The sequence below is a fragment of the Kordiimonas aestuarii genome (genome assembly GCF_025574465.1).
GTDB lineage: Bacteria > Pseudomonadota > Alphaproteobacteria > Sphingomonadales > Kordiimonadaceae > Kordiimonas > Kordiimonas aestuarii.
Window position 1 is genome coordinate 1 of sequence record NZ_JAOBPP010000017.1, and the last position, 115,343, is coordinate 115,343.

Sequence of the window (115,343 nt, forward strand, 5' to 3'; positions counted from 1 at the left end):
AAACTCATAAAAGGGATTCCCAAACAGGCGAAGATATGATTCAACGCTTCTCAAATCATTGAGGAGGTTTTGATGCGCCGCCGCCGGTATGAACTGACAGATTATGAATGGTCGATCATAGAGCCTTTGCTGCCGAACAAGCCGCGCGGGGTGCCTAGGGTGGATGACCGCCGGGTGATCAACGGCATCTTGTGGCGCTTTCGGGCGGGAACGCCGTGGGCAGACATTCCCGAAAGATATGGTCCCTACACCACCTGCTACAACCGGTTTGTCCGCTGGCGCAAGGCCGGGGTGTGGGACCGACTGTTCGAGGCGGTGAGCAAAGCCCATGACGGTGACATCATTATGATCGACAGCAGCTGTGTCCGTGTGCATCAACAAGGGGCCACGGCAAAAAGGGGGATCAGGACGATGGCTGCATGGGCCGTTCCCGGGGTGGACTGACCACCAAAATCCACGCCCTCGTCGATGCGGATGGTCTGCCGATCAGGCTTTCGCTGACTGCTGGACAGACCCACGACAGCAAACCGGCCCTTGATCTGATTGAGGACATCAAGGAGGAAGCGATCTTGCTCGCTGACAAAGCCTATGATACCGACGCGCTTCGTGCCTTCACCACAGCGCGCAGAGCTTGGGCCAATATTCCGCCAAAAGCCAACCGCAAGCAGTCCTTTACCTTCAGTAAATGGCTGTACCGACACCGTAATCTCGTCGAGCGTTTCTTCAATAAGCTCAAGCACTATCGGGGCATTGCAACGCGCTATGACAAAAACCCGGAGAATTTCCTCGCCGCTGTAAAACTGGCTTCAGTCTGTATCTGGTTGAAAAATTATGAGTCTACGACCTAGCCCAATTGATCTTTGAAGAAATCGCTGCTCAGACGCTCCCTGCTAATGAGAACTTGTGCCAGCTTGACCGCTTTTGTTCGCTGCTTCTGCACCTATCCTTTTTGAAGCAATCCTTTATACCGATTGCTGTACTATTGTTGCCCATTGTTATGTGCTGGCAGTTAGTTAAAAAAGCGCATAGTCCCTCAAAGGGAGGCGATAAGGAGCCTGTAGAAATGACGATTAGATCTACCAAAAAACCCACATCAAACATCCTTTAACGGCTCCCTCCTACCCCCGCAAGCTCTCCCACGGGCCTCTGATCGCCAGGGTGCGGCCGGGGTCTTTTTGTATGTTGGCGAACAGGGTTTTGCCGTCGGGCGAGAAGCAGGCACCGGCCCATTCGGAAATGTCGGTCGCGGCGATGTGGTATAGCTTGCCCTCGGGCGTCAGGCCGACAAGGCGCTGGCTGGTGAGGTCACAGTCTTCACAGATGATCAGGTCGCCCCATGGGCTGATGACGATATTGTCGGGCTTTTCAAGCGCACCGGGTGTGGTGGCTTCGAACACCAGCATCACCTGCCCGCCCGCGTCCGCGCTGTCACCGGGGATATATTTGAACACTTGGCCAATGCCTGCGGCCCCGCCCTGTGTGCAGGTGAAATAAAGGCCGTCTGGCGCTGTGACAATGCCCTCCCCGCGCACAAAAATAGCCGCGCCCTTGCTTTGGGCTTCACGGCGCAGGGTGTTGTCTTCGGGGTCTGGCTCGTCGATGGTGACCCATTCACACGCGTAAGGCTGGCCGGGCTGCATGGGTTCATCGGTGGTGTGCAGGCGGCCATCGGTGAATTTGAGCGCCTGCAGGGTGCCACCTTCGGCCAAGCGCCCGCCCACGCGCGGGATATAGCGGTAGAAACAGCCGTTCATGTCATCTTCGGTTTCATACACGGTGCCGTTGCCGTCAACCGCGATGGCTTCATGGTTGAAGCGGCCCATGGCCTTGATGGGTTCAATTTTTTTCAAGGGGTCCAGCGGGTTAACCTCAAAGGCGTAGCCGTGGCGCTTGCCCATTTCCCAGCCGCTGCCGCCCGCTTCCTCGCAGCTTACCCACGTGCCCCACGGCGTGATGCCACCCGCGCAGTTGCGGATAGTGCCCGTGAGGCTTAGGTGGTGTTTGATGACATTCAGCGCGTCATCCAGCCAGATGGTGGTGGTGCCGCCCGATGACGCCGGGTCATAGGCCATATCGGGCACCGGTGACGGCGGGTCCTTGGGGAAGAAAAGCGGCGTTTCATGGTTACGCACAAGGATGGTCTCCCCGTTCGGGCCTTTAAAGGCGCCCATGCCGTCATGATAGCCGGGCACCTCAAGGCCGTCTGACATCACCTCCCCCGCTTGTGAGATGATTTTATAGCTGAAGCCTTTGGGCAGGTCGCAAATACCGTTCGGGTCCGGCGTCAGGCCCGCCCCCAGGGTTTGCCGTGGCCCGCCACAGGCGCTGAGGCTCAGCAGTGTGGCAGCGAGGGTGCCGGGCATGGCCAGCGCACCAGTTGCCCCGGCCGCGCCTGCGACCGCGCCCAAAAACCCACGCCTGTTGAGTGTGTTTGTCATGTCTGTCCCCGCCTGTTTTTATTGGTTAAGGGGGCAGCATGCCCCGGTGGGCGTGCGGGCGTCAAGGTGGGCGTCAAAGTGGGGGTGAACGCAAATAAAAACCGGGCGCCAACGGTGAAGCCAGCGCCCGGTTTTAAAGCTGATTGATCACTTGAGGTCGAAACGGTCCGCGTTCATGACCTTCACCCATGCCTTCACAAAATCTGTGGTGAACTTTTCCGCACCGTCGTCTTGTGCGTAAAGCTCGGCAAAGGCGCGCAGAATGGCGTTTGAACCAATGACAAGGTCGATGCGCGTGGCTGTCCACTTCACAGCGCCTGTTGCGCGCTCCACCACGTCATAGAGATTTTCTCCCTTGGGTTTCCACGTGTAGGCCATGTCAGTCACGTTGACAAAAAAGTCGTTCGTCAGTGCGCCCTCGCGGTCTGTGAAAACACCGTGTTTGGTGCCGCCGTGGTTGGTGCCCATGGCCCGCATGCCCGCGATCAGCACGGTCATTTCATGCGCCGTGAGGCCCATCAGTTGCGTGCGGTCCAGCAGCAGTTCCTCCGGGCTGACGTTATAGTCTTCCTTCAGCCAGTTGCGGTAACCGTCGTGGATCGGCTCCAGCACATCGAAGGAGGCCGCGTCGGTCATCTCATCGGTGGCATCGCCCCGGCCCGGCGTGAACGGCACGCTCACATCGCGCCCGGCCGCCTTGGCCGCACGCTCAATACCCACGCTGCCGCCCAGTACGATGACATCAGCCACGCTGGCACCGGTTTCCGCCGCGATGGCCTCATAGACCTTCAGCGCCTTGGCCAGCCGTTCTGGCTCGTTGCCTGCCCAGTCCTTCTGCGGGGCAAGGCGGATGCGGGCGCCATTGGCGCCGCCGCGCATGTCTGAACCACGGTAGGTGCGGGCGCTGTCCCACGCGGTGCTCACAAGCTCGGCCACGCTCAGGTCGCTGGCGGCGATTTTGTCCTTCACCGCATCCACGTCATAACCGGTGGAGCCAGCGGGGATCGGGTCCTGCCAGATAAGGTCTTCCTGCGGTACGTCCGGCCCGACATAGCGCACACGTGGCCCCATATCGCGGTGTGTCAGCTTGAACCACGCGCGGGCGAATGTTTCGCGGAAATAATCCGGGTCGGCGCGGAACCGCTCCGATATCTTGCGGTAAGCCGGGTCTTTGATCATCGCCATGTCGGCGTCTGTCATGATCGGGTTATAGCGGATGGACGGGTCTTCGACATCAACCGGTTTATCTTCCTCGGCAATGTCCGCGGGTTCCCACTGCCATGCGCCAGCCGGGCTTTTTTTCAGCTCCCACTCGTGGCCGAACAGCATGTCGAAATAACCGCCGTCAAACTTGGTGGGGTGTGTTGTCCACGCGCCTTCAATGCCGCTGGTGACCGTGTTGCGCCCGATGCCGCGACCCTTTTTGTTGATCCAGCCAAGGCCCTGGTCTTCAAGCGGTGCGCCCTCCGGGTCTGGCCCAAGGTCGCCCGCGTCGCCGTTGCCGTGGCATTTACCCACGGTGTGACCACCGGCGGTGAGCGCCACGGTTTCCTCGTCATCCATCGCCATACGGGCGAAGGTTTCACGCACGTCATGGGCGGTGCGCAGTGGGTCCGGGTTGCCGCCCACGCCTTCGGGGTTCACATAGATAAGGCCCATCTGCACCGCAGCCAGCGGGTTTTCAAGGCTCGTGCGGTCGTCGCCGTCTTCGTCATAGCGCGTGGCGCCCAGCCATTCGTCTTCCGAGCCCCAGTAAGTGTCTGTCTCAGGGTGCCAGATATCCTCGCGGCCAAAGGCGAAGCCGTAAGTTTTAAGCCCCATGCTCTCATAAGCGATGGTACCCGCCAGCACGATAAGGTCGGCCCAGCTGATTTTGTTGCCGTATTTTTTCTTGATCGGCCACAACAGGCGGCGGGCCTTGTCGAGATTGACGTTATCGGGCCAGGAGCTGAGCGGCGCAAAGCGCTGGTTGCCGGTACCCGCGCCGCCGCGACCGTCCGCCATGCGGTAGGAGCCCGCCGCGTGCCACGACATGCGGATCATCAGGCCGCCATAATGGCCCCAGTCCGCCGGCCACCAGTCCTGACTGTCGGTCATCAGCGCGTGCAGGTCAGCCTTCAGGGCGGCGACATCAAGCTTCTTGAGTTCTTCACGGTAATTAAAATCTGCCGACATCGGGTTTGACTTGATGTCATGCTGGTGCAGGATGTCGAAATTAAGCGCATTCGGCCACCAGCTCATGTTTGATTTACCGCTCGACGTGTGGCCATCGTGCATAACCGGGCATTTGCCGCCGGTGGTTTTGATCTTCTCATCCATGTTGTGCTCCAATCTCATATGGGCAGAACTGTCAGGCGGGCATACCATGCCACCGCCCCGTTCTTTCATGAAACCAAGCTACTATAGCACAGACGCGGCGCTAAATTTGTTTATTGAATGACTTCAAACGAGGTGTTCGATCAGACATCAGCATAACGCGGCAATGTGGCGGCAGCGAGGGGCGCGGTGCGCTCAGTCGTGGAAGCGGGTGCAGACAGTGCTGCTGGACTGCAGCACGGACTGCTGGCGAAAGCGCGAGCGGTAGGCGCTGGCGATGGCCGTAAGCTTTTCTGCGGCCTGCGCGCGCTCGGGCGTGGGGCTCAATACCTCCAGCACCTTGCTGTATTCGCGCTCAGTCGTGCCGCCCTCGTCACCACGCCAGTGGCCGGTGCCGTCCAGCACGGTGAAACCATTCGGGAAGCGCGGGGTAATCTCAGCGGTGACAAAATCAGCCCAGTCGGCTTCCGTCACCGCGTCAGGCTCCGGCTGGCCACCAATGCTGCGGCCGAAATAGAGGCGGGATTCGGTGAAGCCCTCCTCCCCCGGCAGGCAGGACGGCGCGGCCATGCAGCCACTGAGCAGCAGCATAAGGGCTGCCGCGACCGTATGGTGGCGGCGCAGCATCAAGCCCTCAGGCTTTGCCATGGGCCACGGATGGCGATGGTGCGGCCGGGGTCCTTCTGGATATTGGCAAAAAGGGTGCGCCCGTCCGCCGAGAAACAGGCCCCCGCCCATTCGGAAATGGTGGTGCCCGCGATGTGGTAAAGCCGCCCGTCCGGCGTCAGGCCCACAAGGCGCTGGCTGTCCTGGTCGCAGTCTTCACATATAATCAGGTCGCCCCAGGGGCTCATGACTATATTGTCCGGCATTTCAAGCGCCCCGGCGACGGTGGCCTCGAACACCAGCATGACCTGCCCGCCCTCATCGGGTGTGGAACCGGGGATATATTTGAATATCTGGCCAAGGCTTTCGCGCCCGCCTGAGGTGCAGGAGAAATAGATGCCGTCGGGTGCTGTCACGATACCCTCCCCACGCACAAAAATCGCCGCGCCCTTGGTCTGCGCGTCCTCAGCCACAGTGTTCTCATCCGGGTCCGGCTCGTCGATGGTGACCCAGTCGCACGCGTAGGCGCGGCCGGGCTCCAGCGGTTCGTCGGTCGTGTGTTTGCGGCCATTGGTGAACGCAAGCGCCTGCAAGGTGCCGCCCTCCATCAGCCGCCCGCCGGTGCGCGGGATATAGCGGTAGAAACAGCCCTCTGTGTTGTCCTCGGTCTCATAGACCACACCGCTGCCGTCCACCGCGATGGCTTCATGGTTGAAGCGGCCCATGGCCTTGATCGGCTCAATGCGCATCAGCGGGTTCATCGGATCCACCTCAAAGGCGTAGCCGTGGCGTTTGCCCATTTCCCAGCCGTCATACCCCGCTTCCTCGCAGCTCACCCACGTGCCCCACGGCGTTATGCCGCCGGAGCAGTTGCGGATGGTGCCCGTCAGGCTGAGGTGATGTTTGAGCACATTGAGGTCGCCGTCGAGCCAGATGGTCGTGGTGCCGCCTGCGGACGCAGGGTCATAGGCCATATCCGGCACCGGTGACGGCGGGTCCTTGGGGAAAAAGAGCGGCATTTCATGGTTGCGCACCAGAATGGTCTCGCCATCCGGCCCCTCAAACGCGCCCATGCCGTCATGATACTCGGGCACCTCAAGGCCGTCTGACATGATTTCACCGGCCATGGAAATGACCTTGTAGGTGAAACCCTCGGGCAGGTCGACAATGCCATTGGGGTCAGGTTTCAGGCCCGGCCCAAGCTTCGGCTGCTCAGCACTGCCGCACGCCGACAGACTCAGAAGCGTGGCGCCCAAGGTGCCCGGCACCAGCATCGCCCCGCCCGTGCCCGCCACCGCAGCCAGAAACCCGCGCCTGTTGAGTGTATTCACCGTCATCCCCTCCCCCATACAAAAAGACCGGCATGGTGCCCCGGCATTCTCATCCGTCCAGGCGGCGGACCAAACGGACTAACCACCCGGCTTTCGATACACTGGAAATATGAACGAAGTCGCGGTAGTCGCAAACAAAACAACAACTAGGAATACAAGAAAGGACGGCCCACCCCCATCAACACAAGTTGCAAATAGATGCCAAACTAGGCCGCCAGCGATCATAAAGAGAGGCCCGTACAGGAAAAAGGAAGCTATAAACTCACTGAAACGCTTCAATTTCATACGTATCCAACCATCATAGACGTTCTTGCTACCAACAGGCAGATAAGGCGCGTATTTTTTTCGAAGCCAAATATACACCGCGTACACCACCAAACCCGACAACAGCAGCAGGTCCACCTTATCAAAGGTCACAAATACCCGGCAATCCGCCATACCCTGATAAATCCAATTCCCAAAACCGAGCTCAAGTCACAAATTCTAACAGCCCGATAAACATTAAAAGACCGGGGCAGATTGCCCCGGTCTTCTCATTCTCGTCAAGCGTGTAAGGGGGAAACCTACTCCGCCGCTTCAACTTCTTCGGCTGGCAGGTAGATGTCGGCGCCGCGTTTTTTGAATTCTTCGGACATCTGCTTCATGCCGGTCTCCGCCTCTTCCTTTTGGGCAGCGAAATCGCGTACTTCCTGGGTGATTTTCATCGAGCAGAACTTCGGACCGCACATGGAGCAGAAGTGCGCCACTTTGTGCGCTTCCTTGGGCAAGGTCTGGTCGTGATACTGCCTCGCGGTTTCGGGGTCGAGGCTCAGGTTGAACTGGTCTTCCCAGCGGAACTCAAACCGTGCGCGGCTTACCGCGTCATCCCTGAGCTGCGATGCCGGGTGGCCCTTGGCCAAATCTGCCGCGTGGGCGGCGAGTTTGTAGGTGATCACACCCACTTTCACGTCGTCCCTGTCCGGCAGGCCAAGGTGTTCCTTCGGCGTGACGTAACACAGCATCGCGGTGCCGTACCAGCCGATCTGTGCCGCGCCGATGGCGGACGTGATGTGGTCATAGCCTGGTGCGATATCGGTTGTGAGTGGCCCGAGGGTATAAAACGGCGCTTCATGGCAGTGCTTGAGTTGCTCTTCCATGTTTTCCTTGATCTTGTGCATGGCCACGTGGCCGGGGCCCTCAATCATCACCTGCACGTCGTGCTTCCATGCCATTTTGGTGAGCTCACCCAGCGTGCGCAGTTCGGCGAACTGAGCTTCGTCGTTGGCGTCCGCAATACTACCCGGACGCAGGCCATCGCCAAGGGAGAAGGCCACGTCATACTGCTTCATGATTTCGCAGATGTCTTCAAAGTGGGTGTAGAGGAAGCTTTCCTTATGGTGCGCGAGGCACCATTTCGCCATGATCGAACCACCGCGTGACACGATACCGGTCACACGCTTGGCGGTCAGGTGAATGAACGGCAGGCGCACACCGGCGTGAATGGTGAAATAGTCAACGCCCTGCTCACACTGCTCAATCAGCGTATCGCGGTAAATCTCCCACGTCAGGTCTTCGGCGACGCCGTCCACCTTCTCGAGCGCCTGATAGATCGGCACTGTGCCGATGGGCACCGGCGAGTTGCGCATGATCCATTCACGGGTGTTGTGGATGTTGCGGCCGGTCGAGAGGTCCATCACCGTATCCGCGCCCCAGCGTGTAGCCCATACCATTTTGTCCACCTCTTCCGCGATGGAAGAGCTGACAGCCGAGTTACCGATATTGGCGTTGATTTTAACGAGGAAATTGCGGCCGATGATCATCGGCTCGGTTTCCGGGTGGTTGATGTTGTTGGGGATAATGGCGCGGCCTGCGGCGATCTCGTCGCGCACAAATTCCGCCGTGATATAATCCGGTATATTGGCGCCCATCGGGTCACCGTCGCGCTTCAGCTTTTCCTTCATCACCTTGCGGCCAAGGTTTTCGCGCACCGCGACATATTCCATCTCAGGCGTGATCAGGCCTTTGCGGGCATAGTGCATCTGGCTGACGTTGGCACCTGCTTTTGCCCGCAAGGGGCGGTTGCGCACGGGGAATTCAGGCGCCAGATAGTCGCCTTCCACCTTACCGTTATCCTCAGGCTTGATCTCGCGGCCTTCGTATTCCTCCACGTCGCCGCGGCCTTCGATCCACGTCCGGCGCAGCGGCTTGAGGCCTTCGTAGATGTCGATCTCCGCCGTGGGGTCCGAGTATGGGCCGGATGTGTCATACACCCGCACCGGCACTTCGTTGGCGCTGGGGTGCAGGTGGATTTCGCGCATTGGCACGCGGATGGTGGGGTCCAGTTCCGACCGTACATAAATCTTTTTCGAACCCGGCAGTTCGCCGGTCGTGACATTAAAATTCTGGTTAGCTGTATCAGGCATATGATTGCTCCGTCCCTTGCGCTGGTGTTAGCCAGATCAGGTTCTAAGGGTCTCTGCGCCGGGCGCAGACTCTCAGCCGCACATGCTGAAATGCATATGGCAGGCTCCCCTCGGAACGCGGTTTATAGTGTGCCCTTATGTACGCGCACCACGCCGCCCCCGCAAGCGGTTTCGGGTAAAGTCAGCACGGCCAAGCGGTACACGCAGGGGCTATAGTTGCTTGATGAACTGATATTCCGTGGTGTTCGAGCTGTCGTGCAGGTCGCGGGTTTCCGGCTGTTTGACATAGCCTTCGCGCTCATAGAAGCGGTGCGCACGTGAAAAACGCGTGTCGGACCATAGCTCCATGGACTTTGCACCACGAGTGCGAGCGCGGTCCTCGGCGTATTGCAAAAGCTTGAGCCCCATGCCGCCACCACGCAGATCCGCGCTCAGATAGATGCGCTTGAGCTGAAAGCGCGAGCCTTCAAGCGGACAATAGGAAACACAGGCGAGCAATTTACCGCCCCCCTCGACCACAAAAGCCTCACCTTCCACGCTGGCCATATAGCTGGCATAGGCGCGCAGGTCGCTGTCGAGACCGTCAGGTTCAATATGAACACCGTCATATTCGGCGAAAATCCCACCAATGAGGGTGATAAGCCCCTCTGCGTCATCGTCCCGAACGGGCCTGAGCGTTGTGTCTGTCACCGGTATATGTCCCTTGCTTCACCAAGCTTCCCTCCAGATACATGAGTACCTGCCCATAGTAAACCGGTGATGGCGTCGCCATATGTATACAGCGGCAAGTTGATGCCGCCCTTCAGAAAGGACATATAATGTCCCAAGCTCCACACCCATCCACGACGACCATCGCTGATGCACCAACAACCGCAGAAGCCGAAACAATGGCAGAATACGGCATCGTGCATTCAACGGTAAATTACTACCAGCTTGGCGATTTTCGCTATACCTCGCTCAAGGACGCGGTTGCACAAGCCAAACGCACCAACTGATCCCGCCGCCAGAATTTAACCCGTAAAAACTCAGGCACCCGAACCTTGTGCCGCCCCCTGCGCCCGGGCTGTTCATCATGTCCGTTGGCGCAGGGGTTATTTGCGCGCGTCCTGCTATTGATCATAAATAAAAAATAATATTAATTTATTGCACAAAATAAATATTGCACTTTTATTTTAAAATTCTGGCAACTATTGAAATAATTATAAAAATAACCATATAAATAGACGAGATTATTACTTAATTTTTAAAGGACCGGAAAAATGACTTACAAAGACCTTTTCAAGAAAAAAACAGATGCCACACAGAAGCCTCCTGTTGTCAAAGCAGCCGTAGTCGACGCCAAAGCCAAAGAAGCACCGGCCAAAAGCACCACTGCCGCGCCCAAGTAAATCGCACTGCAAGTAAACCGCACTGGGAGGGAACTTTCCCTCCCGCTGCCGGTCTGGACAAAGAAAATGACGAGCCGCTCCATAGAACGCACAGTAACCTTCAAAAACGACTTCAAAGTGCGGGGGTATAAAAGACCCCTGCCCGCCGGTGTCTACCAAACAGAAACCGAGGAAGTCTTGCTGGAAGGTTCTATCACGCCAGCCTATCGGCGCTATCAAACCACGCTGCGCCTACAGCCTGAGCGTCCGGGCATTGAGGAATATCTGACCCTGAGCCCCGGCGAGTTTGACGCTGCAATCCTGCGGGATCACGCGCTGGCGAAGGCTGAAGAGGACAAAGCAACAGAAGCTCGCACGCTCCGCCTTGAGAGGGAAGCCCAAAAATCGGCCGACCTGCTCGCCGTTGAGAGTGGCGAAGAAGAAGGCATGCTATGGATGGCCGAAGAGCCAGACCGACCGCCGCCTTTCGGCTTCGAGGAATTTACCTCCAGCGGCTATAAAGACCCCGACTGACTATATTCGCCTGCGCGTATCTAATGCCCACCCGGCATGGAACCACAGGCCATTAAGGACAAAAAATGACCTTCCCTTCGCACCTGCGCAACGGTGTGATGGTCACGCTGACCATTCTTTTGTTGCTGCTCTACGCCAGCGCCGCCGCGGTAGCCGGCCCGCCGCCTGAAAATGGCCACACCGATGCATATGGCCGCGGCTGGAGCTGCAATGATGGGTTCCAGCGTTCGTCAGACGCATGTGTCGCCGTCATTACCCCCGTCAATGCCTACCTCACCGGCATGACATATGGACAAGGCTGGGCCTGCCGGCACGGCTACCTTGAAAATGGCAAGAATTGCGAGGCCATCAAACTGCCCGCAAATGCCTATATTTCCGAAAACAATTATGGCGCGGGCTGGAAGTGTGAGCGCGGTTATTCTTCCACCGGAGATATGTGCACACCGATCAACATTCCCGCCAATGGCTACCTGACAGACGCGAGCTACGGCGCGGAGTGGGCTTGCGAGCGCGGTTTTCGCGCCACCGACAATAGCTGTGAGGCCATACCGGTGCCCGCAAATGCCTATTTGTCACCCTCCACCTATGACCGGGGCTGGGAATGTGAACGCGGCTACCGCGCAGTACGCGACACCTGTGCCCTTATCAAGGTGCCAAAAGACGGTTATCTGACCGACCAAAGCTTTGGCACCGGCTGGAAGTGTAACCGGGGTTATCGCGCCACCGACACAGATTGCCTTGAGATCAAAATCCCGCGTCACTCCCATCTGGTTGACAATATTTACGACAAAGGCTGGGAATGCGACCGGGGATACATGGAAGCGGGCCAGACCTGTGTGACCGTCGAAATGCCGAAAAATGCCCACCTTGATTATCGTGGCAACGACTGGACATGCGAAAAACCCTACCGACGCCAACAGAACCAATGTGAGCTACCCGGATAAAATCGCCAGCACGGCAAAGGCAAGATGATGACACAGACCCGACAAAACAAGACCCTTGGGACCCCGGCACGCGTCACCCCCGAACGACAGCCAACCAACAAAAGGCCGGGCGCTGACAGTACACTGCGGCCGGGATGGGATGTTCCCAAATCGCGGGAATGCCTGATGTGTCATACGCCGTTCGACAGTGCATGGTCGGGCGAACGCCTGTGTAAGCCGTGTAAGCAGAAACAAACCTGGCGCAACGGCATGGCGGCAACCCCCAGCAGCTACCAGCAAGGCCGCGGCGGTGCAAAAGGCCGAAGCTGACCAGCGCCCAAAAACTTCCCATGATATAAAAAGGCCGCCGGGCATTTGCCCGGCGGCCTTTCCAATAATGTCCAGTGCCTTCGTGTGGCCCTGCCCCCGCGATTAACGGGAGTAGAATTCCACAACAAGGTTCGGTTCCATGATAACCGGGTACGGTACTTCGTCGAGCGACGGGATACGTACGTAGGTTGCTTTGAAACCGTCTACGGAAATGTATTCAGGCAGTTCACGCTCTGGGCTTTGGCCTGCTTCGATCACCATCGGTACTGCGCGGGATTTTTCGCGGACTTCCACGACATCACCAGCTTTCAGCAGACGGGATGGGATGTTACAGCGCTTGCCGTTCACGAGCACGTGGCCGTGGTTTACAAACTGACGCGCGGAAAACACGGTTGGTACGAACTTCGCACGGTATACAACCGCGTCAAGACGACACTCAAGAATACCGATCAGGTTTTCACCGGTATCGCCGCGGCGACGCACAGCTTCGTCATAATAGCGACGGAACTGTTTTTCGGTGATGTTGCCATAGTAACCCTTGAGCTTCTGTTTGGCACGAAGCTGGATACCGAAGTCAGACAGCTTGCTTTTGCGGCGCTGACCGTGTTGACCCGGACCGTATTCACGGTTGTTCACTGGGGACTTTGCACGGCCCCAGATGTTTTCGCCCATACGGCGGTCAATTTTATATTTCGCTTGGATACGCTTGGACATGCGAATCGCTCCTTTCAAATAAGCGCCACGGGCGGCGTGCTGTCCGAAAACAATGGCACTATGTTGCCCGTGCGGCCAAAGGTCACTATTGCCCCGGCCATTCATTAACGGGCGGGTGGTATAGCGATTGCGGGTACTTGTCAACTAAAATGCGCAGTTTCATGCGGCTTTTAGCGCCACGGCCTTTCAGGGAGCTTCGCCCTCGGCCTCTGTGGGTTCTGCTGGCGCTCTCGCCTTCAGCGCACGGAACCCGACACTGGCAAGTTCCACCACGCCGACGCAGATAAAATACAGCGCAAAGGTCGCGGCTTCCGAGAGGTTGAAATCCAGCCACCAATGAATGCCGGCTGCAATCAGAATACCGATAAGGCCCGGCAAGCCAAACTTCTTGATCATTCGTCATCCTCCCCCATAAACCAGCTTGAGAAGGCCACAAGCCCCGGCCCGATGCTTTCCAGCATCTCCGTGATCGCGACCTTGAGGCGGTCAACGTCCCAGCCGTTGTCCCATAGCTCGGGGGTTTGCACCACGTCCCGCTTCCACTTGGCCATCAGCGTCTCGATATTCTCGCGGCTATCAACACCGGAAAGGTCGAGGACAAGGGCAAGCGAACCGTCCTTGCCCCTTTCTTCCGCAGGGGTCCACGCCAGCAAAAACGGCCCGCGTCCATTAAGTGCCGGTTTGTCGGCGGAACGGCGTGCCGCCTCGATGGCGATGTCCGCGGTATCAAGGCCGTAACCTTCAACAGCGTCCGCACAGTCATCATCAGCCAACAGCTCACTGCGTTTTTTATTGTTGAGGTTCGCGGCGTGATACTCGTCTTCAAGCGGCCACAAGGTAACAAAACGCTTGCCGGGTTGCCCCGCCATATCACCCACTGATGAGAATGTCGTGACGTAAACCTCACAGATCATATGTAAGCGGGCACCTGCATCACCACCAACGGCGATCTGCGGCAAGGCAAGATAAGCCACACCGTCTACCGACAAGCTGGCAGCGGCGGCCGGCCCAATGAAGTTACGAACCGCATAATAGGGGATTGAGGGCGAGGACAGGTCTACGCTGGGCGGCGGCCCGGCTACAAGCACCTCTTCGGGCTCCGGCTCTCCTTCTATAGGAGGTGGCGGAGTTGGAGGAGGAGGTGGTGGTGGCGGTGCGTCAATCTCAGGTACGGAAGCTGGCCCCCGACCACCATTTTGGTCGGTTGCACAAGCGCACAGGCACAACACCAGTGCCGATATAAATATAATCTTCATGGTTCCCCCAGGCAGAGCCTCGCAGACAAACTCTGAACCCGGCACCATTATAACGCCTTTAGCTGCATTTTCGCAACCCAAGGAAAAACAGGCTCACCCACGCCCGCATTCAAGGTTTGCCGGCACCGCCACATCCATGAATTTTGGGGGTGGCATCTTGAGGTTACCCATCAGCTCCACGTAGGCCGCCTTGTCCGCCACCTGCAGGCGCGGGTTGTGGACGCGTTCCTCCGCGATCCGGCTTTCGTTCATGCCTTTATAGTCATGAGCCGGGTAGACAATGGTATCATCCGGCAGCGCAAGCAGCTTGCCAAACAGGCTGTCATACTGCGCCCCCGCGTCTCCGTTCTGGAAATCGGTGCGTCCCGACCCGCGGATCAGCAACGTGTCCCCCGTAAATACCAGGCGCTTGCCGTCCGCCTCCAGATAATAGCTGTAGCTGTCATCCGTGTGGCCCGGCGTGGCCAAGGCCTTCAGGTGACAGGAGCCAAAAGTAATAGCTTCCCCATCCGTCACAAAGCGTGACACGCACGCGGCCTTCGAGCCTTCACCATGGATTGTCACGGCACCCAGTTCATCCCTTAACGCGCCAAGCGCTGTCACATGGTCCGCGTGCACATGGGTATCAATGGCATACTTCAGCGTCAGGTCGTATTCGTCCATAAGGCGCTGGTACAGGCTCATCTGGTCCAGCACCGGGTCGATGATGACCGCCTCGCGGCTTTGTTCGTCAGCCAGCAGATAGGTGAAGGTCCAGCTGTCATGGTCAAAAAGCTGCCGGAAAAACATTGCCCTCTCCTTCCCTCATGCGTTGTTCCACGGCATGCGCGCCAGCAGCATGCCCATCGCACAAGTGTTGGTCATGCCCGCAAACGTCAGCCCCGCGCCCACAAACCCGGAGAGCAGGTAAAACGCCGGCGCGATAAACCAGCCCAGCAGCACACCAAGCACCACAAGCCCGCCCGCTGTAATGCGCACCTGGCGCTCAAGCGATATGACTGTGGCGGTGGTGTCATTGACCGCGACACCGCAGGCGACACAAGCATCGGTGCCACCCTCGACGACCACAATATCGCGTGTCGTGGTGGGCGCGAGCACCTCGGCCGCCTTTTGCGCCCGGCCACCAGCCTTGCAGAGCACATAGATCGGCTCATCATTGCCGCCAACACCCTGAAGTACCTCACCCGGCGCAAGGTCCTGCAGCGGATAGTGCTTCGCGCCCTGCACATGGCAGGCGGTGTATTCAGCGCCGGTGCGCACATCAATCACATGACGCGCGCCGTTCTTACCACGCAGCTCTTTGAATTCTGCTGCTGGAATTTTCTTGAGGTTGTTCATGACACCCACACTCCGTTCACGCGTATTTGCTGATGAGTTGCCCGAGATCGTCGAGGCTGCTTTCATCACCGGCTCTGATGTGCGCCTCCACCATGCACGCGAGCATGGTGTGCCCCGCCTTGTCGAGCGCCTTCCTTGCCGCGCTCATCTGCTGCGCCACCTTCTCGCAGTCCGGCGCGTCCGCGCCCATCATCTTCTGAATACCGCGAAGCTGTCCTTCGATACGCGCCAAGCGGTTGATCATCGCCGTTCTGTCTTTGTCACCGATCATGGGATCACCTTTTAAATACTATGCCCCCTATAGTATAATGACGAAGATAAAAATATCAAGGGGCAGCCCGTGCCACCCCTTGAAAACCACTCCCGCATAATGCAATCAGCCTTATCGCACCACGCTCTGCTTGTTTATGCAGCCCGTATCTTGACCAGGAAGTCGCTAATCCGCGTGCTCATGGCAGCGGATTGGTCCACAAGCTGGTTTGCGGACGACAACACTTGTGTCGCTGCCGCCCCGGTGGTCTGGGCCGCTTCGCTGACACCCTGAATGTTGTTGGTGACATCGTCAGTGCCGGCAGCGGTTTGCTGAACGGTGGTTGCGATCTCATTGGTCGCGGCGCCCTGTTCTTCCACAGCAGCCGCAATCATCGCCGAGATTTCGCTCATCGACGCAATGGTCTTGTTGATACCCAGAATAGAAGTAACCGCTTTTTCGGTTTCCGTCTGGATTTCAAGAACCTGCGCGCTGATTTCATCTGTAGCCTTGGCGGTTTGCTGCGCCAGCGCCTTGACCTCTGACGCCACAACAGCAAAGCCTTTGCCTGCGTCACCCGCCCGTGCCGCCTCAATGGTGGCATTGAGGGCTAACAGGTTGGTTTGCTCCGCAATCTCGTTGATGAGTTCAACAACAGCACCAATTTTCGACGCAGCCTCAGCAAGGCCCGTGATACCTTCATCAGCGCTTTGACCTTCCTGAACCGCGCTCTGCGCAAGCTGGGAACTCGAAGCCACCTGACGGCTGATCTCCTGAATGGAGGCTGAAAGCTCCTCCGCGCTGGTCGCAACAGCCTGCACATGCGCGCCAGTCTGCTGGGCGGCGGCCGCAACAACCGCCGACTGCGTTCCGGTTTCTTCCGCAGTCGATGACATGAGGCCTGCAGTTTCCCGAAGTTCGGACCCAGCGTTTTCGAGTACACTCAAAGTCTCGGATACCGAGGTATCAAAATCACGGATCAGGCCATCAACATAGGCTTGGCGCTTCCGCTCAGCCTCGACCTGAGCCGCTTTTTCCTGCTCATCCAGGATGCGTTGACGCTTTTCCTCTTCCTCACGTTCCTTTTCTTCGTGAACACGTACAAGTTCCTGCGCTTGCAGTTCCTTGTTTTCCACCAGTTTCATGCGGAAGACTTCCAGACCCGCAGCAACCTGGCCGATTTCGTCTTTGCGGCCCTGCCCTTCGATTTCGATGTCGAGATCATCTTCCGACAACGAGGAAACATTGCGGGTGATTGCCTGGATAGGCCCAGCGATACCGCGCCCGATAAACGTGGCAGCCACACTACCAAGAATTACCGCAACAATGGAGATAACCACAGTCAGGATCAAACCTAGCTGAAGCCGGTCGCTGATCTCGGGCCCGATGGTGTCCTGGTAGGCCTTTACCGACTGCTGCATCTGACTGATGGATTCGCTAATTTTGGGGCCAACGACATCCAACCCGTCGACCAAAAGCACGCGGCGCTGATCCAGCAGTCGCTTCATGTCGCTGGCTGCGCCTAGGTATTTTTTGGCATCTGCCGCAATTTTTGCCACTTTGGCTTTTGAACTATCTGGCTGTATTACCCGAGCTAACTGCGTCAAATGCGCTTCTGTTTCATCCTCCGCAGCAGCGAAAGCATCAAAATCTTGCTGGCTGGCTGTCACGAGCAGGCGGTTGGCGTAAAGCCGCATAGCAGCGAGGGAAACCAGCGCGTCATCAGCGGCGCGGCTGGCTTCAATAGCCTTCGCGGCGCGCGTCTCCTCCACCACTGACTTCAATTGGACAACGAGGAAAGGCCCGAGCACGTCGAGTTGAGATTTCGCAAGACTGTCAATTGCCCGCTGCGCCACGACGATTTTATCGAACGTCGCGATATATTCGTCCATCTCTGCGGCCATTTCGACCGATTCTGCGCGGATATCGCCAACACCAGCAGCGTTTTCATCATCGGTCAGGAGCGAAAGCAATTTGTCATTCAAACTCGCCATCTGCTCCGCCCTGTCTTTCACTTGGGAAATGGACGTTTCCGACGCGGAAATCACAAAGTCCTTCACCGCAACACGTGTTGCGAGGAGTGTTGCCTGCACATTGCCGATGATCACTGACTGCCGCGCTACACCGCGATAGGTGGAAAATCCACTTTCCCCGACAAACAACTGCGTACCAACAATGAGCAATACAAGGGTATAGAGACCAATGATGCTACCAAATGCCACCGCGATCTTGCGCGCGATGCTGAGATTACTGAATTTGTTCATGGATGTATTTGGCAGCTTCCGTTGCCTCGCACCGCTGCGAAACTGAACGTGCATCGCCCCTTCCTCAAGAGTACCCCCGGCGTTAAATCCCTCTATATGGACCAACTGGTTAAGGATGGATTAAAATGCAGCCGTTATCGGTACGATTTTCGGATGTCCGTTCGAGAAGCGGGAAAAGAGTGAGGCGAAAGTCAATCTGGTGAACGATGTATTCGGTATTTGAGTGCAATGCCACCAACAACCAGCCAGTAGACCACGAGCGCGCCAAGGTACCAGTAGCGATACGCATCGATAAAAAGAAAGAGAGCAAAAAATAGGCTGAGGTAGACCCCCGCATGAATGAGGAAGTCTACCGATATGCCTTTGGGATCAATATCCCGCACCCTACCCCCGGAAGCGGCGGATGAGGCTTGAGGTGTCGTTGCGCTTACCGCCCATTTTCTGCACGTCGCAGTAAAACTGGTCGACAAGCGCGGTGACGGGCAGCGAGACACCCATGCTGCTGGCCTCACTCAGCACGATACCGAGGTCCTTGCGCATCCAGTCGACCGCGAAGCCGAAGTCGAACTTGCCGTCGATCATGGTGGAGGCGCGGTTTTCCATCTGCCAGCTTTGCGCGGCCCCTTTGGAGATCACGTCCACAACCGCCTTGGCGTCCAGCCCGGCTTCCATGGCAAAATGCAAGGCTTCCGAAAGCCCCTGCACGACACCCGCAATACAGATCTGGTTGACCATTTTGGTCAGTTGACCCGCCCCTGCATCACCCAGCAACTTGACGGATTTGGCGAAGGCCTGCATCACTGGCTCCGCGCGCTCGAACGCGGCCTTGTCGCCACCGCACATCACGGTAAGCGCGCCGTTCACGGCACCCGCTTCACCACCCGAGACAGGGGCATCAATGAATGTCAGCCCGGCTTTCGTAGCCGCCACAGCCATTGTGCGCGCGCAGTCGGCGGACGCGGTGGTATGATCCACAAAAATCGCACCTTCTGTCATGGCGGCGAAGGCTCCGTCCGGGCCGACACATACCTGTGCCACGTCCTTGTCCGCACCAACACAGGCAAACACAATATCGGCGTCCGCTGCCGCGCCCGCAGGCGTGGGCGCGGTGAAAAGCTCACCTTCCGCGTCATCCGCATAAGTCTCGAGCCACTTTTCGGCCTTGTCAGCGGTGCGGTTATAGACCGTGACATTATGTCCCGCACGGGCAAGATGCCCTGCCATCGGAAAGCCCATAACCCCAAGGCCGATAAATGCTACATTCGCCATAATCGATTTCCTTCCTGCGCTGCTGCTCTTTTAACCAGACTTGACCGTCCAGTATGTAAGATGCTTGATACGGTTCGGCTAACTTCGTAAGCGCCAGATGGCGCCATGTCCAGTGGGCAGTTCAGGGGGAGACTAAAAAGCATGCGTGCACTGAAATTCTGGTCACTTGTTGTGGGTTCACTCATTATCCTTATCGGCCTGCTGGGCACGGCATGGCTTCGGAGCAGCCTGCCGCAAATGGACGGCATCCTTGAACTTGAAGGCCCTTCAGCCCCCATCACCATCGCCCGCCATGCCCACGGCATCCCCCATATTGGCGCCGCACAGGATAACGATCTTTATTTCGGCATGGGCTATGTGCACGCGCAGGACCGCCTGTGGCAGATGGAAATGAACCGCCGCATTGGCCATGGCCGGGTGGCCGAGGTGCTGGGCGAAGCGGGGCTTGGGTTTGACAGATATTTCCGCACGCTTGGCTTCACCGAAGCGGCGGAAAGCGCACTTGCTGGCCTGGATAGTGAAACCAGGGCATCGCTTGAGGCTTATGCCGCCGGTGTGAACGCCTATATTGACACCCACAAGGGCGCGTGGCCGCCTGAGTTTATCCTGACCGGGACAACACCGACGCACTGGTCACCGGTCGACACTCTGGTGTGGCAGAAGATGATGTGGCTGGATCTTTCGGGCAACATGCGGTCTGAGCTGGCGCGGGCACGCCTGCTGGCCAAACTCAGCCCCGCGCATGTGCACAGCATCTACCCAAGCTATCCCGGCGAAGTGGAAACACCCCTACCCGAACTAGGCGCGCTTTACGGCGAAACCGATATTGAAAGCGCCATCGCGCTGGTCGGCGAGGAAAAACCCGAAGGGTACGGCTCCAACAACTGGGTCGTGGACGGCAGCCATACCAAAAGCGGCAAACCGCTGCTTGCCAATGACCCGCACCTGGGGCTGACCACACCAAGCATCTGGTATCTGGTGCGGCTCAATAACACCACAACAGGTGAAAACCTTGTGGGCGTCAGCTTCCCCGGCACACCGTCGATCATCCTGGGCCGCAACGACAAGATCGCCTGGGGCTTCACCAACACCGCGCCCGATATTCAGGATTTGTATCTTGAGAAGGTTCTGAACGACGGTAAACAATATCTGACGCCGGACGGGCCTGCCGACTTTGTCATCCGCACAGAGGTCATCAAGGTGAAGGATGGCGAGGACGTCATGCTCGAAGTTAAGGAGACCCGGCATGGGCCGGTGGTTTCCAACGTGTTGGGTGACAACACAGATTTTGTACGCGACGGGTATGTGCTGGCGCTCCGCTGGACCGCACTGAATAGTGAGGATACCGCGCCCACGGGCCTCGCCAAACTGGGCAAGGCGCAGGATTTTGAAAGCTTCAAAGCGGCGGGCCAGCATTATTTTGGCCCGGAACAGAACATGATCTACGCCGACACCGAGGGTAATATCGGCTATTACGCCCCTGCCCTTGTGCCTGTGCGCAAACCGGAAAATGAGATTATGGGTCGCGTGCCATCGCCCGGCTGGCTCGCGAAATATGACTGGGACGGTTATGTGCCGTATGACGAACTGCCAACACGCTATAATCCCGAAAGCGGCGTTATCGCCACCGCCAATGAAAAGATCGTGGACGGCGACTACCCGCACTATATTACCCGAGACTGGGCCCTGCCCTACCGCGGCAACCGTATCCGGGCCGAGCTTGAGAGTGTCCCGCACCATGACCGCAGCACCTTCAAGGCGTTGCATCATGATGTCACCTCCGACATGGCCCGGGATATAATCACGGTGCTGAAGCCGCATCTCAAGGGCCTGAACCCGGCGGCAGACGCGATGCTGCGCTGGGATGGCACCATGGATGCCCGCCGCACCGAGCCGCTGATCTTTCATGAATTCATGCGCACCTATCAGCGCCTCATGATGGCCGATGAACTGGGTGATCTGGCGGATGACTTCAAAAGCATACGACCCCGCCTTGTTCGTGACAGCCTTTATTATGATCTGCCTGAAGCTGCCCGCCCTGACCTGACGGCGGATTATTACCATCTCTCCCCCATCCCCGAGGATGAGGCAGGCCTGTGGTGTGACGACGTGACAACAAACGGCAAGGAAACCTGTGGTGAACTGGTAAAAACCGCCTTCGATGAAACAATGAAGACGCTGGCGACGCGAAATACGGGTGACTGGGAGACATGGCAGTGGGGGCACGAACATACCCTGACACAAAGCCACAGGCCGATGAGCGAGGTCGCCCCACTGGCGCGGTTCTTCGAGATCAAGACCCCCATCGCGGGCAGCCGCAACACCATCAATGTGGCCGGTGTAAGCGAAAACCCAGGCAGCCTGAACGCTTCGACCTTCGGCCCAAGCTATCGTGGTATTTTTGATCTGTCGGACCTTGATGCGTCGCTCTATGTGCTGCCAACCGGCCAGTCAGGCAACCCGCTGTCCGACAAATACGATGACCTGTTCCCGCTGTGGCGCAGCGGGAATTATATCACCATCCCTGCAAACGCCCCGGTCACAAAAGGCGCCAGACACACGCTGGTTATTAACCCGGCTTCAACAGATTCACCTTAACATAAGGTTTTGAAGCGACTATTGTGACCCGCAGGTGAGCAGCATGGGAGATACAGGTGGCGAAAAAAGACGACAATGACGTCCGCCCCATCATCAAAAAGGTGAAAAAAGTTTCAGGCGGCGGCCATCATGGCGGCGCCTGGAAAGTGGCCTATGCCGACTTTACCACCGCGATGATGGCTTTCTTCATGTTGCTGTGGCTTTTGAATGTGGCCCCGCCCGAGACGCTCGCGGGACTTGCGGACTATTTTTCCCCAACGACTGCGGCTGTGTCCGGCCGTACGGGCGCTGATGCCGTAAACGCACCATCAAGCGATGCCATCGGTTCCAACCCGTCACCGATCGTCGCCATCAGCGTGCCTGGGCCGCCGCAAAGCGGTCCCCAGCAGGGTAACAAGACAGGCTCATCGGAAGACGGAGCATATGGTGACAAGCTAGCGGAGCGCATCAAAGCTCAGGAAGACGCCGCCTTTCAGGAATTGCAGGAGAAACTTCGGCTTGCAATCCAGCAGTCCCCTGAGCTGGCCAAGGTGTCAGACCAGTTGATCATGGAAGTGACCGAAGAAGGCATGAAAATCCAGCTGATCGACAAGGATCGGCGCGCCATGTTCAAATCCGGCACCGACGAGCTTTATGATTTTGCCAAAAAAATGCTTGAGGAGATCGGCAAGTCAATTCAGACCCTGCCTAACCGGGTAACCATCCTTGGTCACACTGATGGCAGCGTCTATTTTGGCCCGACAGGCGAAACCAACTGGGAATTAAGTTCAGGCCGTGCCAATGCCGCGCGTCGGGAACTCGACACTTCCGGCGTATCAACAGACCGCATTTCAGAAGTCATTGGCAAAGCAGGTACCGACCCCTTGTACCCCGACCAGCCTAACCGGACGGAAAACCGCCGCATCACTATTCTGGTGCTGCGGGAAGCCCCCGTCGTGCCACCAAACCTGACCAACGAAAACTAGGCGCAGCCATAGCCACCCCGGCTCAAAAATAAAATTGTCTTGTCCCGTCCCCGGCTGGGCTGTAACAATTTTGATGTAGTTGAATCACTGCACGGCGCAAAACATTGCGTGATTGTGGCTCATATCTCAGGCAAATGGATATCCCTCGTTTATGGATCTTGTTGAACCAACCCTTCAGATGTGGCTGACCTTTGCAATTGTCCTTGGGGCAATTGGTGCCTATGCCTACGATAAAATTCCCCTTGAGATATCCTCAATAGCAACAGTCGCCCTGCTGCTGTTCCTGTTCGAGATAGCCCCCCTTATCGGACCGGACGGTGAACGCATCGTCACGATGCGGGACCTGCTGCAGGGCTTTGCCGACCCGGCGCTGATTACCATTATGGCGCTCCTTGTGGTTGGGCAAGGCCTGGTGCAGACCGGGGCGCTCAATGGCCCCGCCCGCACACTGGTCAGGTGGGGCAAAAACTACCCCCGCCTAGTGATTTTCGCCTGCCTGGTGACGGTGATGGTCATCTCCGCGGTGCTGAACAACACGCCCGTTGTCGTTATCTTTATCCCCATCCTAGCGGCCCTGGCCGAAAGGCTTGGCAAGAAAGTAGCGATGGTGATGATGCCACTCAGCTTCGCGGCAATCCTTGGCGGCAACATGACCAAGATCGGCTCCAGCACCAACCTACTGGCGATTGGCGCCTATGAGCAGGTGGGCGGGCCACACATCGGCTTCTTCGATTTCACCGTACCCGGAGCGGTGCTGGCGCTTGTCGGCTTCGCCTATGTTGTGTTTGTGGCGCCAAAACTGCTGGTTGACCGGGAGGGTATCGCAAAGCGCCTTGCAGGTGGCGGCGGCAAACAGTTCCTGTTCCAGATGGAGCTGACACCAGACAATGGGCTGGTCGGCCAAAGCGCCGTCGCAGGCATGTTCCCCGGCCTCAAGGATGTGACTGTGCGCATGATTGAGCGCCGCCGCGAAAAACTGTTACCCCCTTATGACGATATTACCCTGCAGGTAGGCGATGTCGTCCTCGTGGCCGCGACCCGGTCTGTCATGACCGAATTGCTGAATGCGTCGCCCGACCTTGTCTCAAGCGCGGAAGGCGAGGACGTAGACGATAAGGCCGGCGAGCGCCGCGTCATCGCCGAAGCGGTGATCGCACCTGCCTCCCGCATGGATGGCCGCACACTTTCACAAACCGGCTTCCGGGCTGAAACCGGCGTATCCGTGCTCGGCGTTCAGCGCCGCAGCCGTATGATCCGTGCCGCCCTTTCCATGCTCCGCCTCGAAGCGGGTGACGTGTTGCTGGTGATGGGTAGCCGCTCCGCGGTTCTGGCCCTGCGTGACAACCGCGACGTTCTTTTGATGGAATCCTCAGCAAGCGACGTGCCGATGCAGGAATTTGCATGGCGTGCCCTCGCGATCTTTGCCGGTGTTGTCATAACCGCCGCCCTTGAGATCATGCCCATTGTTGTGGCGTCACTTATTGGTGCAACCTTGATGATGATCAGCCGTTGCCTCAATGTGCGGCAGGCGGGCCGGGCGATCGACCGTCGTGTATTCACCATTGTGGGTGCGGCTCTTGCGCTCGGCACCGCCATGCAGGCGACGGGCGGCGCAACCTGGCTGGCCCATGCGGTGATCGAAAGCCTGCGCGGTGCACCGGTATGGGTATTGCTGTCGGGATTCTTCCTTCTGATCGCTTTCCTGACAAACGTACTGTCAAATAACGCGACCGCTGTGCTGTTCACCCCCATTGCCGTCTCCATCGCTGCGGAGCTGGGGGTTGACCCCATGCCGTTCCTGCTGGCGGTGATTTTTGGTGCAAACTGCAGCTTCGCCACACCCATGAGCTATCAGACCAACTTGCTCGTCATGGCGCCCGGCCATTACAGGTTCGTGGACTTTATGCGCGTGGGGACCCCGCTGATATTTATTGTGTGGATGACTTTCACCTTGTTCGTTCCGTGGTATTATGGGCTCCTGTAAGAAAGGAGAGTAGCACCCATGACCGATCAGGGGCTTCAGTTTCCCAAGTTTTATGTCACGGCACCGTCGCCGTGCCCCTATCTTGACGGCAAGATTGAACGCAAGGTTTTCACCGAGCTTAAAGGCCCTGACGCGGGCGCCCTGAACGAGGCTCTCGGGCGTGTCGGCTTTCGGCGCAGCCAGTCCGTTGTTTACCGGCCGGCCTGCGAAGGCTGTTCGGAATGTGTATCGGTGCGTGTGAGGGTGAAGGATTTCCATCCCACCCGGTCACTAAGGCGTGTGGCCAAAGCCAATAAGGACCTGAAATCAGAGGTAAAACCACCCGTTGTCACCGACGAGCAATATGAACTTCTGAGCGCCTACCTGAGCACCCGCCACGCGGACGGTACCATGGCCGACATGAGCGCGGATGAGTTCCGCGATATGGTCGAAACCAGCCCTGTACCCACGGTGCTTGTCGAATATCGCCGCGCGATCGACGGCAAACTGATGGCCGCAGCGCTGACCGACGAACTGTCGGACGGACTTTCGATGATCTACAGCTTTTTTGATACGTCAGAAGCGACCCGCAGCATCGGCACCTACCTGATATTTGACCATATCGAACGGGCAAAACATGCGAATCAGCCTTATGTTTATTTGGGTTACTGGGTCAAAGGCAGCCCCAAAATGAGCTATAAGGGGCGCTTCAGACCACTGGAGAGGCTCGGACAAAACGGTTGGTTCGAAATTCAGGACGAAGTTGGCGCAAAATAACCGTCTTTGCTTGCCCCTTCGCCCCCGCACTCTATACTGTGCCCCGGCGATCGCACCGGTGCCATTTTCCGCATCTGGATAAGCAAGCTGTCGCCCAAAATTCGGTTAGGGGGAGTTCCACTTTGCGCAAAAAAGCCCAGCATCAGCAGCCTTCGAAAAACACGACCGCCAGTCTTAGCAGACGTAAATTGCTGGGCGGTGCAGCCCTTGTAGGTGGTGCGGCCCTGCTCTCCGGCTGCTCCGGCGCCAGCGAAGAGTGCGCTGGCGGCCCCGCGATTGTCAGCAAACAGCGGCAACTGAAGATGGTTACAAGCTGGCCAAAAAACTTCCCCGGTCTCGGCACCGGCGTGGAGCGGCTGGCAAAGCGCATTGAGGCGCTGTCGGACGGCTCCCTCAAGGTTAAGGTTTATGCTGCGGGAGAGCTTGTCGGCGCGTTGGGCGGCTTTGACGCCGTAAGCCAAGGCAAGGCCGACATGTATCATGCCGCCGAATATTACTGGCAAGGCAAGTCGCCGGCGTTCAATTTCTTCGCGGCAGTGCCCATGGGCATGACAGCGTCGGAAATGAACGCGTGGATACGCTTCGGCGGCGGGCAGGAACTGTGGGACGAACTTTCCGGGCGCTTCGGCATCAAACCTTTCCTTGCCGGCAACACAGGCGTTCAAATGGGCGGCTGGTTCAAGAGAGACATCAACAGCGTTGAAGATTTCCAGGGCCTGCGCATTCGCATGCCCGGCCTTGGTGGTGAGGTGATGAAACGCCTTGGCGCCACCCCGGTAACCAAGCAGGGCGGTGAAATTTTCCAAGCCCTGAGCCAAGGTAATATCGATGCCAGTGAATGGATCGGCCCATGGAACGACCTCGCCTTCGGCTTCCATACCATTGTAAAAAACTATTACTACCCCGGCATCCATGAACCCGGGGCCTCGCTTTCCATGGGGCTGAACAAAGACCTGTGGGACGACATGAGCCCGCGTGAACAGGCCATTATCAGCGCAGCCGCTGCGGCCGAAAATGACATTATGTTTGCCGAATTCAACGCCAATAACGCGCGCGCCTTGGATACATTGGTGAACGAACATGGCGTGAAACTGAAGAAATTCAGTGATGATATTCTCACCCAGCTCGGACTTCTTTCCGCCGACGTGCTGGCCGACGCCGCGAAGACAGACGACCTGACCAAGCGGGTATTCGACAGCTTTACCAAGGCCCGCCACGAAGGTATTCGCTGGGGTGCTATTTCCGAACAGGCCTTTGCCCACGCCCGTAGCCTGATCGACAGTTGAGCCATGATCCGTATCGTTACCGCGCTTGACGCTTTTTCTGAGAAGAGCGGCCACCTGCTCGCACTGCTGCCACTTATCCTTGTACTGGTACAGTTTGCTGTCGTGCTGATGGTCTATGTGTTCGCCTCCGGCAGTATCCAGCTTCAGGAAAGCCTTCAGTATATCAACGCGTTCATGTTCCTTGGTGGCGCGGGGTACACTGCTGTGCGCGGTGAGCATGTGCGGGTGGATATCTTTTATGCCAGGATGTCCGAACGCGGCAAAGCCGCGGTTAACTTCTTCGGCACCCTGTTTCTGCTGGTGCCGTTTCTCATTCTTTTCTGGATCTCCACCCTGCCTTATGTGACAGGAAGCTGGGCCATACTGGAGACCAGTACCGAGACAAGCGGCCTGCCTTATGTCTATATCCTGAAATCCACACTCCTGCTGTTCGCCTTCACTCTCAGCCTACATGCGCTGGCTGACCTGATGCGCCACGGCACCAAACTGGTTAAGGGTTAGCCCCATGGATATGTCGATTTTTCTGGTTGTCAGCATGTTTGCTGTGCTTGTGGGCTTCCTGCTGACCGGCTTCCCTGTTGCATTCACACTAGGCGGTACCGGGCTTTTGTTTGGCCTTATCGGCATGGCCACGGGCACACTGGACGCCACCTTCCTGGAGATCCTGCCCAACCGGCTGTTCGGCAATGTGGTCAGGAACGAACTTTTGTTCGCTATTCCTCTGTTTGTCACGATGGGCGTAATGCTGGAAAAATCGAACGTTGCGGAAGACTTACTGGAGAATATGGGCCGGCTCTTTGGCCGGATGCGCGGCGGGCTCGGTATTTCGGTCACCATTGTGGGGGCACTTCTGGCCGCCTCAACAGGAATTGTCGGCGCGACCGTGGTCACCATGGCGCTTTTGTCGCTGCCAACCATGCTCAGACGCGGATATGATCAATCCCTCGCCACTGGCTCCATCGCCGCAGCGGGTACCCTTGGCCAGATCATCCCGCCGTCCATTGTCCTGATCCTTTTGGCTGATGTCATCTCTTCAGCGTGGCAACAGGCCCAGCTTGATGCAGGTAATTTTTCACCGTCCCCGATGAGCGCGGGCGAGCTGTTCGCGGGTGCCCTGATCCCCGGGCTTATTCTTGTCGGCTTCTACATCTTCTATCAGGTGGTGGTTGCCCTCCTGCGGCCTAACTCAAGCCCGGCAATCCCGCAAACCGAGGGAGAGACGCTGGATGCCGCGTTTTATGGCCGTCTGTTGCTCGCACTTGCGCCGCCGATGATCCTGATTGTGGCTGTACTGGGCTCAATCTTGTCAGGTATCGCCACCCCAACCGAAGCGGCGTCTGTCGGGGCCATCGGCGCCATCCTTCTGGGTGCCGCGCGGCAGGACAATCGAACCCGCTGGATTGTCATGGTATCGCTTGCCGCCCTCCTCGCGCTCCTTACGCTGGCCGGCACCATGGACCTGCGCATGAGCCGAGCCGTGGTCCCGACGCCGGACCGTGTTGCCTTCTATCTCGCGATTGTGCTTACGACAGCCTTTGTGCTTGGCCTTGGCTGGTCGCTCTTTAAAATCCACCGTGCGGGAGTGCTGGGTGACGTAATGCGTTCAACCCTACGCATCTCGACAATGATTTACGCCATCCTCATTGGGGCAGCATTGTTTTCCCTCGTTTTCCGGGGTCTTGGTGGCGATGATGCCATTGAGAACCTGCTGCATGGCCTGCCCGGCGGTCAGTTCAGCGCCATCCTGCTTGTCATGGTGCTGATGTTCATCCTCGGCTTCTTTCTTGATTTTATCGAGATCACCTTTGTCGTCGTGCCCGTGGTTGCGCCCGCGCTTTTAGCCATGGACGGTACCTATGGCCCCATCTGGCTCGGTGTGCTGATTGCCATGAACCTGCAGACAAGTTTCCTGACACCACCTTTCGGCTTTGCACTTTTCTACCTGCGTGGCGTGGTGCCGGATAGTGTGCCGACAATCACCATATATCGCGGCGTGGTTCCCTTTGTTATCATCCAGTTGCTGGCGCTATTGCTGATTGCGTTTGAGCCTGGCCTCGTAACCTGGTTACCCGACCTGCTTTTCTAAGCCGTTTTATCTTCCTGTGCTCTCTGTGCCAGCACGGTGGCAATGGTCGTCATTAACGTCGTGCGGTCCACCGGCTTGCCAACCACGCCGTCCATCCCTGCTGCCAGATAACTTTGTTTGTCGTCTTCCATGGTGTTTGCTGTCAGCGCGATAATGGGGGTGGTCGCGCGTTCATCATCACGGGCGCGTATCTCCTTGGTGGCATCCACCCCGTCCATCACCGGCATGCGAATATCCATCAGCACCAAGTCAAATGCCTTGTGGTCAAGGATGTCGGTTGCTTCCCTGCCGTTGCTGACCACGGTCAGGTTCCAGTTATACCGGGCGAGGATCTTCTCGATCAGAATCTGGTTGATTGCATTGTCCTCAGCGATCAGCACATCCAGCAGACCGAGATCGGCGTCGCTGTCGTCCTCACGGGAAGTCTGCACATCGAGGGCTGGCGCATTCGGGACAGGTTCACGTAGCGGTACGGTCAGGTAAAAAGTGGCCCCTACCCCCGGGTTACCGCTCGCCCGCAAGGTACCGCCCATCATTTGGGCCAGTTCGCGTGAAATTGACAACCCAAGCCCTGTCCCGCCAACCTTTTTAGTCGCAGAACCATCAAGTTGCTCGAACCTGACAAAGATTTTTTCGCGCTCGCTATTGGGGAAGCCAGCTCCGGTATCCCGCACTTCCATCAAAAAATGCAGGCCGTCGTCATCACGCTCGAACGAGAGAAGGATATCAATCTGGCCCTTTTCCGTGAACTTTATAGCATTGCCGACGAGGTTGAAGAGTATCTGCCGGATCCGGCTGGCGTCACCTATAACGGCGCGTGGAGCGGCGCCGGTCAATGTAACGTTCAGGGTAAGTCCTTTGGCGTTTGTCGCCGGCCTTAGCGTTGCCGCAGCCTTCTCGATGAAATCAACCGGATCAAAGTCTGTTTCCCGCAGGCTCAACGTCCCCGCTTCCATCTTGGCAAGGTCAAGAATGTCGTCGATGATAGTTAGCAACGTATGGGCGCTGACGTTGGCAGTTTCCACCAGTTGCTGTTGTTCGCTCGAAAGGCCCGTGTCGCCAAGCAAATTGATCATGCCGATCACACCGGCAAGCGGCGTTCTCAGCTCGTGGCTGGTGTTGGCGAGGAAGGCATCCTTCGCACGGTTGGCGCGCCGCGCCGCTTCGCCTTCAACCAATGCCTGTTCAAGCTCTATCTGCTTGCTTTCAAGCGCTTCGTTTTTCTCGAGAATGGCTTTCTCGGCTCGCAGCAGGTCCGTCACATCGCGTGCGACACCGATAATGCCAGCAACCCTGCCGCCCACATCCGTAATCGTGGTGAGGCTGGCGTCAACCGTCATGGTCTCCCCTCGGACGTCGGTCATATCAAGGTAACCGCGCCATTCACCGGTATCACGAATACCGTTCAGAATGGACACCCGGTCCCAACGCCAGTTGCGTTCATTGGCCATCAGGTCGGCAATGCGGGTCCCAACAAGCTCTTCGCAGGGCCTGCCAAACAGGTGTGCTGCTCCGTCGTTACATTCAATCAGGCGCCCTGCGACATCAGAGACAACAACTGCCTCCCGTACGCGCTTCAGGATTTTAGCTTGTCCCTGAAGCTGCTTGAGCGCACTGCATTCGGCCAATTTGGAGCTGGCAAGCGACGCCACCGCCAAAAGCACATCAAGATGTTCCTCTGTAAAGTGGCCAACGCGGGGGTCTTCACAGTCAATGGCCCCCAAAATCTCGTCACCGTAAAAAAGTGGTACACAAAGCTCAGACCCGGCTTCAGCTATATCCGCCACATAGTGCTGGTTTTCCCGCACATCGGGGACAAGAAGCGGCTTTTTATTGCGGGCGACGGTACCAGTGATGCCATGGCCCAGCGGAATTTCAAGCGGGTTGAGGATTGTCCGGCCACTCGGGTTCTTGTCACCAATTGCGGCGCGCTGCACCAGCAGTTTCCGGGCGCTGTCAAACTCGTAGAACACACAGTCTACAAAGCCAAGTTGGCCAACAACTTCCTTGGCAACATACCATGCAAGATCATCAACCCTGGTGATTTGAATCAGGGAAACCGCAAAGCTGTTCAGCACCCGCAATTGCTGTTCGCGGCGCTGGATGGATGACAGCAGATCCAGCCGCTCGTTATCCGAGCAGTTTTTAAATTTTTCTGCTAATGCTTTAATATCTTCCAACACTGACCCCGGCACTTCGCGCCACAGTTTATTGTGTTCTTGTATTTCACAAAAACGTTAACACTTTCCACAGCTTGGGGCCAGCAAAGGCTTTCTTCCAGATCATTGGCATGAATTCATGCAATTTTGCACAGTCAAACATTCAGCATTGTTGTGTTGCAACCCTGCCTTTACCCACCATATCAGCGCTACCAACACGACGGGAAGGAAATAAGGATGATCGGATACACAACCATCGGCACCAATAACATGGAAAAGGCTGCTGCATTTTATGACGAGCTGTTCAGCATTATTGGGGCCAAGCGCTCATGGGACTGGGAAAGCTTCAAAGCTTGGGCAGTTACCCCCGGCGCGCCCATGTTTGCAGTAACACCCCCCTATAACAAAGAACCGGCCACCGTTGGCAACGGCGTGATGATCGCACTGGCGGCACCAGACCGGGAAACCGTGAAAAAGCTGTATGATAAAGCCATAGAACTTGGGGGTAGCAGCGAGGGCGAGCCTGGCTATCGTGGCCCCGAAGACATGGGCTTTTTTGCGGGATATTTTCGCGACCTCGATGGCAATAAACTGAATGCCTTCAACTATAGCCCGAAAAAAACCTAATAAAAAAGCGCCGAAGCGGTCTCCCACTTCAGCGCTTTTCTCTATCCTCTACAAAGCGTTACCCGCTAAACTTGTTGCTACGCGGGAAGCCCATCGGCGGCAGGCGCCCGGCATTACCGCGTTTGCCTGTCCAAGGTGCGAGATCCGCCTCCGTACGCCAACGATCTGAGTTGCCGCCCATCGGCCAGGTCAAGCCTTCTTCCTTGTGGAAAATGGTTACATCAGCCATACCGCCATCCTTATAACGCTGGAGCGCAACACCCTGGCCGCGGGCGAGGGTTGGAACCTCCTCAAGCGCAAATACCAACAGCTTACGATTGTCACCAATGACAGCAACGCTGTCCCCGTCAACTGCCACACAGTGTGTGGCAACGGTATCACCCTTGACGTTAAGCAATTGTTTCCCGCCCTTCTTCATCGCCACAGCCTGGTCGGCCTCGGTGACAAAACCCTTGCCAAGCGAACTGGCGACAAACAGCTTGCCGCCCGGCTGGTACGGCAACAACGACACAATCTCGTCGTTGGCATCCATATCCACCATCAGGCGCACGGGTTCACCGTTTCCGCGCCCCCCCGGCAGTTTGTCGGCGCCCAGCGTGTACATCTTGCCATTGGTCGCGAACAAAAAGAGCTTGTCGGTCGTATAGGCATGGAAGCGGAAACGCTCCTCATCGCCTTCCTTGTATTTTTGCTCTTCCTCGGGCTTCGCGTGGCCCTTCAGCGCACGTATCCAGCCACGCTTGGAGCAAAGAACTGTAATCGCTTCTTTTTCGATCATGGCCTCAATGGGCACAATCTCTGCCGTGGGTGCATCGCCAAAGCGGGTGCGGCGCTTGCCAAGAACTGTTTCGGGACCGAATTTCTCTTTGATTTCCGAGAGCTTGTCACCCACGGCGATCCACTGCAGCGCATCTGATGCAATCAATGCATTCAGCTTGGACTTTTCGTCTTCAAGCTTGGAATGCTCGGTGCGGATTTCCATTTCCTCAAGCTTCCTAAGAGCACGCAGGCGCATGTTCAGGATGGCTTCAGCCTGATTGTCTGTCAGCTTGAAGGTGCTCATCAAAGACGCCTTGGCGTCGTCTTCCTCACGGATGATGCGGATAACCTCATCAAGATTGAGATACGCAATCAGGTAACCGGAGAGAATTTCAAGCCGCCGCTCGATCTTCTCAAGCCGGTAGCGGCTGCGGCGCAGCAAGACGTCAATCTGGTGATCAAGAAAACTGTCCAGCACTTCCTTCAGGCTCAGCACACGCGGCCTGCCGTCATAGGCGATGACGTTCATGTTAAGCGAGAAACGCGTCTCCAATTCCGTCATGCGGAACAGGCTTTCCATCAACACTTTTTCGTCCACCGAGCGGTTCTTGGGCTCAAGCACGACCCGGATATCTTCGGTGGATTCGTCGCGCACATCGGTCAGGATCGGAATCTTCTTATCGCCGATCAGTTCGGCGATTTTCTCAATCAGCTTTGACTTCTGCACCTGATAGGGAATTTCGGTGATAACGATCTGATACTGGCCGTGCGAGAGGTCCTCGCGCTCCCACCGCGCCCGCACCCGCATGGCACCGCGACCCGTTTCATAAGCGTGCTCAATGGTCTCACGATTCTCAACAACCTGGCCGCCCGTGGGAAAATCGGGCCCCGGGATGCGCTCCATCAAGTCGCGGACGGTCACATCGCGGGCCGGGTCACGACGAGCTTCGATAAGCAGTTGCAGGCCGTCAATCAGCTCACCGGCATTGTGCGGCGGGATATTGGTCGCCATGCCAACCGCAATCCCGCTGGAACCATTCGCCAACAGGTTCGGGAAGCAGCCGGGAAACACGATCGGCTCCGAATCCTCGCCATCATAGGTTTCGCGAAAATCGACCGCGTCTTCCTCAAGGCCTTCCATCAGCACGGCGGCAACTTCCGTCAGCCGGGCTTCGGTATACCGCATGGCGGCCGCGTTATCGCCGTCAATGTTGCCAAAGTTGCCCTGCCCGTCCACAAGTGGGAAACGCACAGCAAAATCCTGCGCCAGTCGCACCATGGCGTCATAAACGGATTGGTCACCATGCGGGTGATATTTACCGATGACATCGCCAACCACGCGGGCGCATTTTTTATAACCCGTCTTGGGGTCCAGCTTTAAAAGCCGCATGGCATACAACAGCCGACGGTGGACGGGCTTGAGCCCATCGCGCACGTCCGGCAATGAGCGGGACATGATGGTGGACATGGCATAGGCAAGGTAACGTTCGCTCAGCGCATTCGCGAACGGTTCCTCGATGATATTTTCGCTAAAATCAGGATGTGTCGTCATGGTGTTGACTATATCAATCCGAATATAAAAGGCTACAGGATGTTGTGGTTATCCACAGTTTCTTTTGCCTCTATGTACGACCGGTGGTCAAGCACTCAAACGTTGTACAGAGCCCATAAACCGCTCGCGTGCCGCAGGCTGGCCGCCGCCGCGTACGGTCCAGACGTTGCGCTCCAGAAAATACCCCGTAAGCATGAGGCCGTTCAGCACATCATCCGCACTGGCGTCAGAAAGCCTGCCGGATGTCAGAAACGCAGGCAGCGCAAGCAGCTTTACCTTATATGGCCCGCCCGCCTCAATGCTGACCGCTCTGCCGGTTTTGGGGGAGACAAAGGCAAGATCGTCGGCTTCCCCTGTGACTGCGCAGCGCGTGAGGTCCAGCCCGTAGCCAAGTTCGGCCAGGATCACCATCTCCAGCCGCACCAGGGCGCCGCCCCAGTCAACCGCACTGCCCTCCGAATGCTCCAGCAGCTCAATCACGGCTTCAAGGCCTTCAAACACGCTCACATGGGTTTCACGCTCGGGCAATGTAGAAGCAACCACTGTGGCAATGGCAGACAGAGCGCTGATCCTCGCGCCCTCGCCCATCATCTGGCCCAAAGGGCTGTGGATCAATTCAACCGTAAAACGGCCGAGGTTGGCCTCAAGCCGGGCATACCACTTGACGGAAAGGCGGTTACCCACCTGCAGGTTAGCCCTGTTGCGACGACCAAGGCCACCCTTGATAAAGCCCCGCGCCCGACCGTGTGCGCGGGTCATCACTTCCAGAACGGCATCCGCTTCCCCCATGCGGGAAGCGGAGAGAACAATACCTTCATCCTGCCATTCCATTGGGTTGCCTAGTCTACGTAATCGAGGCCCATATCCTGATAGACCGTACGGTCATCGGCCCAGCGTTCGGTTACACGTACATGCAGGAACAGGTGCACGCGGCGCTCAAAGCTTTCTTCCATGTCCTCACGCGCCATCTGGCCAAGGAGCTTGAGCATGGCACCCTGCTTACCAATCACAATACCTTTCTGGCTGTCACGTTCCACATGAATAACCTGCTCGATCCGCACACTGCCGTCTTTGCGCTCTTCCCATTTTTCGGTTTCAACCGTGGTGGCATAGGGCAGTTCGTCATGCAGGCGCAGGTATATCTTCTCCCGCGTGATTTCAGCGGCCAGGAGACGCAGTGTCACGTCGGCGATCTGGTCTTCTGGGTACATGAACGGCCCCTCAGGTGCCAAAGCTGCCAGATGCGCCTTAAGGTCGGCCACCCCGTCGCCAGTCAACGCGGAGATCATGAAAATCTCGTCAAACACACCAGTTTCATGCATCTCTGACGCCAGCGCCAGAAGCTTTTCACGGCGGACGGTATCGATCTTATTGATGGCGAGGATCGCCCGGCGCCCAGCCCCCTTGAGACCATCGACGATGTGCCGTGCTTCCTCGTTCAGGCCTTTTTTTGCGTCAATCAACAACAGGGTTGTTTCAGCATCCTCGGACCCTTTCCAGGCTGCGTTCACCATCGCCCGGTCAAGACGGCGCTTGGGCGCAAAGATGCCCGGCGTGTCGATGAACACAAGCTGGGTGTTGTCGTGCATGCCGATGCCGGTGACGCGCGTGCGCGTGGTTTGCACCTTATGGGTCACGATTGCCACTTTCGCACCCACAAGCGCATTGACAAGTGTCGACTTGCCCGCATTGGGCGCGCCGATGATTGCAACAAAACCGCAGCGCATCGGTGCGCTGGTACTTTCACTCATTTACTTTCTCCTACCAGCTTGTCGAGAAGCGCGCCCGCGGCGGCTTGCTCGGCCTGGCGTTTGGCGGGGCCGGTTGCGACCGCTTCGCCTTTGTTTTCCACCAATGCAGCAATGGTGAATTCGGGGTTATGGTCGGGCCCTGTGCGCTCAACCATTTTATAATACGGCAGCGGAAGCCCGCGCGCCTGGCACCATTCCTGTAGCAATGTCTTGCAGTCCTTGAAGGCACTGGGCCCGTCTTTCATCAGCGGTGCCCAATGCTTGCGGATAAAGGCGTTTGCCACCTCAAAGCCGCCATCAAGATACATGGCGCCAATCACGGCTTCCGTAATATCCGACTGAATTGCTTCCTTATCGCGTGTGCCTTCGGCTTCCGCGCCGGGCGTCAGCAACATTTCCTTGGCAAGGCCCAGCTTGCAGGCCATATCCGCTAATGTCTCGCGCCGCACAAGAGCGGTGAACCGGCGGTTCAGCTTGCCCTCGGCCTCGCCCGGGTATGATTCCAGAAGCCAGGTGGCGATCACCAAGCCCAGTACCCGGTCGCCCAGAAACTCAAGCCGTTGGTAGTTATGCGTGCCGGAAAGCGACGGGTGGGTGAGCGCTTCCTCAAGATAACTCTCTTTCTGGAAAGTGTAGCCTGCAATAGTCTTGAGCCCGCTCATGCCCGGGCCTCGTCCATCAGGCGCCGCATTTCGGCAATGGAAGCTTCAAGCCCGTGGAAGATAGCCTCACCAATCAGGAAATGACCGATGTTCAGTTCTGCCAGCTCAGGCATTGCCGCAACCGGCGACACGGTCTCATACGCCAGGCCGTGACCTGCGTGCATCTCAAGGCCCTTGCTATGGCCGTATTGAACTGCTTTACGAATGCGCTCCAGCTCTTCCTGTTGTGGCTCGCCCACCAGTTCACAGTATGCACCGGTGTGGATTTCGGTCACGGGGGCCCCCAGGTCTACCGCCGCGTCCAACTGTTCGTTTGACGGATCAATAAAGAGACTGACCCGAATGCCGGCACGCTTGAGCGCGTCAACATAATGTTTCAGGCGGTTATGTTGACCCGCGACATCAAGGCCGCCCTCGGTAGTCAGCTCCTGACGTTTTTCCGGTACAAGGCATGCCGCATGTGGTTTGTGCCGGAGGGCAATCTCAAGCATTTCATCGGTCGCAGCCATTTCAAAATTCAGCGGTACCGTCAGCACATCGGACAGTGCGGCTATATCCTCGTCCGAAATATGCCGTCTGTCCTCGCGCAGATGTGCGGTAATGCCGTCCGCTCCCGCACGAACAGCAAGCCCCGCGGCACGCACGGGGTCAGGGTGCCGGATGCCACGGGCGTTCCTGATAGTCGCCACATGGTCAATATTCACGCCAAGGCGCAGTTTATTCCTTCTCATAGCCTGCCTTTTATTGCCGCACCCCTTTTATATTGGGTCTTTACGCGACTTTTTTTCTTGTAACCTTAGTTGCCGGGCAGCGCGATATCCGCTGAGGAGCGCCCTGAACGAAAAATAGAACAGGAGCCATACAACAATCGCGACCGGCATACCGCCTACAATAAGCGGAAAAACGACCGGCAGGAAAGAAGATACATACACCAGCGGAGAATCAAAGAGCGCCTCCCAACTCCATGTCGGGATATCCGCGGCAATGCTGTGCCCTAGAATTACCGCCCCCAGCTGCCCGGTCAGAGCAAATATAAAAGGGAATGTCCAAGGGTTCCCAATCGCCGTGCCGATGGCAGATGCAAGCAGGTTGCCGCGTGTGAGCCACGCCAGCGCAAAGCCCATCAGGAAATGAAGCCCCAGGAATGGTGTGAACGAGACAGCCACGCCAGAAGCTACGCCTGCGGCAATGCTGTGTGTCGTGCCCGGCAGACGGGCTATGCGGTGCCAAAGATACTGACCGGCACGGCTCCAGCCTGAGCGGGGCCAAAGCCAGCCACTCACTGTTTTCCATGCCGATACTGCATCACGCCGCCTGAACAGCATTCTTGTTGTCCTATCCTAGGATTTCAGGCCCCGGCTGCCGGGTTTTACCGCCGGAATGTCCTTGAGAGCATCCGGCAGCGCGTCCGGCGCATAGGTTGGTGCATCAATGGTTACAAGCGCAGTGATGGGTGCACCCACATCCACCTTGCCGCCGGAACGGTTAATCAGGCAGCCTGCTGCAACAACGTTGCCGCCCCACTCTGTGATGGTGTTGATGCATTCGCGAGACGATAGCCCGGTGGTAATAACGTCTTCCATCATCAGAATGCGCGCACCCTCGGGGATTTCAAAACCGCGGCGCAGCGCAAACTCACCTTCCATCCTTTCGGTAAAGATTCCGTTCACGCCAAGCTGACGCGCGACCTCATAACCTACAATCACGCCCCCCATGGCCGGGCTGACAACCAGGTCAATCTCAACGCCTGTTGCGCGCAATTGATCAGCAAATGCGCCGCACAGGCGCTCCGCGCGTTTAGGGTCCATCAGGACGCGGGCGCACTGCAGGTAAATAGTGCTGTGCAAACCGGACGAGAGCTTGAAGTGCCCTTCAAGAAGTGCTTCAGCGTCGCGAAATTCGTTAAGAACCATATCCTGATCCATGAGGTGTTGCTCCTGTGGCTGGAAAACGTGGCCGAAATACCTACCGCGCGGATAGAGCGGGCACCGCAATCCGTCAAGAAAAATCACCGTGATGCAGCGCTTTTAGCCAGAGACACGGTCAACCCGACTGATCACCCGGCTAACCCGAAGCGCGCGACTGATATCATTGAGGTGCTTCACATCACGCACTTCCACATCCACGACCATGATATAAAATTCAGGGTCACGTTCGGGGATCACCAAGTTTGAAATATTACCACCACTTTTTGACACAGTTGCGGCAATGGCGGCAAGTGCACCGCGCTCATTGATCACCTCAAGCCTGAGCCTGCCCGCATAAAAAGCGTTGTCGGAATCGTCTTCCTCCCACCTGAGGTCGATCCAGAGGTCGGGCCGGTCGTCATAATCCTTCAGCACACCACAATCGATCGTGTGTATCTCCGCTCCCTTGCCGGGCACACGGATACCCACAATGCGGTCCCCCCGCACGGGATGGCAGCAATCCGCGAAATGTACCGCCCCTTCCTTGGCCATGCCGGAAATCGGAATGGCGCCATCGTCCACGGCTTCCCAGTCGTGGTGTACTGTGGGTAGCCCCTCGGCGCGGGCATCTTCCTTGAAGCCGGGGAAGGCGGCGCGAAGGATTTCCTCTTCCTGCAAGGTGCCTTGCCCAACCAGTGCATAGAGCATATCCGCGTCGTCAAGGTTCAGCACTTTGGCTGCCTGCACAATCACCTGGCTGGAAAAATCCAGACCGTTGCGGCGGCAGGCTTTTTCGATAAGTGTTTTACCGAGGTGGCCATACTCGGACCGTTCCTTGGCCTTGACATGGCGACGGATCGCGGCCCGCGCTTTGCCGGTTGCGACAAAACTTTCCCAGCGCGGTGACGGAGACTGCCCTTTTGACGTCAAAATCTGCACCTGATCACCATTTTCGATCTGATGCCTCAGCGGTACCATACGGCCGTTCACCTTGGCTCCCACACAGTGATCCCCCACCTCCGTATGGACCGCATAGGCAAAATCAACTGTCGACGATCCACGTGGCAATGAAATCAGCTCACCCTTGGGGGTGAAACAGAACACCTTGTCCTGGAACATCTCAAGCTTGGTATGTTCGAGAAATTCCTCGGGATCATTGGTGTGTTCCAAAATTTCCAGAAGCTCGCGTACCCAGCGATATTGTGAGCCTTCCACATTGTCGGCGTTCTGCTGCTTGTACTGCCAATGCGCGGCAACGCCATATTCAGCCTGCTCATGCATTTTGTGGGTGCGTATCTGTACCTCAAGCCGGTGATTTTGCGGTCCCATCACCGTCGTGTGGATCGACCGGTAAAAGTTGCGCTTGGGAGTGGAGATATAGTCCTTGAACCGGCCCGGCACCATGGGATAGCGCTGGTGCACCACCCCAAGCGCCCGGTAGCATGTCTCCACATCTTCCACTTTCACACGAAACGCCATCACGTCCGAGAGTTGCTCGAAAGAGATATTCTGTCGTTCCATCTTGCGCCAAATGGAGTAAGGCCGCTTGATGCGCCCGCTGATGTTCGCCTTGATACCGTGTTCATCCATCAGCTTGGCCAAGGCGCCCACCATATCCGTTTCAAGATCCGGGCTTTCCTCAATCAGGTAATGCAGGCGCGCGTTGATCGATTCCATTGCTTCGGCGTCAAGGTGCTGGAAGGCCAGGTGTTCCAGCTCGTCCTTCATCGCATGCATGCCGATACGCTCGGCCAGTGGCGAATAGATCTCGATGGTCTCAAGCGCGATGCGGCGACGTTTTTCCGGCTTCTTGATGTAAAAAAGTGTGCGCATATTGTGCAGTCGGTCCGCAAGCTTTACCAGCAGCACGCGGATGTCGTTCGACATGGCGAGCAGGAATTTGCGGAAGTTTTCCGCCTGCCTGAGGCTTTCGGTCTGCATCTCGATTTTGGAAAGCTTGGTAACCCCGTCCACCAGTTCCGCCACTTTGGGGCCAAACAGCTCCTCAATTTCGGGAATGGTGGCAACAGTGTCTTCGACCACATCGTGCAACAGTGCCGTCGCGATGGTGTTGCAGTCCAGCTTCATATCCGTAAGGATGCCCGCCACTTCAAGCGGATGGGAGAAATATGGATCACCGGACGCACGTGTCTGCGTGCCATGGGCCTTCATGGCAAAGACATAGGCACGATTCAGCAGTGCCTCATCGATATTTTTGTCGTAGGCCCTGACTGTCTCTACTAGCTCAAACTGGCGGATCACCGGGATATCCCTATTTTACGCAAACGGTTACTTCATCTTCACAGAAATAATGGTTCTGCAAAAATTATCCAGCTTCTTGTGCCCGAAGTGTGCAAACAGAGGCAGAAAGACAAAAAGCCCGGCGGGTTAAGCCGGGCTTCTCGTAAACTTATCAGACAACAGGCAGGCTTATTCGCCTTCCTTCTTTGCCCCTTCGTCCATACCGGCCATCAGGATCGACAGATCAACCTCTTCCGGTTCGTCCGATTCCACAACCTTGCGCATGCTGTGGATGACTGCTTCCATCAGGTTGTCGGCGATCACTTTCTCTTCTGCAATTTCACGCAGCGCAACAACAGCGTTTTTGTCGTTGTCACGCTCAACCTCAAGCGGGGCACCGCTTGAAATCTGGCGAGAGCGCTGTGCAGCCGACAGAACCAGGTCAAATCGGTTAGTGACTTTATCTACACAATCCTCAACGGTGACGCGAGCCATGCTTTAATCTCCAAATTCCTAGTCAAAAAGGCAGGGATAGGATCCGTGCCTTCGATACGAGCGCCCGCTTATACAGGGCAAGCCCCAAGCTGTAAAGCGGGGAATCGGCTTATTTTTCGCCCGGAGAGGCTGGTACTGCAAGTTTTTCGATGCCAACAAATGCGCCGTTAGCGCGGGCAGCCTCCGCCAAAGTTTGAACATTCGCACCCAGAACCGGATGTAGCCAGTCGGGTGCAATTTCCATAAGGGGGGCAAGCACAAAGCCCCTGAGATGCAGACGTGGATGGGGCACCACCGGCTCACCCAGAATCGCCGCAGGGTCATCACTGGACACCAACTCGTGCCAGACACCGCGCGATGGAACCACGCTGTCCCCATAGGCCAGCAGATCAATATCAAGAGTGCGTGCGCTCCACCGCGCGCCGGGCGCACGACCAAATTGCCTTTCGGTTTCTTGCGTTACGGCAAGTATCTCGCCGGGGCTGAAGGCACACCGCATGCAGGCAACCGCATTGGTGTATTCAGGCGCATGGGTTTGTGCATCGAGCGTGACGGCGGGCGACCGGTAGAAGGCCGACAGGGACTTAAGTTTAAAACCACGGTTGACCAGCGCGATGACAGCGGCCGTAATCGTCCGCGATGGCGCGCCTTCTGCTGAAGGCAGATTTCCGCCAAAGGCCAGCAGAATCTCGGTTTTTTTCCGTTTCTCAGGCATATAACAATTACTTGATAGCCCCCTTGATCGGCTGGACAGGTCGCCCAATATTTACCATTAATTAACCCTGCGGACAGATGCTGATTTTATCTGCAATCCTTATTACACCGCGCAGAGTTATATTATTTATTTTACGATTGGACCAAGAGATGATTTTCTATCCCGAGGAACGCCTCGCGCTCTTCATTGACGGTGCCAACCTTTATGCCACCGCCCGCGCCCTGGACATGGAAATAGATTATAAAAGTCTGCGTGCTCACTTCTCAAAGCAGGCCCGGCTTATCCGTGCCTTTTATTATACGGCCATCCTCGAAGACCAGGAATATTCGCCACTGAGACCCCTGATCGACTGGCTGGATTATAACGGCTTTACGCTTGTGACCAAACCGGTGAAAGAGTTCACCGATGAACATGGCCGACGCAAGATCAAGGGCAATATGGATATTGAGATTGCCGTCGATATGCTGAATATCTCGGAAGCGCTTGACCATGTTGTCCTTTTCTCCGGTGACGGCGATTTTCGACGCCTTCTTGAAGCGGTGCAGCGCAAGGGACTGCGGGCCACGGTTGTCAGTTCCAATTCCACCCAACCCTCAATGATCGCGGATGAACTCCGTCGGCAGGCTGACCAGTTTGTCGACCTTGAAGACCTGCGCGGCATTATCGGGCGCAAGGGCGGAGGCCCGCGCCGCGCCGATGCCCCTGCTCCGTTTGATGCAGGGTTTGAGGAACAGCTTGAGAGTGAGCATGCGTAATCGCCGACCGGCGATCCCTCTGAAGGCGGCACGTTGCCGCCTTTCTCTGTTCCTGCAGTAAGACAGCATGGCCCTCAGCAAGACTAACATCACGCCACCAGAACCCGACCGCGACTGCGCCCTGTGCCCGCGTCTTGTCAAATTCCGCCAAAAAAACCGCAAGAGCTATCCGGACTTCTTCAACGGTGCCGTCTCCAGCTTTGGTGACTTGGGCGCACGCCTGATGATACTTGGCTTGGCGCCCGGCCTGCAGGGCGCCAATAAAACCGGCAGACCCTTCACGGGAGACTTTTCCGGTGTGCTGCTCTTCAAATGCCTTGAGGCCATGGGCTGGACGGACGGCATAAATGAAAATCGTGCGGATGATACACTGGCCCTGCATGATGTCATCATTACCAACGCCGTACGCTGTGTGCCGCCGGAAAACAGACCCACCACACATGAAGTGCAAAACTGCAAGCCGTATCTGTTGGCGCGGTTCGACGCCCTGCCGAATCTCAAGGTTATTTTTGCGCTTGGCAAAGTCGCCCATGATGCGGCGGTACGGAACTTCGGCCTGAAACTGGTCGACTACAAATTCGCACACGGTGCCGTCCACCCGTTGCCAAAAGGCCTGACACTGGTGGATAGCTATCATTGCTCCCGCTATAACGTGAACACCGGACGGTTGACGGAAGATATGTTCATGCAGGCCATGAGTATCGCGCGGCAAGAGCTCGCGCAGCACTGACCAAACGCAAGAACGGCGACAACCTGGGGTTGCCGCCGCGCTCACTAGAAACAGAATTGGTCTCGTTACTCAAGACATCTGGGCTCAAGACACTTGGCGCGAGCTTCAGGCGGACTGCTCAGGGGGCCTGTTCCCGCTTGCGTCGGCGAGGACGCCGACGTAGCGCCCTCATCTGTTTTGGGCGCGATTGGAGACGCTTTTGTTGGCGAACATTCGGGGGAGGAACGCGCCCGCCAAACCGGTGTATCTCCATGCCTCTTGGCATAACTTCACTTCACCAGAAAATCCTTAAAATTCGACTAAAACCAAGGTGCGGGAAAAAAGTACTTTCCGATGAGTGGGTTGTATGGCGGCACCGATTGCCGCAGCCGGAAAAAAGCGATAGAATCACCGCTCATTCGGGAAGGAATGATTGCCATGACAAACGCTATGAACATGGGCGAGCAAGTCAAATTCAACGCCGGTGACACCATCTACGAACAGGAGAGCGCGTCGAACGGTGTTTACATGATCCTTGACGGACAGGTGGAAATCTGGCGCCATGAGGGGACCGGTCGCCATCATATTGCCTCGCTCGGAGGCGGGGAGCTGCTGGGCGAAGTCAGCGTCATCGAACGCAAGGACCATTCAGTCACGGCCAAAGCCTCGCGGGAAACCACCGCCCTTTTCATCAGCGCCGACGCCTTCCGCAAAAGTTTTGCCGACCCTCTGGTCCGCCATGTTGTGCATACGCTTGCGACCCGGCTTAGAAGTTCCTACGCCATAAAAGAAGCGATCGAGGGCAACACCGAACTGAAGGCCCATCACTTCAAGAGCAAACAGCCAACTATCGAGGGTCTATCGCGGGTGGTAGCAGACAAATTGCTGACATTCGTGGAGATACTCGAATTCCCCTTTTCTGTCGGGAACATCGCGAGCAAGGATGGACACTGCGTGGCCATCCCGAACAGCTTGAGGGTCCCGCTTAAGGGGGTACCCGAACTGGCAGACAACCACTTTGAAATCGTGCGCCGAGACGGTGCCTTGTGGGTGCGCGACCTTGGCGCCGTGCAAGGCACGTTGGTCAACGGCGAAAAGCTCAGCAGATATGCGATGAATGCTACAGCGAAGTTGCGAACCGGCAGAAACGAAGTGGTTGCTGGCGGGCCCGATAGCCCGGTACGTTTTCTTGTCAGCATCCCCCCTCAGGACGGTTGAAAGGCAGCCTAGCCCAAATCCTTCATCAAGCGGGCCTTCTGGCGGTCCCAGTCACGCTGCTTGACGTCCTCTCGTTTGTCGCGCACGTTTTTACCCTTACCCAAACCGATAAGAACCTTTGCTCTGCCCTGGTCATTGAAATAGACCCGCAGCGGCACAAGGGTATAGCCTTGGCGCTGGATAAGGCCGCCCAGTTTGGAAATTTCTCGCTTGTGCATCAAAAGCTTACGTGGGCGACGCGGCTCGTGGTTAAAGCGATTGCCGTGGGAAAATTCCGGAATGTAGGCGTTCACCAGCCATAGCTCTCCATCCTTCTCTTCGGCATAACTCTCGCGGATATTGGCCTCACCCGAGCGCAGGGACTTCACCTCCGTACCCTGTAACGAGATACCGGCCTCATATTCATCTTCAATATGAAACAGGTGCCGCGCCTTGCGGTTATCCGCCGCGACACGGTTAGGCAGCTTATTATTCTTATCCCTGTTTTTGTTTTTGCCCGCCATGATTTATCCCAGATCAACAGGGCTCAAACCAAGATCATTGATATTGGAGGCAATGATGGAACGCGCGGTGTCGCTGGCGGCGAGAAGCGGCAGGCGAACATGATCCTCGCAGATGCCAATAAGCGAACCCGCAAATTTGGCCGGGGCCGGGCTTGGCTCCATGAACATGCAACGATGCAACCCGAGCAGGCGATCCTGAAGGCCGAGCGCTTTCTTGAAGTCGCCCACCATGCAGGCTTCCTGAAATTCGCTGCACAACCTCGGCGCCACATTGGCACTGACAGAAATACAGCCCTGGCCGCCCATGGCCATAAAACCAAGCGCTGTGGCGTCTTCGCCCGAAAGCTGGATAAAATCAGGCCCCATGGCAGCACGTTGGCTCGCAACACGATCAAGGTCGCCCGTCGCGTCTTTCACGCCGATGATGCGCGGCAGCTCAAAAAGCTCCGCCATCGTGCCGGTTGCCATATCGACGACCGAACGCCCCGGGATATTATAAATCACAATCGGCAAGCTGCTGGCGTCATGCACCGCCTTGAAATGGGCATAAAGGCCAGCCTGGCTTGGCTTGTTATAGTATGGTGTCACCACAAGCGCCGCGTCAGCACCCACCTTCTCGGCGTGCTGGATCAGGCTGATCGCCTCGCGGGTGTTGTTTGAACCAGCCCCTGCTACCACAGGCACGCGCCCATCGGCGGCTTCCACGCATAATTCCACCACCTTGCGATGTTCCTCATGGCTCAGGGTCGGGCTTTCGCCCGTTGTGCCCACAGGCACCAGACCATGCGAGCCTTCCTTGACCTGCCAGTCCACAAATTTCTGGAAGCCGTCATAGTCGACCTCGCCTTCATCTGTGAACGGCGTGATCAACGCGGGAATAGAGCCTTTAAGCATGGCGGGAGCCTCTCTCGGTGCAAAAATATCGCGCACCCTAACGCTCACCCCCGAAAAGGGCAAGGGTCTCTGACACGCAGTTTATCTTACGCGATGATATAGGTTTTGATTGTGGCCAGAATGAAAGTGTGCGCCGCCCCGTCTCCACCTGAAAAATGAAGGGACCGACGCACACTCTTGACACGAAACACGGTCGTCCGGAGAGAAGCCATTAAAAGGCTCTTTAGGACCAACGGCTCTCCCGGCTTGGGACCTCAGGTCTTAGCGGTGTTTGCCACCACGGTCGTGCCAGCCACCCTTCTTGCCAAAATGACGATGTTTTCCGGCGTCTTCCATCTCGGTTCTGGTAACTTCGCCATCGCCGTTTTCATCGGCACGCTTGAACATATGCACCGCACGGGAAGAAAATTCCTCAAGTGAAACGCGCTCGTCATTATCGCGGTCAAGTTTGACGATAAACCGCATACGCGTCGGCTTGTAACGACCTTCGAACTGATCCTCATCAAAGTCACGACCCGCCTTTTCGGCGCGTTTGGCCATCCGCTCCAAATGTTTCTCCATGCGCTTTTCCATGCCCTCGGGCACCGGCATTTCCTTTGGAAGTTCGCTCAGCGTAAGGTAGCCATCACCATCCTTGTCGAATTGGTCGAATTTCACTTTCACTGCCGACAGCATCTCGTCATGTGTGACGACGCCATTACTGTTTGTATCGGCCTCTTTAAAGCGCTCACTGCGGTCGCCCGTGGCGAAAGCCGCACCCGCAAGTATGGTGGTCGCAAGGGTTACACCTAGAATTTTTTCTGACACTTTCATCGCTTAGGTTCCTTATTTCTGTTTCTTTCAAGTGCTATCAATGCGCCTCGCCGCCGCATCTGGATTTAATACGCGCCTGCTTCTGCTTGTCCTTCGCCGTCCCTGATCACCGTTTTGTTACCAACAATTTTTCCGCTGACTTGCCCTCCCGTGAAATGTGCCCTACTTTCCCGCTGAAAAAATTAAACGGGGCTAACCACAAAAAAAAGGGACTGACGTATGCGGCTCATAGGGATCGTTTTGTCACTGTGCCTGGGAATGCAGGCAGCGCACGCCGAGGCCATCAAGCAAACCAAGGGCAGTTTTGAAGATAAATTCCGGCAGCTTGAAGAACATCTGCCAACACCAAACGTGTATCGCACAGGGTCTGGTGCGCCAGGGCATGCCTATTGGCAGCAGCAGGTGGACTATGACATCAAGGTAAAGCTTGATGAAAAGAGTCGGACCATTACCGGCAGCGAAAGCGTTGTTTACGAGAACAACTCACCAGACACGCTGAATTACCTTTGGCTGCAGCTTGACCAGAACCGCTTCTCCAAACACTCCGACGCCTATGTCACCATGGAAATGGGCCGCAAAGCATCCAAGAAAATGTCCTATTCCACCCTGCGTTTCCTGGCCCGGACTGAGACTGAAGACTGGGGCTTCATGCTGACCAAGGTACAGTCTGGCGGCAAAAATGTACGCTACTCCATCAACGACACGATGATGCGGATTGACCTTGATAAGCCGCTCAAGCCGGGTGAAAGCTTCAGCTTCGATATCGACTGGTGGTTCAACATTCCCGAAGGCAAGGCCATGGGCGCCCGTGGCGGTTTTGAGCCCTATAGCCGGGACGGCAACGATATTTTCTTCATCGCGCAGTGGTTCCCGCGCCTTGCGGCTTACACCGACCTTGCCGGCTGGGAGCACAAACAGTTCCTCGGCACCGGTGAATTCACACTTGAATTCGGCGACTATGACGTCGAGATCACAGTGCCCGCAGACCATATCGTCGGTTCCACCGGCGTACTGCAAAATGCCAAGGACGTTCTGACAAGCGATCAGCGCAAACGACTTGAAAAAGCGAAGACCGCAGAGCGCCCCGTCTTTATTGTCACGCAAGACGAAGCGCTTGAGAATGAGAAAGAAGGCAGCGACAAAACCAAGACTTGGCATTTCAAGGCCGATAACGTCCGTGATTTCGCCTTTGCGTCCTCACGCAAGTTCATCTGGGATGCTCTTGGCGTGAAGCTGCCTGAAAGTGGCCGCACGGTCATGGCGATGTCCCTATATCCCGACGAAGCTGTGCCGCTGTGGGATAAATATTCCACCCATGCCATCGCGCATACCCTCGACACCTACAGCCGGTATTCGTTCGAGTATCCCTACCCCGTCGCGTGGTCCGTGAACGGCCCCATCGGTGGCGGCATGGAATATCCGATGATCACATCGAACGGCCCCAAGCCGGCAATCGAGAAAAAAGAAGACGGCACAGAAGTCCGCACCTATACAAAGCGGGCGAAATACGGCCTTATCTCCGTGATCATCCACGAAATCGGCCATATCTACTTTCCGATGACCGTTAACTCGGACGAGCGCAACTGGGCGTGGATGGATGAAGGCCTTAACAGCTTCCTCCAGAGCCAGGCGGAGCGCGAATGGGAGCCGGATTATCCGTCCCGTTACGGCCGCGCCAAGGAAGCTATTCCCTACATGGTCAGCCCGAACCAGACGCCGATCATGACACAATCCGACAGCATCATCGGGTACGGCCCGAACGCCTACACCAAACCCGCTGTCGCGCTCAATATCCTGCGCGAAACGGTTATGGGCCGCGAGCTCTTCGATTTTGCCTTCAAGGAATATGCGCACCGCTGGAAATTCAAGCGTCCCTACCCCGCTGATTTCTTCCGCACCATGGAAGACGCCTCCGGCAAGGATCTCGATTGGTTCTTCCGCGGCTGGTTCTACACCACGGACCACGTGGATATCGCCCTGACCGGTATCAGCCATGCCCGTATCAACACGCAAGATCCTGAGGTCGAAAACGAGTATGACCGCAAGGAAGACCTGGATGCGCAGCAGTATATCGCCGAGATGCGCAACAAGGCAGACGGTATGCCGCGCAGGGTAGACCGCTTCCCCGAGCTTCTTGATTTCTACAACGAGAATGACGACTTCATCGTCACCAAGAAGCAAAAGGATGCTTATGAGGGCACGCTCAAAGACCTTGAAGACTGGCAAAAAGAACTTCTGAAATACGGGCATGAGCTCTACTTCCTCGATTTCGAGAATATTGGTGGCCTTGTGATGCCGCTGGTTCTGGATGTGGAATATGAGGATGGCAGCCATGAGGAAGTTCGCATTGCCGCTGAAATCTGGCGCGAAAACCCCAAGCAGGTGACCAAGGTGCTTGTGCGGGATAAAAAAATCAAAACCGTCACACTTGACCCATACAACGAAATTGCAGACGCGGAAAAATCCAACAACGTATGGCCATCCAAGCCGCACGCGACACGGGTGGAACTCTACAAGCGCCGTGCAGAGCAACGTAACCTGATGAAGGAATACCTGGATACACAGGACGCGGAAAAAGCTGCTGAACCAAAAGATTAGCAACTGACCTCCCTTATCGATGGTGTATAAAAGGGGGTGCGCCCCCTTTTTTTGTGGCATGATGTCGTCAGGGACCTGCGCGGGTTTATCTCCTTGACAAACAGCGCACAGTGGGGTCCTTTCCCCGACAGGGAATGGAGGCAAAAACGCACAGTCGATGACTATTCAGGCGACGCTTAAAGCAGGTATGGGTTTGGGTGCGGTTGTGCTCCTGACACTGTCTAAAGGGTTCGGTACGGCCACCACAGGCGTATCATATCTCTTTGTCAGCGGAGTCTTGTTGACGGTGCTGCTGACCGGGCTTGTAATTCGCGATATGTTTTCCGGCGACCGCGCAAACGACGACCGCCCCAAACCGATGATAGACCCAGACAGCCTCCCCGAAGCGGTCGTGATCTCAGATGTGAATGGCCGTATCAGCGTCATGAACCGAACAGCCTATACCCTGTTCGATCTTGAAGCATCACAAGACAATATCAAGACGCTTTTTCATGATTGGCACGGCATGCTTAATGAGCGGGCGCAGGCAGACCAGGTCATCGAGGCGGTTCTCTCCTCCCCTGATATCCAGTTCTCGGAACTGCTTTACCTTGCCGATGGCCGCACTATCGAGCGCACAACCCGCCCCGTAGCGGGACGTGGCGAGCGGCTATGGATATTACGGGACATCACTCACATGCAGCTTGCAGACAGCGACAGCGCCATGCACCGCACAATGGTGGAGGCTGACGCAGCCCGGACGGCGGAACTGGCTGAGCAACTGTATCACGCCAAGGCTGAGCTTGAGGCAAAACAGGCCGAGCTAACCCGTCTGGCCAACACCGATTCCCTCACGGGCCTTCTTAATCGCCGCCGCTTTACGGCCCTGGGCGAAAAGGCCGTCGCTGACGCCATGCCCGGAACTGAAGTCTGGGTGATCATGATGGATATTGACCACTTCAAACGCATCAATGACACCTATGGCCACGCCGCCGGGGATGTCGCGATCCGGGATTTTGCCAATATCATCCGGGAGACTATCTGCGAGAAGGGGTTTGTTGGTCGCATGGGCGGCGAAGAGTTTGCCGCGATCCTGCCAAGTTCAGGCCAGGATGACGCTATCCGACTTGCTGAAACTATCCGACGATCAACGGCACACCACCAAACCGTCAGTGACGATGAAAAGTTCCGCTTTACCGCCAGCATCGGTGTGGCCCAGTGGTTAGCAAAAGAGGTTACGATTGAGCCCGCCCTGGACCGCGCTGATCAAGCGTTATATAGCGCCAAGGCATACGGTCGTAACCGGGTTGTCGGGTTCGAATATGCTGCACTTTAAGAAGACTCTCCCCATGATTAAATTGCCCATGAAATCCAGGTTTCTCGCCATCTTTATAGTGTGCACAGGGCTCAGCCTGTCAGCCCTTGCACACAATGTTTTTGCAACGTTCACCACAATAGAATGGAACCCCGATGACAAATCGGTGGAACTCGTAATGCAGATGCACGCCCATGAACTGGAATCCCATTTGTCACTGAACCTTGGTGAAAGGCTGACCTTCCTTGACGATGAAGACTATCGCAAGCTGGAAGCTTCGGTGGCGCCCGTCATCGCGAGGATGGTCGCACTTGAGGTGGATGGGCAGCTGTTAGACATTCACTATCTGGGCATGGAATTACAGGGCCAGACTGTGTTCCTTTATATGGAAAGTGCTTGGCCGACCGCACCAAAAACCATAAAATTTATGAACGCATTGTTTATTGATGAGTTGCCGGGCCAGAATAATTCGGTCATGGCAACGGTGAATGGGGTGCGGCGCGCAGGTGAAACACTGGCCGGCACGGGCCCCGTAGTAATGGAATTTTAGCGTGTTTTCATCACTTGCCTGCCACATTTAGGCCCGCTAATGTCTGCTGGGACCAACGAGAGAAATACAATGTTAAAAGCCATAAAAATATCTACTGCAACATGCGTTTTTGTTATTATTGCAGCCGTCTTTCCAGCCCCCTCAGCGCAGGCGGCGGCTGATATTATGCAAGTTGCACATGATAGCGCCCGCGTCGCGGGTGGCGCTCGCTACTGCAATGCCGACGAGGAACTGGTTGAAGAATACATAGGCAAGAGCGAAGGAAAAATCGCAGCAATGGCCAAAGACGACTATGAAAAAGTGGTTGCTTCTCTTGAGTTCAAAAACATCCTTACCGCGATGAGCGCGAAGGAACCGGAGGGCGGATGTCGCGAGTTCCTGCCAACTTTTGAAAAAGCGGTCAAGGCCGAGCGATAATCGCACGATCCAAAGAAATGCGACAAGGTGAGTGTGCCGGGCGATAGACAGTCGCTTAGGCCATTGACTTACCATGCGCTGTCGGTCGAAACTTCGCAGTTACAATACCCGGCGCCAGCGCGTCGGACAAAACGGGGGCGGCCAGCATCTGATCGGTTTAAATATACTGGTAAAGATATTCTGGCCTTATAAAAACAGGAGAATCTGGGTGGTGAACCTCGAAAAAAAAATCAGGCTTTTACTGGCAGGCGTTGCCCTGGGAGCGATCACAGCCGTGTTGCCCGTCGCTGCGGAAGATGAAAAGCCCGTAAAACCTGCACAGCAGATTAAACAGGACGAAGATGCGGCTGCCGACGAAGATAAAGCTGAAGAAGAAGACACGGCGGACGTAGAAAAGACTGACAAGAAGAAAAAGAAAAAAGACAAAACACTGGAGGAATTGACCGAAGATCAGCAGGTCATGGATGGCCTTTTCAAGCTGTATCAGGACCCTGAAAAAGGCGACCTGATGATGGAAGTCCGGGCGGACCAGCTTGACAAAGAGTTCATCTATTTCTCTCACACGGCCGACGGCGTGGTTGAGGGCGGGCACTTCCGGGGACAATATCGCCGCCAGAAAGTTTTCAAGATCGAAAAACATTTTGACCAGATCGAATTTGTCGAAGTGAACCCCTATTTTTACTTTGATCCTGACAGCGCACTTGCGCGTGCCGCGAGCGCCAATATCAGCCCAGCCAGTATCGCTGTAGGCAAGATCAAGGCGACCGCCAAGGATGGCAACAGCTTCCTCATCAATGCCGACGGGCTGTTCAAGGCCGAAGCCTTTGATCAGGTAAAACCCAGTGGGGACCCTCGCCAAAAACCTTGGGAGGCGTTTAATCTTGGCAAACTCTCCGGCTCAAAAACCCGGATCGACGAGGTCAAGAACTATCCCGAAAATACGGCCGTAACTGTCGATTATGTCTATTCCAACCCCTCACCTCTCAATCAGGGTAACTGGTTTGATATTACCGACGCCCGCAACGTAACGGTGAAAGTGCAGCACACACTGATTGCGATGCCGGAAAATGATTTCAAACCACGCTTCGATGACGCGCGTGTTGGGTATTTCCTCGACTATGTCAATGACATGACCAGCCAAGAAGCAACGCCGTGGCGGGATATGATCAATCGTTGGAACCTTATCAAGAAGGACCCCAATGCGGAGCTTTCCGAGCCCGTCGAGCCAATCGTGTGGTGGATTGAAAACACCACACCTGTGGAGCTTAGACCCACCATCAAGAAAGCTGTCGAGGCATGGAACATTGCCTTTGAGGCCGCTGGCTTCAAAAATGCCGTTCAGGTCAAGGTGCAACCCGATGATGCCGACTGGGACGCGGGGGATATTCGCTACAATGTACTGCGCTGGACCTCAAGCCCGCAACCGCCATTTGGCGGCTACGGCCCCAGCTTCACCAACCCGCGCACAGGGCAAATTCTCGGCGCTGACATCATGCTTGAATATACCTTCCTGACCAATCGCATGAATGCCAGCAAAGTCTTCGAGAACGCTGCACTTGGCCTGCAGGAAAAGCCCGAGGACGACACGGAATCCTTTATGGAACGCTTGCGCAACCACGAGCGCAATTGCGCCATGGCCGGGCACCTGCAACTCAACAATATGGTGGGTAAAACCCTGAGCTCAGTGCTCGCCGGTGGGCCGAAGGCCAGTGAAAAGCTGGTCGAGGAGTCTATCTATTATCTCATGTTGCACGAAGTTGGCCATACGCTTGGCCTCAATCACAATATGAAGGCCACCCAGGCACGAGCCTATGGCGAAGCCTATGATATCGACGAGCAAGACGATGGCCTCGCTGGTTCCGTCATGGATTATCCCAGCATCAACTTTGCGCCCCCGGGTGAAAAGCAGGCGCATTATTATACCGTCCGCCCTGGCACGTATGACATCTGGGCGATCCAGTTCGGTTATGACCCAGACCTCGACGACCCTCAAAAACGTGCCACGCATCTCGCTCGCTCAACGGAAAAGGGGCTGGTATTTGGTAACGATGCCGATGACATGCGATCCCCGGGCAAGGGTATTGACCCTCGCGTCAATATCTATGACATGACCGACGACGCGGTCCAGTTTGCCGAAGATCGCCTGAAGCTGGACCGCAGTGCCCTCGGCAAACTCAAGTCCAAATTTGCCTCTGATGGTGAAAGCTACCAGGAACTCAGAAACGCCTATCTCATTTTGACAGGTGACATGGCGTGGCAAGGCCGCGTGGCGTCCCGGTACGTCGGTGGTGTCTATGTCGACCGGGCTGTTCAGGGTCAGAAGGGCGCCACTGCTCCTTACCGTCCTGTCGAGGAGAAAAAACAGCGCCAGGCCATGAAACTGCTGCGAGATTTTATCTTCGCACCAGATGCCTTCGCTGCAGACCCTGCTCTCTTGCAATCCCTCGCGATCCAGCGCCGTGGATTTTTCCACTTCGTCGGTACCGAAGATCCAAAGGTACACAGCCGTGCGGCCAGCATTCAGGCGGACATCCTCTCACACCTGTTGCACCCTCGCACCCTGATGCGGATCACCGACAGCGCCCTATATGGCAACGCATACAGCCTGACCGAGGTAATGTCAGATTTGACGGATGCGATCTTCCAGGATGACAGCCGGGGTGCCGTCAATAGCTTCCGTCAGGAGCTGCAGGTGATGTATGTCACCATGCTGACAACCATCCTCAACAGCGATGAATATGACTATGTCGCGCGCTCCAATGCCTTTGCAAACCTGAAAGAGCTCAGGGGAGCCATGGCAAGGTGGCGCGGGGACGCCGCAACGCGGGCACATCGCGATCATATCGCTTTCCTGATCGATAAAGCCCTCGAAGTTCATTCGGGCTAAGCTCCGCTATAAAAGTGAAAAGGCGGCCGATGGCCGCCTTTTTTTTATTGTGCCCCAGCTGTTAGCGGACGTAGCTGGCCCCGTTGATGTCAAATGTGGCCCCTGTCGCGTGATCGCTCAGGCCCGATAATAAAAAAGCCGTCATATTGGCAATGTTATCCGGCGGCGCGGCTTCGCCCATCGGGATTTCATCCAGCATCCATTCATTCCCCGGCTCATATGCGACAGCTGCCATATCGGTTTTGACCCAACCTGGGGCAATCAGGAACGCGTATATACCCTCTCGCGCATAAGCCCGCGCGATAGAACGCATCAGCGATACGACCGCCCCCTTGCTGGCCGCATAGTGCATGAATGACGGGCCGTCCCCCCGGAATGCCGCCCGGCTTGCGATACTCACAATGCGGCCACCTTCCCCGCCCTGAAAGTGCTGGATGGCGGCGCGGCACATATCCGCAACAGCCTGCACATTCACTGCCATGACACGCGCCCAGTCCTCCGCCCAGGTCGCGTCGTCACAGCCCAGCGGGGTTTCCGGCATCACGCCAGCATTGTTAACAAGGCCGTTCAACTGACCTTTAAAGCCCATAGCCTTTTGCCAAAGCAATTTTGCGGCCCCGGCTTCGCCAAGATCGCAGCGCTGTATATCAAGTCGGGCCGGGCCAAATTCATCTAACAGGTGTTCCAACTCCCCCGGCGCGCGGGTGTAAGAACCCACCACCGAGGCCCCTGACGTCAACAGCGTACGCGCGGTTGCGGCACCAATACCGCGTGATGCACCGGTGACAAGAATGGTCTGCTTTTCAAGTGTAATCATACTGCTGCTCCCTTGTTAGGCAGCAGTATAGCGGAGCAATTTCAATTGGCTATATCAGGATAGGAGGGAAGCTTCGTTCAATGAGCGTCCAGCCATTCACGCGCCTGACGCTGCGCTTCAGCTATGTCCAGCTTGTCCATGTCTCTTGCCAGTTCGCAGCGGTCAACCGCCGCGCGCTGTAAACCTCGAATGGCGGCAAGATTGAACCATTTGTGGGCCTGCACATAATCCTGATCAACACCGTGGCCAGTGGAATAGAGCAACCCCAGATCATAATAGGCATCTGGCGCGCCGGTCTCAGCTTTCGCTAGGCGATCCGCCACATAGTCATATAGATCTCTGTCTTTCTGTCCCATCTTGGTGCTCCGTCCTCCTGGAGATGAATATGCAGATACAAGTTCTCCCCCTTCACGGTGCTAACCGTAAAACTGGCGCTGGCATAATCATCAAATATATGGCGGACTTTTATTAGGCGGCCTCTTCTGGGCCCGCTCTTCCGGGAAGAGCATACCAAAAAAAAAGCAATACAGAAACAACTTGCACCTAAAAATTGATGGGCACCGCAGGCCTCAGATGCGGTCCTCGGTCAAATCATCTCATAGTGGGCAGATTTATGCTCAATACAGCGAGAGAGTGGGAAAACAACCTTGGCAGCTGTTCCTTCTCCGACTTTGCTGTTCAGCACAAAACTCCCGCCGTGAGCATCCACAAAAGCCTTCACCAGTGGCAACCCCAATCCCGTACCGTCGTGGCGCCGCGACAAGCCTGTATCAGCTTGCACAAACGGCTGCATCACGCGTTTTATAACATCGGCGGTCATGCCAGGGCCGCGGTCGGTAATTTGAAATTCAATGCAGCCGTCACCGTTGAGACGATCCCTGATTTCAATGACAGAATCTTCCGGGGAGAACTTGATGGCGTTCGAGATAAGATTGATCAACACCTGTTTGATCACCTGAATGTCCGCGTGAAGATCATAATTATGCGCCGATGATTTCAATTCAAGCACGATCCCGCGTGCCTTGGCCATGCCTTCCATCATGCGGATCACCTGCCCGGTAATTTCCCGTGGCGCCTCAAAATCCTCCCTCAACACAAATGCGCTGGCTTCCAGCTTGGAAAGGTCGAGGATAGAATTGATCATACCGAGCAAATGGGCGCCACTGTCGCGAATGTCGCTGATATATCCCCGGTGGTTGCGGATATCCCTGCCACGAATATCTTCTGACATAATAAATTCGGCAAATCCGATGATCGCGTTCAATGGGGTCCTCAGCTCGTGGCTCATGTTGGCGAGAAACTGGGTACGGGCGCGTGTCGCGGCCTCGGCCTCCATACGGGCTACCTCCAGGTCCTTCATTCGGCGCTCCGCCCTCTCCATATTGACCCGCAACAATGTATATGCTGTACCAATACCCAAATAAACGCCGCTTTCGACCACAATAAACCCCGCCTGAAGCGAGTCCTTGTTTTCACCCACGAGCGCCTTGTTAAGTTGGTCCAGCGCAACGTTATGTTCGATCACCAACGGGTTCGCATCCATCAATTCCGCCACCGGCCGTTTTTCATATAACGGTCGGCCGTAACGGTCAGCGAGACGGATCAGAAAATCAATGCGTTTCAGCAGTCCGACCGGCTTGTCACCCGTCACAACAGGAATGGCGACCAAATCCGGATCTGCATGAAAACGCTCATATACCTCACTGCAGGTTGCGTGAGGGGGCACCGGTGGTATGGGCATTGAAATGATGTAAGGCTTACTCATACAGTCTCTTCCTAACCTATCGGTCAAGATGCATTGAAACCATTACGCAAACATGACAGTCGCTGTGTCAGGCTCAAAAACATGCCTCTACACTGCTGCTGTACTTGTTCATCACCTATTCAGGCATGGCTGTCATACTGCAGCCTGAATAGGTGATACGCCTTTAAACTGCCGTTTTCGGCGTGCAAACGGTGAATTGTAAAGAGATGCGAGTGAGGACACCCCACAATGATGCAAACCAAAAACTATAAAATGCTTGCAATTGCCCTGCCACTCTGCATGGCAACTGCGGCATGCAGCCAGAACATGTCTCCCCATTCCTACGATAGCCACGCCGTCGGTGAGGCTCGCCGCGTGGAACGCGGCGTGGTTGACAGCTATCGCTGGGTAGAAATCCGCAGCGAAAGCGGCGTGGGCACCGCTGTGGGTGTCGGCGTCGGCGCAGCCGCTGGCTCCACAGTCGGGAATAGCGGCGCCGAAAACGTGATCGGCGCCATTGGCGGTGCCCTCCTTGGGGGCTTGTTGGGGAACAGTATCGATAAATCCGCGGGGAAAAAAAGCGGGTTTGAATATCTTGTTCGTACCGAAAGCGGTTCACTCATTTCCATTGTTCAGCAAGACCGACACCCCTTTGCCGAAGGCACGCCAGTGGTGGTGGTCTTCTCGCGCGATCGCAGTCGGGTGATCCTTGATCATAGTGCCTATGAGGATAATCGAGGTGTTGAAACGAGTCGCTACCGCGATGTTCCGCCTATTGAACCGTTTGATGAGGATGACGTAATCGAACCACAGGGCAACTAAAATACCACCTCATTCATTAGCTAGACTAACAAAAAAAAGCGCCATAATCAGTTATGGCGCTTTTTGAATACCAAACGATGCCGACCGCAAAAAAAGGCGACCGAAGGCCGCCTTTTTTTTTCAATTTCTATGGTAGGTTAATTGCTATACTCGACGATCCACCGGCGACAGACGTAATTCCCCGCACGTACATCATATTCGATGCACTTACGCACTTCCTGACGTGGCGGCGTATAGCTTTGATCTTCATAGTGATAAATGGTCGGATCATCGCCGTAATAATCTGCGGTGTAGCGATAACCGCTACTGACTGTGCGACTGTTGCTCCTGGCAATCGAGTTACCAACGGTTGCGCCAAGCAGCGACCCGACAACAATGCCGGCTGTCCGGTTGCGACCGCCATCAATCTCTGATCCAAGAATACCGCCGACAACGCCACCAAGAATAGTCCCCGCGATCTCATTGCCCGTGTTTGAAGAATATGAGGCATGATAGGTTGGTTCACTATAATAGGCCGTATTATAGCCATGGTCTATACCTGGACAGTAACCGCCGTAGTGATAGTGGCTGTGGTGCATGTGCCACGACCAGTGAGCGCGAGTATGCCAATAGCCGGAGTAAAATGGCCAATCCCCATAGTTATAGTGGCCATAATAATTACGCCCACCCCAATAACCATAAGGGTAAGTACCCAGACCGATGTAAATGCGTGTTTTTCCACGGTAGCGATCATGATAGTAGTGACCGCGGTTGCGGTCGTAGTCACGACCGCGATGGTGATCATCGCGACCACGATCCCGGCCATTATGACCGTCCCGCCCGCGGTGGTCATTGCCACGCCCACGATGATCATTGCCGCCCCGACGGCGATCGTTATCGTAATTAACATTACGGCCACGGTTATTTCCGTTCCAGCCATCATCCCGGCGGCCACCACGATCCCGACGCTGGTTGTTCGTCACCGGAACTGTATTGTTCCTGCGTTTATAGTCCATGTTAAACGCGTTATTACCGCCAACATCACGACGATCCGTTGCTCGCGGACGACTGCGCCCGTCGTTATCCCGGCGCGTATTGCGAACTTGCTGTGGAATAACACGTCTGTCCTGGCCACGTGTCACATTCCTGGGCTCCCGGATCGGGCTGCCTTGTGTATGCTGTATTTGCTTGACCGCGTGGCCTTGACGAGGCGGCGTATACTCACCACTCCGGCCTCGTCGATCTGCGTGTGACACAATGTTGCGCGCACGGCCTGCCGGCGCTGCAATATCCCGCCTGTCTGCCCGAGCTGGTCGCGACTGACGAGGCTGAGAAGCCTTCTGGCTCCTGAGTTCTCTGGCCTGCGCCCTGCGGGCAGCGTGTGATTTTGATGGCTCTTCCTGCCGTGCGCGTTCGCGGCGGTCATCTTTTTTATCCGCAAATGATGCCGTGCTTGGCACGATCAGCATCGCTGTCGTCAGAAGCAGCAGAGATTTTCTCAACATTTCAACCTCCGTTATTGTTGTGGAAAGCTTAGCGGGCTGAAACTGAACAATGCATGAACCTAGACGTTGGTATTTAGAAATTTATTCCAAAGTTCTGCAAAATATACCTGCCTGCCACAACCGGCGTGTCCAGCGGGCCTGCCCCGTCAAAACACAAGCCGCAGCATATGACGGCTTTCATCGCATACACCATGATAGCGCGAAACGGCAAAAATGTGGCAATTTTTTCACTTTGAGTTTGGCGCACAAAAAGAAAGGCCTGCAACGGGTCAGACCTTTCGACATGCTAGTTTTGTCTGGAAGGCGATTAGCCGTCGAGCTTGGGCTTGAGGAGCTTGTTCACCATGCCCGGGTTGGCTTTGCCTCCCGTTGCCTTCATCACTTGGCCCACAAAGAAGCCAATCAGCTTGTCCTTGCCTGCCCGGTATTGCTCAAGCTGTGCAGGGTTGGCTGCGATGACTTCGTCAATGATCTGCTCAATCTCGCCGGTATCAGAAACCTGGCGGAGACCTTTTTCTTCCACAATCACACCCGCGTCCTTGCTGGTGTCAAACATGATCTCGAAGACATCCTTGGCGATACGGCCTGAAATGGTGCCATCTTCAATAAGCGCCAGCAGGTCCGCGCCCTGCTCCGCCGAGACCGGGCTCTCGGTCACTGATTTGCCAGCCTTGTTCAACGCACCAAACAGGTCACCTGTCACCCAGTTGGATGCTTTGGCCCCAACGGCTTTGGCATCCTTGCCTGTTTTCTTGACGAGCGCTGCAATCAGGTCCTCGAAATAATCGCATGACTCTTTTTCTGCCACCAGCACGCTGGCGTTATAATCCGGCAGACCAAGGTCTTCTATAAAGCGGGCTTTCTTCTCGTCCGGCAGCTCAGGCAGGCTGTCGCGCGCGGCATCAATGAAGGCCTCATCAAACTCAATCGGCAGCAGATCAGGATCCGGGAAGTAGCGATAGTCATGCGCTTCTTCCTTCGACCGCATGGAGCGTGTTTCGCCCTTGCCGGGGTCAAACAGGCGGGTTTCCTGATCGATCTTGCCACCAGCCTCGATGATATCCACCTGACGCTGCGCTTCATATTCAATCGCCTGACGCACAAAACGGATCGAGTTCACGTTCTTGATTTCGCAGCGTGTGCCAAGCGGCTCACCGGCGCGACGCACGGAGACGTTCACGTCGGCCCGCATGCTGCCCTGCTCCATGTTACCGTCGCAGGAGCCAATGTAGCGCAGGATAGTGCGCAACTTGGTGAGATACGCGCCAGCCTCTTCAGGACTGGTCATATCGGGCTTGGAGACGATTTCCATCAGCGCAACACCTGAGCGGTTCAGGTCCACGTATGTATATTGCGGGTGCTGGTCATGCATGGACTTGCCCGCATCCTGCTCAAGGTGAATGCGCTCAATGCCCACGTCCTTGCTTCTCCCATCGCCAAGGTCCAGCGTGATTGTACCCTCACCCACAATAGGATGTTTGAACTGGCTGATCTGATAGCCTTGTGGCAGGTCGGCATAAAAATAGTTCTTGCGGTCAAAGACGGAGAATTTGTTGATCTCCGCACCCAGTGCGAGGCCTGTGCGCACCGCCTGACGGATACATTCCGCATTGATCGTTGGCAGCATGCCGGGCATGGCCGCATCCACAAGGCTGACCTGTGCGTTTGGCTCAGCGCCGAACTCCGTCGCCGCGCCAGAGAACAGTTTCGCGTTGGAAATGACCTGTGCGTGGACCTCAAGCCCGATGACAACTTCAAAATCGCCTGTGGCGCCCTGAATAAGAAATTTGCTCATGACGCTCACCTCCACCACTCTTCGGGTTTCGCCTTGAAGGCCGCAGCCTCCTCCAGCACGCCCGATACTTTAAACACGGTTTCTTCGTCCCAGGCTTTGCCCAGTATCTGCAGGCCAAGCGGCAAACCGTTGGCATCCAGCCCCGCAGGTACGCTGGAACCCGGAATACCCGCCAGCGACGCTGGCACTGTGAAGACGTCATTGAGGTACATGGCGATCGGGTCATCCGACTTTTCGCCAAAGGCAAACGCCGCACTTGGCGCTGTCGGCGTCAAGATCGCATCAACCTTGCCAAACGCTTCCTTGAAATCGTTCGAAATAAGCTGGCGAACCTTCTGAGCCTTGAGGTAATAGGCATCATAATACCCGGCAGACAGCACGTAAGTACCGATCATGATACGGCGCTTCACCTCGTCACCAAAACCGGCGGCGCGGGTGGCTTCATACATATCGGCAAGGCCACCGCCCTCAACCAGTTCACGCAGGCCGTAGCGCACACCGTCATAGCGCGCGAGGTTCGAGGAAGCCTCGGCCGGGGCCACAATATAATAGGTTGGCAGTGCATATTTGGTATGCGGCAAGCTGATATTGACGATTTCCGCGCCTGCGGCTTTCATCCACTCGATGCCCTGCTGCCACAGTGCTTCTATTTCGGCAGGCATGCCGTCAAGGTGATATTCCTTGGGTATGCCGATTTTCATGCCGCGGATATCGCCCGTAAGCGCCGCTTCAAAGTTAGGCACCGGAATGTCCACGCTGGTGCTATCCTTGGTGTCAAAGCCGGAGATGCTCTCAAGCATGATCGCACCGTCACGCACGTCGCGGGTGATGGTACCGGCTTGATCAAGGCTGGAGGCGAACGCCACCATGCCGTAGCGGCTGCAACGACCATAGGTGGGCTTGATACCAAACGTGCCAGTGAAGGCTGCCGGCTGGCGGATAGACCCGCCCGTGTCGGACGCCGTAGCACCCATCGCGCAGTAACCAGCGACAGACGCCACCGAACCGCCCGACGAGCCACCCGGCACGAAGTCGTTATTGGAACCCTTTGCGCGCCAAGGGTTTTTCACGGGACCATAATAGCTGGTCTCGTTCGAGGAGCCCATAGCGAACTCGTCCATGTTCAGCTTGCCGAGCATCACAGCGCCATCGTCCCACAGTTTCTGGGACACGGTGCTTTCATACTCCGGCTTGAAGCCATCAAGGATATGGGAGCACGCCTGTGTGTGCACACCCTTGGTGGCAAACAGGTCCTTGATGCCGACCGGGATACCGGTCATGCCCTTTTGCCCGCCGGCCTTGATCCTGGCGTCCGCCTTGTCAGCCATTTCAAGCGCCATCTCAGGCGTCTTTGCAATATAAGCATTCAGGCTTTCTGCTGCGTGCACCGCCGCAACATGCGCTTCGGCAAGCTCGCGAGCCGACAGCTCGCCCTTTTTCAACAGATCGCGGGCTTCCGCAATCGAGAGTTTGGTCAAATCACTCATTACGCCCGCTCCTACTCAATCACTTTGGGGACGGCAAAGAAGCCGTATTCACCGCGCGGTGCGTTCTTGAGCACGCTTTCCTGCTTGTCACCGTCGGTGACCTTGTCATCGCGCCAGCGAAGCTTTACGTCCACAACGCTCGACATCGGCTGAATGTCATCTGTGTTGACTTCATCAAGCTGTTCGACCCAGCCAAGGATATTGTTAAGCTCGCCCGCGAGCGGCTCCAGCTTGTCATCTGCAATTTTAATACGCGCGAGCCGGGCAATCTTGGCCACCGTCGCTTTGTCAATGTTCGACATGAAAATTCCCTATGAACTGTCAGGAAAAACCGTTGAATTCTGCGCGGAACTTAGCGCCTGAACACGCATACGGCAAGCGGGAATACACGGTACGATACAGATTTAACCGTCAGTGGACTGCCGAAGAGGTTCGATCCGGCCATATGCAAAAAAATGGCTAATATGATTGTCATCATTCGAAAGCGGCAAATATAACATGGTAAGCCGCACGTGAGGTGGCGGTCCGTCGCGTTCCTCGCTGGCCCCGATCACACCACACTTCTGTTTGGCCGCCATATTCAACGACGCGATCACCCTGTTCGCCACCGATCGTTTGTGCACGGCTTTGACGCATTTTCCTGTAACATCAGAAAAAGCGGCAGCTGCGGCGGAACCATGCAAGTTGACTTTGGCATCTTCAATAACGCCGTCCTGCCCCCATATCGGTTCCATCAACGCGATCCAGGGAAGATAGTCCTTGAGATCAGGGGGCGACACATCTGCGCGACAATTGAAAGTTTTATTCCCGCGCTTTGCCGCAAAATACCGAATGATGCTGTTAAAGTCGGCACCATACCCCAACTCGCCCGACGCTTTCCTGAGGGTATACTCCCCAGAGCCATACCCTTCCTTTTCGCCGATATTATCAATTTCTGTCGAAAAAGATGAAATTTTTACCTCCCGACGAGCGGAATGACAGGAAGCATTCCACCCAAAAACCACATCATGGGAAAATACAGTCACCCTCAATATTCGTCCAGACATATTGTACCAAAGTGAACCATTTGATGCGACACCACCACAATCGCAGGATTCTGCTTGCCAAGAAGAGGGCCAAAACGCCAAATCGACATTATGAATAAATCACCCGACAAAACCGTTCGCCCATCTGCTATTATCCGGGCCGCTAAACCATCTGACGCATCAGCGCTCAGAGCATACACGCGCACCATCTATGCGGAGGGGAAATATCTGATCACCCGCCCGCAGGAGTTTCGTATCAGCCTGCTTCGACAACGTTTCTGGATCGCACGAAAAAGCCTAAACCCAGACGAAGCCTGCTTTGTCGCTGAAATTAATGGCGTGGTAATCGCCAGCTTGGAGTGCTGGACCGATCGCCGTCGCCGCGTGCGCCATAACACCAGTTTCGCCATGTCGGTTCACCCTGGCCACCGTACACAGGGCATAGGTAAAAAACTGCTTTTGCATTTCATCAAATGGGTGCAAAACCATCCACGAATAGAACGTATCGAATTGCACGTGCATGCCGACAACGCGGCAGCCATTGCATTATACCGGTCTCTGGGTTTCCTGCTTGAGGGGACGCGCTTGGGCGCGGTACGATACGAAGACGGTCGCACTGTCGATGATCACATCATGGCTTTGTGGCCCAAGACAGACATGGGGGCGCCAGATAATGGTGCGTAAGGGAGAAAGAGACATGGCTAAACATAAAACGGCACCGGCGGCAAAATTCCTGCTCGCCATCGCGGCCATTATCGTACTGATCCTGATTGCCGGTGTAATATTCACCAGCAACCAGACAACGATGATGCGCTGGGCTTTTGTGCCGAGCCATGAGATCGCCACCGAACAGACAGGTGAGGCCCCGGACTATACGGATGAGGCTGCTTGGGCTGCCCGCCCCGGCATCAGCACAAATGCTTTGCTCCTGCCAGAGGGTATCATGCAGACCGCCATGGTGCCGGAAGCCGACGTTTTTTACATCCACCCCACCACCTATCTCTCCAAAGACCGCTGGAATGCGCCCCTTGATGGTGATGAGGCTGCCGTGGGCCGGCGGAAAAACTTTGCGCTCAAGTATCAGGCAAGCGCCTTTGGTCTTGCGGGTCAGGTTTATGCGCCAAAATATCGTCAAGCTGCCTTCGGCGCCTTTTTTGATGACAGTGGACAAGGCGTACAGGCGCTGATGCGTGCCCATGCGGACGTATTGGCAGCCTTTGACCACTATATCGCCAGCGACAATAAAGGCCGCCCGTTCATCCTCGCAGGTCATAGCCAGGGTTCACTTCACGCCCTGCTGTTGTTGGCAGAACGTATCGCTGTGAACCCTGAACTGCAGTCCCGCATGATTGCAGCTTATATCATCGGCTGGCCCGTCAGCATTGAGGGCGACCTTGGTACTCTCAATGGTATTGAGCCATGTGAGGCACCCCGGGATACCGGCTGCGTTGTTTCGTTCCAGAGTTTCGCTAAGGATGGCGATCCGGCAGCGGTTCTGGAAATGTTTGCCAAAACACCCGGGTTGAATGGTAAGGCGCGTGAGGGGACCACCATGCTGTGCAGCAACCCGCTGACATGGCATGTAGGCGGAAAGGCATCCCGCGAGGCGAACCTTGGCGGTGTTGAGGTTATCCCTGGAGCTGACGGCATCGGTGCACCAATCAAGGAGCTTACCGGGGCCCGCTGCGGCCAGCGTGGTATCCTGTATCTCAATGAACCGCCCCAGGGAAGCTGGCGCGAGTTCCTGATGACTGGAGACAATTATCATGCCTACGACTACAACCTCTTTTACATGAACATCCGCGCCAATGCTGCCAAACGCGCGCAGGCATGGCTTGAGGCTCACCGGTGAGTACGGTTTTCAGCGTGCGTGATCTCAAGGCCCAGCTCCCGCGCGGGAAACGGCTACTTGGCCTTGACATCGGATCAAAAACTATTGGGCTGGCGCTTTCTGACATTACGCTGACCATCGCAACACCAATGGAAACCATTAAGCGCAAAAAGTTCCGGGAAGATGTCGCCAAGCTGCTCGACATCGTACAAAAACAGGGCGTCGGCGGCTATGTGCTGGGCTGGCCCGTCAACATGGACGGTAGCGAAGGCCCACGCTGTCAAAGTACAAAAGCCTTCTCTAACAACCTTGCAAAAGTAAGTGACCTCCCCCAGCTATTATGGGATGAACGCCTTTCCACCGCTGCCGTGGAACGCACGCTGATTGAGGCGGACCGTAGCCGTTCCCGACGCAAGGAACTCGTCGACAAAATGGCCGCCGCATATATTTTGCAAGGAGCCCTCCATGCGCTTTGATCCAAATCTTGATGCCGAGTCAGGCCCCAATATTGACCATCTATTGCGCGCGAACTTCCCTACCGAATTTGAAGCAAACCTTGTGGAGATACTGAGAAGCTCAAAGCGTATATGCGCCGAACATGGCCTATGGGACAAGGGCGCGCTTGCAGGCTACATTGCTTACTCGCCGGTGCGGGTGGACGGTGTCGACAGCAAACGCCAGATATGGGGCCTTGGCCCCATGGCCATTGATGCCGATCACCAGCGACAGGGACATGGCAAACGCTTTCTGGGCGAAAGCTTGGATTACATCGAGGTTGATGCAGTTGTACTTTTGGGCCACGGCGAATTCTATACAAAGCACGGTTTCCGCCCCGCGGCAGATTTTGGCCTGCATTTTGGTGACGACCGCACGCGTGAGAATGCTTTTTTTGCCCTTGAATGCTGGAAAGGTGCTCTTGAAGGGCATCGTGGTCGCGTCATTTATGAAGACGTGTTTTACCGGGAGTAGACGACATGCTGAAGGGCACGGATAAAACACCTTTACCCGGCAAACCCGTGCGGGCCTCAAAATCTGGTCGGGCGATCATGGCAACACTGGACCTTCTTGGACGACGCTGGACCTTGCGCATTATTTGGGAGCTTCGCGAAGGCCCCGTGGGCTTCAGGGAACTGCAGGCCAGGTGCGAGAATATGTCACCCAGCGTGCTTTCAACCAGGCTGCGTGAACTGAAAACTGCAAAAGTCCTTGAAGCCAATGACGATCGCCGCTGGACGCTTACCGACCACGGACAGAAACTCATCAAGGCGATTGCCCCGCTTAACAAGTGGGCTGAGGACTGGCGTACCTTGCTGCAATCCTGAGCAGCCCTGCTAGGAATATTCGCTCGGCACCTTGAATAATCATGCCTCCATGCTACTTTTTTAGAAGCAATAGATCATGGAGGCATCAGTGCTGAAATCAGTCGCCCCCCCACAACCCCACCCTATTCTCCGGAAACGGAGGCAATGCTGCAAAAATGGATGCCCCCAGGTGCGGCCATGGAGCCGTTGGCGCTATTTAGAAGCCTCGCGAAGAATGAGGAACTGATGGATGCCATGAAGGTCCTCGGTTCTTATTTCCTCGGGGGTCGTTCGCCACTACCACTACGCCTGAGGGAAATGCTGATACTGCGCACCTGTGCGAATGCCGGATGTGAATATGAATGGGGCGTGCATGTAAGTGCATTTTCCAAGGCGGCAGATCTGTCATGTTCTGATATCAAATCGCTCACGCCCGGAACGACAAGTGCCCCGCGTTGGTCAGATGCAGAACAATGTGCCCTGGACGCATGCGATGAGCTTTCAACCAGCACTACACTGTCAGAGAACACACGAGAAGGACTCAAAGGTTTCTATAATGAAGCGGAGATTCTAACGATCATTACGCTTGTGTCCTGGTACAGGGTGATCTCAGGCTTGGCCAACAGTGTCTGTGATAGCTTCGAGCCATGGGCGGCACGCTTCCCGTCGTTAACCTGACAGAACAAACTTAAGCGGGCACTTCAAAAACAAGCTGCTTGCAGAGGCGGAAGTTTGCCCCTATAAGGCCAGCTTGATGAGCACACAAACGACCGGATCGGCATCTTACCCGCGCGCGGAAGTCTCTCCGCCCTCGGGCCAGCTTTTTCCTCACAAACATCTCCTTGGCATATGGGCACTGGACCCTACCGCGATCAAGTTCCTGCTTGATACGGCGGACGGCTATGCCGAGCAAAACCGGCAGGCAAAAAAGTCTACCAGCCAGTGTGAGGGATTGACCCAAATCAACCTCTTTTTTGAGAACTCGACGCGTACCTTGATGAGTTTCGAGATTGCAGGTAAGCGGCTCGGCATGGATGTGACGTCTATGTCAACGGGCAGCAGCTCAATCAAGAAAGGCGAAACCCTTCTTGACACAGCAGCCACGCTCAATGCCATGCATCCTGATGTCCTGGTGATGCGCCACGCGGATAGTGGCGCTGTGAAGCTCCTGTCTGAAAAAATGGACTGCGCGGTGATCAATGCGGGGGATGGCCGGTCCGAACACCCGACGCAGGCCTTGCTCGACGCTTTAACAATCCGCCGCCGCAAAGGGAAAATCCACGGTCAGACTATCGTCATTTCCGGCGACGTTGCCCATAGCCGGGTCGCCCGATCCAACATCTATCTTCTGAACGCCATGGGCGCACGGGTACGGCTCGTTGCGCCCCCTACCCTGCTACCAAAAGATGTGGACCGCCTCGGCGTGGAGGTGTGCCACCGCATGGATGAAGGTCTGGACGGGGCCGACGTGGTCATGATGCTGCGTCTCCAGCAGGAACGCATGCAGGGTGCTTTTCTTCCCTCCCTGCGCGAATACTACCAGTTCTGGGGCCTCACCCACGAAAAACTGAAATACGCCAAAGACGATGTGCTGGTCATGCACCCTGGCCCGATGAACCGTGGGGTTGAGATCGCGTCCGATGTTGCGGATGATCTGGATCGCTCCGCTATTGAAGAACAGGTTGAAATGGGTGTGGCGGTGAGAATGGCCTGCCTTGATATCCTGACGCGCAACCTGAGAGATGATACTTCGAGCGGGGAGAGCAAAGCATGACAACCGCTTATATTAACGCACGCCTGATCGACCCTAAAACCGGGTATGACGGCAAAGGCATACTCGTTACAGATGGGGAGAACATCGCGGCCTTCGGCCCGGACGCAGTAGCGCCAGCCAATGCCACGGTGGTCGATTGCGGCGGCCGCATCCTGTGCCCGGGCTTCATCGATATGCGCGCCCACCGGGTGGACGCTGAATCGGCCCTTAAGGGCGGTATCACTACCGTTATCCTGCAACCCGACCAGACGACTGTTATCGATACCGACGCCGTTGTTGAACGTATCCGGCGCAGGTCGGAAGACAGCGAAACCGTCAACGTTTTCCCTATGGGAACGGCCACCCGCGGCATGCAAGGCAGCCAGATTGCGGAAATCGGCCAGATGCAACAGTCGGGCGCGGTCGGTTTCACCGATTGTCGTACGCCCGTGTCCGACAGCCAGGTCATGCGGCGCCTGCTTGAATATTCAGGCTATTTTGGCGCGCTGATTGTACAGTTTGCTGAAGACAAAAGCCTGGCAAATGGCGCTGTGGCACATGAGGGCGAAATTGCCACACGCCTCGGCCTCACCGGTGTCCCTGCCGCAGCAGAAGTTATTCAGATTGAACGAGACGCAAGGCTTGCCGAACTGACGGGTGCCCGCATTCACTTTGCCCTGATCTCAAGCCGTGACGGTGTTGAGGCAATAAAGTTAGCCAAGAAGCGAGGCATCAAGGTCACTTGCTCGACAGCGCCACATTATCTGCACCTGAACGACAATGCGCTCGAAGGCTACCGCACGTTTGCCAAGGTCCGCCCGCCTTTGCGATCCGAACAAGACCGCCTCGCCCTCATCGCTGGTATGGCGGACGGCACGATTGACACCCTTGTATCCGACCACGACCCTAAAAGTGCCGACGTGAAGCGCCTGCCATTCGGCCAGGCCGCCGAGGGCCTCGTAGGTTTTGAAACCATGCTGCCGCTTGCCTTGGCGCACGTGCATGCCGGCAAGGTTGAACTGATGACCCTTTTGCGGTCGCTGACAAGCAAACCTGCCGACCTTCTGGGCCTGCCGTCCGGCTCCCTTGAGGTGGGCGCGCCTGCAGACCTTGTGATATTCGATCCAGATAAACCGTGGCGTATTGTTCAAGATGACCTGCTCTCAAGCGCCAAGAACATGCCGTTTGACACCCTGCCCGTTCAAGGGCAGGTTTGGCAGACTGTTGTCGCAGGCAAGTCGCTGTATAGCGCGGCCTGAGGGTTTTAGCGATGCGCAGTATTCGCGCAGGGAAGGTCGCACATGAGCGTTTCACTTGAGATGGCAGCCGTACTGGTACTGAGCTATTTTCTGGGGGCTGTGCCTTTTGGCCTTGTCTTCACCCGCATGGCGGGGCTTGGAGATATCCGCGGCATCGGCTCGGGCAACATTGGCGCAACTAACGTGCTTAGGACCGGCCGCAAGGACCTGGCCCTTGCCACGCTCCTACTCGACGCAGGCAAAGGTGCCATCGCCGTTTTGCTGACACGTTATTATGTGGCCCCTGACCTCGCTCCCCTTGCCGGTGCGGCGGCTTTCATTGGTCACTGCTTCCCGGTCTATCTTGGTTTCAGAGGAGGTAAAGGTGTTGCCACCTTCATGGGTACGTTGTTTGCCATCGCGTGGATGCTGGGTCTGGCTACCGCACTGATCTGGTTGTTTGCCGCCGCACTTTTTCGCATTTCATCACTGTCGGCGCTCATCGCGTCGCTGCTTGCGCCACTCGTCAGTTACTATCTGACCGGAGATCAGGGCTGGTTGCCAATCACCTTCATGACATTGGTCATCTATATCCGGCACCGTGAAAATATCGCTCGCCTTATGAAAGGTGCTGAGCCCAAAATCGGTAGCAAAAAAAAGCAAGACCAATAAGGGTGGATTGACTCGCACGACTTTTCGGGACAGTCTCTGCGGATGAACAAAACGGAAACATTCGCCTCGTTCCCGCTTCCTGAGCGCCGTGCGCGCCTGCAGCTGATCCGCACGGACGGCATCGGCCCTATCCTGTTCCGCCAGCTTATTGAGCGCTTTGGTACCGGGCAGGCCGCACTTGATGCTCTGCCTGCCTTGCTTGCGAAACGCAAGCGACCTGCCAAGGTGGCATCCGCCGATCTTTGCGAACGAGAACTGGAGACTGCGCACAAACTTGGTGCTGAGGCGTATTTCCTTGGTGAGACACGGTATCCGCATCGTCTCGCCGCGATAGAGGATGCCCCGCCCCTACTATACGCTTTGGGCGACCTCGATCATATCACGCCTCCGGCTTCCCTCGGCATCGTCGGCGCCCGAAATGCCAGTGCCAGCGGGATAAAACTCACAAAAGCGATCGCGTGCGAGATCGCGAAATCTGCCATAACCGTTGTCTCAGGCTTGGCCCGCGGCATTGATACCGCCGCGCACGAAGCCGCCCTTGAAGGCAGCACCGTTGCCTGTGTGGCCGGAGGGTTGGACATCATTTATCCGCAGGAAAATACCAAACTGTATCACGCTATTCGTGAACGCGGCGCGGTTGTCAGTGAAATGCCGCCTGGCACCCAACCGCAGGCCCGACATTTCCCAAGGCGCAACCGTATTATCTCAGGCCTGTCCGACGGTGTACTGATTATCGAGGCTGCGGAACGATCAGGCTCTCTGATCACCGCGCGTTTCGCCGCCGAGCAGGGCCGTGATGTATTCGCGGCACCGGGCAGCCCTCTGGATCCCCGCGCCCGGGGTGGCAATAAACTGATAAAGGATGGTGCCGTGCTTGTGCAAAGCACCGATGATATACTTGATGAACTCCGGCGCTGGCCGGAGCTCGCCGTGGCGCCTCCCAAGTCGGCAAGCCCGCCCACCAAAACTGTGCTGGAAGTGGCTGATAAACCCCGCGCTGTGCCCGAGGGTATGTTATCGCTGCTCAGCCATACCGCCATCCACGTGGATGAACTGATACGAATGAGCGGGATGAAAGCAGAGGAAGTTCTGGTTACCTTGATGGAACACGAAATTGCCGGTGACATAACCCGTCATGCGGGTGGAAAAATAAGCCTCTCGTAAGGTTAAAATATCGGTGTAAATTCACCGACACATCAAGAATCCATTGCATTCCGCGCTGCTTCGAACTAGGTGAGAGCCTAAGCTTCGCAGTCAAAACCACGTAACGATCTAGGATAGGGACAGACGGACGTATGAACGTCGTAATTGTAGAATCACCCTCCAAAGCTAAAACCATCAACAAGTATCTTGGTAAAGATTACAAGGTGTTAGCGAGTTTTGGCCACATTCGGGACTTGCCCGCCAAGGATGGTTCGGTCAAGCCGGATGAAGATTTTGCCATGGACTGGGTGGTCGATCGCGATTCGAACAAACGCCTGACCGATATCGCAAAAGCGGTGAAAGACGCGGATCGCCTCTATCTCGCAACTGACCCTGACCGTGAAGGGGAAGCCATCAGTTGGCACGTGCTTGAAGTGCTGGCAAAAAAACGTGCCCTCAAAGGTGTTGAGGTAAAACGTGTCGTTTTTAACGAAATCACCAAGTCGGCAATCCTCAAGGCAATGGCTGAGCCGCGCGACCTGGATGACGAGATGGTCAACGCCTATCTCGCGCGGCGTGCGCTGGACTACCTTGTTGGCTTCACGCTATCCCCTGTTCTATGGCGTAAGCTGCCTGGTGCCCGCTCAGCAGGCCGCGTGCAGTCAGTCGCCCTTCGCCTAGTCTGTGAGCGTGAAAGTGAAATTGAACGTTTCCGTGCGCAGGAATACTGGTCGGTTGAAGCGGCGCTGAATGGCGCGTCTGACAAGTCTTTCGTTGGTCGCCTTTTCGCAATGCACGGCGAAAAGATCAAAAAATACGGCATTACTAACGAAGCTGAAGCAAAAAAAGCTGCCGCGCTGGTCGAGAATGTACCTTTGACAGTCACCACTGTTGAACGCAAACCTGCTCGTCGCCACCCGCAGCCGCCCTTCACCACGTCAACCTTGCAACAGGAAGCCGCACGGAAATACGGCTTCCCGGCCAATCGCACCATGCGTGTGGCGCAAAGCCTATATGAAGGCAAGTCGCTTGAGGGGGAAGTTACCGGTCTCATCACATATATGCGTACCGATGGTGTCACGATCGCGCAGGAAGCCCTCAATGCCACCCGCGCAGTGATTGAAGACCGCTTTGGCAAAAAATTCCTGCCAGACAGCCCGCGCGCCTACAAAACAAAGGCCAAAAACGCGCAGGAAGCCCACGAGGCGATCCGCCCGACAGATCCGATGCGCCGCCCGAGCGACGTGTCCCACGCGCTCGACGCAGACGAACTGAAACTCTATGAACTGATCTGGCGCCGCACCATCGCCAGCCAGATGGAAAGCGCACAGCTTGAGCGCACAACCGTCACCATCCTGAACGCAGACAAAACTGCTGAATTGCGAGCTACTGGCACCGTTATCCAGTTTGACGGTTTTCTCTCCGTCTATCAGGAAGGCCGTGACGATGACGGCGAGGAAGATGACGCGCGCCTGCCAAAACTGAATGAAGGGGAGACCCTCAACCTTGAGGGTGTGACACCAAAACAGCACTTCACCGATCCGCCCCCGCGTTTCACTGAAGCCTCGCTGGTGAAACGGCTGGAAGAGCTGGGCATCGGCCGCCCGTCAACCTATGCCTCGATCCTGACAGTGCTGCGGGAACGTAATTATGTGCAGATGGAGCGCAACCGCTTTATCCCAGAGGATAAAGGCCGTCTTGTCACCGCCTTCCTTGAGAAATTCTTCCAGCGCTATGTGGAATATGATTTCACGGCAAATTTGGAAGAACAGCTTGACCATATCTCGGCAGGCGAGGAAGACTGGAAACAGGTTCTCAGGGATTTCTGGGCATCTTTCAAACCGAAGACAGAAGAAATTCTCGGTGTCCGCAATGCAGAAGTCATTGATGCGCTTGATGAATATCTGGAACCAATGCTGTTTGCGGAAACAGAAGACGGCAAAAACCCACGCAAATGCCCAAGCTGCGACGATGGTCGACTTGGCCTCAAAACCAGCCGGTACGGTGCTTTTGTAGGCTGCTCCAACTATCCGGAATGCGGCTATACCCGCCCGTTTGGCAGTAATGGCGACGACGTGGACCCTGCCGATGAGCCGGCCAATCTGGGTGATGACCCCGAGACGGGTGAGCCAATCAGCGTTCGCACGGGCCGGTTTGGCCCCTACATTCAGGTAGGCGAAGCCAAGAAGGGTGAAAAACCGAAGCGTGCCAGCATTCCGAAAGATATGGATGCCGGCAACCTGAGCCTTGAAAAAGCACTGCAACTCCTCTCGCTGCCGCGCGAAGTTGGTGTTCACCCTGAGACAGGCAAACCAATCACCGCCGCTATCGGGCGCTATGGCCCCTATGTCGCGCATGATGGTACATACGGCAAGCTTGCGTCTACCGAAGAGGTGTTCGCTGTTGGGCTTAATCGTGCCGTTTCCCTGATTGCGGATGCGGCGGCAAAAAAGGGGGGCAGCGCAAAAACAGTTCTCAAGGAGCTTGGCGAACACCCCGATGATGGCGACGCCGTGCGCGTGTTGGACGGCAGGTACGGCCCGTATGTCAACCATAAGCGCACAAACGCGACCCTGCCCAAGGGTACCGAGCCCGAGAGCGTGACGCTTGAGCAGGCGCTGGAATGGTTGGCGGCCAAAGCGTCTTCCAAGAAAAAGAAGGCGCCGGCGAAAAAGAAAAAAGCGTCCTGACCGGGGCGCTTTTTTTAAAGCCGCAATGGCTATATGCTGGTAATTGCTCGCATGTGTTATCGCACGCATGGCGGAGCAATAGAAAGGACCCGCCCCTTGGCGAAATACGAACCCGGCCCGCTCCCCACCCGTGAAGAGGTGCTGGACTTTGTCCGCAATTTCTCTGGCGGCAAAGTCACAAAACGCGACATCGCTCGCGCCTTTGGCGTGAAGGGGCCGGATAAAGTATTTCTGAAGAAACTACTGCGCGAACTAACAGACGATGGTGTTTTGACAAAAGATACCGGGCACGCGCTAAGGCCTGCCGACCGCCTGCCCGGGGTTCAGGTCGTTGAGTTTGCAGGCCTCGACAAGGGGGGAGAAGCCCTTGTGAAGCCAGTCAATTATGAAGGGGAAGGCAAACCGCCGCATATCATCCTCAAGCAAAAAAAGGGCAAACGTCCCGGCCCAACCATGGGGGCTGGTGACCGTGCGCTTGTGCGGCTGACCTGCGTGAAGGATGAGCCGCCGGTTTATCGCGCCTCAATCCTGAAAATTCTCAAACCCGCGCCAAAATCTGTCATGGGTGTGTTTCATGGCGGCCCTAATGGCGGACGCGTGCACCCGACTGACAAAAAGAACCGGGATGAATACTGGGTGGACCGCGACGACGTGATGGGTGCGGAAGAAGGTGAGCTCGTACTGGCGGAACCGGTCAAGAGCAACCGGCAGATAGGGCCTAAACGTGTGCGCATCAAGGAGCGGCTTGGCGACGTCTCTGATGCTCGTTCAATCAGCATGATTGCTATCCACAGCCTTGATATTCCTTATGAGTTTCCGCCCGAGACTCTGAAAGCCGCAGACGCCGCCAAACCGGTCACGCTTGGTAAGCGGACCGACCTGAGGGACACGCCGCTTATCACCATTGATCCCTCGGATGCGCGCGACCATGACGACGCCATCTGGGCCGAAGCAGATGACGACCCCAGCAATGATGGCGGCTGGCATGCGATCGTTGCCATCGCCGATGTTGCGCATTACGTACCCAACGGCTCGGCGCTTGACCGCGAAGCGATCAAACGTGGCAACAGCTGCTATTTCCCCGACCGCGTGGTCCCCATGCTGCCGGAGGCACTATCGGCCGGGCTTTGCAGCCTGATGCCCGGTGAAGAACGCGCCTGCATGGCGGTGCATATCTGGTTCGATAAGGACGGCAAGAAACTGCGGCACAAATTTGTGCGTGGCCTGATGAAAAGCGCTGGCAATGTCTCTTACGAGCGTGCCCAGGCGGCACTCGATGGCACGCCTGACGACTTGACAGCGCCCCTCCTGGAACCAGTGCTGAAACCACTGTATGGCACGTTCAGGGCAATCATGAAGGCGCGGGCAAAGCGCCAGCCGCTTGAACTTGATATGCCCGAGCGCAAGATCGTGCTGGATGAGGCCGGACATGTGGCAGGGATCACGATCCGGGACCGCTTCGACGCGCACCGTATCGTTGAAGAACTGATGATCACCGCCAATGTATGTGCAGCGGAAGAACTTGAAGCACACCGTGTGCCGGCCATGTACCGGGTGCATGAAGAACCGCCCATGGACAAGATGGAATCGCTGCGGGATTTCCTTGGAACGCTGGACCTCAATCTCGCGAAGGGCAGCGTTATGATGCCCCGACTTTTTAACGGCATCCTCAATCAGGTTAAAGACAGTCCGCATGAGCGACTGGTGAACGAAGTTGTGTTGCGGTCACAAACACAAGCCTATTATTCACCCGACAATATGGGCCACTTTGGCCTTGCCCTGCCCCGGTATGCGCATTTCACCTCGCCAATCCGCCGTTACGCTGATCTCATTGTACACCGTGGTCTCGTACGTGCGCTCAAGCTAGGCAAGGATGGCCTCACAGATGAGCAAGCCGACGAGCTTTCCGCGATTGGCGAGCAGATATCAAGCACCGAGCGCCGTGCCATGGCCGCAGAGCGCGAGTCAACTGACCGCTATCTCGCCAACTACCTTGCCGATCACGTGGGCGACGAGTTTTTCGGGCGCATCACCGGCGTAACCCGTTTTGGCCTGTTCGTCAGCCTTGAACCGTCTGGTGGTGATGGCTTGATTCCGATTTCATCAATCGGCATGGACTTCTACACCCACGACGAGGCTCATCACCGTCTTGTGGGGGAACGCTCGGGCGAGGAGTTCAAACTGGGGGACCGTATCAAGGTACGTCTTACGGAAGCCAACCGTTTCACCGGCGGCTTGAAGCTTGACCTGATCCGCGAAGAGAATGACATCGCTGGTGTCACGTCCCGAAAACAGCATAAAAAGCTGGGCGCACGTCATAACCGCACCGGTGGCCGCCCCGCGCGTGGGAAAAAGCCAGCGAGAAAAAGCAAGAAACCCGGGTAGCAATGTATAACCCTTAAAGACCAATGAAGGGCTGAAACATGCGCCCTATCAGGCTGTGGAGCTTGATTGGCGCATCTGTGACAACAAGACAGATACAGTCTTCGCCTTCGTCAATGATGGGTTGGTGATTGGTCACTTCCGGACCTGCAAGCTCAATCAGCCCTGGTGTATAATGCTTGTCCCCGACCCGGTAGCTGCCTGTCAGCACCAAAGTGAACTCGGTGCCACGGTGGTCATGGAACGGCATTTCTGTACCTCCACGGGCACGTAACAGCCACAGCCGCTCCCCATTTTCATAAGCCTGGAGCTTTACCTGCCTCATACCCGGCCCCATGAAGCGCCATTTCAGCTCATCCAGCCCCATGTTCAGATGCGCGGCAAGCGGCGCAGGCATACGTATATCCGCCACCGAGGAGCCAACAGGTTCCACAAGCGCCTCCGCTGCATCATCCAAAACCGCCAAAGCCGCCAGCGTTCTCTCCAACGCGTCTTCGGAAAGGCGTTCGGGCACGATGCCTTCCAGCAGGCAACCGCCAATAGCTTCTGCATCGGCAACCTTGGCCTTCAGTTCTTCATGATAATCGACGTGGCTGGCGACAACAAGTGCCTGCGCTTCACTGAGCGCACCAGACGCATATGACACCAACCACTCATCGGGTAGCAGACCTGTTTTTGTCATGCCATATCCCTCAACTCTTTACGTAACGCCCCAAAGGCTATCCTGATTCTGGACTTGACCGTCCCTAACGGCAATGAAAGTTTTGTTGCAATCTCGGAGTGCGAGAGTTCCTTGAAAAATGACAGTTCAATCACCTCTCGTTGCGCTGGCTTAAGCACTTTCAGCGCGGCCTTAACACGTATCGCATTCTGGTTCTGCATTGCCGGGGCGTCAGTCTCATCCGACGCAACCATCTGGGTCAAATGATCGTCCACATCAACTTCGGCATATTTTTGCCGCCGCGTATGATCAATGAACCGGTTGCGTGCCACGCGAAACAACCATGTCGACAGTCTGGCTTTTGCAGGGTCAAACTTCTCTGCCTTACGCCATAGGGTCACCATGACTTCCTGCGCAAGGTCTTCCGCTTTTTCATCGCCAAGCCCGAGCGCCTTCAGATACGACTTTAACCTGGGTGCGTAATAGGCGAACAGTTCGGCAAATGCTGCGCGGTCGTGACTGTTTGCAATACGCCCAACCAGTTCCTCATGCGAAGCTGCTCTGTCTTTTCTTGCACTAAAAATATCGAGTACCCCGCCGGACGGATGTTGGCCAGTGCCGAGCACAGCATTTGCCCCGGCGCCTGTCAAGCGTCGCACGGGCCATTTGCCGTGCGACGCCGATTGGGGGCTCTCAATATATTGTGATGCTTTTGCCGTCATGCAGCCCTATACGCTGGCATTCAGGGAACGGACTGGTACAAATGTAAAAAAAAGGCAACCGCTGCCGGTCACCTCTTTCTTCGTTATTATGGGTCCCAAGCCCTATTCCGCTATCATACGCCAATAGCCGGTCAGTTCAATCATCGTCTTGACAGCCAGTTGTTCGCCTACTGCTTGTTCGCTGTAGCCCTCAACCTCGATATATTCCTTAAAGCCGTTGCTGGTCGCTTCATATTGTTTGACTTCGCGGACGGGCGGCATCGCCTCAGTGAACAGACTGGTGATGGTTTCGCCTGTCTCGACATGAACCACATTGACCTGAAAGGCGAGACCAGATTCGCTCTCCGCACTCGGTGCCAGCAAGATTTCGACCATATAGTCGGCTTTGCCGAGCATTGCCTTTATCTCGATTGAATGCGTATTGACCTTTTCGTTCGCGACAGCGTCTGCCCCCTGCACACGGGTAATCATGTCGCGATCGATGAGACGTGCCCCTCCCTTAATCATTGTGTTCTTGAAGCCACCCTGTACTTTCCAGTTCAGGATTTCTTCCAGGTTCTTGCGGGCCTGATCCTTGTTCAGCCGAACAGAACCATCATACTCATATGCTTGTGCGGTTACGCTGCCGGGTGCGGCACGCACTGTATCGCGCACCGTGCGTTCACCATGCAATTGGCCGTTGTAATGAGTATGCATATTCGTTGTAGTGGTACGATTTCTCGTCACGGTCGGCGTGCGCACATCCAGGCCCTGCGCCTGATAGTCGATATAATAAGTGACTACTTCATCCGAGAAGTCCCTATTCCAAAAAACGACAAAACGCGGTCGTTTGACTCGTTTGTTTTCTTCCCGAAACGCATTGATCACAGGCGCCGGATCCGGCAAAGGCGGCGGCGGGCGGCGTGTCAGCGTTGCAGGCACGCCTTCTCGCATCTCCTGCGCTGTTGCAACTTGGCCGCCCAAAACAGTTCCCAGAAGGGAGGCAACAAGCAGGCCCGTACCCAGTGCGCGTTTCATCACTATTCCCCTTCGTCAACTTCAATCAGATAATAACCAATATCCATGGAGATCGACATCTCCCGGTACACGGCGGTCGACCGCGGCTGCAGGAAGACCCGTTGCCAAGCAGTCTCCGGTTCGGCAGGGAACTGGTCAATATCCATGAAGGAAGTACGAACCAACACTTCCTGCGGATAGTCGGTACAGTTGATCAACCGAGCCATTACCTCAATCGTGCCTGTGTCTGTCCGACGGGCAAAAACACCCTGAGGCAGGATTTTTTTTGCGATATTCTTGTCAATAATCTGAACAGAATTCAGTGCAATAGGGGTCATCGTCCCGGCCACCCCGGAGACAATAGCGGGGCCCGACGGGCCCAGCTTTTTAAATCCGCGAAAATCGCACTTCACAACGTTTTGTGCGCTTGCGGCATGGGCCATTATAGATGCGACAATTACACCTGCTGCTACTTTACCCATTGTTAAAACGAGTTTTTTCATCACTCTGCCCCCAAGGTTTCACCCGGTGTTTCATCTGCCAACCAGGTGCGGAAAGCCACATCCATCTTTTGAACGGCGTCCGGCTGCTTGCGGATCGTTTTCCAGTCAAGCCGGGCACCCGGGCTGGATTCGCCAACAGCCGTAGCAGACCGTGACCGTGTCCACACAACGCTACAGGCATCACCACCGGCGACCAATGCCGCATTCGTAATGTCCGGAATAGCGCCACCTGTTCCCTTAAACTCTGCAGCATAACCATATTGTTCCACGTTGCTGATCTGGTCGGTGGCTACCGTCACAAAACGCGGCAAATTATCCCACTGACGGGTGTCTGCTTCAGGCTTGGCCGCCTCAGATGCCGCACCAAACAATCCGCCAATCAAGGCAATACCTGCCCCGATAAGTGCGGCATCACCGTCACCGCTATAGAGACCAGCCATCGCGGTCACTGTGCCAGCCGTTGACATTACGTTGCCAACTGCTGCCGTTGTTTCCTTGAATTGTGCCTTCCCTTCAAGGATGCCGTCGACAGGACGGCCGCCACGAGTTGATGCCTGGAAATATACATCCTCAACGGGATAGGCATCCACTGCCCGCACCACTTCACCGCTGTCCATATTGACAGCAAGGGCCGTCGCCGCTGTTTCGTGAAAGCGGTCGTCGGTGCGGAACTTGAGGATTTCCCTGTATTCCCCGTCACCATACTTGACCGGGCCCGAGCCAAGTTCTGTCAAAAACAGTACGTTGTGTTCCGGTGCAGGGGCACTCAGGCCCTGACGAAAGTCGGCCGCCTTGGCAAAAGCCTCCTCGCCGCTCCGGCCCTGACAATGCAACGCCCAGCCATCCAGATAGTTCATGAGGGCGAAATCTGCCTGGAAGTCTTCAGCTTCAGAGACCGTATCCTGATACTCACCGGAACGGAACATCGCACGGGCGTTTTCATAGTCATCGTTAGATAGGTAAATCAAGCCGCGATAATAATAGGCCATCGCCCGCTCATACGGCTCGCCCTTGAACTCCTTTACGTCTTCAGCACTGAACTTGGATTTCGCGGCCTTTGCCTGTTCGTTGTCGGCATAAATCGCCTCAATTTTGTCGATCGAGCGGTCGAACGCCCACTCGGCATGATCAAGATAGCCAAGCTCAAGCGCAGCCAGCCCCAGCCGATTAAAGTTGAGGACCGCATTGCGTTCGCCTTCAATGAAAAGGCTTCGGTAATACGGCTGAAGCGGTTCCGGGCGGCTGGCAACATAGAGCTGCGTTTCGGCCGGATATGGTCCCATGCCATATTCCTTGCGGAGGCTTTTTTCGAGCTTCTTCACTTCCTTGTCGTAGGATTTGCTCGCCTTTTTGTTGGCTTTTTGAATAGACTTGTACTCAGACTTAACAGTCTTGTACTCGGCCTTCAGCGCTTTCTTTTCCTCTTTACTGAGCCCTTTTTGCTTAAGCGCAGCTTTTAGCTCAGAATAGCGGGTGGCCAACAACTGTTCCTGCTGGATCGCATCAGCCGAGATCGGCGGCGACGCGCGAAGCTCCATAAGGCGCTCGCTATCATCAGCATAAACAGGGTGAAAAAACAGTACACTCGCAACGGCAACGGCCGAAATTCGGCCAGCAGAGATCGTCATCGCTCGACTCCTTTGGCGACTTGAGGTGTTTCAGATAGAAGAAAAGGCGGCAACCCCTTGCCGCCAAATGATTTTTTAGCGGTAGACCACATCATCCGCTGCGGCCTTGGACAGTTCGTACATGCCACTCCAGACAATAACACCGCGCTCAAGGTCAACCATTTCAAAGGTGATCTGGGTATAGCGCTGCATCATGCCAGTTCGGGCATCTCGGCTGTCGGCAGAAGCAATTGTGCCGCCCAGACGGTAATCACCCCCGGCTTGCGCCGCAGTCATACCCGTCGTGCCTGTATCAACGACACCGTCACGCTTAAGGTTGCGCTCATGCTGGACCATGTTGGAATAGTTGCGACCAACAAAGACCATACGCCCCTGCGACGCCCGGTTCAGGTTTACCCGCAAACGGTTCGTGATCAGGTCCTTGTTGATACGCTGGGTGCTGTCATTGAGGAAAAATTCACTATCAATGATAACCTGCGGCGGATTTGCCGCGTTTGCCAGCATCGGGTTGCCCAACATGTCCCGCATCATGCGGTCAGTCATGGATTGAATGTCATTTGATTCAATCCCCACACCGGCAACAGCTCCCTGACGGCCAGGATCTTGCGAAATAGTAGCCACACCAGGCGAATTATCTACAGCTGGCCCACATGCCGCCAGCATGCCTGTCAGAAATGTCGCGCACGCGACTTGCGTCACGCGAAAGTTTGTTACACGTGTCAAGGTCATAAACCTCCCCCATCAAAGATTTAACCATGAAAACGTTACTGACGATTCCAATTTAATTCAAGTCATCAAAAATTTAGGTCATTAATATTTTTGCTATTTTTACTTCGATAGCGGTCATGTACCGCTTGGGGATACCTGCACCAGAAGCGCTCCCTTATTTGCGACTTTGCTACATGGCCCTCTTCCAGCCATTGGTTCTTTGACCTATTATTTGGCGGGCAAGCTAAAACCTTCCTCGAAAGATGAATGATGACACAATGGGTAATCTGATGAAAAAGACCTGTTTCAACACCGGTGTCGGGCGATGCCAGATTACCTGGACCGAGTATGGAATATCAGGTTTTCGCCTGCCCGATGCCAGCCTGCTACCCACGGTAGCTTCATTCGAAGCCGATAAACTGGATGACGTTCCGGCAGATATAGTCGTCACAATCCACAAAGCCGTGCAAATGTTGGCGGGTGAGAAACTCAGTCTGGCAGATGCCAGGCTGGATCTAAGAAACGTTTCGCGCTTCAACAAGCGCGTCTACGATATAGCACTTGGCATTCCCACCGGCAAAACCATGACCTATGGCGAGATAGCACTTGCCCTTGGCCAGAAAGGCGCTGCGCAGGCTGTCGGCAAAGCACTTGGCGAAAACCCCATTCCGCTGATTATTCCCTGCCACCGGGTGTTGGCAGCGGACGGCACAATGCATGGCTTTTCCGCGCCCGGTGGCACAGCGTCAAAACGGAAACTGCTGGAAATTGAAGGCGCAATAGAGCGGCCGCCACCAAGCCTTTTTGATTTTGTAGAAATTCAAATAGAATAATTGATTATCATCTATTACCTAATGTACAGGATAACAAATATATATCGAATATATCGATTACTGATACAAAGAATATCAATTTCCATTATTATATAGAAAGCGGGATACTCTGTCGTAGTGGGAAATGGGGTAGCTGCGCTTTGGCATCATAATTTCGGCGTGTCCCGAGTATCACTTTCCTGTCAGTCCTAGCTGGCCGATCTTATCTTTGAGAGCACCTCCCCCGGGAAGATCAACTATCCGGATATAGAGGAGGTGCGCATGTATCTATCCCTCAAGCTGCTTGCTTTCGTCGGCGTGCTGACATCTGGCAGCGCCATTGCCGCAATCGAACAGGCCGATGTGCCGCTAGGGCTACCGCCTGTTCCCGTGCCAGAGCACAACCCTGTTACACCCGAGAAAATCGCCCTTGGAGAGACCCTGTTCAATGACACCCGGTTCTCATCAACCGGTGATGTCAGCTGTGCAACATGTCATGACCCCCAGAAAGCTTTCACAGACAGCCCGCTATTGGTCTCGGAAGGTATCGAGAAGAAGAAGGGCACACGTAACGCACCAACAGTTCTGAACTCAGCCTACATGGAAACCATGTTCTGGGATGGTCGTGAACCAGACCTTGAAGCCCAGTCGCAAGGCCCCTTTATCAACCCGGTTGAAATGGCGCTTGAAAGCCATGATCCGATTGTGGCGATCGCACGCACGGACGAGCATTATCAGGAAATGTTTGCGAAGGCCTTTGGCGTCAAGCCAGAAGAAATCACGATCGACCACGTATCACAGGCCATCGCCTCATTCGAACGCACTATAATTTCAGGTAATTCGCCGTTCGACCAATGGTATTTTGGCGGTGACGAAGCCGCAGTCTCCGAAGACGTTAAACGAGGGCTGGAAGTATTCACAGGCAAAGGCCGTTGTGTTTCATGCCACACCATGTCGCAGAATTTTGCCCTGTTCAGCGATAGCAAGTTCCACAACCTGAATGTCAGCTTTGACAAGATATCCACGGGCCTCGAGAGCATCGCCAAAAGCGCCAAAAACCGTCAAATGTCCGGAGAAGAGCTGGACGTCACCGTATTGACCGACGCGAGCGTATCAGAGCTTGGCCGCTTTGCCGTCAATAACGAGTGGGCCAATACCGGTGCGTTCAAAACCCCTACCCTCCGCAATATATCTGTCACCGCCCCCTATATGCACGACGGCAGTGTGGAGACACTCGAAGATGTTGTGATCTTCTACAACAACGGTGGGCGCGTGAACGAGGATGACCCCATCAACGACTTCCAGAGTGGCGGTATCCGCCCACTTGACCTCACCGATCAGGAACAGAAGGACCTTGTGGCCTTCCTTGAAGCCCTGACCAGCCCCGAATTTGCAAAACAATAAGGAAAGGCAGAGCAATGGTTAAAACACTCGTTGATCGCCGTGGTTTCCTTAAAGCCACAACAGGTGCCTTCATTGGCACAACTCTGCCGCTGACCAACGTCAGGTTAGCATTTGCCGGGGAGCGGGAGGACTTCACCTTCGCTTATATCTCAGACAGCCACATCCAGCATATCAAAGGCAACAAGTTTGTCCGCAACTGGGACCGCGGCCTCATCCGTGCAGTGGCGGAATGCAACATGCTGGAGCCAAAGCCCGACTTCGTCTTCTATGGCGGGGACATCGCCCAGCTTGCCAAACCGGAAGAAATTGACCATGGACTGGAGCTGTTGTCTGCCCTCAGATATGACACCCATTATGTAATGGGAGAACATGACTATTATCTGGATCTTGGGGAATACTGGTCCAAACTTCTCGGCGACCAGTGGTACAGCTTCGACCACAAAGGTGTGCACTTTGTGGTGCTGAACAGCATCCTCACCGACCACGACTGGACATATAATCGCTGGAAGGATGGTGAGGAACGCATGTCGGTCATGGCAGGCCTTGACGACCCGCGCGGCTCACCATTCATGGTCGGCGAAGAACAGCGCAAATGGCTGGCCAAAGACTTGAAGAAAGTCGACAAAAAAAAGCCAGTTGTTGTGCTATCGCACTCACCTTTGCAGAAGATCTTCAAAAACTGGAATTTTTGGACTGACGATGCCGAGGAAGTGCAGGCACTGCTGCACAAATTTGATAAAGTGAGTGTGCTCTATGGCCACGTACACCAGATCCAGTACAACCAGATCGGCAATATCTCTTTCTATTCCGCCATGGCGACAGCTTGGCCGTGGCCCTACCCTGAAACCTATGCCCAGGCGCCCAGTCACCTGCCGGAACTGACAGTTCCCATGAACCGGGCCGATCCGTTCTTTGAGCGCGATGCAACGGGCTGGCAGTTCATTGATGTTTGGTCAGGCCGGTCAAACGTCACCTACCGGTTGCCCGAAAACTCGGAACGAACGGTCGCTTACAACAAAGAAAAAGGTCACCCGGAAGACACCGAATATGCGGCGCGGAATATCCCGCCCCAGAACCATTACTAGGAGAAGATAATGAAACGGGAATTTCTGAAATCTTGCGCCGTGGTCGCTGCTATCGCCATCTCGCCATACGGCGTTTCAGCGGACGAGTTTGACGAAGCCGACCTTAAGGAATGGAATGACGCCTTCATGTCGGTCGTGGAAAAAGGCCGCGCAGCCTTCACCGATCCCACGTTGGGCGGCAGCAAAAACGGCGTGGTATGTGCCCAGTGCCATCCCAATGGTGCCAACACTCACCCAGAGACCTATCCCAAATTCCAGCAGCAAATAGGCAGGGTGATCACCCTGCAGGAGATGGCAAACTGGTGTATCCAGAACCCGCTTGAAGGCACCCCTCTCAAGGTTGACGACCCTCAGATGACGGCGCTTATCACCTATATGACCTTTGAGCGGCGGGGCGTTGCGCTGGACCCCGGTAAGCACTGACCAACGGCGAACCCGATCAAAGCCCGCGCACCCTGCGGGCTTTTTTCTTAGCACTGTCTAGCTTTTCTGCTACCGATTTTTTTGTGAACTACCGATGGGACAGGTAATGGAAACGAAAAAGGTGCTCACGCGCGACCTCAAGGATAGCCTGCTGGTATGGGTATTCATCGATAACGAGGACAACATCATGCTTGAACGCAACCCGGAGGCGGGGGACCCACGCGGCATCGCCTCCAGCATAAATTTCTGGCATCTGCCCGGCTACAGCCAGTCAGCCGCAGATCCAGCGGAACAGGAACACCTTAAGGCGCTGTGGCGGGAGCAACGTGACCGCCTTTACGGGCATGATTGCACCGCTTTCCTTGAAACTCTTATCGTGCGGGCAACAGGCTTTCACCAGCGCGAAACCTTTCAGGCCAATCTCCTGCTATGCCTGCAAGCCTATTATGTAGAAGACCATGATCAGGTTCCGCTCAAGCCCCCGGCAGGGACAGAGCGTAAGTTCTTCTCGGTTGAGGACGCCATGGTGCACTACCCGGTCGGTTATCAGGACCGGGCAGTCATCGCCTGCTTCATGGAGCATATGCGCTGGTAGGCCTCATTCACCCCATACGCGCTTATAATAGCTCAGGAAATTGAGGCCGAGTATCTTCTCGATCCGGTCTGTGGCGTGCCCCCGGCTGTATAACATGTCGGCAAGCTGCTGGAATTGGCCGGGGCCTTGTATATCCGGAATAAACGGCACAACACCTGCCTTCTCACCCTTGGCGGAAATCCCCGCTTCCTGACGGCGGCGGATTTCATCGTCAATCACCTCCTGATAGGCCTTGAGGTCATCCACCCCCGTTGTGCCACCATCTGTCCCGATGCCAACATGATCTTCCCCGCAAACATTGATGGCATGTTCGATATGCAGCACAACATCCATGGCACTTGGGAAACTGTTTTCCTTCAGGAACGGCATAAAATAAATGCCCGCCACACCGCCTTTGTCGGCCAGAAGGCGCAATTCCTCGTCCGTCTTGTTGCGCGGCAGGTTCGCAAGCGCCCGGCACCCGGTGTGTGAAATACAAACCGGGTGTTCCGATGCGGCGATCGCGTCAAGGCATGTTTTCTCACCACTATGGCTCAGGTCCACAACCGTATTGGTGGCGTTTAACCGTTCCACAACCGCGCGCCCAAAGTCGGTCAAGCCCCTGTTTTCCGCTTCCATGCTACCGTCGCCCAACTGATTGCGTACATTATAGGTGAGCTGGACGATTTTGACGCCAAGTCCCGCAAAGGTATCAACACGGTCAACATTGTCCCCCATCATGGCCGCGTTCTGGAAGCCCATGATAATACCAACCTTGCCTTTTTTCTTGGCGCGTAAGATATCAGCTGTGGACCACACTTTTAAAAGATGATCGCCATGCAGCCGGATGCGCTGGTTCCATTTAGCGATTTCTGCAACGCTATAGTCAAACGGGTCCATGGGCCCGGCAACATAGCCAAGCGTCAGGTTAATCGCCGTCGTGCCGGATGCCACTGCCTCGTCAAGGGCACGCGGGTCAAGCGCAAGACCCTTCATGCCTGCAACGGGATTGCCGTTCTCCTTCTGTTTTTTGAATTTCTCAAGCCGCACATTGGGGTTTGATATGCCACCAAGGTTGTTAATGACAATAGCATCACCCAGCCCCGGCCATGGTTTATCGGCGGCAAAGGCGGGAAAGCCCTGCGCCGCCAATGGCAATGCCGCAGCGCCAGCGGCCGCCAGGCGCAAGAAGTCGCGCCGCGCGATATTATGAACGTCCATACTGTTCCCCATTATTTCTCTCCCTCAAGCTCGGCTTTAGTGGGGGGCGCATACGCCTCGCGCGGGTAATCCGTCCCACCTTTCACTGTCAGCACTACCGAGCGCATATTCGCCATATCCTCAAGCGGGTTTTTGCTCAGGAAAATCAGGTCCGCGCGTTTGCCTGCTTCAATCGTGCCGCGATCGTCCTCCAGCCCCAGAACCCTGGCCCCCACATAGGTGGCCGACCGGATCACCTGTAGCGGCGGCATTTCAGCCTTCTCCGCAAGCACCTCAAGTTCATCAAACAGCGCGGGGTATTCTGCGTCATAACCCAACATGCCGTCCGTGCCGGCAGAGATATCCACACCACTTTCATATGCGAACCGGGTCATCGCCCCCGCGAAGGCGGATGGGCAAATGCCTGCGCTGCGCTTGTCCTCGGGTTTCTCGCGCTCACGCTGCTCTCTGTTTGCATACAGCCAAAGCGTTGCGTCGAGAATGGTGCCGCGTATCTCCATCTGTTCAAAGATATCTGCAAGCACAGGCGACCGCGGGTCGAGGCTTGCAAAATCCAATACTGCCTTGTGATGATATTCATTGGGCCGCACACCGGCCACCTCAAACGCCAACCGGCACGCGTGCGAAATCACATCCACGCCTGCGCCAACCACCTCACTGGGGTAGGCCGGGAAAACCATGGAATGCGCCCAAATCTTGATGCCCTGCCTGTGGCCCTCTGCCGTGATGCGCCGCACCTCTGTCGCTGGCAGGTTAGCATAGATCTTGATCCCCGTTGCCCAGGTCCCGCGCGCAATCGCCACCGTTTCCTTCATGTCGGTATCAGGCGTAATTGCCTGCATCCACGGCACGTCGCCCGGCACTTCACCTTCCGCCGCCATGCCGGGGCGTGGGTCGTCAAAGAAACTCGGCCCCGCCAGCAAGGCGGAATAATAGAGGTCAGGTGCCGGAATTTTCTGAAGCCTGCTCTGACGGGCCAACTCGGCCAGCGCTCGCATATCCCCCGCCATGTCGCGCACGCCTGTTATGCCACTGTATATATACCGCCGCAGGTAGGCCTTTGCCCTCTCGGCATTAGGCACGGTCGCCATATGCACATGTGTATCGATGAGGCCGGGCAACAGATAGTGCCCACTGGCGTCCACCACCTTCGCGCCTTCAGGCAACTGCGCCTTAAGTTCGCCGCTAGGCAGAACGCTGGTGATGCGGTCACTTTCCACCAGCACGCCCATATCTTCCTGCAGCGGAGCCCCCGTGCCATCAATCAGCGCAACACCCACATAAGCGCGCGCGGTACCAGTCGCCTTCTGTGCCTGTGCTGTTGAACCAATCGTCATCGCCACCGACAAAGCTATTGCCGCCGCGCCCATTTTTCCGAATTTCATCTAACTCCCCCACACTGTGCGTCTTTTCGCTGCTTCTCCCACATCGTGCCACAGCTTAAGCCCGCGCCGCAACCACGGAAGATTGACTTAAATTGACGCAGTTTCGAGGTTTTTTACTGGCAGATGGCGGCAAAATAGGCATGATGCCGCTTAGATAGTGGCAAATAAAACTGTGAAGCACACGGATAGGGGAAGTGCGAAGCAGACATGCCATCCCGCATTCAACCATGAATGCCAAAACCATAAATAAACATCAGTATCGGGGGGCCTACGTGGCAAATAACACAAACAACCAAGACACTATTTCTCTTTGGTTTGCAATTCTTCCGCTCATCAGCTTAATCATCATGCTCACCAGCTCGGTTTTGCTGTTCGGCGATTCGTCCTCGTCCGGCCCGAACCAGCTTGCGCTGATGTTCTCCGCCGGTGTTGGCATCGCCCTTGGCATGGTGCGTGGGCAAAGTTATGAGGTGCTGGAACAAGCGCTTGTCGACGGCATTATGCTGGCGATGAAAGCTTGCCTTATCCTGCTGATGGTTGGCTCCATGATCGGCAGCTGGATGCTTGCTGGCACCGCCCCAGCGGTGATTCACCTTGGCCTTGGTGTACTTGACCCTGGGTTCCTGTACCCGGCTGCCCTTATTATCTGTGCGCTGGTTGCGGCGTCGATCGGCAGCTCCTGGACAACAGCAGCCACCGTGGGGCTTGCCCTTATCGGCATTTCGCGCATTCTGGGCCTCTCACCCGAGATTACGGCAGGCGCCGTGATTTCCGGCGCCTATTTTGGCGACAAGATGTCCCCTCTTTCCGACACCACAAACCTGGCGCCCGCCATGGTGGACGTGGATCTTTTTGTTCATATCCGCCACATGGTCTGGACCACTACGCCGTCGCTGCTGATCTCGCTGGCTCTCTTTACCTGGCTGGGCTGGGGTATCGAAATCGGCGATGGAACCGTCAGCAGCATTGAGACAACGCGAAGCCTGTTGGAGAATAGCTACAACCTTGGTTTTCCGGCGTTTATTCCTCTGATCGTGTTACTTGCCCTTGCTCTTAGAAAGGTACCAGCGCTTCCCACCATCACCATCGGCGCACTTGTTGGCTGCGTCGTCGCGGTACTCTACCAGCCCGATGCGACGCTTGCTTTTGGGGGCGGACTCGCAGACGGTGTGTCGCAAACCGGAGTAACAATCAAGGCGCTCTGGATGGCCATGGTTGACGGCTATACGGCCGATACCGGTAATGATATGCTCAACGACCTTCTGTCCCGTGGCGGCATGAGCAGCATGCTCACCACTGTTTGGCTGATCATCTCTGCCATGTGCTTTGGTGGCGTGATGGAGAAAACCGGCTTCCTTGGCCGCATCGTCACGGGTGCGCTTAAGGGGGTGCGCGGTACGGGTTCGCTGGTGCTGACAACCGTGTTAACCAGCATCGGCATGAATATCGTGGCGGGTGACCAGTATATCGCCATCGCCCTGCCCGGCCGCATGTACATGATGGAGTTCAAGCGCCGTGGCCTGGCACCACAGAATCTCTCCCGTACGCTGGAGGATGCAGGCACCATGACCTCCGCACTTATCCCCTGGAATACCTGTGGGGCGTTTATGGCCGGCACCCTGGGCGTTGCGACCTTTGCCTATGCGCCTTATGCCTTCTTTAACCTGCTGAACCCGATTATCGCGGTCATATATGGGTTCTTCAACATCAAGATCACCAAAATGTCTGATGAGCAGCAACCCGAGGTGAAGGTGGAAAAAGCCTGACAAAGATAAAACCCCGGCTCAACGAGCCGGGGTTTCTTGCCAGTGACCGAAGTACCAGTGCCTGGAGAGAAGGTACTTCCTTACATGGGGCAGCGGTCAGCCCCATGACCCAACCGAAGCGCAACATTGGCAACCGTCAGGTCTGCTGGCCCTTCCGCGGTCAGACGGAAGGGTTCTGTGACGACATCAAATGTGTCGCCTTCATCGGCAAGGCACACAAGCGGCAAAGTAACCGTCTGCCACCCCTTACCTTCAAGGTTCTCAAACACGACGGACAAGTCGTAGGTGCGTGTGCAGTCCTCACCGCACTGCAAGCTGACACTGCCGCCTTCCACGCTTTCGATATCAACGTCAAATGTGAAGGCCGCGCCCCTGGTGTATTCGGCTGACCAATCAAGCGCAGGTCCGGCACTGATGGCAATATTGCCTGCTGTCGCTGCATTCATTTCAAGCCGCAGCGCGTCCCCTTGAATGTCCTTGTCAACCTGACTGATTTTGCCAGACCCTGTCGGCAGCGCAGCATAGGCGCCACTTAGCTGAGCATAAGAGCCTTCGTCGCTGAGGATAATCATCCACGGTGCGATGGTACGGCCTGCGTAAAGCTTGATATCAGACAGATCTCCTGATTGCACACCTTCGACATCTTCAGCCAACATCGGCACTTCCGTATCGCTGGCGTAGGTCATGCCATATCCATACGCAAACTGCGGATCATAACCTTCGTGGTACTTGTTCAGCGTGTCCTGAAGCGGTGATTTCGGCCATGAGAACGAAAGCTTGCCTTTAAAGTCATGGCGCGCCTGTCCGGCTTTGTCTGCGATCAGGACGTCAGCAACTCCCTCACCTTCCGTGCCCGGCAACCAGGCTGCAACAAAGCCATCGGAAGCATTGAGTTCAGGATTTACCCAAAGCGGACGGCCGGACAAGAACACCGTCACAACCGGAATACCGGCATCCTTGAAGGACTTGATCAATTTCAGGCTTTTTTTCGCGCCCGGCTCAAACTCCAGTGTTTCGAGGTCGCCCTGCCCTTCGGCATACGGCTCTTCACCGATCACCACAATCGCAACATCCGGTTTTTCGTCAAAGCTTCCATCAGCCGAGAGGACAGCTTCACCACCCGCCTCGCCAACAGCTTCTTTAATACCCTGATAGATCGAAGAAGCCCCTGGAAAATCACTGTTCACATTGCCTGTGCCCTGCCAACTGATTGTCCAGCCGCCGGTTTGCTTACCGATATTGTCGGCACCGTCCCCAGCGACCAGAATTGTCTGTGTTGGCTTCAGCGGCAAGACATGGCCGTTATTTTTCAGAAGCACGAGACTTTCCCGCACGGCCTGCCGCGCCACTTCCCGGTGCTCAGCACGGCCAATAATATCGTCTTGCCCGGCAACACCACGGCCTGAGGGCATGCCTTTTTCAAAAAGCCCTGCACGAAGCTTGACGCGCAGAATACGGGCAACCGCATCATCAAGCCGGTCCAGGGGAATTTCGCCAGCCTGCACCTGTTCAAGCGTATTGGCGTAAAGCTTTTTCCAGTCTTCAACCACCATGAAAAGGTCCAGCCCTGCGTTCACAGACGCGGCACACGATGCATTGTTGCACCCCGGAACCTGCCCGTGGCCGTTCCAGTCACCAACAACAAGTCCGTCGAAACCCATCCGCCCCTTCAGAACATCGGTCAGCAGATATTTACTGCCGTGCATTTTCTGGCCATTCCAACTGGAGAAGCTGGCCATAACAGTCTGAACCCCGGCTTCAATGGCGGATACATAACCGGCGGAATGAATATCGCGCAGTTCTTTTTCCGATATCTTTGCGTTGCCCTGGTCGTCACCATCTGCGGTGCCGCCATCGCCAAGGAAGTGTTTTGCGGTCGCAACAACATGGTTCACGTCAAGGAAGGTCTCTGTTCCCGGCTTGCCCTGCAAGCCAAGCACCATGCTTCCGGCATAGGCTTTAACAATCTCCGGGTTCTCGGAATAACTTTCATAAGTCCGGCCCCAGCGATCATTTTGGGCAACGGCGATCGTTGGCGCGAAAGTCCAATCAATGCCTGTCGCACGCATCTCAAGGGCGGTAATCTCGCCGATCCTTTTCATGAGTGCCGGATTGTTAGCGGCCCCCAGCCCGATGTTGTGCGGGAAAATGGTTGCGCCAATAACGTTGTTATGGCCATGCACCGCGTCGCTACCCCAGATGATAGGGATAGCAAGACCACCATCCGATGTGTCCATTGATGCCTTGTAGAAGCTATCCGCGAGTGCGAGCCACTCTGACGGCTTGGCATGCTTGTTTCGCTGTGGCAAAGAACCGCCGCCATTAAGCACTGAGCCAACATGATATTTTTTTATGTCCTCTGGCGTCACATACTGGATTTCGACCTGCATGATCTGGCCAACTTTTTCCTCAACCGACATCTGGGACAAAAATTCCCTGATGCGAGCCTCGCTCGCCGCTTCTTTCTTGACCGGGCTTTCAACCTGTGGCCACAAGGAGGCATCAGTTGCACAGGCCGCCCCATATGGCAGCACGGAACAGCACAACATCAGGCTGGCGATGGTGTTTAGCTTTTTCGACTTATCAAAGCGGAAACGAGCGAACATTCTCTTCTCCAAATACGGGGACGCTGCGGTCATCCATTTAAAATGATGTAAACAGTCGTTCGCTGCAGCCTTCCACCACCACAAGGAACGATTATGATGTCACGCGGCTCAAATAAAATAAGACAGCGCTGTCATTTAAAAATCACCGAAAATGCCACAAATGTCCAGAAAAATATGACAGCGCTATCATATCATGTGTCACGAAAGACCTAACGGACCCTGAGGTCAGCGACGGAATCCCGCACACAGAGGGTAAAACCGTGTGAGGACGATAATATTTTCTCGCCCTCGCCATCTTCTCCCATCACCATATCGAAGGCCGCGCCAGCCATTTCTTCAACAGGTTGCCGAACAGTCGTCAACGCGGGCGAGACAGTTGCGGCAATGGCATCGTCATCAAAACCAACGATGGAGAGCTCATCGGGTACCCGCACCCCCTTCTCTCTTGCAACAGCCAGGATGCCAGCCGCCATTTCATCGTTGGAGGCAAAAACAGCGGTAGGACGCTCTTCCAGCGCAAGAAGGAGCTCCGCCGCCTGACGGCCGCTGGCATATGAAAACAGGCCCGGCACAATCATTTCGTTTTTAACCCGAAGTCCATGTGTCTGCATCGCACGCACATAGCCGCGCTCCCGGTCGAGCGAGCAGGAGTGATTGGGATCGCCCTTAACAAACCCGATGCGTTCATGTCCCATGCCGATCAGATATTCGGTCATTTCGAAAGCCGCCTGAAATTCATCAATCGAGACACGGACCATATCGTCCGCCTGAACGCCCGGAGCGATGCGTGCCGTCGGTACTCCGCTGGCGCGAAGGGCATTCAGCACCACGGTATCGTCACAGATCGGGGCGGAGAGGATGACCGCATCAAAGCGGATGCTGTTCAGAACCTGCCGAAGCTTTGCCTCGTTACCGCGTTCGCGAAATACTTCCACCACCAGATGGCAGCCGATGCTCTCGCATCTATTCAATATACTGCGCAGGACCTTACTGATGTAATCGCCGCTGGGGTCATCGACAAAAAGTCCGACAATATAAGATTTACTGCCCGCCAGACCACGTGCCTGCAATGACGGCCTGAAGTTCAACTGCTCCGCTACCTCGAGGATTTTTTTCTTTTTATCCTCGCTGACATATTTTTCCTTATTGAACACACGCGAGACAGTTTTCATCGACACACCAGCGAGCCGCGCCACGTCACTCATCGTTGCATTTTTTGTCTTCACAATGCTCACTAGATTTCCGCCCATCGATCCAATAAGGCAGCATACATGCCCAAATGCGCCCGCTCCACTATAACAAGCGCGTTGCGATTGTCACGCAAACATGATAGCGCTGTCACTTCATTTATGCAGCCTGCCCAAAGAGTTGGTGACGATGTCATGGCAAAAGATCGGGCTCTACGCTCAAAACTACCGACATTTCTGGGCTATGGCTCGGGGGATTTTGCCCTCAACCTCTTCTGGCAAGGCACAGGCTTTTACCTGTTCTATTTTTTCACCAATGTATTGGGCCTGTCCGGCAGCATCGTCGGGACGATCTTTCTGATCGCCAGCCTGTGGGATGCCATTTCAGACCCGATGATGGGATATATCGCGGACCGGACAAAAAGTCGGCTGGGGCCCTATCGTCCTTACCTCCTGTTTGGCAGCATACCTCTCTCTGCCTCATTTATCCTGCTCTTTTCACCGATGGAAATGAGCTCGGAAGCGCATTTGATCGCTTACGCAAGCGGCGCGCTCCTCCTGTTCCGTACGGCATATACTGTTGTATCCATTCCCTACTCGGCGTTAGGCGCGCGCGTTACTCGCAATTTTGATGGCCGCACACGCCTTGCTGGCATCCGCATGTATTTTGGCTTCCTGGGCGGTGTCTGCGTCAGTTTCACTGCCAAGACCTTGCAGGAAAATTTTGACGATGCGACCGCCTTCGGCTTGATGGGGCTGTTCGCGGGTATTATAGCCGTTGTTGTGCTGGTCGCCTGTACCTTTCTAAGCAAAGAATCCGCCAATCCTATCAATCGCCACAGCGCTCCCAAAAGCGGGAAAGAAGGCCTGGTCGCAATTTTCCATAACCGACCTTTCCTGTTGATTGTCGGCGGCATCAGCCTGGTTACTGTGGCAACCAATACTGTCGGGCAGACCATTCTTTATTATTTTGAAAGCCATATCGGTGACCGCTCATCAGGTAACACGGCCATCATTATCATGAGCGGGGCACCACTCCTGACCATTCCTTTCTGGTCCGTATTAACCCTGAAAATCGGCAAGAAGACCGCGTGGATACTTGGCAGTATTATCGGCACCATCGGCCTTGCCGTGCTTTATTCCGCTGCAGTGCATGCGCCTTTTGTTGCATATTTAGGCGTCACCATCACGGTTATCGGCCTTAGCGCCTATGCGGTGATTTTCTGGAGCATCCTGCCGGACACAATTGAGTATGGCTACCACCTTAGCGGGCTCAAAAGCGAATCCTTGCTTATCGGAATTGCCTCGTCATTCCAGAAAGTTTCCATTGGGCTTTCCGCCTATATCGCAGGACATCTGCTGGACCTGACGGGTTATATACCAGCAACCCCCACCTCAGCCGAAACCACAGACGGCATCCGCGACATATTCACACTCATTCCCATGATGGCGCTCCTGGCATCCGGCGTCCTGATGTTGTTTTACCCCATTACGGCCAAATCACATGCAGCCCTCGTCGAAGACCTGCAAAAGCGTGAAAAATAACAAACACCAACCTGAACCAGAGGGACATATGAAAACACTGAAAACCTTATCGGCCGCATTGATTTTGTCGACACACGGGTTCATGGCGGCACCAACATTTGCCGACGACATGAAGCTTGTGTGGTCAGATGATTTTGATGGCACCGCCTTGAACACAAATGCCTGGCATATTGTCAAAGGCGACGGCTGCCCGAAAAATTGCTATTTCGGCAATAACGAAAAACAGACATATACTGCGGATGAGAAGAACCTGCGCCTGGAGGATGGAAAGCTGGTGATTGAGGCGCGCGGCGGTGACAAGTTCACCTCTGCCAAGATCACCTCAAAAGGCATCCCGGGCTGGACCTACGGTAAAATTGCCATGCGCGCCAAATTGCCGTCGGGCGTGGGCACATGGCCCGCCTTTTGGATGATGCCGGATGAAGCGAAATATGGCCCTTGGCCAAAATCGGGCGAAATCGACATTATGGAACATGTTGGCTTCGACCAGGGTCATGTACATGGCACGGTCCACACCGAGGCCTACAATCACCGCATTAACACCCAAAAGGGCAAGGATATCACCGTGGATACCGCTTCAAGCGCCTTCCACACCTACACTATTGAGTGGGATGCCGGTGAAATAAGGTGGTTTATCGACAGCGATCAATTCTTCGCCTTTACCCGACAGGATAACGATGGCCATGCTGAATGGCCTTTCGATCACCCGTTTCATGTTATCCTCAACCTCGCGGTCGGCGGTGACTGGGGTGGCAAGGAAGGCATAGACGAGGCAGCCTTTCCCGCACGCTATGAGATCGACTGGGTCAAAGTCTGGCAATAGAAAACCGGGCGCCCCGGCCTTTTGTCAGGGTCGGGGTTTTCCCACACCTTGAGCGGGGAAAATATAATTGGCCATAATGCTTTGCGCCTGCTCCATATAAAGCGGCCACTCGCCGTAATTTCCCTGCGTCATTACAACAACCAAACCTTGGTCCTTGAAAATATTGACCTGTTGTCCACCATCCCCATCGGCTGAGAGATAGCGGACCCCAGCCACCTCACGCAGCCAGAAATAATAGCCGTAGCCCGCGCCCTCCGGGCTTGCCTGCCGCGTGGTCATTTCCTCGACCCACCACGCCGGAATGATCTGTTGCGCGCGCCAGCGGCCGTTCTGCAACACGATGATGCCCACTTTTAACATGTCCTTTGGGGTCAAATAGAGACGGGCGCTGCCCTCTGGGGTGCCCGTGGGTTGCTGTCCCCAACGGTAATTTGTAATCCCTAGCGGTTTGAAAAACCTTTTGTCGGCCCATGCGGCAAGGGGTTCATCCAATTGATATTCCAGAATGCGTAGCACAAGGTTAGGCACGGCGCTGTTGTAGCGCCATTCACTTCCGGGCCCCTGGTTCTCCCGCGCGAGCAGGAACGTGGCAAAGTCGTCCGACTGCCAAAGCGCTACCAGGTCATCATCGGTCCACTCATCCCAGCGGTAACCCGCTGTCATTGTCAAAAGGTGGTGCAAGGTGAGCTGGCGGGCCTTGCCTGTCAGCTTTGCGGCCAGATTAGGAGGCAACAGATCCCTGACCTTGGCGCCGGCGGTTGCGTTCAAGTCATCAAGGGCGATACCGGCTAAAATCCCGGTTATCGCCTTGGTAACAGACGCTACATAGTGCGGCTTGTCGGCATCCCACCACATAGCCTCTTCCCCCGGCACACGTTTGACGCCGCCCTCAAAGTCAATATGGTCATTTGTGCCGCGGAAATAGTTTTCATAAAGCAACGCACCATCCCTGTAGACCAGCACGCTATGGATATCCTTGAATTTTCCGCCCTTGATATCACCCTCCAGTGCGGCCATCCGGACGTCAAAATGCGGCTGGCTGATACCCACACTGGCTGCCGGGCTTACATCAAGGCTCGGCTGTGTACCGCATGCCGCAGTCAGGAGAAATGGCAGCGCAAGGCAGGTGCCCCTGAGTTGCTGCTTCATTCCGATGCTTTGCAGTAGCGCTGAATATATTGCTGATGGCTTGGCAGGCCAGCGACCGTGCGGGCTACATTGCTTTTCACATGGTCAAGGAAATTCACCAGTTCTTCCTTACTCATCACATCGGCGACCGGATGATGCTGTTCAGGCATTATGCCCTGCCCCAGCATGACCTGTATCCATGAATTTTCAGCGAACAATTCATCGGCATTCTTGAACACCCGCCCGGTCTCCCGGAAGAGGTCAATCCGGTGCTGCAAAGTGTCCGGGATATCCATGGTTCTGCACTGCCGCCAGAACGCCGTATCTGTGCGGTTAGTCACATGATAGTGCAGGATAATGAAGTCCCGGATGCCTTCGGTCTCGAACTCTGTCTGCTGGTTAAACTCGTCGACGTCCGACTGCTTTACACCGTGAGAGGGGAACATACGCATCAGCCGCAGGATACCCCGCTGTATGAGGTGAATACTGGTTGATTCCAGCGGCTCAATGAAGCCACTGGATAGGCCAAGAGCCACCACATTTTTGTTCCAGTGCTTGCGGCGTGTCCCTGTGCGAAACTTGAGCACACGCGGCTCAATCAGTGGCTTGCCCTCGATGTTGCTCATCAAGGTTGAAATCGCGTCGTCGTCGCTTTGGTACCGGCTGCAGAAAACAAGGCCGTTACCGACCCGGTGCTGGAGCGGAATACGCCACTGCCAACCACTATCGTGCGCGATGGACCGGGTATAAGGGATTGGTTCGCTGACCGCTTCCGTCTGTACAGCGATGGCGCTGTCGCACGGCAGCCAGTGTGTCCAGTCGTCATAACCGGTGTGCAGTGTCTGTTCGATCAACAGCCCACGGAAACCGGAGCAATCTATGAAGAAGTCCCCGTCAATCATCTGTCCGGATGCCAGCTTGAGGGCCCTGATGAACCCGGTATCACCGTGCTGCATCACCTCAACAATCTTGCCTTCGATGCGCTCGGCGCCGTGCTCTTCAGCCATCCCGCGCAGAAACTTCGCATAAAGGCTGCTGTCCAGATGATAGGCGTAATTAAGGCCCTGCTCCGGCAGGTGGGCAAACTTGTTCTCGAGCGCCGCCTTCAGCTCAAGGCAATATTCACCAAAATCCGCAGCATGTTTTTCTTCCATGCCACGGTGCCAGAAATGCTGAAAACCGGCTGTCCAGTGGTCTTTGCCGGTGATGCCGAAGGAGTGGATGTAGCTTTCCCCCTGCGCCTTCCAGTTGGCAAATTCGATCCCCAGTTTGAAGGTGCCCTTGACCGCAGCCATGAACTTCTGCTCGTTGATGCCCAGCAGGCGATTATAGGTCAGAAGGGTCGGGATCGTCGCTTCACCCACACCGACGGTGCCAATTTCCTCGGATTCAATCAGTTTGATCTCAAGGGCTTTACCGAGCACCTTGGACATAGCGGCCGCCGCCATCCAGCCCGCAGTGCCACCGCCCGCAATTACCACCTTGCGAATTTGATTGTCTTTTTGCATCACTCGCCCACCCCTGAATTTACACTATTACCGGTTCAGCCGGTTCAATAGAAACGCCCGCAGTTTCCTTGCCGTCATTTCATCGATTGGTGCCAGCACACCCCGGCTTTCCTCTGGAATATGCTCGAAATTTTCTGGCTTGTTTTCAAATACATAGAAATTGAAAATATCCTGCCAAATCTTCTTCTCATGCGCGGGCAAATCACGGATCGTCATCAGCGCATGTTGCAGCACATTGATGGGTGGCCCCATGTATGCAGGGATGTCCCGCCACCAGTAATTCACCAGCACGTTAAAAATGCTCAGGCTTTCGACATGATGCCACCACATGCCGGGAATATAGATGGCATCACCCGGCTCCAATTCCGCCACCTGTGCGACCTTCACCGCAGAGCGAAACTTGGGGAAACGCTCATAATCCGGCTCGCTAAAATCTACGAGACTGACCGCCTGACCAGCTGGCGTCACATCCAGCGGCCCGACATACAGGTTTTCAAGCTGGTCCGGCGGGAAAAGCGTGAAACGCCGTCGCCCCACCGCTACACAGGCAATATTGTCAGGCATGTCATAATGTGCGGCAATCCGGGTGCGGTTGCCGATCCAGATGCTTGCCAACGGCCTGCGGCCTTCAAATGACAGGTCGTTTTGCGTGCGGAAACCCGGCAAACTGGTGTCGATGGTTGTAGATGCCACATAAATCAATGGCGGTTCAGCGTCGCCTTCATGATCAGCGAGCTTTTCGAGGATGGCATCAAGCCTGGCACGGACCATTTTAAAGTTTGGGCCGGTGAAATCCTTATTGTAGAACACACGCCCCTTGGCTGACGGATCACCAAGGGAAGCCCCCACGGTCGCACCGTCATAGTGCTCAAGCAGATGCTGCCGTGCGGCATCAGCGCCTTCAAGCCCTGCCTTCGCAAGGGGCCAATCGCTCACAAGCCCTTTCAGCACCAATGGCTCCCGCGACGAAAACACCTGTTCCGGCAGCGCGTCCGGCCGCACACCCTCAATCTCTTTGATCTTGTTTTCTACCGCTAACACGATCCAGTTCTTTCGAAGTCGCTTCCGATATCAGAGGCGGGCATTCTTTCGCATGATGAGCTCACGCATGTGCGACAGCGACGCCAACACCATATAAATGGCCTGCAGGTGACCTTCCTTATGAAGCGCGCTAAGGACGTCGCCATCCAGAACAGCCAGCTTGTCTTCATTGATGGTGTAAAAGCCAGCCAGCCGGTTCTTTGAACCGTCTTTCAGTTCCATATCCAGAGTGAAGGATTCCAGAAGGTCGTGTTCAACAAGCGCCTGCACAAAACGCGCATTTTCCTGGTCGCCCTGATACAGCGCATCCAGAAGCGCCGCCACGCGGTTCAGATAAGGGGTGTTCCCACCGTGTTCGAGAAAAACCGGCTCACCCTCGGTTTCGCTGACACGCGGGCTATCCATATCCACATGCACAACTGTGTGCGCGTCACCGTCAGCGCCTTCAAAGCCGATCAGGAAGGGCTGCCGCTCAATTGCAACAGGGATATAGTCAGCGTCCCAGCCGTGCTCGCCAAGAAACAGGTTTTCGCCCTGTTGCAGACCCAGCATCGCCACAGGGTAATATTTGTCGCTGTTAGGGTCCTTTTGAAAGAAAATCGGATAATGCGCCTGAATGTTCCGGAATTCGAAGGGAAAAGTGAAGCCATACATGACGTCGTCGCCAAATCTGGCCGAGCGCTCTGTGATTATTTTCAGGTCTTTATGATCTACATTGTTCAACAGAACATGGTTACTCATGGACACTTCCCTCCCCCTACTCAAACAATTGGTGAGGCCACCCAAGCCCTGCGACCTTCCCTTTGAGACCTACCTTAGAAGGAAAAAGCCGTCGTCTCCAACGGCTTTCTCCGGTTTTTTTAACTTAAAAGCCAAGCCTAGAAGTTATAGCGAACCCCAAGATTGTAACGTGCGCCGCCCTGCGTGACATACTGCACGTTATTGACATGGCGACCATGCAAACGCTGCGTCGAGTTGGTGATGTTGATACCTTCGGCAAATACGGTCAGGCCTTCCATCACTTCATAGCTGACGTTCACATCCCACTGCCCGTAGGCCTCGGTGTATGATGGGTTGTTCGGGCCGCCGGCTGTGGTCGTCGCATTCAGGAACTTGTCACGCCAGTTATAGGCCACCCGCACCTGCAGGCCATTTTTATCGTAGAAGCCGATAAAGTTGGCACTGTCGCTGAGCCCCAGCAATGCAAATTGCGTTACGCTGGCTGGAAGCTCGTTGTTGAAGTCCACATCACCGTTTACCATGGTGTAGTTGATCATCGCACCGAAGCCGCTGTCACCGAAGGTGTGCTGCAGGGCGAATTCCCAACCATTCAGCTTTGCTGATTTCTGGTTGATTGGCACCGTGATGTCGAACGTAACGGTTGGGTCTTCACCCTCAACACCGTAGATAAACCCGGTGTAGTTGCCGTTTGAATCGACGCCGGTGATTTCGACCGTGCTTGGGTCCGCGTTCTCGAAAATCCAGTTACGGATTGCTGTCGCGTCGGCATTGCTACCAAGGGCCGCCACCGCAGCCTGATAACGAGCCCCGCCATAAGGGTGCGGAAGATCAAATGGTGTCGCTTGAATTTCAGATACACCGATGAAGTTGTCTACGTCCTTGTGGAACCAACCAACGGAGAAATAGCTGGCATCGTCGTAGTACCATTCACCCGAGAAATCGAGGTTCTTCGATTCAAATGGCAGCAGGCCTGGATCACCCTGATTACCGGTACCACCGTCAACCCGGAAGATCTCGTTCACGGTCTGGCCACCCTGGATATCTGCGTAACCCGGGCGCGTGATCGTCTCGCTGTAGCTTGCGCGGAAGATCACATTGTCCACAACCTCGACGTCAAAGTCGATCGCCGGAAGCCAGTGCTCGTACTCACCCTCAAGTTCCGTGAAATCCTGGTCGCTTGAGAAGATCACGCCAAACTCGTTAGCGCCGCCCCAATTGGTGCCAATCGCGATGGGTACAAGCGCCTGTGAGGCAACGTCGGTTTTCTCGTAACGCATACCGAAGGTTACGTGCGCGGGACGCTCACCAATCTCGAAGTCCGTATTGGCTTGCAGGTAAGCACTGATGCTTTCCTCAGTGGTGCGACGGTCCGTTGAATAGTTGTCGGTCGCACATTGACCAGTGCCACCACAAGCGCCATAGAGGTCGTCGATAATGCCGGCCATGCGCTCAAAGTCCCAAAGGAACATTTCATTGAGCAAACCCGGGTCATCGCTGCCACTCAGTTGGTCGAACTTGTCGGCAATGGTTGTCAATTCAAAGATATCATCCGGAATATCGGAAGCCGGGCCTGCCCCACCCCAAGTGTCGCGCTGTACGTTCGAGTATGCCGAGCGCACCTTGTTTTCAGTGTATGAAACACCAAAATCAACGCTGGTAATCAGGCTGGTGTCAAAATCGTAGGCACCACGAAGTTGCGCCTGCTTGATCTCGGTCCGCATGTAGCTATTGCGGAAGCTGGAACCGGTTGAGGTTCTCAGCGCCGGATCAATACCGGTTACGCCAGGTGCAAAATCAACCGAGAGAACAGGAAACTCGTTCGTATAGTTGATTGACTGACGTGCCACGATAAAGCTGGCTGTACCAATCACCGCATTTGTACCAAACGGGCTGTCCGAACCGGATTTAGCGCTGGAGCTGTGAGCATCAAGCTCAAGCGTCAGCCGGTCAGTTGGTTCCCATTCGATGTTAAAGCCGATGGAATTATTCTCGTTTTTAACTGCGAACATGCCACCGCCCATAGCAAGGTCAGTCGGCGTACCAAAGCTTTCGGAATAGAAGACCGGACCAGCCACAGGGCCATCTGTCCACTCGCTGCTTGTGTTCGCAAAGTCAAACCACACAGCCAGATCATTCCGGGTGGTTGCAATGGTGTGTTCGGAATAAGTGTAGTCAAACGTCGCCGTCAGATTGTCAACCGGACGATACTGCAAGGTCAGTTGACCATTGATCCGCTCACGGTCGATGTCATTAAGGCTGTAGTTCAGGTTTTGCTGAACGGCGTAAACATCGTCCGGGCCGGGCCGGTTGGTAACATTGATATCAGCCTCAGTGCCGCCATCTGGAATCTGCGGCAAGGTGCCCCAGTTATTTTCGGAGCCGAGATACGCACCGCGCCATCCGTCAGGCACACTTGCTTGATTGAAGGAGGCCTTACGCTTCTGGTAGCTACCAGAAAGCGCCACGCCAATCTTGTCATCAGCAAAGGTGTTGCTGTAAATGCCTGAAAATTCAGGAGTGATCGGGTTGCCATCGTTGCGCGATGTGTCATATACCGCTTTGGCACCAACACTTGCATGCATACCCGGGTCATTCAGCGGACGCGTCGTCTGAATATTGATCGTCGCGCCAATACCGCCGGTTGGAACCGACGCACGGCCGGTTTTATATACTTGAACCCCGGCAACACCCTCGGATGCCAGGTTTGCAAAATCAAATGAACGGGATGCCGACGCACCAGTTGCCTCAATCGAGGAAACCGGCATCTGGCGTCCATTCAGAGTCACAAGGTTAAAGTCAGGCCCGAAGCCACGAACGGTAACCTTGCTGCCTTCACCGTTTTGGCGGTCAATCGATACGCCGGTGATACGCTGCAATGATTCAGCCAGGTTGGTATCCGGGAATTTACCCATATCCTCAGCCGAAATAGCATCAACCACACCGCGGCTATCACGCTTGATATCCATGGCACGCTGGAGGCTGCCGCGGATACCCGTGACAACGATCTCTTCAAATTCATCAACATTTGCGTCAGCACTGCTATCTTGTGCAGTAACAGCAGACGCAGACACCATGGCAAGGATGAGCGACATCGTGCTCGCCACGGGGCCATAGTATAGATTTCCTGGTTTCATCTACCTTCCCCTACTCTAATGTGCATTTCCCCGACGGCTGCCACGACTCTTCCCGCTCGCAATGACAGCGCTGTCTCTTTGTTGATAGCAATACTAGGCATATATGTCTATATTTTTCTGACAGCGCTGTCACATTAACGAAAAAAATATCCATTATGTGAGGAAAACTGCGGCACTTCGCGCGTGAAAAATCCCCGACAGATGTCGAAATATCAACCAGATCTCCTCTTCGCACAAAAAATCGCGCTCCAATTCAATGAAGCGCGATCAAATCCCGGCCTGGCATCAGGTTTGGCGACTAAAGTGTCACCACCACCTGATGGTCGTCGGTCGGCACATCCCACGGAAGGTGATTCTCCTTCAACACCACCATATTCTTCGTCGTGATTACATCAGGAACAGCCGAATACCCCAAGAGCTCAGCCGTACTTGCCTCAGGGTGCCTTGCTAGCACCAGCACCTCTTCCGATGAGAAGTTGGTAAGGCCGCGCGCAATCTCCCGACCCTGCTCGTCATACACGTGCAGAATGTCACCCTTGTGGAAATTCCCATGGATGGAAACAATGTCGGTATGCGCAATTGGCGTGGGGTCAGCACACAAGGCTTCCGCAGCCTTCTGGTTAAGGATCAGGCTGCCCGCAACCTGAAGCCTGTTCGTAAGCCACACTTTCCAGGCAGATGCAGGCGTTCCCATCGCTACACATGTTGTATGGCGCCGCTCCCCTTCAAGTACCGAAAGAAGCGGCCTTTCGATAATACCTTCGGCAATAATGGTGCTGCACCCGGCGTGCTGGGCCATATTCGCTGCCTGCAGTTTTGTGAGCATGCCGCCACTACCCAGCACGCTCGTACCTTCTGTCGCGGAAAGATATTCACTGACATCCTCAAGCCGCTCGATGAACTGTGCATCGGGCTCTGACGGCGGCCGATCATACAAGCCATCAACACTGGTAAGAAGTACAAGATGATCCGCCTGAATCATCTGCGCGACCTTGGCAGCCAAACGGTCATTATCCCCGACTCTCAACTCTTCCGTCGTCAGTGTATCATTCTCATTCACGATCGGCATGATGCCATTCTCGAAAAGGCGCTCTATTGTATTTTTCGCATTGATAAAACGGCGCCGCTCTTCCATGTCGCCGATAGTCACCAGAATCTGGGCAATGTCGAAACCAAACTCATGCGCCACCTGCTTATAGGCGTTCAAAAGCAATAATTGCCCGCATGCTGCGGCAGCCTGCTTATCCAGAAGCCCTGCGTCTTCAGGTGTTTTACCAACAGCGTTCAGACCCAGCGCCACCGCGCCTGAAGACATAAGCACAACATCATAGCCCTGCTCCTTCAGCCTTGCGATGTCACTCAACAGCCCATGCATGAATGCATACCTGAGCGTTAGCTGCTGGCTGTGCGCCAACAAACTCGATCCAATTTTTACTACGATACGCTTTTGGTTACTCACCAGTCGCCTCCTTTGTGGTTCGCTGGTCCGCCCTTCTTGGGCCTACTCATCAGGCGCAATAATATTACTTTGACCACTATTAATTTCAAGGCCTCATTTTTTATAAAAGGCCCTATTAAGTCATCCCATATGCTTCAATCTCACATTTATATCAAAGATATAAGGCCGTTTATAGGCAGGCTTATATTTTTACCGCCACGCCGCAATAAAATCATATTTCATTTGTATTCTAAATAAAATTGCTTATATACGCACCGACCACGACGAACGGGCCTTCGCCGCGCCACTATGCTTGGCTGAAGGTCGTATACCGAGATCGAGACAAGGAGTGAAACATATGAATGTGCTGCTGATTGGCTGTGGAAAAATGGGTGGTGCGATGCTGCGGCGTTGGCTGCTGAACACAGAGCACACATTTACCATTGTAGACCCCATGGCGGAGAACCCTCCGGAGGGCGCCAAATTGCTGCGCGCTGAAGCTGATCTCGGCGACCGCCGGTTCGATATGGTGATGGTGGCAATCAAACCACAGATGGTGGACGATGTTTTACCGGCTTACAGAAAGCGGATAGCGCCCGGTGGCTGCGCTGTGTCTATAGCTGCGGGATGCAGCATGGCCCGGATCAGTAAGCTTCTAGGCGACGCACCGACAGTACGCGTCATGCCAAACCTCCCCGCCCTGGTAGGGCTTGGCGCTACCGGATTGTTCGCAAGCGACAGCTGCAGCGACACCCAGCGCACCCAGGTTACAGACCTGATCGATATCGTCGGCAAAAGCTTCTGGGTTGCGTCAGAAGACGAACTTGACCGCCTGACGGCGGTATCTGGTAGCGGCCCGGGATATGTTTTCCAGTTCATGCACAGCTATATTGAAGCGGCCAAGGAACTTGGGTTTGACGACGGGACGGCGCGAGCGCTGGTACTTCAGACGATTACCGGCGCAGCAAAAATGGCGACAGACGCCGACGAAACGGTCGTTGACCTGAGAAATTCCGTCACCAGCAAAAAGGGTACAACGGAAGCTGGCCTGCATGCCCTCAATCATGAAGGTGCACTCGATACCCTTCTGAAGAATACCACGCGTGCTGCATATAATCGCGCGCTCGAACTGCAATAAACCACCTCGAGAACCAAAGGAGTTCTTACATGACCGTCATGTCTGACGAGATCAGGGAATATGTATACAAGCTTGCGGCAGATGCTGGCAAAGCCGCCCGCCAACTGGCGACCGCCAGCACCAAACAAAAGAACGACGCGTTACGTGCCGCTGCCGCAGCCCTGAGAGCGCGCACATCGGATATCCTGGCCGCCAACGCAAAAGATATCAACAAAGCCCGTAAAGATGGCAAAAACGATGCCTTTATCGACCGGCTTATGCTTGATGAAGCCCGTGTCGGCGCTGTGGCCGATGCCGTCGAAAGCATAGCCGAGCTCCCCGACCCGGTGGGCCGTGAACTGGCAACCTTCAACCGCCCCAATGGCCTGAAGATTGAACGTGTTGCCGTTCCCATCGGCGTAATCGGGATGGTGTTCGAAAGCCGTCCAAATGTCGGGGCGGACGCTGGCGCCCTGTGCCTGAAGTCAGGCAACGCGGTCATCCTTCGAGGCGGATCCGAGAGCTATCATTCAACAGGCGAAATTGTTGCCTGCATGAAAGCCGGACTGAACGCTGCGGGCCTGCCGGAGGAAATCATTCAAGTGGTCGATACGACCGACCGCGCAGCGGTGCGCCACCTGTTGAAATGTGCCGAGCATGTTGATCTCATCATTCCCCGGGGCGGCAAGGGTCTTGTAAAGCTGGTGATAGATGAAGCTGCGGTTCCTACATTGCAGCACCTTGACGGCAACTGTCATACCTATGTGCACCACGCTGCGAACCTTGAGAAAGCCGTGGCACTGATCAAGAATGCCAAGCTCCGTCGCACAGGTATTTGCGGCGCGACAGAGAGCGTGGTGCTTGACAAGCAGGTCGCAAAAGACCTTTTGCCCAAACTTCTAGACGCCATGCCAGAGTGTGAATTCCGCGGTGACGGCACAACCCAGGCATGTGACCAGCGCATTATTGCGGCAAGCGATGAAGACTGGGGCACGGAGTACCTTGATGCCGTTCTCTCGGTAAAGGTTGTTGAAAACCTCGACGAGGCGATCGACTTCATATCGCAGCATTCCTCCGCCCATACCGACGCAATTGTAACTGAAGACCCGGCGGCAGCGACAACCTTCCTGAATGCGATTGATTCAGCGGTTGTCATGCATAATGCATCCACCCAGTTTTCCGACGGTGGTGAATTTGGTATGGGTGCGGAAATCGGTATCGCCACAGGCAAGATACACGCTCGCGGTCCGGTTGGGCTTGAGCAACTAACCACCTTTAAATACAAGGTCATGGGTGACGGACAGACACGCCCCTGACCGCCTGAACCCTTTGATGGTTTGCAACGCCCCGCCTTTCCAAAGACGGGGCGTTTTGCATGCCAGCCTGCCCCCTCGCAACGCCAACATCTGATCCACGTCCTTCCTTCCGTCGTAGAGCTTACAATCGCAAACAATTTGGATTGAATGGCTTTATGCTGCACAACGCAGGAAAAAACCGCCCTCGAAACTCGCAAAAGCCCGGCAAGAATATTGCCATCATCGGGAGCGGCATCACCGGCCTGTCGGCTGCCTGGCTTTTGTCGAAAACCCACAATGTTACTCTGTACGAAAAAGAGAATTATCTTGGCGGCCATGCCCACACTGTTGACATCTCTGTCGATGACAAGACCTTCCCTGTCGATACGGGTTTCATTGTCTATAACCCGGCCAACTACCCCAATCTGACCGCCCTCTTTGACCATCTCGACATCGCCTCAGTAAAAACAGACATGTCCTTTTCTGTATCAATGGACGACGGTCGTTTTGAATACTCAGGGGGTGACGGGGGTGGGCTTTTTGCACAGCCGGGAAATTTTTTCCGTCCGCGTTTCTGGTCAATGATCGGCGGTATTGTACGGTTTTATGATAAAGCTGCCCAGTATTGCACCGACCCTTCCTACAGCCACATGACATTGGGGGAGCTACTGAGCTCGGAGGGTTATAGCCCTTCCTTTGTTCGCGATCACCTCGGGCCCATGGGGGCAGCCATCTGGTCCAGTAACAGCCAGGACATCCTTGAGTATCCGGCCGTATCTTTCCTGAATTTTTTCAGAAACCACGGCCTCGTCCAGCTTCGGAACCGCCCAGAGTGGCGCACTGTGGCAGGTGGAAGCCGCGAGTATGTCAAGGCCGTCAGTCATTCATTTCAAGACAACATCCGCCTTGCCTGTGCCGCGATGGAGGTCACGCGCCTTAATAATGGTATCCGCGTGCGTTCCAGCAACGGCGACATCTCAATTTTCAACGAAGTCGTCTTTGCCTGTCATTCCGACCAGGCACTGGCACTGATTAACCATCCTGCCCCGGAGCTGGCTCATGCGCTGCGTTATCTTCGCTATAGCAAAAACTCAGTGGTTCTCCATACCGATACCGAGTTGATGCCGAAGCGGACAAAGGCCTGGGCGAGTTGGAATTACATAGAACATAAGCAGGCAGACACCAAAGGCCCCTCGGTCTCCTACTGGATGAACCGGTTGCAACCCCTGCCCGTGGAGACCCCTGTCATCGTCACGCTTAATCCCAATCGGGATATTGACCCGGATAAGGTTTTGCAACGTTACGCGTATGACCACCCGGTTTTTGATCAAAACGCTGCGTTGGCGCGCCAGCGACTCTGGGCACTGCAGGGGCGGCATAACTTCTGGTTTGCCGGTGCCTATCTTGGTCATGGATTTCACGAAGACGGCATACAGGCTGGCCTTTCAGTCGCCGAGATGATTGGCAGCCCCAGCCGCCCCTGGCAGAAACCCGCACAAAATGCCCGCATCGGCTTGCCGGATACGCTCACAACAATCTATCAGGGGGTCGCATGACAGCTGGAATGGTGCCGTCAATATACGAAGGGCAGGTATGGCACAAACGATATCACCCCAGGGTGCACGCCTTTCGCTACCCGGTTTTCTACCTGCTGCTGGATCTGGATGCCTTTGATGGCAAGGTATCCGCTCCAGGCGTTGCGCTGGACCGGCTGGGCCTTTTCTCTCTTTGGCAGCGCGACTTTGGTGCCCGTACAAAAACTGGATTGAAAGACCATATTTGCAACCTTGTGACAGATGCCGGCGCGCAGACGAGGCCCACCAAGGTTTCGTTATTAACCATGCCGCGCATCCTCGGTTACGGCTTTAACCCTATCACGCTCTTTTATTGTTACGGTGCTGACACGAATTTGTTGGGCGTAGTGTATGAAGTGCATAACACTTTCGGGGAAACCCATTCCTATGTTCACCTGATGAACAGCTCCCGGCTGCTGCCTCATTCAGCGCCAAAGGAGCTACATGTTTCACCTTTTTTTGACGTATCAGGAAACTATGAATTCAGGCTCAGGCCCCCAGGAAGAACGTTTGCCTTACTCATCAGTTATTTTGGCAAGGACGGGACTAAAAGCCTGACTGCAAGCCTGACGGCCAAACAATTCCCCCTGAACACGCCCCGCCTGTTAGGGCTGTTCCTGCGCATGCCGTTTGTGACAGTCAAGGTGATCGCCGCCATTCATTACGAAGCTCTCAAGCTTTGGCTGAAGGGCATGCCCTTTCACCGGAAACCAACTCCGCCGCAGCACAAATTTTGCCGCACTTCGTTGCGTACAGGCCCAAAAACATGAGGACAACCATGGACGGCACTTTTCAGCCACCCGCATCGCACATGCAAGCACCAACCCGCAGGGAAAAACTCCTCTCGGCTGTACTTGCCAAGATAAAAGCCGGCAATCTTGATGTCACCTTTCCGTCCGGGGCCCGGCGCTCCTACGCGGGGGCGGCCCAGCTCGGCATGCCTACTGCGTCAATTCACTTTGTTACATGGTCAGCCGTCACGCGGACAGTCCGTCGTGGTGCCCTAGGGTTCGCTGAAAGCTTCATGGACGGAGAATGGCGCACAGGTGACCTGACAGACCTGTTGCGTCTGCTGGCCGCCAACATGGATGCGTTTGAAGGTCATTTACCCTCGACACGGAGCTGGCGCTTTTTTGATAAGGCGCGGCATTTTGCAAACCGCAACACCAAAAGCGGCAGCCGCCGCAACATCTCCTTCCATTATGATTTAGGTAATGAATTCTATGCGTTATGGCTAGACCCGAGCATGACATATTCCGCGGCGCTGTTCGAGGATAACACCTCAACCCTCGAAGAAGCGCAGAGGCGTAAATATGCCCGTATTGCCGAAGCTGTAGGCATCAAGAAAGGCGGCCGTATACTCGAGATCGGGTGCGGCTGGGGAGGCTTCGCAGAATACGCCGCAAGCCAACTGGGTTGTCACGTCACCGGCGTAACATTATCCCGTGAGCAATTGGCGTTCGCCCAGAACCGGCTTACCCGCCAGGGGCTGAACCACATGGTTGACCTGCGGCTTCAAGATTACCGTGACATCAGCGGTCAGTTTGATCATATAGTTTCGGTCGAAATGCTCGAGGCAGTGGGACAGGAATATTGGGCAACCTATTTCAGCACGCTTAAGCGCCTCCTCAAACCCGGGGGCCGCATTGGCATTCAGGTCATCACAATTGAAAACGACCGTTTCCCACGCTATAGCCGCAGCGTGGATTTTGTTCAGAAATACATTTTCCCAGGCGGTCTGTTACCGTCTGACAAGGTTCTCAAGCAGGAATTCAGCGATGCAGGGCTGACCCTGGTGTACCAGCATGATTTTGGCCAGGATTATGCGCAGACCCTGGAAGATTGGAGGTATAACTTCGACGCGGCCGCTCCGGAAATAAAAAAGCTTGGCTTTGATGAGCGTTTCTTCAGGCTTTGGCGTTATTATCTCGCCTACTGTGAAGCAGGCTTCCGTCAGAAATCCATCGATGTCAGCCACTATATTCTTGGTTAGCGAACCTCCCGGCTACCAACACCACCAGACGCGAAAAGCCACGACGGCAGGAAAACATTCTGCCGCCGCTATTCTGTTGAAAATGCCTCACATCTATTCTTCAGCCGGCGTGAATAACAGGTCGTGGTAATCGAAACTGAAATCAGCAATCGGGGAGATCGCCTTGGCTGTAATCCGGCTTACCTTTCCCTCGGCATCAAGGTTGAAGGTGACATAGGCCGGCTCCATCACCGGATCATTAAACTGCGTCCTGAACGTATCATATTGATAATGTTCCAACGTCGCCGAAAGCCCCATCGAATGGGGAAAGTCGACCACGAGAGCGCCAGATTCTTCCCGCACAGAAATCGTACCATACCAGGGATCATTGTATTTGCCTGTATAGCCCGTCAGTGGCAGCGAGGGTCCAACGTCCTTCGGGGCCGATGCGGGCGCCTGCACAACTTCAACAGCTGCCTGCTGTCGGTCGCGCTTCATTTCGTGAAGCTTTTCAGGCCAACTTTCCATCGGCAGCCCCAGATAATGATCAAGCAGTTCATACAGAAGCCCGCGGACCATCTCTCCTTCTTCGCTGTTCACGGCGATATAGATGCCCACATTTTGCTCAGGCAGCAGCGCAACAGCGGCAAGAGAGCCAAACACGGCCCCTCCGTGCCAGACCAGTTTGGCGCCCCGGTAATCCTGCACGGTCCATCCCAGCGCGTAAGTGCGAAACATCGGTTCCGTGACCTTGAAATCTCCGGTTAGTGGCGTAATTGGCTGTAGCACAACCGGAGTCCACATCGCTTTGGCCTGTGTTTCACTGAACAGGCGTTTCTCACTGTCTCTTAATGCTCCCTTGTCAAGCTGGGTCAAAAGCCAGTGCGTCATGTCGTTCGCGCTGATGGCAAGCCCGCCTGCGGGCGCTGCATTTGGTGCGATCACCGACGCCTCGTCAAGCGGCACCTGATCTCCCATCCCGCGGATTGCACCGTTAAGCCGCGCATGTGGCCGCGCGCGATTGACGCTGGCTATCAATGTTTCATCGCTGACCGTCGAATTCTTCATGCCAAGGACGTCGAAGATATTGGCCTTAACGAAGGTTTCCCAGGTATCGCCGGTAATTTCTTCAATCAGTTGCCCGGCAACCATATAGAGCACATTGTCATAGGCATAACCGCTGCGGAAACTTGTGGCGGGCTTGATATGGCGCAGACGTCGCACTGTCTGCTCACGGCTCAGGTCGCTGCGTGGCAGGAAAAGAAGATCCCCCGCCCCAAGACCGAGCCCACTACGGTGCACGAGCAGGTCGCGCACGGTCATTTCGCGCGTAACCCATGCGTCATACATACGGAAATCAGGCATATGGTCAATGACCTTGTCGTCCCACGCCAGTTGCCCCCGATCCACAAGGATGGCCAGTGCGGCCGACGTGAACGCCTTGCCGGTCGAACCGGTGGCAAAAATGGTATCCGCGTCAACCGCGTCTCGTGCCTCAAGGCTGCGGCGACCAAAGCCGTCGGCGAATGCTACCGCGCCATCTTCGACGATGGCAACCGTGGCGCCTGGCACCCCAAATTTTTCGAGCAGCGTCTCAACGCGGTCGGCAAATTCATCCGGCGGCGTGCTGAAGGCGGGCAATGAAAATGTAAGGTGGATCGCTGCGAGCATTGTCGCGGCAAAACGAATTCCGGGCATGGTGTATCTCCCTGCTGTCTCCATGCGGAGTGTTCACATTCCCGGACGAGATGCCCAAAAGTACGGCTGAAAGCAGGAAACGCGCTGACAGCGTGCCAGAAGGCAAGCAAAAAGAGCCTCCGCAGGCCGGTATCAACCAAACCCTGAAGATATGCTGTTAATGGCTCGTCCGGTCTGCACAGTGCGAAGCGAGATGTTTTTATTATTGACTGGCAAAGCTAGCATCCCCGATACAGCTTGCGCAAGCCTGACGATTAACGACCAGATCAGGTATAGCCGTATCGTGCGGCAACCACAGCTGTCTGTCGTTTGATGGCTTTGCGTTCAGCGTCGGTGAAACCCGGTTCATAATAGCAAGGGGCGCTGACAATTTCTCGCGCTCTGGCCGGAACCTCGCCATGGTCAAGGCCCACGTGATCCATGACAGCCGCCACCGTCGCCTCTGGCACCCCACACATGTCCTCGTAGCGCACGATACCCGTTGCGGCCTTTAGCTCGGCATCGTGGTCGAGCTGGTCGGCTATATGGCCATAGATCGAGGCCCAATAAAGTGCCCAGCCTTCGGCCTCCTCCCCTTTCTGCCACAGATGATGAATTTCATAAGCCCTGCCGTCGCCGAGGTCGACGGGTCGGCGTCCTGGGCCAAACTCATAGTGCCCGCTTCGACGCAGGTGGTCTGTAATACGCGGGTCCTTGACCGCAGCTTCCATGAAAAGCCTGTGCTGTTTCATCAGCGACGCCACATGCCATTCGGGATGGCGTACCGGCACAAGAAACCGCGCACCTGCAAACATATGACGAAGATACGCAAACCGGGTGGCGTTATAATTGCCCTTGGCGAGATAACGCTGCCCCTCTCTCAAGTGCAATACCTTGCGAATATGATCACGGTAGAAAGCCTCAAAGGCTTTGTTGCTGGTGTTCTCATCGAGGACAGCGCTCTGTCCCATCTGGTGCCGATTGGGAAAAAAATGCATCCACAACACTTCCTCAAACGCTTCGGGGCTTTCGGGTGTCACCTTGATACGGTCCTTGTGCGCGCGTTCATGCGCGACATCATCAATGCGTCCCGCCCGGTCAACGAACCACGACCAGAGGGCCGGTGCATGCACAAGGGGAAAGTCCCTGTACCGATGGCTCACCGTGCTCTGGTGGCTGGCAAGAAGCTCAAGCAGAATGGTACTGCCCGCGCGTGCCACGCCAGCAATATAGATGGGACGATCAATGCCGACCTCATTCAATTGCTCCCGAAGCATTCGGCTTTCCATATTGCCAAGCCATGCGGCAACTCCCGGATGGCGCTCGATAAAGCCCCCGAGACCGTCGTTCCAGCGGTCGATTTCGATGCTCCCGCTCACTGGATACGCCGGAAGTGTTTATAAAGAAGTGAAAAGACGATCATGGCTCCCATAAAGGCAGGCTCCCAGCCTCGCACCCATGAGGGGCCGAGACCAAGCACGTCCACATCCGCGTAAGCGCCGTCGATACATACGACAAGGAATAAAAAAGGCAGCGCTGCGACGAGTGTGCTGGGCAGTACGATGCCAACACGCAGGAACGCAGCCCCAAGCATATCGCGCATCATCGGCCACGCGTCTTCGAACTCGCCGTCGAAACTGTCGAGCGCCAGCTTCTTTTGAGCAAACCGCAGTTTCAGTTCCGCGATGCGTGCCTGCGGAGAAAGCAAGCGATAAAGCTCCATCGTAACAATTGAGGCGATCAGAGCCCACAGAGCCAGTCGCATTGCCGCAGGCAATACCGCGCCAATGCTCCGATCGACCATGTAGAAAAAAGATATCGGCACTTCAAAAAAATCCACGTGATCGCCCTAGCGCGGTAGCGTTTCCGCGTTTATATTCTCGGCCGCACGGCGCGCCTTGCGCTTGCGCAGCCATTTGCGAACTGGCCAAGCAAAGACGAAGCCCACTGCGGCAAAAATTGCGAT

General features: G+C 55.6%; 105 protein-coding genes and 1 riboswitch (1 of these 106 running past the window's edge). Of the genes, 48 read left to right on the top strand and 57 right to left on the bottom strand.

What is annotated here, in order from left to right; translation table 11 throughout:
- The first annotated feature begins 72 nt into the window (after positions 1-72).
- Positions 73-848, top strand: a protein-coding gene (locus OEU85_RS05410; RefSeq protein WP_262689381.1) for an IS5 family transposase whose coding sequence is annotated in 2 segments (ribosomal slippage) — positions 73-388 and positions 388-848 — 777 coding nt in all. Because the reading frame shifts where the segments join, the coding sequence is not laid out codon by codon here.
- Between the two features lie 270 nt (positions 849-1,118).
- Here OEU85_RS05410 and OEU85_RS05415 read toward each other — a convergent pair.
- From OEU85_RS05415 to OEU85_RS05440, 6 genes are all read right to left on the bottom strand, one after another.
- A complete protein-coding gene (locus OEU85_RS05415; RefSeq protein WP_262690433.1) occupies positions 1,119-2,438 on the bottom strand; it encodes a PhoX family protein in 1,320 nt (439 codons plus the stop codon).
- A 147-nt stretch (positions 2,439-2,585) separates the two neighbouring features.
- Positions 2,586-4,757, bottom strand: a complete 2,172-nt coding sequence (gene katG / locus OEU85_RS05420; protein ID WP_262690435.1) for a catalase/peroxidase HPI — start codon at positions 4,755-4,757, stop codon at positions 2,586-2,588.
- 192 nt (positions 4,758-4,949) lie between these two features.
- Positions 4,950-5,381, bottom strand: a complete 432-nt coding sequence (locus tag OEU85_RS05425; protein WP_262690436.1) for a DUF3574 domain-containing protein — start codon at positions 5,379-5,381, stop codon at positions 4,950-4,952.
- Entirely contained in the window at positions 5,381-6,697 is a 1,317-nt protein-coding gene (locus OEU85_RS05430; RefSeq protein WP_262690437.1) for a PhoX family protein, read from the bottom strand. Before OEU85_RS05430 ends, OEU85_RS05425 begins: the two co-directional genes overlap by 1 nt.
- A gap of 557 nt (positions 6,698-7,254) precedes the next feature.
- The gene (gene thiC, locus OEU85_RS05435; protein ID WP_262690438.1) at positions 7,255-9,093 is read right to left on the bottom strand and encodes a phosphomethylpyrimidine synthase ThiC; all 1,839 of its coding nucleotides are present in this window, start codon (positions 9,091-9,093) and stop codon (positions 7,255-7,257) included.
- A riboswitch (TPP riboswitch) is annotated at positions 9,089-9,214 on the bottom strand. It overlaps the preceding gene by 5 nt.
- A gap of 89 nt (positions 9,215-9,303) precedes the next feature.
- Positions 9,304-9,783 carry a GNAT family N-acetyltransferase gene (locus tag OEU85_RS05440; protein WP_262690439.1) on the bottom strand — a complete coding sequence of 160 codons (480 nt, stop codon included), beginning with the start codon at positions 9,781-9,783 and terminating at the stop codon, positions 9,304-9,306.
- Positions 9,784-9,911: 128 nt separating this feature from the next.
- Between OEU85_RS05440 and OEU85_RS05445 the strand changes: the two genes are divergently transcribed.
- The 5 genes from OEU85_RS05445 to OEU85_RS05465 all read left to right on the top strand — a co-directional run bounded on the left by OEU85_RS05445 (position 9,912) and on the right by OEU85_RS05465 (position 12,247).
- Entirely contained in the window at positions 9,912-10,088 is a 177-nt protein-coding gene (locus OEU85_RS05445) for a hypothetical protein (RefSeq protein ID WP_262690440.1), read from the top strand.
- A gap of 264 nt (positions 10,089-10,352) precedes the next feature.
- A complete protein-coding gene (locus OEU85_RS05450) occupies positions 10,353-10,481 on the top strand; it encodes a hypothetical protein (protein WP_262690441.1) in 129 nt (42 codons plus the stop codon).
- Positions 10,482-10,547: 66 nt separating this feature from the next.
- Positions 10,548-10,994, top strand: coding sequence for a hypothetical protein (locus OEU85_RS05455; protein WP_262690442.1), 447 nt, complete (start codon positions 10,548-10,550; stop codon positions 10,992-10,994).
- 65 nt (positions 10,995-11,059) lie between these two features.
- The gene (locus OEU85_RS05460; protein WP_262690443.1) at positions 11,060-11,938 is read left to right on the top strand and encodes a hypothetical protein; all 879 of its coding nucleotides are present in this window, start codon (positions 11,060-11,062) and stop codon (positions 11,936-11,938) included.
- Between the two features lie 24 nt (positions 11,939-11,962).
- Positions 11,963-12,247, top strand: coding sequence for a hypothetical protein (locus OEU85_RS05465; RefSeq protein ID WP_262690444.1), 285 nt, complete (start codon positions 11,963-11,965; stop codon positions 12,245-12,247).
- A gap of 102 nt (positions 12,248-12,349) precedes the next feature.
- Here OEU85_RS05465 and rpsD read toward each other — a convergent pair whose 3' ends face one another.
- From rpsD to OEU85_RS05510, 9 genes are all read right to left on the bottom strand, one after another.
- The gene (gene rpsD / locus OEU85_RS05470) at positions 12,350-12,961 is read right to left on the bottom strand and encodes a 30S ribosomal protein S4 (protein WP_262690445.1); all 612 of its coding nucleotides are present in this window, start codon (positions 12,959-12,961) and stop codon (positions 12,350-12,352) included.
- A 186-nt stretch (positions 12,962-13,147) separates the two neighbouring features.
- The gene (locus OEU85_RS05475; RefSeq protein ID WP_262690446.1) at positions 13,148-13,357 is read right to left on the bottom strand and encodes a hypothetical protein; all 210 of its coding nucleotides are present in this window, start codon (positions 13,355-13,357) and stop codon (positions 13,148-13,150) included.
- Complete coding sequence (locus OEU85_RS05480) at positions 13,354-14,049, bottom strand: hypothetical protein (protein ID WP_262690447.1); 696 nt, start codon at positions 14,047-14,049, stop codon at positions 13,354-13,356. Before OEU85_RS05480 ends, OEU85_RS05475 begins: the two co-directional genes overlap by 4 nt.
- Positions 14,050-14,310: 261 nt before the next feature.
- Positions 14,311-15,006: an MBL fold metallo-hydrolase gene (locus OEU85_RS05485; RefSeq protein ID WP_262690448.1), complete on the bottom strand. Its 696-nt coding sequence runs from the start codon at positions 15,004-15,006 to the stop codon at positions 14,311-14,313.
- Positions 15,007-15,021: 15 nt separating this feature from the next.
- Positions 15,022-15,621 (bottom strand): rhodanese-like domain-containing protein, encoded by a 600-nt coding sequence (locus OEU85_RS05490; protein ID WP_262690449.1) that lies wholly within the window; start codon positions 15,619-15,621, stop codon positions 15,022-15,024.
- Entirely contained in the window at positions 15,572-15,826 is a 255-nt protein-coding gene (locus OEU85_RS05495) for a metal-sensitive transcriptional regulator (RefSeq protein ID WP_262690450.1), read from the bottom strand. The genes OEU85_RS05490 and OEU85_RS05495 overlap by 50 nt, the downstream gene beginning before the upstream one ends.
- A 134-nt stretch (positions 15,827-15,960) precedes the next feature.
- Entirely contained in the window at positions 15,961-18,123 is a 2,163-nt protein-coding gene (locus tag OEU85_RS05500; RefSeq protein WP_262690451.1) for a methyl-accepting chemotaxis protein, read from the bottom strand.
- A 137-nt stretch (positions 18,124-18,260) separates the two neighbouring features.
- Complete coding sequence (locus OEU85_RS05505) at positions 18,261-18,452, bottom strand: hypothetical protein (RefSeq protein ID WP_262690452.1); 192 nt, start codon at positions 18,450-18,452, stop codon at positions 18,261-18,263.
- A 1-nt stretch (position 18,453) separates the two neighbouring features.
- The gene (locus OEU85_RS05510) at positions 18,454-19,338 is read right to left on the bottom strand and encodes an NAD(P)-dependent oxidoreductase (RefSeq protein ID WP_262690453.1); all 885 of its coding nucleotides are present in this window, start codon (positions 19,336-19,338) and stop codon (positions 18,454-18,456) included.
- A 141-nt stretch (positions 19,339-19,479) separates the two neighbouring features.
- On the opposite strand from OEU85_RS05510, the gene OEU85_RS05515 reads away from it, so the two are divergent.
- From OEU85_RS05515 to OEU85_RS05545, 7 genes are all read left to right on the top strand, one after another.
- Entirely contained in the window at positions 19,480-21,936 is a 2,457-nt protein-coding gene (locus OEU85_RS05515; RefSeq protein WP_262690454.1) for a penicillin acylase family protein, read from the top strand.
- A 56-nt stretch (positions 21,937-21,992) separates the two neighbouring features.
- Positions 21,993-22,901, top strand: coding sequence for a flagellar motor protein MotB (locus tag OEU85_RS05520; protein WP_262690455.1), 909 nt, complete (start codon positions 21,993-21,995; stop codon positions 22,899-22,901).
- A gap of 151 nt (positions 22,902-23,052) precedes the next feature.
- The gene (locus OEU85_RS05525; RefSeq protein WP_262690456.1) at positions 23,053-24,885 is read left to right on the top strand and encodes an SLC13 family permease; all 1,833 of its coding nucleotides are present in this window, start codon (positions 23,053-23,055) and stop codon (positions 24,883-24,885) included.
- Positions 24,886-24,903: 18 nt separating this feature from the next.
- Entirely contained in the window at positions 24,904-25,641 is a 738-nt protein-coding gene (locus tag OEU85_RS05530; protein WP_262690457.1) for an arginyltransferase, read from the top strand.
- Between the two features lie 122 nt (positions 25,642-25,763).
- Positions 25,764-26,927, top strand: a complete 1,164-nt coding sequence (locus OEU85_RS05535; RefSeq protein WP_262690458.1) for a TRAP transporter substrate-binding protein — start codon at positions 25,764-25,766, stop codon at positions 26,925-26,927.
- A 3-nt stretch (positions 26,928-26,930) separates the two neighbouring features.
- Positions 26,931-27,428, top strand: coding sequence for a TRAP transporter small permease subunit (locus OEU85_RS05540; RefSeq protein WP_262690459.1), 498 nt, complete (start codon positions 26,931-26,933; stop codon positions 27,426-27,428).
- A 4-nt stretch (positions 27,429-27,432) separates the two neighbouring features.
- Positions 27,433-29,013: a TRAP transporter large permease gene (locus OEU85_RS05545; protein WP_262690461.1), complete on the top strand. Its 1,581-nt coding sequence runs from the start codon at positions 27,433-27,435 to the stop codon at positions 29,011-29,013.
- Here OEU85_RS05545 and OEU85_RS05550 read toward each other — a convergent pair.
- Positions 29,010-31,193, bottom strand: coding sequence for an ATP-binding protein (locus OEU85_RS05550; RefSeq protein WP_262690462.1), 2,184 nt, complete (start codon positions 31,191-31,193; stop codon positions 29,010-29,012). The genes OEU85_RS05545 and OEU85_RS05550 overlap by 4 nt on opposite strands.
- A 216-nt stretch (positions 31,194-31,409) precedes the next feature.
- Here OEU85_RS05550 and OEU85_RS05555 point away from each other — a divergent pair, with 216 nt between their 5' ends.
- A complete protein-coding gene (locus OEU85_RS05555; RefSeq protein WP_262690463.1) occupies positions 31,410-31,799 on the top strand; it encodes a VOC family protein in 390 nt (129 codons plus the stop codon).
- Positions 31,800-31,857: 58 nt separating this feature from the next.
- On the opposite strand, the gene parC is transcribed toward OEU85_RS05555, so the two are convergent.
- The 10 genes from parC to folK all read right to left on the bottom strand — a co-directional run bounded on the left by parC (position 31,858) and on the right by folK (position 41,881).
- On the bottom strand, positions 31,858-34,110 hold the full coding sequence (parC, locus tag OEU85_RS05560; protein WP_262690464.1) for a DNA topoisomerase IV subunit A: 2,253 nt from the start codon (positions 34,108-34,110) through the stop codon (positions 31,858-31,860).
- Positions 34,111-34,197: 87 nt separating this feature from the next.
- Positions 34,198-34,941, bottom strand: a complete 744-nt coding sequence (recO, locus tag OEU85_RS05565; protein ID WP_262690465.1) for a DNA repair protein RecO — start codon at positions 34,939-34,941, stop codon at positions 34,198-34,200.
- 8 nt (positions 34,942-34,949) lie between these two features.
- Complete coding sequence (gene era / locus OEU85_RS05570) at positions 34,950-35,861, bottom strand: GTPase Era (protein ID WP_262690466.1); 912 nt, start codon at positions 35,859-35,861, stop codon at positions 34,950-34,952.
- Complete coding sequence (gene rnc / locus OEU85_RS05575; RefSeq protein WP_262690467.1) at positions 35,858-36,523, bottom strand: ribonuclease III; 666 nt, start codon at positions 36,521-36,523, stop codon at positions 35,858-35,860. Before rnc ends, era begins: the two co-directional genes overlap by 4 nt.
- Positions 36,520-37,254, bottom strand: coding sequence for a pyridoxine 5'-phosphate synthase (locus OEU85_RS05580; RefSeq protein ID WP_262690468.1), 735 nt, complete (start codon positions 37,252-37,254; stop codon positions 36,520-36,522). The genes rnc and OEU85_RS05580 overlap by 4 nt, the downstream gene beginning before the upstream one ends.
- A 27-nt stretch (positions 37,255-37,281) precedes the next feature.
- The gene (locus OEU85_RS05585; protein WP_262690469.1) at positions 37,282-37,848 is read right to left on the bottom strand and encodes a DUF2062 domain-containing protein; all 567 of its coding nucleotides are present in this window, start codon (positions 37,846-37,848) and stop codon (positions 37,282-37,284) included.
- Positions 37,849-37,863: 15 nt separating this feature from the next.
- Positions 37,864-38,448 carry an orotate phosphoribosyltransferase gene (pyrE, locus tag OEU85_RS05590; RefSeq protein ID WP_262690470.1) on the bottom strand — a complete coding sequence of 195 codons (585 nt, stop codon included), beginning with the start codon at positions 38,446-38,448 and terminating at the stop codon, positions 37,864-37,866.
- A gap of 102 nt (positions 38,449-38,550) precedes the next feature.
- Entirely contained in the window at positions 38,551-40,692 is a 2,142-nt protein-coding gene (locus OEU85_RS05595) for a RelA/SpoT family protein (protein WP_262690471.1), read from the bottom strand.
- Positions 40,693-40,860: 168 nt separating this feature from the next.
- Complete coding sequence (rpoZ, locus tag OEU85_RS05600) at positions 40,861-41,166, bottom strand: DNA-directed RNA polymerase subunit omega (RefSeq protein WP_317277416.1); 306 nt, start codon at positions 41,164-41,166, stop codon at positions 40,861-40,863.
- Positions 41,167-41,275: 109 nt separating this feature from the next.
- Positions 41,276-41,881 (bottom strand): 2-amino-4-hydroxy-6-hydroxymethyldihydropteridine diphosphokinase, encoded by a 606-nt coding sequence (folK, locus tag OEU85_RS05605; RefSeq protein ID WP_262690472.1) that lies wholly within the window; start codon positions 41,879-41,881, stop codon positions 41,276-41,278.
- A 149-nt stretch (positions 41,882-42,030) separates the two neighbouring features.
- Here folK and OEU85_RS05610 point away from each other — a divergent pair, with 149 nt between their 5' ends.
- From OEU85_RS05610 to OEU85_RS05620, 3 genes are all read left to right on the top strand, one after another.
- Positions 42,031-42,636 carry a LabA-like NYN domain-containing protein gene (locus tag OEU85_RS05610; protein ID WP_262690473.1) on the top strand — a complete coding sequence of 202 codons (606 nt, stop codon included), beginning with the start codon at positions 42,031-42,033 and terminating at the stop codon, positions 42,634-42,636.
- Between the two features lie 67 nt (positions 42,637-42,703).
- Positions 42,704-43,366, top strand: a complete 663-nt coding sequence (locus OEU85_RS05615) for a uracil-DNA glycosylase (protein ID WP_262690474.1) — start codon at positions 42,704-42,706, stop codon at positions 43,364-43,366.
- Positions 43,367-43,783: 417 nt separating this feature from the next.
- Positions 43,784-44,563: a cyclic nucleotide-binding domain-containing protein gene (locus OEU85_RS05620; protein WP_262690475.1), complete on the top strand. Its 780-nt coding sequence runs from the start codon at positions 43,784-43,786 to the stop codon at positions 44,561-44,563.
- Positions 44,564-44,571: 8 nt separating this feature from the next.
- Here OEU85_RS05620 and smpB read toward each other — a convergent pair whose 3' ends face one another.
- The 3 genes from smpB to OEU85_RS05635 form a co-directional block, all read right to left on the bottom strand.
- Positions 44,572-45,066, bottom strand: a complete 495-nt coding sequence (gene smpB / locus OEU85_RS05625; protein ID WP_262690476.1) for an SsrA-binding protein SmpB — start codon at positions 45,064-45,066, stop codon at positions 44,572-44,574.
- 3 nt (positions 45,067-45,069) lie between these two features.
- On the bottom strand, positions 45,070-45,960 hold the full coding sequence (gene dapA / locus OEU85_RS05630; protein WP_262690477.1) for a 4-hydroxy-tetrahydrodipicolinate synthase: 891 nt from the start codon (positions 45,958-45,960) through the stop codon (positions 45,070-45,072).
- A 261-nt stretch (positions 45,961-46,221) separates the two neighbouring features.
- Positions 46,222-46,773, bottom strand: coding sequence for an EF-hand domain-containing protein (locus OEU85_RS05635; RefSeq protein WP_262690478.1), 552 nt, complete (start codon positions 46,771-46,773; stop codon positions 46,222-46,224).
- A gap of 219 nt (positions 46,774-46,992) precedes the next feature.
- On the opposite strand from OEU85_RS05635, the gene OEU85_RS05640 reads away from it, so the two are divergent.
- The 5 genes from OEU85_RS05640 (at position 46,993) to OEU85_RS05660 (ending at position 54,519) form a co-directional block, all read left to right on the top strand.
- Entirely contained in the window at positions 46,993-49,371 is a 2,379-nt protein-coding gene (locus OEU85_RS05640) for a M1 family metallopeptidase (RefSeq protein ID WP_262690479.1), read from the top strand.
- 157 nt (positions 49,372-49,528) lie between these two features.
- Positions 49,529-50,686, top strand: coding sequence for a GGDEF domain-containing protein (locus OEU85_RS05645; protein ID WP_262690480.1), 1,158 nt, complete (start codon positions 49,529-49,531; stop codon positions 50,684-50,686).
- Positions 50,687-50,699: 13 nt separating this feature from the next.
- Positions 50,700-51,215 (top strand): DUF6702 family protein, encoded by a 516-nt coding sequence (locus OEU85_RS05650; RefSeq protein WP_262690481.1) that lies wholly within the window; start codon positions 50,700-50,702, stop codon positions 51,213-51,215.
- Positions 51,216-51,284: 69 nt separating this feature from the next.
- Positions 51,285-51,632 (top strand): hypothetical protein, encoded by a 348-nt coding sequence (locus tag OEU85_RS05655; protein WP_262690482.1) that lies wholly within the window; start codon positions 51,285-51,287, stop codon positions 51,630-51,632.
- Positions 51,633-51,843: 211 nt separating this feature from the next.
- Positions 51,844-54,519, top strand: coding sequence for a zinc-dependent metalloprotease (locus OEU85_RS05660; RefSeq protein ID WP_262690483.1), 2,676 nt, complete (start codon positions 51,844-51,846; stop codon positions 54,517-54,519).
- A gap of 61 nt (positions 54,520-54,580) precedes the next feature.
- Here OEU85_RS05660 and OEU85_RS05665 read toward each other — a convergent pair whose 3' ends face one another.
- From OEU85_RS05665 to OEU85_RS05675, 3 genes are all read right to left on the bottom strand, one after another.
- Positions 54,581-55,336 carry an SDR family NAD(P)-dependent oxidoreductase gene (locus OEU85_RS05665; protein ID WP_262690484.1) on the bottom strand — a complete coding sequence of 252 codons (756 nt, stop codon included), beginning with the start codon at positions 55,334-55,336 and terminating at the stop codon, positions 54,581-54,583.
- A 77-nt stretch (positions 55,337-55,413) separates the two neighbouring features.
- A complete protein-coding gene (locus tag OEU85_RS05670; protein ID WP_262690485.1) occupies positions 55,414-55,692 on the bottom strand; it encodes an SEL1-like repeat protein in 279 nt (92 codons plus the stop codon).
- A gap of 230 nt (positions 55,693-55,922) precedes the next feature.
- A complete protein-coding gene (locus OEU85_RS05675) occupies positions 55,923-57,101 on the bottom strand; it encodes a sensor histidine kinase (RefSeq protein WP_262690486.1) in 1,179 nt (392 codons plus the stop codon).
- A 228-nt stretch (positions 57,102-57,329) separates the two neighbouring features.
- Here OEU85_RS05675 and OEU85_RS05680 point away from each other — a divergent pair, with 228 nt between their 5' ends.
- Positions 57,330-57,902: a glycine zipper domain-containing protein gene (locus tag OEU85_RS05680; RefSeq protein WP_262690487.1), complete on the top strand. Its 573-nt coding sequence runs from the start codon at positions 57,330-57,332 to the stop codon at positions 57,900-57,902.
- Positions 57,903-58,039: 137 nt separating this feature from the next.
- On the opposite strand, the gene OEU85_RS05685 is transcribed toward OEU85_RS05680, so the two are convergent.
- From OEU85_RS05685 to OEU85_RS05705, 5 genes are all read right to left on the bottom strand, one after another.
- Complete coding sequence (locus tag OEU85_RS05685; protein ID WP_262690488.1) at positions 58,040-59,386, bottom strand: glycine zipper 2TM domain-containing protein; 1,347 nt, start codon at positions 59,384-59,386, stop codon at positions 58,040-58,042.
- Between the two features lie 307 nt (positions 59,387-59,693).
- Positions 59,694-61,181 (bottom strand): Asp-tRNA(Asn)/Glu-tRNA(Gln) amidotransferase subunit GatB, encoded by a 1,488-nt coding sequence (gatB, locus tag OEU85_RS05690; RefSeq protein ID WP_262690489.1) that lies wholly within the window; start codon positions 61,179-61,181, stop codon positions 59,694-59,696.
- A 5-nt stretch (positions 61,182-61,186) separates the two neighbouring features.
- The gene (gene gatA / locus OEU85_RS05695; RefSeq protein WP_262690490.1) at positions 61,187-62,668 is read right to left on the bottom strand and encodes an Asp-tRNA(Asn)/Glu-tRNA(Gln) amidotransferase subunit GatA; all 1,482 of its coding nucleotides are present in this window, start codon (positions 62,666-62,668) and stop codon (positions 61,187-61,189) included.
- An 11-nt stretch (positions 62,669-62,679) separates the two neighbouring features.
- Complete coding sequence (gene gatC, locus OEU85_RS05700; RefSeq protein ID WP_262690491.1) at positions 62,680-62,970, bottom strand: Asp-tRNA(Asn)/Glu-tRNA(Gln) amidotransferase subunit GatC; 291 nt, start codon at positions 62,968-62,970, stop codon at positions 62,680-62,682.
- A gap of 102 nt (positions 62,971-63,072) precedes the next feature.
- Positions 63,073-63,795 carry a PAS domain-containing protein gene (locus OEU85_RS05705; RefSeq protein WP_262690492.1) on the bottom strand — a complete coding sequence of 241 codons (723 nt, stop codon included), beginning with the start codon at positions 63,793-63,795 and terminating at the stop codon, positions 63,073-63,075.
- A 9-nt stretch (positions 63,796-63,804) separates the two neighbouring features.
- Between OEU85_RS05705 and OEU85_RS05710 the strand changes: the two genes are divergently transcribed.
- The 12 genes from OEU85_RS05710 to rnr all read left to right on the top strand — a co-directional run bounded on the left by OEU85_RS05710 (position 63,805) and on the right by rnr (position 76,706).
- Positions 63,805-64,377 (top strand): GNAT family N-acetyltransferase, encoded by a 573-nt coding sequence (locus tag OEU85_RS05710; RefSeq protein WP_262690493.1) that lies wholly within the window; start codon positions 63,805-63,807, stop codon positions 64,375-64,377.
- A gap of 13 nt (positions 64,378-64,390) precedes the next feature.
- Positions 64,391-65,545, top strand: coding sequence for a DUF3089 domain-containing protein (locus OEU85_RS05715; protein ID WP_262690494.1), 1,155 nt, complete (start codon positions 64,391-64,393; stop codon positions 65,543-65,545).
- Complete coding sequence (ruvX, locus tag OEU85_RS05720) at positions 65,542-66,000, top strand: Holliday junction resolvase RuvX (protein ID WP_262690495.1); 459 nt, start codon at positions 65,542-65,544, stop codon at positions 65,998-66,000. Before OEU85_RS05715 ends, ruvX begins: the two co-directional genes overlap by 4 nt.
- Positions 65,990-66,493, top strand: a complete 504-nt coding sequence (locus OEU85_RS05725; protein WP_262690496.1) for a GNAT family N-acetyltransferase — start codon at positions 65,990-65,992, stop codon at positions 66,491-66,493. Before ruvX ends, OEU85_RS05725 begins: the two co-directional genes overlap by 11 nt.
- Before the next feature lie 5 nt (positions 66,494-66,498).
- On the top strand, positions 66,499-66,846 hold the full coding sequence (locus tag OEU85_RS05730; protein WP_262690497.1) for a winged helix-turn-helix transcriptional regulator: 348 nt from the start codon (positions 66,499-66,501) through the stop codon (positions 66,844-66,846).
- Between the two features lie 159 nt (positions 66,847-67,005).
- On the top strand, positions 67,006-67,503 hold the full coding sequence (locus OEU85_RS05735) for a carboxymuconolactone decarboxylase family protein (RefSeq protein WP_262690498.1): 498 nt from the start codon (positions 67,006-67,008) through the stop codon (positions 67,501-67,503).
- A 76-nt stretch (positions 67,504-67,579) separates the two neighbouring features.
- On the top strand, positions 67,580-68,599 hold the full coding sequence (locus tag OEU85_RS05740; RefSeq protein WP_262690499.1) for an aspartate carbamoyltransferase catalytic subunit: 1,020 nt from the start codon (positions 67,580-67,582) through the stop codon (positions 68,597-68,599).
- Positions 68,596-69,837 (top strand): dihydroorotase, encoded by a 1,242-nt coding sequence (locus OEU85_RS05745; RefSeq protein WP_262690500.1) that lies wholly within the window; start codon positions 68,596-68,598, stop codon positions 69,835-69,837. Before OEU85_RS05740 ends, OEU85_RS05745 begins: the two co-directional genes overlap by 4 nt.
- Before the next feature lie 42 nt (positions 69,838-69,879).
- A complete protein-coding gene (gene plsY / locus OEU85_RS05750; RefSeq protein ID WP_262690501.1) occupies positions 69,880-70,488 on the top strand; it encodes a glycerol-3-phosphate 1-O-acyltransferase PlsY in 609 nt (202 codons plus the stop codon).
- 42 nt (positions 70,489-70,530) lie between these two features.
- A complete protein-coding gene (gene dprA / locus OEU85_RS05755; RefSeq protein WP_262690502.1) occupies positions 70,531-71,652 on the top strand; it encodes a DNA-processing protein DprA in 1,122 nt (373 codons plus the stop codon).
- A 131-nt stretch (positions 71,653-71,783) separates the two neighbouring features.
- Positions 71,784-74,321 carry a type I DNA topoisomerase gene (gene topA / locus OEU85_RS05760; RefSeq protein WP_262690503.1) on the top strand — a complete coding sequence of 846 codons (2,538 nt, stop codon included), beginning with the start codon at positions 71,784-71,786 and terminating at the stop codon, positions 74,319-74,321.
- A 96-nt stretch (positions 74,322-74,417) separates the two neighbouring features.
- Complete coding sequence (gene rnr / locus OEU85_RS05765) at positions 74,418-76,706, top strand: ribonuclease R (protein ID WP_262690504.1); 2,289 nt, start codon at positions 74,418-74,420, stop codon at positions 76,704-76,706.
- Positions 76,707-76,719: 13 nt separating this feature from the next.
- On the opposite strand, the gene OEU85_RS05770 is transcribed toward rnr, so the two are convergent.
- The 6 genes from OEU85_RS05770 to OEU85_RS05795 form a co-directional block, all read right to left on the bottom strand.
- Positions 76,720-77,385 (bottom strand): ChrR family anti-sigma-E factor, encoded by a 666-nt coding sequence (locus tag OEU85_RS05770; protein WP_262690505.1) that lies wholly within the window; start codon positions 77,383-77,385, stop codon positions 76,720-76,722.
- On the bottom strand, positions 77,382-78,023 hold the full coding sequence (locus tag OEU85_RS05775; protein ID WP_262690506.1) for a sigma-70 family RNA polymerase sigma factor: 642 nt from the start codon (positions 78,021-78,023) through the stop codon (positions 77,382-77,384). The genes OEU85_RS05770 and OEU85_RS05775 overlap by 4 nt, the downstream gene beginning before the upstream one ends.
- Before the next feature lie 165 nt (positions 78,024-78,188).
- A complete protein-coding gene (locus OEU85_RS05780; RefSeq protein ID WP_262690508.1) occupies positions 78,189-79,103 on the bottom strand; it encodes a hypothetical protein in 915 nt (304 codons plus the stop codon).
- A gap of 2 nt (positions 79,104-79,105) precedes the next feature.
- Entirely contained in the window at positions 79,106-79,585 is a 480-nt protein-coding gene (locus OEU85_RS05785; RefSeq protein WP_262690509.1) for a putative periplasmic lipoprotein, read from the bottom strand.
- The gene (locus OEU85_RS05790) at positions 79,585-81,213 is read right to left on the bottom strand and encodes a hypothetical protein (RefSeq protein WP_262690510.1); all 1,629 of its coding nucleotides are present in this window, start codon (positions 81,211-81,213) and stop codon (positions 79,585-79,587) included. The genes OEU85_RS05785 and OEU85_RS05790 overlap by 1 nt, the downstream gene beginning before the upstream one ends.
- Before the next feature lie 75 nt (positions 81,214-81,288).
- Positions 81,289-81,942: a penicillin-binding protein activator LpoB gene (locus tag OEU85_RS05795; RefSeq protein ID WP_262690512.1), complete on the bottom strand. Its 654-nt coding sequence runs from the start codon at positions 81,940-81,942 to the stop codon at positions 81,289-81,291.
- A 269-nt stretch (positions 81,943-82,211) separates the two neighbouring features.
- Here OEU85_RS05795 and OEU85_RS05800 point away from each other — a divergent pair, with 269 nt between their 5' ends.
- From OEU85_RS05800 to OEU85_RS05820, 5 genes are all read left to right on the top strand, one after another.
- Positions 82,212-82,754 (top strand): methylated-DNA--[protein]-cysteine S-methyltransferase, encoded by a 543-nt coding sequence (locus OEU85_RS05800; protein WP_262690513.1) that lies wholly within the window; start codon positions 82,212-82,214, stop codon positions 82,752-82,754.
- Positions 82,755-83,015: 261 nt separating this feature from the next.
- Complete coding sequence (locus tag OEU85_RS05805; protein ID WP_262690514.1) at positions 83,016-84,137, top strand: cytochrome-c peroxidase; 1,122 nt, start codon at positions 83,016-83,018, stop codon at positions 84,135-84,137.
- Positions 84,138-84,151: 14 nt separating this feature from the next.
- Positions 84,152-85,222: a metallophosphoesterase family protein gene (locus OEU85_RS05810; RefSeq protein ID WP_262690515.1), complete on the top strand. Its 1,071-nt coding sequence runs from the start codon at positions 84,152-84,154 to the stop codon at positions 85,220-85,222.
- Positions 85,223-85,231: 9 nt separating this feature from the next.
- Entirely contained in the window at positions 85,232-85,645 is a 414-nt protein-coding gene (locus tag OEU85_RS05815) for a hypothetical protein (RefSeq protein WP_262690516.1), read from the top strand.
- 106 nt (positions 85,646-85,751) lie between these two features.
- On the top strand, positions 85,752-86,240 hold the full coding sequence (locus OEU85_RS05820) for a hypothetical protein (protein WP_262690517.1): 489 nt from the start codon (positions 85,752-85,754) through the stop codon (positions 86,238-86,240).
- 3 nt (positions 86,241-86,243) lie between these two features.
- Here the strand turns inward: OEU85_RS05820 and OEU85_RS05825 are convergent, their stop codons facing one another.
- Complete coding sequence (locus OEU85_RS05825) at positions 86,244-87,440, bottom strand: dipeptidase (protein ID WP_262690518.1); 1,197 nt, start codon at positions 87,438-87,440, stop codon at positions 86,244-86,246.
- A gap of 11 nt (positions 87,441-87,451) precedes the next feature.
- On the bottom strand, positions 87,452-88,825 hold the full coding sequence (locus OEU85_RS05830) for an amidohydrolase family protein (protein WP_262690519.1): 1,374 nt from the start codon (positions 88,823-88,825) through the stop codon (positions 87,452-87,454).
- 227 nt (positions 88,826-89,052) lie between these two features.
- On the opposite strand from OEU85_RS05830, the gene nhaC reads away from it, so the two are divergent.
- Positions 89,053-90,591 carry a Na+/H+ antiporter NhaC gene (gene nhaC, locus OEU85_RS05835; protein ID WP_262690567.1) on the top strand — a complete coding sequence of 513 codons (1,539 nt, stop codon included), beginning with the start codon at positions 89,053-89,055 and terminating at the stop codon, positions 90,589-90,591.
- Between the two features lie 80 nt (positions 90,592-90,671).
- Here the strand turns inward: nhaC and OEU85_RS05840 are convergent, their stop codons facing one another.
- A complete protein-coding gene (locus OEU85_RS05840; protein WP_262690520.1) occupies positions 90,672-93,197 on the bottom strand; it encodes a glycoside hydrolase family 3 protein in 2,526 nt (841 codons plus the stop codon).
- Positions 93,198-93,406: 209 nt separating this feature from the next.
- On the bottom strand, positions 93,407-94,423 hold the full coding sequence (locus OEU85_RS05845) for a LacI family DNA-binding transcriptional regulator (RefSeq protein WP_262690521.1): 1,017 nt from the start codon (positions 94,421-94,423) through the stop codon (positions 93,407-93,409).
- A 156-nt stretch (positions 94,424-94,579) separates the two neighbouring features.
- On the opposite strand from OEU85_RS05845, the gene OEU85_RS05850 reads away from it, so the two are divergent.
- Together OEU85_RS05850 and OEU85_RS05855 are read left to right on the top strand one after the other, a co-directional pair.
- The gene (locus OEU85_RS05850; protein WP_262690522.1) at positions 94,580-95,929 is read left to right on the top strand and encodes an MFS transporter; all 1,350 of its coding nucleotides are present in this window, start codon (positions 94,580-94,582) and stop codon (positions 95,927-95,929) included.
- Between the two features lie 28 nt (positions 95,930-95,957).
- The gene (locus OEU85_RS05855; protein ID WP_262690523.1) at positions 95,958-96,752 is read left to right on the top strand and encodes a glycoside hydrolase family 16 protein; all 795 of its coding nucleotides are present in this window, start codon (positions 95,958-95,960) and stop codon (positions 96,750-96,752) included.
- A 24-nt stretch (positions 96,753-96,776) separates the two neighbouring features.
- Here OEU85_RS05855 and OEU85_RS05860 read toward each other — a convergent pair whose 3' ends face one another.
- From OEU85_RS05860 to proB, 6 genes are all read right to left on the bottom strand, one after another.
- Positions 96,777-97,901, bottom strand: coding sequence for a serine hydrolase domain-containing protein (locus tag OEU85_RS05860; protein ID WP_262690524.1), 1,125 nt, complete (start codon positions 97,899-97,901; stop codon positions 96,777-96,779).
- Entirely contained in the window at positions 97,898-99,388 is a 1,491-nt protein-coding gene (locus tag OEU85_RS05865; protein ID WP_262690525.1) for a tryptophan halogenase family protein, read from the bottom strand. Before OEU85_RS05865 ends, OEU85_RS05860 begins: the two co-directional genes overlap by 4 nt.
- A gap of 27 nt (positions 99,389-99,415) precedes the next feature.
- Positions 99,416-100,429: a cupin-like domain-containing protein gene (locus OEU85_RS05870; protein WP_262690526.1), complete on the bottom strand. Its 1,014-nt coding sequence runs from the start codon at positions 100,427-100,429 to the stop codon at positions 99,416-99,418.
- A gap of 30 nt (positions 100,430-100,459) precedes the next feature.
- Complete coding sequence (locus tag OEU85_RS05875; protein ID WP_262690527.1) at positions 100,460-101,170, bottom strand: SapC family protein; 711 nt, start codon at positions 101,168-101,170, stop codon at positions 100,460-100,462.
- 137 nt (positions 101,171-101,307) lie between these two features.
- The gene (locus OEU85_RS05880) at positions 101,308-104,262 is read right to left on the bottom strand and encodes a TonB-dependent receptor (RefSeq protein ID WP_394805386.1); all 2,955 of its coding nucleotides are present in this window, start codon (positions 104,260-104,262) and stop codon (positions 101,308-101,310) included.
- A gap of 340 nt (positions 104,263-104,602) precedes the next feature.
- Positions 104,603-105,763 (bottom strand): glutamate 5-kinase, encoded by a 1,161-nt coding sequence (gene proB, locus OEU85_RS05885; protein WP_262690529.1) that lies wholly within the window; start codon positions 105,761-105,763, stop codon positions 104,603-104,605.
- 337 nt (positions 105,764-106,100) lie between these two features.
- On the opposite strand from proB, the gene proC reads away from it, so the two are divergent.
- The 5 genes from proC to OEU85_RS05910 all read left to right on the top strand — a co-directional run bounded on the left by proC (position 106,101) and on the right by OEU85_RS05910 (position 111,721).
- On the top strand, positions 106,101-106,880 hold the full coding sequence (gene proC, locus OEU85_RS05890; protein ID WP_262690530.1) for a pyrroline-5-carboxylate reductase: 780 nt from the start codon (positions 106,101-106,103) through the stop codon (positions 106,878-106,880).
- Between the two features lie 29 nt (positions 106,881-106,909).
- Positions 106,910-108,175 (top strand): glutamate-5-semialdehyde dehydrogenase, encoded by a 1,266-nt coding sequence (locus tag OEU85_RS05895; RefSeq protein WP_262690531.1) that lies wholly within the window; start codon positions 106,910-106,912, stop codon positions 108,173-108,175.
- 155 nt (positions 108,176-108,330) lie between these two features.
- A complete protein-coding gene (locus tag OEU85_RS05900) occupies positions 108,331-109,710 on the top strand; it encodes an NAD(P)/FAD-dependent oxidoreductase (RefSeq protein ID WP_262690532.1) in 1,380 nt (459 codons plus the stop codon).
- Positions 109,707-110,498, top strand: coding sequence for a DUF1365 domain-containing protein (locus OEU85_RS05905; protein WP_262690533.1), 792 nt, complete (start codon positions 109,707-109,709; stop codon positions 110,496-110,498). Before OEU85_RS05900 ends, OEU85_RS05905 begins: the two co-directional genes overlap by 4 nt.
- An 8-nt stretch (positions 110,499-110,506) precedes the next feature.
- Positions 110,507-111,721 carry an SAM-dependent methyltransferase gene (locus tag OEU85_RS05910; RefSeq protein ID WP_262690534.1) on the top strand — a complete coding sequence of 405 codons (1,215 nt, stop codon included), beginning with the start codon at positions 110,507-110,509 and terminating at the stop codon, positions 111,719-111,721.
- Between the two features lie 93 nt (positions 111,722-111,814).
- On the opposite strand, the gene OEU85_RS05915 is transcribed toward OEU85_RS05910, so the two are convergent.
- The 4 genes from OEU85_RS05915 to OEU85_RS05930 all read right to left on the bottom strand — a co-directional run.
- Positions 111,815-113,398, bottom strand: a complete 1,584-nt coding sequence (locus OEU85_RS05915) for a serine hydrolase (RefSeq protein WP_262690535.1) — start codon at positions 113,396-113,398, stop codon at positions 111,815-111,817.
- A gap of 266 nt (positions 113,399-113,664) precedes the next feature.
- Positions 113,665-114,756: a sulfotransferase gene (locus OEU85_RS05920; protein WP_262690536.1), complete on the bottom strand. Its 1,092-nt coding sequence runs from the start codon at positions 114,754-114,756 to the stop codon at positions 113,665-113,667.
- Positions 114,753-115,217, bottom strand: a complete 465-nt coding sequence (locus OEU85_RS05925) for a hypothetical protein (protein ID WP_262690537.1) — start codon at positions 115,215-115,217, stop codon at positions 114,753-114,755. The genes OEU85_RS05920 and OEU85_RS05925 overlap by 4 nt, the downstream gene beginning before the upstream one ends.
- Positions 115,218-115,226: 9 nt before the next feature.
- A protein-coding gene (locus OEU85_RS05930) for an NfeD family protein (protein ID WP_262690538.1) crosses the window boundary here: on the bottom strand, positions 115,227-115,343 show its 3' portion. The gene runs 120 nt beyond the window's last position; only the last 117 of its 237 coding nucleotides appear in the window; its start codon lies off the right edge, out of view — the gene reads right to left on this strand; its stop codon occupies positions 115,227-115,229.

Bases quoted from the DNA above. Each gene is read 5' to 3' on its own strand.
- OEU85_RS05415 (WP_262690433.1), bottom strand. From the start codon at position 2,438: ATGACAAACACACTCAACAGGCGTGGGTTTTTGGGCGCGGTCGCAGGC.
- katG (WP_262690435.1), bottom strand. From the start codon at position 4,757: ATGGATGAGAAGATCAAAACCACCGGCGGCAAATGCCCGGTTATGCAC.
- OEU85_RS05425 (WP_262690436.1), bottom strand. From the start codon at position 5,381: ATGCTGCGCCGCCACCATACGGTCGCGGCAGCCCTTATGCTGCTGCTC.
- OEU85_RS05430 (WP_262690437.1), bottom strand. From the start codon at position 6,697: ATGACGGTGAATACACTCAACAGGCGCGGGTTTCTGGCTGCGGTGGCG.
- thiC (WP_262690438.1), bottom strand. From the start codon at position 9,093: ATGCCTGATACAGCTAACCAGAATTTTAATGTCACGACCGGCGAACTG.
- OEU85_RS05445 (WP_262690440.1), top strand. From the start codon at position 9,912: ATGTCCCAAGCTCCACACCCATCCACGACGACCATCGCTGATGCACCA.
- OEU85_RS05450 (WP_262690441.1), top strand. From the start codon at position 10,353: ATGACTTACAAAGACCTTTTCAAGAAAAAAACAGATGCCACACAGAAG.
- OEU85_RS05455 (WP_262690442.1), top strand. From the start codon at position 10,548: ATGACGAGCCGCTCCATAGAACGCACAGTAACCTTCAAAAACGACTTC.
- OEU85_RS05460 (WP_262690443.1), top strand. From the start codon at position 11,060: ATGACCTTCCCTTCGCACCTGCGCAACGGTGTGATGGTCACGCTGACC.
- OEU85_RS05465 (WP_262690444.1), top strand. From the start codon at position 11,963: ATGATGACACAGACCCGACAAAACAAGACCCTTGGGACCCCGGCACGC.
- rpsD (WP_262690445.1), bottom strand. From the start codon at position 12,961: ATGTCCAAGCGTATCCAAGCGAAATATAAAATTGACCGCCGTATGGGC.
- OEU85_RS05475 (WP_262690446.1), bottom strand. From the start codon at position 13,357: ATGATCAAGAAGTTTGGCTTGCCGGGCCTTATCGGTATTCTGATTGCA.
- OEU85_RS05485 (WP_262690448.1), bottom strand. From the start codon at position 15,006: ATGTTTTTCCGGCAGCTTTTTGACCATGACAGCTGGACCTTCACCTAT.
- OEU85_RS05490 (WP_262690449.1), bottom strand. From the start codon at position 15,621: ATGAAAGCAGCCTCGACGATCTCGGGCAACTCATCAGCAAATACGCGT.
- OEU85_RS05495 (WP_262690450.1), bottom strand. From the start codon at position 15,826: ATGATCGGTGACAAAGACAGAACGGCGATGATCAACCGCTTGGCGCGT.
- OEU85_RS05500 (WP_262690451.1), bottom strand. From the start codon at position 18,123: ATGCACGTTCAGTTTCGCAGCGGTGCGAGGCAACGGAAGCTGCCAAAT.
- OEU85_RS05510 (WP_262690453.1), bottom strand. From the start codon at position 19,338: ATGGCGAATGTAGCATTTATCGGCCTTGGGGTTATGGGCTTTCCGATG.
- OEU85_RS05515 (WP_262690454.1), top strand. From the start codon at position 19,480: ATGCGTGCACTGAAATTCTGGTCACTTGTTGTGGGTTCACTCATTATC.
- OEU85_RS05525 (WP_262690456.1), top strand. From the start codon at position 23,053: ATGGATCTTGTTGAACCAACCCTTCAGATGTGGCTGACCTTTGCAATT.
- OEU85_RS05530 (WP_262690457.1), top strand. From the start codon at position 24,904: ATGACCGATCAGGGGCTTCAGTTTCCCAAGTTTTATGTCACGGCACCG.
- OEU85_RS05540 (WP_262690459.1), top strand. From the start codon at position 26,931: ATGATCCGTATCGTTACCGCGCTTGACGCTTTTTCTGAGAAGAGCGGC.
- OEU85_RS05545 (WP_262690461.1), top strand. From the start codon at position 27,433: ATGGATATGTCGATTTTTCTGGTTGTCAGCATGTTTGCTGTGCTTGTG.
- OEU85_RS05555 (WP_262690463.1), top strand. From the start codon at position 31,410: ATGATCGGATACACAACCATCGGCACCAATAACATGGAAAAGGCTGCT.
- parC (WP_262690464.1), bottom strand. From the start codon at position 34,110: ATGACGACACATCCTGATTTTAGCGAAAATATCATCGAGGAACCGTTC.
- recO (WP_262690465.1), bottom strand. From the start codon at position 34,941: ATGGAATGGCAGGATGAAGGTATTGTTCTCTCCGCTTCCCGCATGGGG.
- era (WP_262690466.1), bottom strand. From the start codon at position 35,861: ATGAGTGAAAGTACCAGCGCACCGATGCGCTGCGGTTTTGTTGCAATC.
- rnc (WP_262690467.1), bottom strand. From the start codon at position 36,523: ATGAGCGGGCTCAAGACTATTGCAGGCTACACTTTCCAGAAAGAGAGT.
- OEU85_RS05580 (WP_262690468.1), bottom strand. From the start codon at position 37,254: ATGAGAAGGAATAAACTGCGCCTTGGCGTGAATATTGACCATGTGGCG.
- OEU85_RS05585 (WP_262690469.1), bottom strand. From the start codon at position 37,848: ATGCTGTTCAGGCGGCGTGATGCAGTATCGGCATGGAAAACAGTGAGT.
- pyrE (WP_262690470.1), bottom strand. From the start codon at position 38,448: ATGGATCAGGATATGGTTCTTAACGAATTTCGCGACGCTGAAGCACTT.
- rpoZ (WP_317277416.1), bottom strand. From the start codon at position 41,166: ATGGCTCGCGTCACCGTTGAGGATTGTGTAGATAAAGTCACTAACCGA.
- folK (WP_262690472.1), bottom strand. From the start codon at position 41,881: ATGCCTGAGAAACGGAAAAAAACCGAGATTCTGCTGGCCTTTGGCGGA.
- OEU85_RS05610 (WP_262690473.1), top strand. From the start codon at position 42,031: ATGATTTTCTATCCCGAGGAACGCCTCGCGCTCTTCATTGACGGTGCC.
- OEU85_RS05615 (WP_262690474.1), top strand. From the start codon at position 42,704: ATGGCCCTCAGCAAGACTAACATCACGCCACCAGAACCCGACCGCGAC.
- OEU85_RS05620 (WP_262690475.1), top strand. From the start codon at position 43,784: ATGACAAACGCTATGAACATGGGCGAGCAAGTCAAATTCAACGCCGGT.
- smpB (WP_262690476.1), bottom strand. From the start codon at position 45,066: ATGGCGGGCAAAAACAAAAACAGGGATAAGAATAATAAGCTGCCTAAC.
- dapA (WP_262690477.1), bottom strand. From the start codon at position 45,960: ATGCTTAAAGGCTCTATTCCCGCGTTGATCACGCCGTTCACAGATGAA.
- OEU85_RS05635 (WP_262690478.1), bottom strand. From the start codon at position 46,773: ATGAAAGTGTCAGAAAAAATTCTAGGTGTAACCCTTGCGACCACCATA.
- OEU85_RS05640 (WP_262690479.1), top strand. From the start codon at position 46,993: ATGCGGCTCATAGGGATCGTTTTGTCACTGTGCCTGGGAATGCAGGCA.
- OEU85_RS05645 (WP_262690480.1), top strand. From the start codon at position 49,529: ATGACTATTCAGGCGACGCTTAAAGCAGGTATGGGTTTGGGTGCGGTT.
- OEU85_RS05650 (WP_262690481.1), top strand. From the start codon at position 50,700: ATGATTAAATTGCCCATGAAATCCAGGTTTCTCGCCATCTTTATAGTG.
- OEU85_RS05655 (WP_262690482.1), top strand. From the start codon at position 51,285: ATGTTAAAAGCCATAAAAATATCTACTGCAACATGCGTTTTTGTTATT.
- OEU85_RS05665 (WP_262690484.1), bottom strand. From the start codon at position 55,336: ATGATTACACTTGAAAAGCAGACCATTCTTGTCACCGGTGCATCACGC.
- OEU85_RS05670 (WP_262690485.1), bottom strand. From the start codon at position 55,692: ATGGGACAGAAAGACAGAGATCTATATGACTATGTGGCGGATCGCCTA.
- OEU85_RS05675 (WP_262690486.1), bottom strand. From the start codon at position 57,101: ATGAGTAAGCCTTACATCATTTCAATGCCCATACCACCGGTGCCCCCT.
- OEU85_RS05680 (WP_262690487.1), top strand. From the start codon at position 57,330: ATGATGCAAACCAAAAACTATAAAATGCTTGCAATTGCCCTGCCACTC.
- OEU85_RS05685 (WP_262690488.1), bottom strand. From the start codon at position 59,386: ATGTTGAGAAAATCTCTGCTGCTTCTGACGACAGCGATGCTGATCGTG.
- gatB (WP_262690489.1), bottom strand. From the start codon at position 61,181: ATGAGCAAATTTCTTATTCAGGGCGCCACAGGCGATTTTGAAGTTGTC.
- gatA (WP_262690490.1), bottom strand. From the start codon at position 62,668: ATGAGTGATTTGACCAAACTCTCGATTGCGGAAGCCCGCGATCTGTTG.
- gatC (WP_262690491.1), bottom strand. From the start codon at position 62,970: ATGTCGAACATTGACAAAGCGACGGTGGCCAAGATTGCCCGGCTCGCG.
- OEU85_RS05710 (WP_262690493.1), top strand. From the start codon at position 63,805: ATGAATAAATCACCCGACAAAACCGTTCGCCCATCTGCTATTATCCGG.
- OEU85_RS05715 (WP_262690494.1), top strand. From the start codon at position 64,391: ATGGCTAAACATAAAACGGCACCGGCGGCAAAATTCCTGCTCGCCATC.
- OEU85_RS05725 (WP_262690496.1), top strand. From the start codon at position 65,990: ATGCGCTTTGATCCAAATCTTGATGCCGAGTCAGGCCCCAATATTGAC.
- OEU85_RS05730 (WP_262690497.1), top strand. From the start codon at position 66,499: ATGCTGAAGGGCACGGATAAAACACCTTTACCCGGCAAACCCGTGCGG.
- OEU85_RS05735 (WP_262690498.1), top strand. From the start codon at position 67,006: ATGCCCCCAGGTGCGGCCATGGAGCCGTTGGCGCTATTTAGAAGCCTC.
- OEU85_RS05740 (WP_262690499.1), top strand. From the start codon at position 67,580: ATGAGCACACAAACGACCGGATCGGCATCTTACCCGCGCGCGGAAGTC.
- OEU85_RS05745 (WP_262690500.1), top strand. From the start codon at position 68,596: ATGACAACCGCTTATATTAACGCACGCCTGATCGACCCTAAAACCGGG.
- plsY (WP_262690501.1), top strand. From the start codon at position 69,880: ATGAGCGTTTCACTTGAGATGGCAGCCGTACTGGTACTGAGCTATTTT.
- dprA (WP_262690502.1), top strand. From the start codon at position 70,531: ATGAACAAAACGGAAACATTCGCCTCGTTCCCGCTTCCTGAGCGCCGT.
- topA (WP_262690503.1), top strand. From the start codon at position 71,784: ATGAACGTCGTAATTGTAGAATCACCCTCCAAAGCTAAAACCATCAAC.
- OEU85_RS05770 (WP_262690505.1), bottom strand. From the start codon at position 77,385: ATGACAAAAACAGGTCTGCTACCCGATGAGTGGTTGGTGTCATATGCG.
- OEU85_RS05780 (WP_262690508.1), bottom strand. From the start codon at position 79,103: ATGAAACGCGCACTGGGTACGGGCCTGCTTGTTGCCTCCCTTCTGGGA.
- OEU85_RS05785 (WP_262690509.1), bottom strand. From the start codon at position 79,585: ATGAAAAAACTCGTTTTAACAATGGGTAAAGTAGCAGCAGGTGTAATT.
- OEU85_RS05790 (WP_262690510.1), bottom strand. From the start codon at position 81,213: ATGACGATCTCTGCTGGCCGAATTTCGGCCGTTGCCGTTGCGAGTGTA.
- OEU85_RS05795 (WP_262690512.1), bottom strand. From the start codon at position 81,942: ATGACCTTGACACGTGTAACAAACTTTCGCGTGACGCAAGTCGCGTGC.
- OEU85_RS05800 (WP_262690513.1), top strand. From the start codon at position 82,212: ATGAAAAAGACCTGTTTCAACACCGGTGTCGGGCGATGCCAGATTACC.
- OEU85_RS05805 (WP_262690514.1), top strand. From the start codon at position 83,016: ATGTATCTATCCCTCAAGCTGCTTGCTTTCGTCGGCGTGCTGACATCT.
- OEU85_RS05810 (WP_262690515.1), top strand. From the start codon at position 84,152: ATGGTTAAAACACTCGTTGATCGCCGTGGTTTCCTTAAAGCCACAACA.
- OEU85_RS05815 (WP_262690516.1), top strand. From the start codon at position 85,232: ATGAAACGGGAATTTCTGAAATCTTGCGCCGTGGTCGCTGCTATCGCC.
- OEU85_RS05820 (WP_262690517.1), top strand. From the start codon at position 85,752: ATGGAAACGAAAAAGGTGCTCACGCGCGACCTCAAGGATAGCCTGCTG.
- OEU85_RS05825 (WP_262690518.1), bottom strand. From the start codon at position 87,440: ATGGACGTTCATAATATCGCGCGGCGCGACTTCTTGCGCCTGGCGGCC.
- OEU85_RS05830 (WP_262690519.1), bottom strand. From the start codon at position 88,825: ATGAAATTCGGAAAAATGGGCGCGGCGGCAATAGCTTTGTCGGTGGCG.
- nhaC (WP_262690567.1), top strand. From the start codon at position 89,053: ATGAATGCCAAAACCATAAATAAACATCAGTATCGGGGGGCCTACGTG.
- OEU85_RS05840 (WP_262690520.1), bottom strand. From the start codon at position 93,197: ATGTTCGCTCGTTTCCGCTTTGATAAGTCGAAAAAGCTAAACACCATC.
- OEU85_RS05850 (WP_262690522.1), top strand. From the start codon at position 94,580: ATGGCAAAAGATCGGGCTCTACGCTCAAAACTACCGACATTTCTGGGC.
- OEU85_RS05855 (WP_262690523.1), top strand. From the start codon at position 95,958: ATGAAAACACTGAAAACCTTATCGGCCGCATTGATTTTGTCGACACAC.
- OEU85_RS05860 (WP_262690524.1), bottom strand. From the start codon at position 97,901: ATGAAGCAGCAACTCAGGGGCACCTGCCTTGCGCTGCCATTTCTCCTG.
- OEU85_RS05865 (WP_262690525.1), bottom strand. From the start codon at position 99,388: ATGCAAAAAGACAATCAAATTCGCAAGGTGGTAATTGCGGGCGGTGGC.
- OEU85_RS05875 (WP_262690527.1), bottom strand. From the start codon at position 101,170: ATGAGTAACCATGTTCTGTTGAACAATGTAGATCATAAAGACCTGAAA.
- OEU85_RS05880 (WP_394805386.1), bottom strand. From the start codon at position 104,262: ATGTCGCTCATCCTTGCCATGGTGTCTGCGTCTGCTGTTACTGCACAA.
- proC (WP_262690530.1), top strand. From the start codon at position 106,101: ATGAATGTGCTGCTGATTGGCTGTGGAAAAATGGGTGGTGCGATGCTG.
- OEU85_RS05895 (WP_262690531.1), top strand. From the start codon at position 106,910: ATGACCGTCATGTCTGACGAGATCAGGGAATATGTATACAAGCTTGCG.
- OEU85_RS05900 (WP_262690532.1), top strand. From the start codon at position 108,331: ATGCTGCACAACGCAGGAAAAAACCGCCCTCGAAACTCGCAAAAGCCC.
- OEU85_RS05905 (WP_262690533.1), top strand. From the start codon at position 109,707: ATGACAGCTGGAATGGTGCCGTCAATATACGAAGGGCAGGTATGGCAC.
- OEU85_RS05910 (WP_262690534.1), top strand. From the start codon at position 110,507: ATGGACGGCACTTTTCAGCCACCCGCATCGCACATGCAAGCACCAACC.
- OEU85_RS05915 (WP_262690535.1), bottom strand. From the start codon at position 113,398: ATGCCCGGAATTCGTTTTGCCGCGACAATGCTCGCAGCGATCCACCTT.